This is a genomic window from Gordonia sp. OPL2 (assembly GCF_003797825.1).
Lineage (GTDB): Bacteria > Actinomycetota > Actinomycetes > Mycobacteriales > Mycobacteriaceae > Gordonia.
This window is the reverse complement of the sequence record NZ_RKME01000003.1, coordinates 56,948-172,290: the sequence shown is the minus strand read 5'-3', so window position 1 is coordinate 172,290 and position 115,343 is coordinate 56,948. Positions and strand designations below refer to the sequence as shown.

Genomic DNA, 115,343 nt, shown 5'->3' with positions numbered 1-115,343 from the left:
GGCGCGGTGGGCGAGCCCTTTCTCCGGCTGCCCGAAATAGATCTTGGGGTACCAGCGTCGGCAGAGTTCCTTGATGGAACTGACGTCGACCATGCGGTAGTGCAGGTACGCATCGAGTTCGGGCATGTCCCGGGCGATGAACCCGCGGTCGGTGGCGATCGAGTTACCCGCGAGAGGAACGGCGCCTGCGGTCGTGACCTGGGTGCGGATGTAGTCGAGAACCTGCTTTTCCGCTTCCGCGACCGAGACGGTGGACGCGCGGACCTCGTCGGTGAGCCCCGAGGCCGCATGCATCTTCGTGACCACGTCGGGCATGGCCGCGAGATCGTCGTCGGAGGCGTGGATGACGATGTCCACACCGTCACCGAGGATGTTGAGGTCACTGTCGGTGACGAGGGCGGCGATCTCGATCAACTTGTCCGATTCGAGTCGTAGACCGGTCATCTCGCAGTCGATCCACACGAGTTTGTCCTGCATCCGGTCAACCTTAGTCGTCGCGACCGTTCGCGACGTGTCGTGACGGCTATTGTTTGCTGTGGTGCACGCCCTGATACGCCCCTGTGGACGAGAGGACAGCTGTTGTGACCGATCCCGCCACCGCCGCGACGACGATCGCTGCCGGGTACGCGTTCGACTCGACGTCACTGGAACTGGGAACGGTGTCGGTCGACGGACACGCCGACCCGGCTGCCGGTGTGCGGATCCCGCTGTCGATGATGAACCGCCACGGGTTGGTGGCCGGGGCGACCGGTACCGGCAAGACCAAGTCGCTTCAACTCATCGCGGAGCAGTTGTCCGCCAACGGCGTCCCGGTCGTCATGGCCGACATCAAGGGGGATCTCTCCGGTCTGAGCAGGCCCGGGACGGCGAACGACAAGATAGCCGAGCGGGCGACGCAGACCGGTGACGACTGGCAACCGGCCTCCTGCCCGGTCGAGTTCGTGTCCCTGGGCGCCGAGGGCATCGGAATCCCGATCCGCGCGACCATCACGTCATTCGGGCCGATCCTGCTGAGCAAGGTGCTCGGTCTCAATGCCACTCAGGAGTCCACTCTCGGACTCATCTTCCACTGGGCCGACCAGAAGGGTCTGCCGCTTCTCGATCTCAAGGATCTGCGGTCGGTGATCGCACATCTCACGAGCGATGAGGGCAAACCCGAGCTGAAGGCGATCGGTGGTGTGTCCACCGCGACCGCCGGTGTCATCCTGCGTGCGCTGACCAATCTCGAGGCCGACGGCGGTGACACCTTCTTCGGTGAGCCCGAGGTCGAGCCCGCCGATCTCATCCGGTCGGCCTCCGACGGCCGAGGGATCATCACTCTCTTCGAGCTCGGAGCGCAGTCCTCACGGCCGGCGCTGTTCTCGACGTTCCTGATGTGGATTCTCGCGGATCTATTCGAATTCCTGCCCGAGGTCGGTGATCTCGACAAGCCGAAGCTCGTCTTCATCTTCGACGAGGCCCACCTGTTGTTCGACGATGCGTCGAAGGCTTTCACCGAACAGGTCGAACAAACGGTCAAGCTCATCCGGTCCAAGGGCGTGGGGGTGTTCTTCTGCTCGCAGCTCCCGACCGACATCCCGAATGCGGTTCTCTCACAATTGGGTGCGCGCATCCAGCACGCACTGCGCGCGTTCACACCCGACGATCAGAAAGCGCTGTCGAAGACCGTGAAGACCTACCCGGTCTCGGACGTCTACGAGATCGACAAGGCGCTGACGTCGCTGGGGACCGGTGAGGCGATCGTGACCGTGCTGTCGGAGAAGGGCGCTCCGACGCCGGTGGCGTGGACTGTGGTCCGGGCGCCGCGGTCATCGATGGAAGCCGTTGGCGCCGAGGGGATCACCGCCGCCGCAAAGGCCAGTCCGCTGTATGCCAAGTACGGAACCCCGATCGACCGCGAATCCGCCTACGAGAAGCTCGCGGCCAACACCCTGTCGCCGGACGAAGCGGCGGATGCGCCACCACCGCCGCCGCCCGCACCCGCGCCGTCGCCGAGTCCTGCGCCCGAACCGGGCATGCTGACCGAGGTGCTGACGAGCAAGCCCATGCAGAGCTTTCTGCGATCCGCCGCGTCGGCGGCCGGACGCGAGTTCAGCAGGGCGATCTTCGGGACGGGTCGTCGGCGACGACGCTGAGCGGTCCGGTCTAGGAGTCGCCGCCGAGCTTGCGGTAGAACGACCCGACGATCGGCGCGACGACGGCACGCGGGCTATAGCCTCCGGCGACCGACATCGCCTTGGACAGGGCCCCTGGAACCACGCGCATCTTGTTGTGCTGCAACGCATCCAGGCTCATCTCGGCCACCCGCGCACTGGAATGCCACAGGAAGTCGGGAACCATGCGGTCGACGATGGACGCGTCTTCGGGTGCCGGGGTCTCGGTGCGCACCGGCCCCGGCGCGAGGAGAGTGATGTGGACACCGCTGTCGCCGACCTCGCCACGCAGTGATTCGCTGAACGTGTTGACGAACGCCTTGGTGGCCGCGTACGTGGCGTTGTTCGGGATGGGCATGTTGCCGGCCGCCGATCCCACCATCAGGATGCCGCCGGAACCGCGGTGCACCATCTGGGGCAGCACGGCGAGGGTGAGATCGTGGACGGCGGTCACGTTGAGGCGGACCTGGGCACGCTCGTACTCCGGGTCGAGGTCACTGACCGGTCCGAACGTGGCGATCCCCGCGTTGTTGCAGAGGATCGAGATCTCGCGGTCGGCGAGCTCGGCGGCGAGCACCTCGAGGGCACACGGATCGGACAGATCCACCGCCCGCACCTCGGTGTGGACGCCGTGCTGCGCGCGGATCCGTCCGGCGAGTTCTTCGAGGATGTCGCCGCGGCGGGCGACGAGGATCAGTGAATGCCCGCGAGCCGCCAGTGCCCACGCGAGTTCCATCCCGATTCCCGACGACGCGCCCGTGACGACGGCGCGGGCGGAGTCGGAGGCGGCAGGTAGCGGCATGGTGTCGACTCTAGTCGGGTCGCGACCCCGAGAGGGCCCTCAGCACCGGCGCTGCGCCGGTGTCAGGCGGCCGGTGTCAGGCGGAAGACCCTCATCGGTCGATCGGTACGGCCGCGGTAGACCTCGTACGCGGTGACCATCTTCTCGAATTCACCCACGATCCGGTCGCGATCGGATCCCTCGACCAGGGTCGCGGAGGCCTCGATGTCGGTGCCCGCGGTGTTGACCCAGCATGTCGGCTCGGCGAGCAGATTCCACGTCCATGCGGGATGGTGCTCTTGTCCGAAGTTGGACCCGACGACAAACAGATCGGGGTCGTCGCGGACATAGATCAGCGGCGACGTCCGTTTCTCGCCGGATCGACGGCCGATGGTCGTGAGGAGAACGGTCGGCGCACCGATCGGTCCCAGGGCGGTGAACCGTCCACCGGTGGTACGCAGGAGTCGTCGGTCGATCGGGACGAGCATGCGGATCACCCAGGAGCCGAACGAAGTACTGGCCAGGGCGACCATGGGGCGACGGAGTGGGCTCGACTCGGTGCCCCATCGACGGTCGGGGAACTCCGAACCCATGGCTGACTCCTGTCCACACGTCGACGGCGGCGGCACCTCGAGAGATCTGATCGATCGAGTGTGCCACCGCCGTCACGCCGTCGGGCGTCGTTCGACGAATGTCCCGCGTTGTCAGGCGATTCCCGCGGCCACCTCGGTGCCCTGCCGGATCGCGCGCTTGGCGTCGAGCTCGGCTGCGAGATCGGCGCCACCGATCACGTGGGTGGTGACGCCCGCGACTGTCAGCGGGTCGACGAGTTCGCGGACCGATTCCTGACCCGCGCACACGACGATGTTGTCGACCTCGAGAACGCGGGTCTCGGTGACGGTGCCGTCCTCGTCGCGGAAGCTCAGGTGCAGTCCCGCGTCGTCGATCTTGTCGTAGTTGGCGCCCGAGATCTGTTCGACGCCCTTCATCTTGACGGTCGCGCGGTGGACCCAGCCGCTCGTCTTGCCGAGCGTCTTGCCCTGGCGGCCCGACTTGCGCTGCACGAGATAGACCTCGCGGATCGCGGGCAGCGGTCGGGGCTTCGTCACGAAACCGGGCTTGGAGAGATCCTCGCTCACGCCCCATTCCTGTTCCCATTCCTTCAGGTTCAGGGTGGGGGACTCGTCGACGGTGAGAAACTCGGTCACGTCGAAACCGATTCCGCCGGCGCCGATCACGGCGACCCGCTTGCCGATCTCGCGGTGGCCGAGGACGGCCTCGGCGTAGGACATCACCATCGGGTGCTCGATACCCGGGATCTGCGGGATGCGCGGCGTGACGCCCGTTGCGACGATCACCTCGTCGAACTTGCGCTCGATGATCTCGTCGGCGGTGATCCGGGTGTTCAGATGCACTGAGACAGCGGCGAGATCGAGCTGGCGGGTGAAGTAGCGGATCGTCTCGTTGAATTCCTCCTTGCCGGGAATCCGTGCAGCGATGGAGAACTGGCCGCCGATGTGCTCGCCCGCCTCGAACAGGTCGACCTTGTGTCCGCGCTGGGCGGCCGATACCGCGGCCGACAGTCCCGCAGGTCCGGCGCCGACGACGGCGACTCGCTTGGCGCGGCGGGTCGCACCCAGCGTCAGGGTGGTCTCGCGGCCCGCGCGGGGATTGAGCAGGCAGGACACCTTCTTGCCGACGAACGCGTGGTCGAGGCAGGCCTGGTTGCAGCCGATGCAGGTGTTGATCTCGTCGGAGCGTCCGGACTCGGCCTTGTCCGCGAAGTCGGGGTCGGCGAGCAGCGGTCGCGCCATCGAGATCGCGTCGACCTTCCCGCGTTCGAGGATCTCCTCCGCGACCTCGGGGGTGTTGATGCGGTTGCTGGCGATCAGGGGGATCGAGACCTCGTCGCGCAGTCGCTCGGTGAACTTGACGAATGCGGCGCGTGGGACCGACGTGACGATCGTCGGGACGCCCGCCTCGTGCCAGCCGATGTCGGTGTTGATCGCGTCGACGCCGTACTCCTCGGCCTTGCGCGCCATCAGTGCGATCTCGTCCCAGGTCTGACCCTTGCGCACGAAGTCGGCGATCGACTGCCGCAGGATCACCGGGAAGTCGCGCGGTACCTGTCGGCGGATCTCCTTGATGATCTCGACGAGGAACCGCTGCCGGTTCTCCGTTGATCCACCCCACTTGTCGGTGCGGTCGTTGGTGTGCGGGCAGAGGAACTGATTGATGAGATAGCCTTCACCGCCCATGATCTCGACGGCGTCGTAGCCGGCCTTACGGGCGAGCTTCGCGGATCTGCCGAACGATCTGATCACGTGCCGGATGATGGCGTCGGTCATCTTCAGGTGTTTGAACGGGTGGATCGGCGACGGCTCGGAGCCGGCGGCGACCTTGAACGGCGTGTACCCGTAGCGTCCGGCGTGGATGAGCTGCATCGCGATCTTGCCGTCCTCGCGATGCACCGCACTCGTGATCCGACGGTGACGCGCGACGTCGGCGACGTTGGTCATCTTGCCGGCGAACGGCAGGAGCAGACCGGTCCGCGAGGTGCCGAACCCACCGGTGATGATGAGTCCGACTCCGCCGCGGGCACGTTCGGCGTAGTACGCGGCCAACTTGTCGGTGTCCCAGATCCGATCCTCGAGTCCGGTGTGCATGGACCCCATGACGAGGCGGTTCTTCAGAGTCGTGCCGCCGAGCTGCATCGGCTCGAACAGGCGCGGGTAATGCGGATTCGGTGCGGCCGTGTGGGCTGACATGGCGGACCTTTCCTCTCGGTGTGATCGACCGGGAAGCCCGGTCAGGCGGACAACTCTCGTTCCAGGGCGACGATGACCTCGTCGCACCATTCGATGAAGCCTTCTTCTTGGCGGATTCCCCCGCGGAGCACCAGGTACTGGTGCAGCTTGCGGCCGTTCAGCGCGTCCGGTTCGGGATAGAAGTTCTCCTGGAAACCGGTGTACAGCTTGAGTTGTGCGAGGTGCTCGTCGCGATGGGCCTTCAGCTCGCCGATCACGGCGGCGAGGTCGCCGAACTCCGCGGCACGCAGCTTGACGCCGAGATCACTGCGGAGCGGCTGGACGGGCGTGGGACTGACCGCCCACTCCGACAACACCTTCCGGCCCTCGGTGGAGATCGTGTAGACCTTCTTGTCCGGCCGGCCGTCCTGGCTCACCGACTCGAAACTCACGAGACCGTCGGAGTGCAGCTTCTTCAGCGTCCGATAGATCTGCTGGTGCGTCGCCGACCAGAAATAGCCGATGGATCGGTCGAACTGCTGGCCGATCTCGTAACCCGTCCCCGGGCGCTCGGCCAGCGACACGAGAATCGCATGCTCGAGCGCCATGGCTGAAAGCTAGCACCGCACCCAGGTTCTATGCAACAGGGTTCATATGCACCCGGTTGCGTATGGACGTGGACGGACCGTCAGACAAGCACCCGGTCACGGTGCGTCAGCCGTCCGTCACGGAGCTCGACGACGTCGTCGGCGATGTCGGTGACACGGGGATCATGGGTGATGAGCAGGGTCGATCGTCCCCGGGCCAGCCGTCGGAGAGGTTCGAGAATGCGTTGCGCGGTTTCGTCGTCGAGTCCGGAGGTCGGTTCGTCGAGCACGAGGACGGGGCTGTCGCGCAGGATCGCCCGCGCCATGGCGATCCGCTGTCGCTGACCGCCCGACAGGGTGAGGCCGTCCTCGTCGAGCTCGGTGTCGTAACCGTCGGGGAGTTCGGCGATGAACGAATCGGCGTCGGCGGCCAGTGCGGCACCGATGATCTCGGTGCGGGTCGCGTCCGGCCGCCCGTAGGCGATGTTGTCCGCCACGGTCGCCGCCTTGATGACGGGCTGCTGAGGCAGAAGCGTGACGTGGTCACGGATCGATTCTCCGGTCAGGTCGGCGTAATCCATCTCGCCCAACGTGATGGTGCCCCCGCCGGGACGGTCGAATCGGCACAGCAGAGACGCGAGCGTGGATTTGCCGGCGCCACTGGGACCGACGAGCGCGGTGATCCGGCCGGGATGGAGGTCGAGCGACACACGATCGAGCACCGTGGCGTCTCCACGGCGCAGGGTGACATCGCGAACCGAAACGGTGTGGTCGTCGCCGGAGTGCGGGACCGCGTCGTCGCGATCGGCATCGGTGGGGGTGAGGTCGAGGAGTTCGGCGATCCGTTCCGCGCTCACCGCTGCCGAGGCGAGGGACAAGCGGACCTCGGCGAGTTCCTGCATCTTCGGGTAGAGCATGCCGAGATAGCCGGTGAGAGCGAGCAACTGGCCGACGCTGAGCGAACCCTGTCGGACCTGCCAGACTCCGGCGACGGCAATGGCCAGGGTGACGATGACCTGACCGAAACCCATCACCGCTCCGAATCCGGCCTCGATCCGGGTCTGCGACAGCCGAGCCCCCAGCCAGGTGACCCCGTGGCTATGCAGCCGGGCGTGCTCACGTCGCTGCTGGTTGTAGGCGACCGCGGTCTCGTGACCGCTGAGCGCGCTCTGCACGGCGACGGCGATGTCGGCGTTGGCAATCCGTTCGTCGCGGGTGACCACGGTCTGGCGGCGCCCGTAGGCGGCGGAGACGGCCCAGAGCACGGGTACCGCAGCGATCGCCACCAGGGCGACCTGCCAGCTCATGAGCAGTGCGGCGACCACGAGTCCGACGGTGTTGGTGATCGCGACGATGAACTGCATGACCCCGGAGCCGATCAGGTACTCGACGGCCTCGAGGTCGCCCGAGTGGCGGGTCACCATGTCGCCCAGGCCGAATCGACGGTGGATGACCGGGTCGAGTCGCTGCACGTGGGCGAACAGACCGTCGCGCAACCGCAGCACGACCCGCTCGGAGATGCCGACCGAGACGACCTGGCCGAAATAGTCGGCGCCCGTCGAGATCGCCGTGATCAGCAGCCACAGGGCGGCGAGTCTGACGAAGGCGATCGTACTGTCGGCAGACAGCGCACCGTCGATCACGTCGGACAGCACGAAGATGGCGAGGATCTCGCACGCTGTCGCGATGAGGAGAAGTGTTGCGGCCAGAATGAAGCGGGAGCCCTCACCCCGAAGGGTCGGAACAAAGCGGCGGTAGGCCTCGCGTGCGGTCATCGAAGGAGTCCGATCGGGTCACGATGCCGCGCCCGGGGACAACGCGGTCTGCTGTCCCCGGACGCGGCGTGGATGGGTCAGGTCGGGCGTCGACTCAGAACCAGGCCCAGTCCCAACGGTGCAGGCGACGGTTCCACACGCGACGACGACGCCGGCGTGGCGGTGCGGGGTGCTGCTGCTGACCCGGGCGCGGACCCTGTCCGGGGTTCTGTCCTGGCTGAGGCATCGATGTTCTCCTTGTGTTCTGGTCGGCGACCGTGCCGACCAGAGGAAAGGTATGGCCGCGACCTGCGGGCGGCCTTGCCTGCAGCTGGGAGAACGCTGTCAGGGCAGCGCGGGCGTCGACAACACCGCGATGCCGAGCCAGATCAGGGCACCGACCTTGACGACCTCGAGGCCGACATAGACCAGATGGGCGTGACTGCGTGGGCCATCGTGGCCGGCGAGTACCCGGTTCGATCGGCGCGTGAGGATCGGGCGCACCCCGACGAGCTGCAGGACGAGCGTGACGACCGCGACCCCCGCCGCCAGCGGGATCGTGGCACCCGAGAAGGACCCGAGTGCCACCGCGATGACGATGGCCGCCGCCCAGGCGAGTTCGCATGCGTTGAGCGCGCGGAACACCAACCTGCCGATACCGAGTCCGATCGGCAGTGTGACCCCGGGTGCCCGGAACTTCAGTGGCGCCTCGAGGAACGAGATGGCGAAGACCATGCCGAGCCAGAGGAACGTGACGGCCGTGACCGTGCCCCCTGCGGCCGTCATCGGCTACCCGTCCGCACGAGCGCGGGGCCGACTGTCTCGTCGTGGATGCGATCCTGCGCGACCTCGCGGTCGAGGAACTCCTCGCGCATGCTCGTCAGGAAACCGGTCGGCCCGCACAGTGGTGCCCGCCCGCTGTCTCCGATGTCGATGTCGTCGAGTGCTCCCTCCACGGCGGGCAGGGTGGCGCGCTGGGTGGTCGACAGCATGGCGTCTCCTATCTCGTTGTCGAAAACTCTTGTGTGGAAGCGAAACCCGGTCATCCTGCACTGGCGTCGTGGATGTCGGCCCGCGAGGTCAGAGACAGCAGGACGGAGGTGGTGGGCTCGGCGACGAGGTCGGCGACCGTCTCCTCGTCGAGGCTGGCGAAGAACGCCGACCTCGCCTGGGCGAGGGCCCCGCGGAGCCGGCAGCCGTGGCGCAGCGGGCAGGGGACCGGGCCGTTGCAGTCGACGACCTCGCCCTCGCCCTCGAGTGTTCGGGCGAGCCAGCCGATCCGCGCGTCGCGTCCGAGATCGGTGATCGCGAGTCCTCCGGAGCGGCCACGGCGGGCGTGGACGACACCCATCTCCGAGAGGCGGCCGACGACCTTGGCGACGTGGCTGTACGGGACGGCGAGCTCGCCGGCGAGATCCTTCGTGGTCAGTGTCGCGGCGCTCCGGATGGCGGGCTCCGGCGTTGTCGCCGAGCGGCTTTCGTCGGCGACCGCCAGACGCATGACGACCCGCAGTCCGATGTCGGTGAAGCGGGTCAACTGCATCCATCGAGTGAACCATAATTCGCATCTCTGATGCATATTATCGAGGTGACGCCCGTCACGGTGACCGACCTGTGCGTACCGGGCGCGGAGGTGGGCGACCATGCCGCAGACTGATTCCCATGGCGACACCCGAAACGCGATCGCGCGGATTCCTGTCCTGGCGGAAGGTCGACGGTGGGGGAGTCATCGCGCCGGACGAACGACTGAGTTGGCCGCGGACGGTGGGGATCGGACTGCAGCACGTGGTGGCCATGTTCGGCGCCACCTTCCTGGTGCCCGTGCTCACCGGCTTCCCGCCTGCGACCACGTTGCTGTTCTCCGGGATCGGCACCATCCTGTTCCTCCTGATCACCCGGAACCGCCTGCCCAGCTACCTCGGGTCGAGCTTCGCGATCATCGCGCCGGTCCTGGCCGCGACCGCTTCCGACGGTCAATCGGCTGCGTTGGGCGGCATCGTCGTGGTCGGGGCGCTGCTCATCCTCATCGGCGCGATCGCACACTTCGCGGGCATCGGCTGGATCGAGGTGCTGATGCCGCCGGTGGTGACCGGCACCATCGTCGCGCTCATCGGGCTGAACCTCGCGCCCACGGCGAAGACCAATTATGAGGAGGACCCGGTCATCGCCACCGTGGTGCTGGTGCTGCTGGTCGCCTCGGTGGTGCTGTTCCGCGGTCTGCTCGGTCGTCTCGCGATCTTCCTGAGCGTCATCCTCGGGTACGTCATCTCGCTGCTCTTCGACAAGGTCGACACCAGCGGGATCGCCGACGCCACATGGATCGGGTTCCCGGAGTTCCACACTCCGACGTTCCATCTCTCGGTGATCCCGATGTTCCTACCGGTGGTGTTGGTGTTGCTCGTCGAGAACATCGGCCACGTGAAGTCGGTGGCGACCATGACCGGGGTGAACTATGACCGACGCATCGGCCGGGCGCTGGCCGCGGACGGACTCGCGACCGTGCTCGCCGGCAGCGGCGGTGGATCGGCGACCACGACGTACGCCGAGAACATCGGCGTCATGGCCGCCACGAAGGTGTATTCGACTGCCGCCTACTGGATTGCAGGCGTGGTTGCCGTCCTGCTCGGTCTGTCGCCGAAGGTCGGTGCGGTGATCGCGGCGGTCCCGCCCGGTGTGCTCGGTGGCGTGACCACTGCGCTCTACGGTCTGGTGGGCATTCTCGGCGTGCACATCTGGGTCACCAACCGGGTCGACTTCTCCAAGCCTGTCAATCAGTTCACCGCGGCGATTCCGCTGGTGATCGGGATCGCCGACTTCACCTGGGTCATCGGCGACCTGAACTTCGGCGGCATCGCCCTGGGCGCGGCGGCGGCACTCGCCATCTATCACGCCATGACCCTGATCGGCCGTTGGCGTGGAACGGTGACGAACTGAGACGAGGCGTCAGTCGTCGTTACCCGGGAGGCCGAGGACGAAACCCAGGCCGATGACGATGCACGAGACGAGGGCCACGGCGGGCATCACCCACATGTAATCCATGGTGGTGATGCTACGAGGACAGTCGCCCGAATGTCGGGTTTCGCCGACCGCGAGGGACTTTCGTCGCACGAGGATCCGACCTGCGTCCCGGCGGTAGGCTCACGTGCCATGGCAGCCGACGACACGCAGGACGACGGACACGAGCGCGATCGGGTGGAGGTCGGTGCACTGGCGATCAACGTCGCGATTCCCGGGCATCTGCAGTGGACCGACTCGCGACGAGACGTCGAGTTCCTTCTGACCACCCTGAACGTGCGCATGTTGCCCGATGGCCGGTTGGCCGCGAAGGCCTACGGTCGTCCCACCGCGGGCGGGCGGGGTGCCTACACATCGTTCCGCGTGCCCGAACGACCCGAACTCGTCGCTCTGATCGACCGGGCGGCCACACGGGCCGGCGAGATGTGGTCGAACCATCGCGGAGTCGGCGCCCACGGCTGACGGCCCGGCGCACTCGGCCTGCCGGGACGGCCTAGCGCAGGCCGAGTTCGGCGCTCTGCGCCAGCACCTCGCGCCGCGATGTGAGGCCGAGCTTCGCCAGTACCGCCGACACGTGATGGTCCGCGGTCTTCGATGAGATGTACAGGCGTGCCGCTATTTCCGCGTTCGAGAGTCCATCGGCCACCAGTCGGGCGACCTCGAGTTGTCGATTGGTGAGCCCACCCGGGTTGACGCGCGTGGCGTGGCGAGGCCGGTGCGGCAACTCGCTGTGGCCTTGCTCCCGCAGCATCGCGCGCGCACGATCGGCAGTTCCCAGGGCGCCGAGCCCGTCGAGCATCGTCACGCCCCGCGCCGGCTCGTCGGAGTACAGCCACGACATCGCAGCGGAGAAGTGGTCGCCGGCGTCGTACCACCAGCGGGCCGCGTCTGCGTGTCGCCCCTCGATCGACAACCGATAGGGTTCGGCGAGCGGCCCTGTGGCACTGGGCAATCCCAGCCGCATCCGCCAGACGGCGAGGCAGCCCGACGCCCACTCGGTACCCGGCAGATCCAGCGGGTCGGCGGCGATCACCCGCTCGTCCGGGTCGCCGGTCATCCAGCTGACCTCCGCGAGTGCGGCGAGCACGGCCAGACGCCGCAGGGGTTCGTCGATCCGGTCGGCGAGACCCCACGCGTCCTCGAGATCAGATTCGTCGAACGGCGCACCGCACCGGAGGGGCACGAGCACCTTCACCAGATGCGGCCAGAGTGTCGCGATCGGCATCCCGTTCGCCTCGATGACTGCCCCGGCGTCCTCGAGAGCGCCACTCCACTGCCCCCGCGTCAGATGCAGACGGCTCCGCACGGCCGTCTGCCAGTGCCGGCAGATCTGGATGTCACGTTCGACGGTGAAGGGCAGTCCGTCGGCGAGGACCCGATCGGCCGCCCGATACCGACCCTGTTCGACATCGAGGCTGGCGATCTGCGAGTACACCGTGGACGCGAGTTCGTCGAAGCCGAATGCGCGCGCCGTCTCCATGTGCGTGAGAAGCCTGGACCGCGATGCGGTGTCGCCGCCGGAGAGGGCGGCCGAGTCGGACACGACGAGATTCCACAACCGAATCAGCTCGTCGGGTGTCGTGTCCGACTCGGCCAGCAGGCTGTGCGTGTCCGCGACATCGCCGCGCATGAATGCGAGGAAGGCCCGCTGGATCTGGGCGTGCCCGTAGGTGTCGGTGGCGCCGGTCTCCTGCGCTATCTCCGACGCGCGTGCCAGATGCGACTCGGCCCGTCGGCGCTGCGCGCTGTAGTACTCGTAGACCCCCACCGCCGTGTGTGCGGTCGCCAGGCCGCGTGCGTCACCGAGTTCGGTCCACAGCGGGAACGTCGCATTGACCGTGGCGATTGCATCCGGCAACCGACTGATCATGTACTGCTCGTTGGCCAGTGCCAACAGCAATTCGGCGCGTTCCCGCGGGCCGGCCGAGCGCTGGTGTCGTCGGGCGATCTCGTAGTAGGCGACCGCCTCGGTGTGGGCACCGCCTCGGATCGCGTCCTCGGCTGCCGCGACGGCGTGTCGAGCGGCCCGTTCATGGTCCTGCGCGGCGACGGCATGGTGGGTCAACACCGACGGGTCCACGGAATCGAGGCGCTCGAGGGCGTCGAGCAGTCGCGCGTGCAGGTGGCCGATCCCGCCCGGTGGGATCGTCGACTCGACCGCGCGTCGTGCGAGCTCGTGTCGGAACACGATGCCCTCCGATCGCCAGTCGAGCAGATCGGTGTGCATCGACCGTCGGAGAGTCGGGTGGTCGATGTGCAGCGCGGGTAACGCATTGTCGGAGAGTCGATCCGGTGACGCCGCGATGAGTTGCAGGATCTCGAAGTCGGTTGCAGTCACCTTGGTGGTCCGCGCCAAAACCGCATCGCGGACCGTGGCCGGGATCGGGAGATCGGGATCGCGCGACACCTCGGTGGCGAAATAGGGATTGCCGCCCGTGACGGCGTGCACCTGCATCGGGTCGAGTCCGGTGCCCGCCACCATCTCGGCGATGGCGTCGAGGCTGAGCGGCGGGAGTTCGATCCGCGAGACCTGTTCGGCGAGCAGTGTACGCGCGGGTGCCTGTGGGTCGAGTTCGCGGTGGGTGAGCAACATGACCAGCGGCATCGACTCGATGCGGCGACACAGGAACCGCAGGACGTCGCTCGACGCGACGTCGGCCCAGTGCAGATCCTCGACGATGAGCAGCGTGGGTTCCGCGCCCAGGTGGGCGAACGCGGCCTCGCACACCTCGGACAACATCGCCGGGGCGCGGCCGACCCCGAGATCCTTGATCGGTCCGAGCGGCCTCGGCGTGTCCAGGGGATCGCACGTGACGCGAAGGACTCGGATCACTTGCACGGTCGAACAGATCTGTGTGACCAGACTCGTCTTGCCCGCCCCGCTCTCGCCGGAGATTGAGAAGGCGGCGCCGACGGTCGGCAGCTCCTTGAGCGCGGCCTCGATCTGCGCCACCTGATCGGCCCGCTCCAGCAATCGCACCCACCGAGTGTAGGCCCGACGAATCGGACACGTAGGGATCTCTGCCCATGCCGGACGGGAGGTGCGGTGACGAAGATAGGAGGCGGCTCCCGATGCCGGTGACCTGCCGTCGGACCGATCGTGGATGACACACCGGCACTTCGGTCGGTGAGCGACAGGAACACTGTCGTCCCCCTCACGGATGGAGATCCGATGACAACCTCAGTATCCCCGGATCGCGTCGCTCTGCGGGCGCGACAACAGAAGGTGTGGAGCAGCGGTGATTACAACCGCATCGCCGCGCTCACCGTTCCGGTCAACGAGCGGACCGTGGCGACCGCGGCAATCGTTCCCGACGAGCATGTGCTCGACGTCGCCACCGGCACCGGACACTCGGCTCTCGCCGCAGCCCGTCAAGGTGGCCGGGTGACCGCCATCGACTACGTTCCGACGCTCCTCGAGATCGCCCGGAGGCGTGCCGCGGCCGAGTGTCTCGACGTCGACTTCGTCGAGGCGCCTGCCGAGGTGTTGCCGTTCGGCAACGGCGCTTTCGACGTCGGCATCTCGACGATCGGCATCATGTTCGCCGCCGACCACGATCAGGCCGCGCGCGAACTGGCACGCGTCGTGCGACCCGGTGGCCGGATCGTGGTGACGAGCTGGACCTCGGACGGTTTCGTCGGTGGCATGCTCGCCGCCGTCGGCAAGCATGTGGCACCACCGCCCGGTGCCCGCCCGGCGACCCTGTGGGGCGAGGAGGGCCATGTCGCATCGTTGTTCGGCGACCGCGTCGCATCCCTGCGGTCACACACCGGCACGCTGACCGTTCGATTCACCGATGCGGACGAGTTCGCGGACCTGTTCCTGGGGTATTACGGACCGACCTTCTCTGCGGCGTCCACCCTCGACGACGATGGCCGCGCGTCGCTGCGCGCCGACCTGATCGCACTCGCGGAATCGCGACAGACGCGCATCGTCGGTGGGATCTCGATCGACTGGGAGTATCGCCTCGTCGAGGCGGTGCGGTCATGACACGGCAACGCAGCACATCTCGTCGGAATGTCGTGTCGGGTCTCGCCGCGGCCGCGACGTTGACCGTGGCGGTCGGGCTGACCGCCCAGGTGGGGTCGACGGCGTCGGCGGCACCGGCCCGCACACCGGGTGCCACGCTGTCGATCGTCGACCAGAACGTCACCGGCGCCGGCAAGAACCGGATCATCATCTACGGTCTCTATCCGATGCAACGAGCCGATGCCGTCGGCTTCGTGACCCACATCAACGACAGAGGCTGCGGTGGAATGCATTACATCGTTCTCGGTGATGACGGGAAGGAGCAGTATCTCTACGACCGCAACTTCCCGGGGACGTCGGTCGGCACCGAAGGGTTCCTCCGGGCCTCCGACCGGGGTCTCGAGTACCTCCGGGAGATCGTCGTCCCGAGCCGTGTGCTGGATGAGGATCGGGATGGCCGCGACGAGATCTTCGTGCGCGTGCGATTCGTCGACGGCGACTGCGCACCCCGGGTGCAGACCACCAACGTGGTCACCGGCACGTTCTGAGGTCGTGCGATCGCAACAGGCGGTGCTCACCGGATCGGGGAGCGGACGCAAGCAGATACGTCCGCTCCCACGGTCGGGTGTGCCCCCGGCAGGACTCGAACCTGCGACCTAGGGATTAGAAGGCCCTTGCTCTATCCACCTGAGCTACGGAGGCATGTGCCACTCGGGGCGGCAGCGGAGGCGAGTATATCCCGTCCTACAGTTGATCCATGACCAGCGCGACGCCGACAGCCCCGGCCGAGCCCGGCCGGGACGCGATGCAGGAGCAGCGCGGCGCGGTGGCGGGCCTCTCCTGGGCGCTCGGGTGGCTCGCCGGGATCGTGGCGATCATCGTGACCGCGTTGTCGGCGGCCTCGGCCGTCCGTCTGGCAGGCGTCCCCGATCCCGGCTGGCTGACCACCTACGGCGTCCCGACGGTGACCGCGATCGGCGAGGTCAGTGCCGCGATCGCCCTCGGTTCGGCGGTGTTCGCGACATTCTTCGTCCCCCCACAGCGCGATGGGGTGCTCGACGTCGGCGGCTATCGGGCCATCCGGATCGCGGCGACGGCGGCGCTGACGTGGAGTGTGTGCGCCGTCCTGCTGATCCCGCTGTCGATCTCGAATGTCAGTGGCCAGCCGTTGGCGACAACACTGCAGCCGTCGAATCTGATCAACGCCTACTCCCAGGTCGCCGACGCCCGCACGTGGCTCTGGACGGCGATCTTCGCGATCGCGGCCGCCGCCGTGGCCCGCATCATCCTGCGCTGGGGATGGTCGGTCGCGGTGATCGGCCTCGTCGTGTTGAGTCTGATGCCCGCGGCGCTCGCCGGTCACTCGTCGACCGGCGGCAATCACGACATCGCCACCAACAGCCTCATCTTGCACATCGTGGGCGCGACCCTGTGGATGGGCGGACTGTTCGCGGTGGTCACGTATGCGCTGGCGAACGGGCGGTGGCGGGTACTGGCGGTGCGGCGGTTCTCGCGTGTGGCGTTCTGGTGCATCGTCGTCGTCGGCGTCAGCGGCGTGATCAACGCGCTGGTCCGTGTGCCGCTCGGCGATCTGTTCACCGACATCTACGGGCAGTTGGTGCTCGCCAAGGTCGCCGCGCTGGTCGTTCTCGGCGGCCTCGGTGCCTGGCACCGTCGGGTCACGATCGCGCGCCTCGAGGACGAATCCGCCGCGCGATCGGTGTTCGTGCGTTTCGGCATCGTCGAGACGCTGGTGTTCGCCGTGACGTTCGGTCTCGCCGTCGGGCTGTCACGGACGCCGCCGCCGGCCGGGGAGAACGCGGACATCTCCGCGGTCGAGTCGACCATCGGCTACGACATCGACGGGCCGCCCACCTTTGCGCGCATCCTCGTCGACTGGCGTTTCGACCTCATGTTCGGCACCCTCGCGGTCGTTCTCGCGGCCGTCTACCTGCGGGGTGTCCTGCGACTGCGCCGTCGCGGCGATGCCTGGCCGGTCGGTCGGACGGTGGCGTGGATCCTGGGGTGCCTACTGCTGCTCTTCGCGACGTCGTCGGGCTTGGGACGCTACTCGCCGGCGATGTTCAGCATCCACATGATCTCGCACATGATCATGTCGATGATGGTTCCGGTGCTATTGGTACTCGGCGGGCCGGTCACGCTTGCGCTGCGGGCGCTGCCGCCGGCCGGCCGGGGCAATCCGCCCGGTCCGCGCGAATGGATCCAGACCGCGATCCACAGTCCGCCGTCGCGTTTCCTCACCCATCCGGCCATCGCGGCGGTGCTGTTCGTCGGCAGTTTCTACGCGCTCTACCTGGGTGGTCTGTTCGACGCGGTGGTGCAGTATCACGCCGCGCACCTGCTCATGAATCTGCACTTCCTCCTCAGCGGCTACCTGTTCTACTGGTTGGTGATCGGGATCGATCCGGCCCCGCGACAGGTGTCTCCGGTCGCCAAGCTCGGCATCGTCTGGGGTTCGCTGCCGTTCCATGCGTTCTTCGGTGTCGCCCTGATGATGACGAGCGCGGTCATCGCCGAGGCCTACTACCGCAATCTGAATCTTCCGTGGAACTACGACCTGTTCGATGATCAGCGGGTCGGTGGTGGCATCGCGTGGGCCGCGGGCGAGATCCCGCTCGTCGTGATCATGCTGGCACTGCTGGTGCAGTGGCGACGGCAGGACGAACGGCAGGCGAGACGGTATGACCGCCGTGCCCTGCGCGATCACGACGCCGATCTCGAGGGGTACAACGAGATGCTGAAAGAGCTCAACAAGCGTTCCTGACACCCACCGCCGCGTGCCCAGAATCTCGCCGATCGTGCCCATAATCTCGCCGATCGTGCCCATAATCTCGCCGATCGTGTCCAGAATCTCGCCGATCGTGTCCGGGCCGCGCTGCCCCCGGCATCAGACGAACTCGATCGCCCATCCCGAGGGCACGCATCGGGGTCGAGTTGTCCACAGATGTTCTCTCGGACCGTGCATCACGGCTGTCGTGCTCGAAGCTGGCTGCAGCCACGACAACCCGTGGCGAGGGAGAACCCGAGGAGCCGACATGTACGAGACCTATACGACCGTCATCGGGACAGTGGTGTCCGAACCGCGACGCCGGCAGACCAACGGCGGGGAAGAGGTGATCTCGTTCCGGGTCGCCTGCAACTCGCGCCGCATCGACAAACGCACTCAGGAATGGATCGACGGACCGACGCTGTATCTGACCGTCAGCTGCTGGCGGCGACTGCTTGCCGGCGTGGGCTCGGCGATCGCCAAGGGACGCCCGGTGATCGCGCACGGGCAGATCAAGACCAACGAGTACACCACCGCGGATGGTGAGCGTCGTGCCGATCTCGAGATGACGGCCAACGCGGTCGGTCTCGACCTCAGCCGGTGTGTCGTGTCCTTCGAGGGACCCTCGGGCGGTGAGCGCACGCCGGCCATCACGGCCGTGGACAGCGGGCGTCTCGGGGAACCCGTGCGCGCCGACGACGATCGCGCGATCGCCGAGGCGAAGACCGCGGCCTGAGGTGCACCGGCCGGGTGGCGTGCAGCGTCGGGGGCGCCACCCGACCGGGCCCGTGGCCGCCGCCGACGGCGCGCGCCGGTCACCGGGGGATCGCGTGATGATCGCTGCCCACTAGGCTGGTGGTCGTGTGTGCACGCTTCCCGCGTGCACCGGAGCAATCACTGCTGACCATCCCAGCGGGCACCGAGCAGGTCTGAAGGAGTTTTCTGTGGCTGAGTTCATCTACACGATGAAGAAGGTTCGCAAGGCGCACGGCGACAAGGTCATCCTCGACGACGTCACCATGTCGTTCTACCCGGGCGCCAAGATCGGCGTCGTCGGCCCCAACGGCGCCGGCAAGTCATCGATCCTGAAGATCATGGCGGGCCTCGACCAGCCGTCGAACGGCGAGGCCTTCCTCGACCCCGACGCGACCGTCGGAATCCTCCTGCAGGAGCCACCGCTCAACGAGGAGAAGACGGTCAAGGAGAACGTCGAGGAGGGGATGGGCGAGATCAAGGTCAAGCTCGACCGTTTCAACGAGATCGCCGAGAAGCTCGCCACCGATTACTCCGATGAGCTCATGGAGGAGATGGGCAAGCTCCAGGAGGACCTCGACAACAACGACGCCTGGGACCTCGACTCGCAGCTCGAGCAGGCCATGGACGCGTTGCGATGCCCGCCCGGCGACTCGCCGGTCACCCACCTGTCCGGTGGTGAGCGTCGCCGAGTGGCCCTGTGCAAGCTGCTGCTGCAGAAGCCGGACCTGCTGCTGCTCGACGAGCCGACCAACCATCTCGACGCCGAGAGCGTGCTCTGGCTCGAGCAGTTCCTGGCGTCCTACCCGGGCGCCGTGCTCGCCGTGACCCACGACCGGTACTTCCTCGATCACGTGGCCGGCTGGATCTGCGAGGTCGACCGCGGCAAGCTGCACCCGTACGAGGGCAACTACTCGACATACCTGGAGAAGAAGGCCGAACGCCTCGAGGTCCAGGGAAAGAAGGACCAGAAGCTGCAGCGGCGGCTGAAGGAGGAGCTCGCGTGGGTCCGGTCCGGTGCCAAGGCGCGCCAGACCAAGAACAAGGCCCGCCTGGCCCGCTACGAGGAGATGGCGGCGGAGGCCGAGAAGACACGCAAGCTCGACTTCGAAGAGATCCAGATCCCGACACCGCCGCGCCTCGGAGACGTCGTGGTCGAGGTCAACAATCTCGACAAGGGCTACGACGGCCGCGTCCTGATCAAGGATCTGTCGTTCTCGCTGCCGCGCAACGGCATCGTCGGTGTGATCGGTCCCAACGGTGTCGGCAAGACGACCCTGTTCAAGACCATCGTCGGACTCGAGGAGCCGGATTCGGGCACCGTGAAGGTCGGCGAGACCGTCAAGTTGAGCTACGTCGACCAGAACCGCGCGAACATCGACCCGAAGAAGAACGTCTGGGAAGTCGTGTCCGACGGCCTCGACTACATCGAGGTGGGCCAGAACGAGATGCCGTCGCGGGCCTACGTGAGCGCCTTCGGTTTCAAGGGGCCGGACCAGCAGAAGCGTGCCGAGGTGCTCTCCGGTGGTGAGCGGAACCGGCTCAACCTCGCGCTCACCCTCAAAGAGGGCGGCAACCTGATCCTGCTGGACGAGCCGACCAACGACCTCGACGTCGAGACTCTCGGCTCACTGGAGAACGCCCTCGAGAAGTTCCCCGGCTGCGCCGTGGTCATCTCGCACGATCGCTGGTTCCTGGACCGCACCTGTACCCACATCCTGGCGTGGGAGGGCAATGTGGCCGAGGGACAGTGGTTCTGGTTCGAGGGCAACTTCGAGGCCTACGAGGCGAACAAGGTCGAGCGCCTCGGTGCCGACGCGGCACGTCCGCACCGCGTCACGCATCGCAAACTGACCCGCGACTGATCCATCGGTCGGCCGTGCCCGATCGGCGAGACCGGGGGCACGGTCGGCGAGATCCGGGGCACGGTCGGCGAGGGACACGGGGGACACACCCCGGCGAAGGCCGACCGCGATGCGGTCACGATCACTACCATCGCAAGAGCAGGACACACGCCGGAGATCCCGGGTCACTGGTCCTGTCGCGATGGGGTGAATACCGTTGCCGGACACGACCTCGCTTCTGCCGCAAGCGATTGCGAGCTACTTCAGTTCGTCGTCGTCCCTCGGGGGTGAGGTGCCGCCGCCGGACCCGGCGGAGGTCGAACCCGAGGATGTGTCCCGCGTCCGACGACATCTCGAGGTCGCACGGCGCCGAGATCCCGGCGAGCGTCTCGTCGACGTGGCCTCGACCGAATCAGGCGGTATCGATGTCGTCGTCGTCAACGACGACATGCCGCTGCTCGTCGAGGCGGTTCTGGCGACGGTCGAGGCCCACGACCTGACGGTGACGAGGATCGATCACCCCGTCATCCCGGTCATCCGATCCGCCGACGGCAGGTTGTCGGACTTCGGCGACGACACCGACTCGACGGCCGTCGAGTCCTGGATCTACGTGGTGGCGCTGTCCCGACAACCCGATGTCGACGTCGCGCGCCTGCGTGCCGACATCGCCGAGGTCACCGGGCGGGTCGCCGACGTCGACCGCGACGTCGACGTGATGCGCGCCCGACTCACCGAACGTGCCGCGGAATGCGCGCACGCCCCGGTGGGACTGGAGACGGGTCTGCTCGCGGGCGATCGCGAGGAGTACGCACGCCTGCTGACCTGGTTCGCCGGCAATCATTTTCTGCCTCTGGCCTATGCCCGCGTCACCGCCGACGGCACCGTCGACGGTGACCGGCTCGGGGTGTGGCGGACCGATCGTGTGCGCTCGGACTTCCCGATCGCCGACGAACCTCCTCTGCTGCCCCGCGTCTCGCGGGTGTACCTCGAGACGGGAATCCAGCGCTCCGACTTCCCGGTGCTGCTGCAGATCCCCGCCTTCGACGACGCCGGGTCGCCCGACGGCGAGCACCGGTTCCTGGGCACCTTCACGTCGTCGGGTCTGCATCAGACCGTGGTCGACATCCCGGTGCTGCGGGCCAAGGTGCGTGGCGTGCTCAGCCGGGCCAACCTCGACGACGACTCGTTCGCAGGCCAGTCGATTCTGGAACTGCTGCAGAACTATCCGCTGGTGGAGATGTTCGCCGCGTCGGACCTCGAACTGTCCCGGCGCGTCGAGGAGATGCTCGACGCCGTCGCCACCCGATCGCTGCGCCTGTTCGTCCGCACCGACCCGGACGGCGAGATGGCCGCGGCACTGGTCTACCTGCCCCGCGACCGGTACAACACGCAGTCGCGGCTGACGTTGCAGGAGGCGCTGCTCGATCATCTCGGCGGGACGGCGATCGAATACACCGCCCGGGTCAGCGAGATGCCGCTCGCCCTGCTGCAGGTCCTTGTCCGCGTCGACCCCGAGATCGCCCGGTCACTGGGGCCGTTGGACACGGGCAGCGTTCGCCACGAGGCGATGCAGGCCGAACTCGCCGACGCCATCCGCAGCTGGGACGAACGCGTGCGGGAGCTGGGCCGCGCGGCCGCGTCCGGGCCGACGACACCGACCGGTTGGCCGGACGGGGGCGTCGACACCCTTCTCCGGGTCCTCCCGTCGATCCCGGACGACTACAAGGACCTGCGGACACCGGCCGACGCACTCGCGGACCTCATCCACGTCACCCAGTTGGAACCGGGAGGCGTCACCGTCACCTTGACCCGCGACGTCGACGACGACGATGTCTCCGACGCCGCCGCGGCGGTCGAGGGCGCAGCGATCGGCGACAGTGTGCACCAGCGTGACCTCGCCGACGAGCGGTGGACGTTCACCCTCTACCTGTGCGACGAGTCGGCAACTCTCACCGATGTGCTGCCCGTCCTGCACAGCCTCGGACTCGACGTCCTCGACGAGCACCCGTACCACCTCGTCCGCACCGACCGGTTGTCGTGCTGGGCTTACGAGTTCGGGGTGACGCTGTCGGCCGGGATGACGGTGGACCAGGCCACCGTCGGCGATCTCGAGCGCCGGTTCACCGAGGCGTTCGCGCAGATCTGGCGGCAGAACGCCGAGGTCGACGCCTTCAACGAACTCGTCATCCGGTGCGGACTGGACTGGCGATCCGCGGCGATGTTGCGTGCCTACGGCCGATACCTCCGTCAGTGCGGTTTCTCGTACACGACGACACATGTCGCGTCGGTGCTCGGTGGCCACCGATCGGTCACACGAGGACTCGTCGCCCTCTTCGCGTCATCGTTCGACCCGTCCTTCGCCGACGACACGCACCGCGACGAGGTCCTCGAGCAGCTGCGGCGGGATGTCGGCGAGGTGATCAGCCTGGATGCGGACCGCATCCTGTCGGCGTTCGCCGCCGTCGTCACCGCGACGTCGCGCACCAACTACTACGTGACCGACGACGACGGCGTGCATCGTCCGGTCATGTCGTTCAAACTGCGTCCGCAGGAGATCCCGCAGGCGCCGCAGCCGACGCCGATGCACGAGATCTTCGTCTACTCGCCGCGCGTCGAAGGTGTCCACCTGCGGTTCGGCATGGTTGCCCGTGGAGGGTTGCGCTGGTCGGATCGACGCGAGGACTTCCGCACCGAGATCCTGGGACTCGTCAAGGCGCAGGCCGTCAAGAACGCGGTGATCGTGCCGGTCGGCGCCAAGGGCGGCTTCATCGTCAAACGGCCACCCGCCGCCACCGGAGATGCGGGCGTCGACCGCGACGCCGTCCGGACCGAGGGGATCGCCTGCTATCGCGCGTTCATCGCCGGTCTGCTCGACATCACCGACAACATCGACCACCAGAGTGGCTCCGTCGTCCCTGCGTCGGCGGTGGTCCGCCGCGACGGCGACGACGCCTACCTCGTCGTCGCTGCCGACAAGGGCACGGCATCGTTCTCCGACATCGCCAATGAGGTTGCCGCGCACTACGGTTTCTGGCTCGGCGACGCGTTCGCCTCGGGAGGGTCGGCGGGGTACGACCACAAGGAGATGGGCATCACCGCGCGCGGCGCGTGGGAGTCGGTGAAGCGTCACTTCCGGGAGATGGGAGTGGACACCCAGTCGGAGGACTTCACCGTCGTCGGCATCGGCGACATGAGCGGTGACGTCTTCGGCAACGGCATGCTGCTCTCCGACCACATCCGCCTCGTCGCGGCCTTCGATCACCGCCATGTCTTCGTCGATCCTTCCCCGGATGCGGCGACGTCCTACCGCGAACGGGCCCGTCTGTTCGCCCTGCCGCGCTCGTCGTGGGCCGACTACGACACCTCACTGCTCAGTGCCGGGGGAGGCGTGTGGTCGCGTGAGCGCAAATCGATTCCGGTCGGCGGCGAGATGCGCGCCGCGCTCGGTCTCGCCGACGACGTGACCGAGCTGTCCCCGCCCGAACTGATCCGCGCCGTGCTGCTGGCGCCGGTCGACCTGCTGTGGAACGGCGGCATCGGCACCTATGTCAAGGCGTCCACCGAATCCGACGCCGACGTCGGCGACAAGGCCAACGACGCCATCCGCGTCAACGGAGACCAACTGGCCGCGAAGGTGATCGGAGAGGGTGGCAACCTCGGCGTCACCGAACGCGGCCGAATCGAGTTCGATCTGTCCGGCGGGCGCGTCAACACCGATGCCATGGACAACTCGGCGGGCGTGGACTGTTCCGACCATGAGGTGAACATCAAGATCCTGCTCGACTCGGCGGTGTCGTCGGGCGAGGTCGGCGCCGACGACCGGAACCCGCTCCTGGAGTCGATGACCGACGAGGTCGCCGATCTGGTGCTCGCCGACAACATCTCGCAGAACTCCGAACTCGGGTTCTGCCGTGCCTACGCTCAGGAGCGCGTGGACGTGCACGTGCGGCTGCTCGCCGACCTCGCGCGCGATCATGGCGTCGATCTGAGGCTCGAGGCGCTCCCGCAGCCCGCGGAGCTGCGCAAGAGGTTCGCCGGCGAGTTGCACCGCGGACTGACCTCCCCGGAACTGGCGACCGTCATGGCGCACGTGAAGCTGGCGGCCAAGGCGGACCTGCTGAGCACCGATCTCCCCGACAACGAGGTATTCGACCACCGGCTGGCCACCTACTTCCCGGTTCCGTTGCGCGACCGGCTCACCGCCCAGATCCGGTCGCACCGACTGCGGCGCGAGATCGTGACGACCACCCTCATCAACGATGTGGTCGACAGGGCCGGGACGACCCACCTCTTCCGGCTCGGCGAGGCCACCGGATCCTCGACGGAGGAGAGTGTCCGCGCGTACGTGGTGTCGAGCGCGGTCTTCGGCATGGACGACATCTTCGAGCGGATCGTGCACGCATCCGCCCCGGTGGCGGCCATCGACGAGATGATGCTCTACGCGCGCAGACTCGTGTTCCGCGCCTCCCGGTGGCTGCTGGCATTCCGCCCACAGCCACTCGCGATGGGCGCGGAGATCACCCGCTATTCCGGTCGGGTGACCGAACTGACCGCGTTGCTCGACAGCTGGTTCGGCGCCAGTTCCGCCCGCGACGTCGATCAGCGGATTGCGCAGTACCAGAACTCGGGTGTGCCAGAGGATCTCGCGCACGACGTCGCGGTGAGCCTGCACCGGTTCTGTCTGCTCGACATCATCGACGCGGCGGAGATCGCCGACCGGGACCCCGTCGAGGTCGGCGAGCTGTACTTCGCGGTGATGGAACATTTCGGGCTGGAAGACCTGCTCACCGCCGTGTCCGAACTGGACTACGGGGATCGATGGCATGCGTTGGCGCGCCTGGCCCTCCGCGACGACATGCACGGCGCACTGCGCGCGGTCACCCTCAAGATCCTCGAGGTGGGCGAGCCCGACGAATCCGCCGCCGAGAAGATCGACGAGTGGGAGTTCTCCCATGCGTCGCGTCTGTCGCGCGTGCGGACGATGCTGGCCGACATCACCGAGTCGGGGGCACTCGACCTCGCGACCCTGTCGGTGGCGGCCCGTCAGCTGCGCAGCGTGATCCGCTGAACCGACGAGAACCCGGCCACCACCACGAGACGCCGGTCTAGGGTGGGGCATGGCCCGGACCGCTCTGCGAATCTGTCCGCTGTGTGAGGCGACCTGCGGACTCAGCGTCACCGTCGATGATGACCAGGGCCGCATGCTCAGTGCACGCGGCGACGCCGATGACGTCTTCAGTCACGGCTACATCTGTCCCAAGGGCGCGAGCCTGCCCGAGCTCGACAACGATCCGGACCGACTCACCGGGCCGTTGATCCGGCGCGACGGCGTCCTCGTCGACGCCGGATGGGATGAGGCGCTCGAACTCGTCGCCGACCGGCTCGCCGCGACGATCGCGGCCCACGGCGGTCCCTCCGTCGGGATCTACATCGGAAACCCGAACGCGCACACCGTGGCCGGCGCGCTCTACGCGCCCCTGCTGACGCGCGCCATCGGCACCCACAACGTGTTCAGCGCGAGCACTCTCGATCAGATGCCCAAGCAGGTCGCGCTCGGCTATCTGTTCGGACACGCCGGCACGTTCGCGGTACCCGACCTCGACCGCACCGATCATCTCGTGGTGATCGGCGCCAACCCGATCGTCTCCAACGGCAGTGTCACGACCGCGGCGGACTTCCCGGGCAAGCTCGCGGCCCTGCGACGGCGCGGTGGCCGGCTCACCGTGATCGACCCCGCCCGTACCCGCACCGCCAAACTCGCCGACGTGCACCTCACTCCGCGGCCGGGTACCGACGCGGCGCTGCTGTTCGCCGTCGTGCACACGCTGTTCGACGAGGACCTGATCGCCCCCGACCTCGGTGGCATCGGTCGTCACGTCACCGGCGTCGATCGGCTGCGGGCAGAGTCCGCGGACTTCGCGCCCGAGGAGGTCGCCGCATTCTGTGATGTCCCGGCACCGGTCATCCGCGAACTCGCGCGGTCCATCGCGACCGCGCGGACAGCGGCAGTGTACGGCCGGATGGGCACCACCACAGTCGAATTCGGCACGATCGGCAGCTGGCTGATCGATGCCATCAACATCCTCACGGGCAATCTCGACCGGCCCGGCGGGGTCATGTTCCCGACACCGCCGACCGCGCCGGCACCTCGACCGCCGCGGCCGGGGCGCACGTTCCGCACCGGACGCTGGCGCAGCCGTGTGTCCGGACATCCCGAGGTCGCGGGGGAGTTGCCGGCGGCTGCCCTGGCGGAGGAGATCGACACACCCGGGGATGGACGGCTGCGCGCGGTGGTCACCATTGCCGGCAACCCGGTGCTGTCCGCGCCCGACGGCGATCGACTGGGACGCGCCCTCGACGGACTCGACTTCCTGGTGAGCATCGATCCGTATCTGAACGAGACCACCCGCCACGCGGACGTGATCCTGCCGCCGCCACCACCGTCGGCGAGTCCGCATTTCGACTTCATCCTCAACAATCTGGCCGTGCGGGCGACCGCACGGTACTCGCCGCCGGTGCTGCCCCTGCCCGACGGACGCCCGGACGAGGCCGAGATCCTCGCCCGACTCACCCTCGCCGTCGGCGGTCTGGGCGTGCATGCCGACAAACGACTCGTCGATGAACAGGTCATTGCCGCGACACTGTCGAAGGAGGTCTCCGATCCGCACTCGCCCGTCGCAGGCCGCGATGTGGACGAGATGATCGCGATGCTGCCCGACGCGCCGGGACACGAGCGGCGGCTGGACATGATGGTGCGGCTCGGTGCCTACGGCGACGCGTTCGGCGCGCGTGCCGACGGACTGACCCTCGCGCAGATACTCGCCTCTCCCCACGGCGTCGACCTGGGGCCGATGCGACCACGCCTGCCCGGGATCCTGCGTACCGAGTCGGGCACGGTGGAACTCGCCGCCGACGACCTGATCGCCGACGTCGACCGCCTGCGCGCCGCCCTGCATCGCGCTCCCGACGGTTTCGTGCTCATCGGGCGCCGGAATCTGCGGTCCAACAACAGTTGGATGCACAACCTGCCGGCCCTCACCGGCGGCACCAACCGATGCACCCTGTACATCCATCCCGACGATGCCCTGCGCCTCGGTCTCGACGATGTCGCCATCGTCCGCGGACCCGGGGGAGAGGTGAAGGTACCCGTCGAGATCACCCCGGACATCCGGCCCGGTGTGGCGTCGCTGCCGCATGGCTGGGGTCACGACCTCGCCGACACCCGGTTGACGGTGGCCGCCGAGGCCCCGGGCACGAACGTGAATCAGCTGAACGACGGCTCGCTGCTCGACCCGCTGTCGGGCACGGTCGTACTCAACGGGTTGCCCGTGGAGATCGCACCCGGCTGAACCCTTCGGAGCGCTTGCGTAGGGTTGTTGCCGCGCCCTCCGCGCCGAGGAGGACGCCTCCAGGAACGTCACGGAAGGACGCGCGTGCTCTACGAGGACGAGGGAACGAGGACTGCCGCCGGGTACGTGGTGAAGGTGCCCGTCCGGTGGTCGGACATGGATGTGTTCGCCCATGTGAATCACGCCCGGATGGTCACACTCATCGAGGAGGCCCGTATCCCGTGGCTCTTCTACGACGAGCGTCCGACCGCCTCCCTGCGTGAGGGCTGCGTCGTCGCCGACCTCCACGTGAAATACCGCGAGCAGGTCCGGCACGACGAGGGGCCGATCGCGGTCACGATGTTCGTCGAGCAGTTGCGGGCGGTCGACTTCACCGTCGGCTACGAGGTGCGTCCCCGCGACGCCGATCCGGATGCGAAGCCTGCGGTCACCGCCACCACCCAGCTCGTGGCGTTCGACGTCGACGCCCAGCGTCTGCGCCGGCTGACGGCGGAGGAAAAGGACTATCTCGCGTCGTTCATCCGGTCGGAGACGGCCGGCCGGTGACAACGCCTGAGCGTCACATCACCCTCACCGGTCCGGGCGATCGGTCGGATGCGGTGGCCTTCCTCGGCCGCGCACTGCGTCTCGACGACACCGCCGTCGTCCGGATCGCCGCCCGCCCCGACGGATTGATCGGCTTCTGGACGACCACCGGGTTCGACGTGCTCGCCGGACGATCGGTCTTCGGCGCGATGCGTCCCGACGATGTCGTGGCCGACGCGGCCACCCTGCGCACCACTCTCGCGGCCGCCGAACCCGGGAGGCCGGTGGATCCCGGCTTCGGGCTCGACAGCGCCTGGCGCGGCGCGTTGCCCGCGACCACCGGGTTCACCCAGCTCGACGACGTGCCCGCACGCACCGTCGTCGAATTGTCGCGCGGCGGTGCGACTCTCGCCCGAAACGAGGGCAGTGCGCACGGCCCAGCGACCGGACTGCTGGACCAGGACGTGCTCGACGTGTCGTCGGAGAGCGGGGACCAACGCGCATCGGTGACGATGCGTGCGCTGTTCGCCCTCACCGCCATGGGATTCATCCGCGATGCCGACGGGCACGAGATCACCGAGACGTCGCCGATCGAGAAGATCGCCGCCGACGAACCGGTCCGGATACGGGTGTCGGGCGCGTGGATCCGCGTCGACGCCCGCTATGGCTCGGTGTTCCAGCGTCGCGAACGCATCGCGATGCTGACCGTGTGACCGGTCCCGATCAGACGAGCCAGGCGGCCGAGTTCGGAGCGAGCTGACCGTCGATGAGCGGATAGCTGCTCAGCAGCACCTCGCCGGGCGGCAACTGGACCGGGACATCGCTCGTGTTCAGGGCGCACACCAGGTGCCCGACCGACCGCCGGAACGCGAGGCATCCCTCGGGGGCCCCGTACCACTCCACCGTGTCGCCGTCGAATTCCGGCCTCTCGTAACGGATCTCGATGGCCTGGCGGTACAGCGACAGGGTCGAGCCGATGTCCTCGAGCTGGGCCTCGACGGTGAATCGTCCCCACGAGTCGGGGATCGGCAACCACGTCCGGGGTGTCGAGCTGAAACCGAATGGCGGCTCGAATCCCTCCCAGGGCAACGGGACCCGGCAGGCATCACGTCCGCGCTCGGTGTGACCGGACCGCTCCCACACCGGATCCTGGAGCACCTCGTCGGGCAGGTCGGCGTTGGGGAGGCCGAGTTCGGCGCCGTTGTAGATGAAGACGGTCCCGGGCAGGGCCAGCTCGACGAGCGCCATCGCGCGGGCACGCAGGATGCCGAGGTCGACGTCGATCGTCGCACCATCGGTCAGCCGGCCGTACCGGGTCACCTCGCGGTCGACATCGTGGTTCGACAACGTCCAGGTCGGGGTGCCGCCGACCGACAGCACCGAGTCGAGCGAGTTCTCGATGGCGCCGCGGATGGCGTCGGGATCGAAATCGGCTTTGGCCAGCCGGAAGTTGAAGCCGAGGTGCAACTCGTCGGGCCGCAGGTACTCGGCGAACCGTTCGTTGTCGTCCACCCAGATCTCGCCCACGTTGGCGGCACCAGGGTACTCGTCGATGACCTTACGGATCTTGCGGTGGATGTCGTGCACCGCATAGTTGTTGAATCTCGGATCGTCGTCGCTGTTCTGCAGCAGACCGGCCGCCTCGACGTCCATGTCGGGCAGATCGACCGGTTTCGCCATCCCGTGTGCGACGTCGATGCGGAAGCCGTCGACACCCCGATCCAGCCAGAACCGCAATGTCTTCTCGAGGTCGTCGAAGACCTCGGGATTCTCCCAGTTCAGGTCCGGCTGTTCGGCCGCGAAGATGTGCATGTACCACTGGCCGGGCGTGCCGTCCGGATCCGGAACCCGCGTCCATGCCGGACCGCCGAAGATGCTGAGCCAGTTGTTGGGTGGCTCGTCGCCGTCCTCACCACGACCGTCGCGGAAGATGTAGCGCTCCCGCGCCGCACTGCCGGGCTCGGACGCGAGAGCCTCGACGAACCATTCGTGCTGATCGCTGGTGTGGTTGGGGACGAGATCCATGGTGACGCGCAGGTCGCGATCGTGGGCCTCGGCGATGAGCGTGTCGAACGTCGCCAGGTCGCCGAACAGCGGATCGATGTCGCGCGGGTCGGAGACGTCGTATCCGTGATCGGCCATGGGGGAGCGCATGATCGGGCTCAGCCAGATGGCGTCGACCCCGAGGAGTTCCAGATACCCCAATTTGTCGATGACGCCGGCGAGATCACCGACGCCGTCGCCGTTCAGATCCGAGAAGGACCGGGGATAGATCTGATAGAAGATGGCCGATGTCCACCACGTGTCGTCGGCCGGATCCAATTGGCACACGGCGACTGTCGGTGTCTCGGCCGCGGGGGTGATGTCGGTGTCCTCGTCGACGACGTTCTCGATACCGTCGCTCGCGTCGGTATCATCTTCTGCCGCAACGACGTCCGCGGCATCATCCGCGGCGATGGCCGAGACGGGAGTGGGGATGGGATCGGCCCCGGAGGCGCCTGCCTCGGTGTCGCCTACCTCGGGGTCGACGGTGTCGACGGTGTCGTCGATGGCCGCGGCGTCGGTATCGCTTCCCGCGATGTCGATCTCGGACGCATCGTCGGTCGGTTCGTGTGCGTCGCTGTCGGAGAGACCGGCGGGCTCATCGCTGTCGTCGTCGCCACTTTCCACCGCTGCGTCGTCGGTGACCGCCGCGTCCTCGGCGAACTCATCGGTGCCGGACTCGCGAGCGTCGGCCTCCTCGGCGCCGGTGCCGTCGGTGACCGGGTCAGCGGTGGCGGAGCTGGCGATCTCTGCGTCGTCGATCGCGTCATCGGCGGTGCCGCCGGCGGAGTCGGCCTCCGCGCCGGACTCCTGGCCGACCGCGGTGTCCCCGTCGGCGAGCGGCTGTGCCGTGTCGTGGGCACCGTCGGGATCCGGCTCGGCGGGGAGAACGTCAGATGTCTCATCGCTCACCGTCGTCATTGTGCCTTACCTGTGTTTTCGGTGAGAACTACAGGTGAGGTCGGCGCGTCGCGAACCGACTTGCGGCGTGTCGATCGAGGTCAGATCGGTGAGTTCATCATGGAGTTGGCGGCCATGTCCATGTAGTCGGTCAGTGCCCGACGATGGGCATCGTCCAGGGTCTGCTCGTCGATGGAGGCGATAGCGGTGTGCATGCATCGCAGCCAGGCATCCCGTTCGAGCGGGCCGATCCGGAACGGGTTGTGACGCATGCGCAGGCGAGGGTGGCCGCGCTCGTCCGAATAGGTCCGCGGACCACCCCAGTACTGCTCGAGGAACATCCGCATCCGTCGCTCGGCCGGCCCGAGGTCCTCCTCCGGATACAGGGGGCGGACGATCTCGTCGGCGGCCACCTCCTGATAGAACCGGGCCGTGAGCTTGCGAAACGTCTCGGCGCCGCCCACCTCCTCGTAGAAGGTGCGCTGTGTCGGGGGCGTGCTCGGCTCGATTCCGCCGGGGACCTCTGGGCTCACCGTCCCCATTGTCCTGACCATCCGCACACCGCTCAACATCCCAGCTCAGAAGGACGGCCGGCCACCGGGTGTTCACCCGGGCGACCTGCTACGACATGCAGAATTGTCGTGCAATCGTCGTCGTTCCGTGTTCCACTTGACTCCGTCGAATATTCACGAAGTCGAATGTTCAGGCGGGAGACGCGTATGACGAGCAGGGACACACGGAAGACGGCAACGACCGATGACGGACAGCCGCGTGTCCCCGCCCTGACGACGGTTCCCGGAGGTCTCACGCAGACGTCGGCCATGCCACCGGCGCGGTCCGGACTGCTGTGGGGACGTCGCCGCGTCCTGCTGCTGAACGCCACCTACGAGCCCCTCACCGCGATCTCGCTGCGCCGCGCGATCGTCCTCGTGCTGCGCGAGCGGGCCGACGTCATCCACGCCGACGACAACGGCCTCGCCGTGCATTCCGCCGACATGGCGGTACCCGTGCCGTCGGTCATCCGGCTGCGCACCTATGTGAAGGTCCCGTATCGCGCGGTGATCCCGATGACGAGGGCCGCGCTGATGCATCGGGATCGGTTCCGGTGCGGATACTGCGCTGCCAAGGCGACGACGATCGACCACGTCATCCCGCGGTCGCGTGGCGGCGGACACACGTGGGAGAACTGCGTCGCCTGCTGTGCGAGCTGCAATCACCGCAAGGCCGATCACCTGCTGTCCGAGCTCGGGTGGACACTGCGTGTCATCCCGTCACCGCCCAAGGGGCGGCACTGGCGGCTCCTGGCCACCGTCAAGGAGATCGACCCGGCGTGGGCCCAGTACATCGACGCGGGCGCCGCCTGACTCGTCTACGACGCGTCGTAGGGGTCGATGCCCGATGCGGTCTCCCGTGGGCTAGATTGATCACACGACCTGCGCCGCAGCCGGGTGCAGGCTTACCGCAGCTATCGATCGAAAGGGTGACATGGACAACCTGATCGTCGTCATCGGCGTGCCTGTCACGATCCTCTGTGTTCTGTCCGTCGTGGTGTGTGTCGTCGCGATGGTGTTCTCCAGCGGGGTCAAGTACCCGAAGGTGGCGAACTACACCCTCGACCAGCAGTGGGATCATCAGCCACTGTTGTTCAGCGCCACCGAGATCCAGCCGATGTCGCTGGCGCATCATGCGGAATCGACCGACGTGGACGGAGGCTCGGCAAGTGGCAAGTGGTGAGGTAGTCCAGGGATCCCACGGCGGAATCCAGGTCTCGGCGGGTGCGTCGAGCGCACTGCCCGTGGGCACCGTCGTCACCAATGGCGGACGCGTGTCGGCCACCCGTTTCCCGGGTCAGGCGCCGACGACACCGCCGTTCACCCGCGAGGAACTGATCGGCCTCGACGAAGCGCTCAAGGACGCCAGCGAGAAGGCACACGTGCGGTTCTCGGTCTACATCGGCGAACTCGGCACCGATGCCGTGGCCGATGCCCGCGCCGAGTTGCTGCGCGCCCCCGAGCCCGCCGACGGCACACTGATCGCGGTCTCGCCCAACACCCACGACGTCGTCGTCGTCTCGGGTGTGCACGTCGCCGACCGGGTCAACGATCGCGTCGCGCAGCTCGGTGTGACCGCTGCGGTCACCAGCTTCCGTCAGGGAGACCTGATCGACGGCCTGATCGCCGCATTGCGCGTCATGTCGACCGCCGCCGCGGTCTCCTGATCTGCCGCGTCGTCACGGGTTCTCGACGCACGACCGGACCGACATACGAGAACGGCCGCTCACCAGACGGTGAGCGGCCGTTCTCGTACCAGCGGTGGCCCGGATGCGGCGCTAGTGACCCGCCAGCGCCTTGCCCGCGTGAGCCTGCTCGCCGGGCACGCGGTCGACCGGACCGTCGTCGACCATGTCGGACTCGTTGAACGGACTGCGTCCGCTCAGCACGTCGTCCACGCGTCCCCTGTCCACGGTCGAGGTCCAGGAGCCGACCAGCAGCGTCGCCACCGCGTTGCCGGAGAAGTTGGTGACCGCGCGGGCCTCGGACATGAACCGGTCGATCCCCACGATCAGGCCGACACCGTCGAGGAGCTCGGGACGATGCGCCTGCAGGCCGCCGGCCAGGGTGGCCAGGCCGGCGCCGCTCACTCCGGCTGCACCCTTGGAGGCGATGATCATGAACGCGAGCAGGCCGATCTGCTCACCGATCGACAACGGATCGCCCATCGCGTCGGCGATGAAGATCGACGCCATCGTCAGGTAGATCGCGGTGCCGTCGAGATTGAACGAGTAGCCGGTCGGAACCACCACGCCGACGGTGGTCTTCTCCACCCCGAGGTGCTCCATCTTGGCGATGAGCCGAGGCAACGCCGACTCCGACGACGACGTCGCGAAGATCAGCAGATACTCGCGGGCAAGATAGCGGACCAGACGGAAGATGGAGACCCCGGCGACGGTCCGCAGCAGCACCCCGAGGACGCCGAAGACGAAGAGAACACAGGTGATGTAGAACGCCAGCATCAGGATCAGCAACTGCTGCACCGCCGCCCAGCCGGTCTGGCCGACCACGTTCGCGATGGCGCCGAACGCGCCGATCGGCGCGACCCACAGGATCATCGTCAACACCTTGAAGACCAGCTTCTGGATGTAGGAGACGGCCGTGAGGATCGGCTCGCCCGTGCGGCCCATCGCCTGGATCGCGAATCCGACGAGCAGGGCGACGAACAGCGCCTGCAACACATTGCCCTCGGTCAGTGCAGACAGCAACGAGGTCGGGATGATGCCCTCGAGGAAGTCGAGCGTGCCGCCGGATTCGCTGGCCTTCGCGGCCTGCTCGGCGCCGATACCCGCGGTGGCGGTGACGTTGAGGCCCTCGCCCGGCTTGATCAGATTGCCGACGACCAGACCGATGCCCAGGGCGATGGTCGACATGACCAGGAAGTAGACGAACGCGAGCCCGCCCACCTTGCCGACGGTCGCCGCCTTCCGGACCGAACCGATGCCGAGCACGATGGTGCAGAAGATGACCGGCGCGATCATCATCTTGATCAGGTTGACGAACATGGTGCCCAGGAAGGCCAGATCCTTGCCCAGTTGCGGCGAGACGAGACCGACGACGACACCGGCAACCACCGCGATGATGACGGCGATGTACAGCCAGTGGGTGCGGTCGCGCTTCTTCGGTGTCTCGGGGATCTCGGCCGTCGACACCGGGCCGTCGGGGCCGTCGGACCCGCCCGCCGATTCGTCGGGCCGTCGTCGCATGTTCATGTGAGTCCTCTCGTGGTCGCCGCGTCATTTGGACCGCGGGTGACAGGTCGGTGTATGGATTGTGGAACAGGTCCGTGACCGGGGTCACGTTTGTGTTCGTTTCGTTCACCCGGGCGGAGCGGGTCGACAAGGAGTGGGGTCGTGAGGATGCCGTGGGCGAGGCCGCGAACACTCGCGGGTGAGGCCGTCGCATGGTTGCTCGCGATGGTCGTGGTGATCATCGTGTGCGGCAGCGTTCTCGCGGTGCTCGATGCGCGCTACGACGCCGAGCGCACCGCGCGGCAGCAGGTGACGGCCGTGGCCGTCAGCCTCGCCGACGCGCCGTCGACGGCTGCCGCGCTCGTCTCGGCCGATCCGGCCGCCGTCCTGCAGCCGGTGACCGAGCAGGTCCGTGCGGCGACCGGCGTCGGGTTCATCACGATCATGGACGTCGACCGCACCCGGTATACGCACACGAACCCGTCGCTGATCGGCCAGAACTACATCGGATCGGTCGACCAGGCGTTGGCGGGGCAGGTGTTCACCGAGACCTACACGGGATCGTTGGGACCGTCGATCCGCACCATCGCACCGGTCCGATCGGCCGACGGCCGGATCGTGGGTCTCGTCGCTGCCGGGATCACCCTCGACACCCTCACCGACAACTGGCGCGAACAGTTGCCGTTGATCATCGCGATCGCCGCGGCCGCACTGGCCACCGCGGGTTCGGGACTCCTGCTCATCCGGCGGCGCCTGCTGCGGCAGACGGGTGGACTCGCGCCCAGCGAGTTGCGCCTGATGTACGAGCACCACGACGCCGTCCTGCATGCCGTCCGCGAGGGCCTGGTGGTGACCGAGAACGGGCTCCCGGTCCTCGTCAACGACGAGGCGCGGCGTCTGCTCGTCGACGACGCCGGTGACCGCACGTCGCGGGAACCGGTCCGCCTGCCGGACTTCCTCGTCACCGGGGACGAACCGCTCGTCGACGTGGCGTACGCCCAGAGCGGTCGCATCCTGCTGGTGAACCGATCGCCGGTACCGTCGGACCGTGGGGCCGCCGTCGTCACGATCCGCGATCGCACCGAATTGTCCGAAGCGGTCGGCGAATTGGACTCGACCCGCCGATTCGTGGAGGCATTGCGGTCGCAGGCACACGAGTCGGCGAACCGTCTGCACACCATCGTCGCGATGATCGAGATGGGTCGCAGCGATGATGCCGCGCGGCTCGCGACGACGGAACTCCAACTGTCCCAACGTCTCATCGACCGGATGACCGAGGCCGTCGGGGAGCCCGCACTGTCCGCACTACTGCTGGGCAAGAGTGCGCAGGCGGCCGAACGCGGCATCACGTTCACGCTGACCGAGGATTCCGAACTGTCCGCCGACGACTCCGACCACCTGCTGCCGACCGGCGAGATGATCACCGTGGTCGGCAATCTCATCGACAACGCCCTCGATGCCTGTGATCCCGACGATCCGTGGGTGGAGGTGACGGTGATCGGGGACGGCGCGGTCCTGCACGTCGTCGTCGCCGACAGCGGACCCGGGATGGACCCCGGCGAGTTCACCCGGGCACAGGAACGTGGCTATACCACCAAGCCGGGTGGAGACGCCGCGGGACGCGGGCTGGGACTTGCCCTCGTGGCCCAGGTCGTCGCACGCCACGAGGGCACACTGACCGCCGAGAACACCTATGGTTCGGTCGTCTCGGTCACGATCGGCGGTACCCGGGACACCGAGAGCGACGTCGGCGGTGCAACCGGGGTGTCCGATGACGAGGTCGAGAGGGGGCGATCGCGATGATCCGTGTGCTCGTCGTGGAGGACGATCCGCTGATCATCGAGGCACATCGCGAGTTCCTCGGCCGTATCGGCGGATTCGACATCGTCGCGTCGGTGTCCACGGCTCAGGAGGCGCTGCGCGCGGCCACGACGGCGGCCGGGTCTGGAGCAGCGGTCGACCTCGTCCTGCTCGATCTCGGGTTGCCCGACGCCGACGGTGTCGACCTGGCGTCGGCCCTGTCGGGCATCCGTCCGGTGCCCGACATCATCGCGATCACCGCGCGGCGCGACCTCGCGACGGTCCGAAGCGCGATGTCGCACGGCGTCCTGCTGTATCTGTTGAAGCCGTTCACCTTTGCCGCGTTCGCGGAGAAGATCCGGCAGTACCTCGGCTATCGCGACGCCCTGATCGCAGGCGAGGACGCCGTGAGTCAACGAGACGTCGACCGGGCGCTGGCCGAACTCCGCACCACCGACACGCGTCGCACCGCGAAGAAAGGTGCCGCCCCGGAGACCGAGGACGCCGTCGGCCGTGCGGTCCGCGACAGCGACGGCGGACTCACCGCATCCGAGGTCGCCGGGGTACTGGGCAGTTCGCGGGTCACCGCCTGGCGCTACCTCGAGCGGCTCGCCGACGACGGAACCGTCGAGAGGGTCACCGAATACGGCAACACCGGACGGCCACAGGTCCGCTACCGCTGGCGCAGTCGCTGACCCGGGCCGCCCGGTGAGAGCCCCTGTCCGTGGTGTGTCGTCAGCGGCGCGCGTCGAACTCCCGTGCGCGCAGCGACCGGGCCACGGTGTCGCGGCCCTCGGCGATGAGGCGCTTGAGGGCGGGCGGGTGGTCACCGGCGAGGAACTCGTCGGCCGCGGCCAGTCCGTCCTCGTCGATGGCCCAGTGCGGGTACAGACCGACGACCACGGTCTGGGCGACCTCGCTGGACCGGCGGGACCAGATGCCGGGTATCACCTCGAAGTACTTCGCGACGTAGGACGACAGGAGATCCGCCTGACCGGGCCGGGCGAATCCCTCGATCATCGTGCGGGTGAACACATTCGACAGCGAATCGTCCTCCGTCGCCTGTGTCCAGGCATCGGACTTGGCCTCCGCCAGAGGCCGTGACGCACGCGCCGCGGCGGCCTGACGTGCACCCGTGGCCGTCTTGTCCCGGGCCGCCTCGGCATCGATCACCGGCGTCGACGCGGCATCGGTGTCGATCGCACCGGCCGAGGCCGCCGCGCGCACCAGCTTCCAGCGCATGTCGGTGTCGACGACGAGTCCCGGCAGTCCGTGCGTCGCCGGATCCGCACCGTCGAGCAGGCCGCTGATCACCGGCACCTGATCGTCGGTGACACGGCCGGCGAGCAGTGTGTTGACGAAGGCGAGCTGATGATCCGAGCCCGCCTCGGCCGATCGCGCGAGCTCGAGCAGCCGCGCGCTGAACGCCGGCCAGCCGGTCTCGGCCGCCCATGCCGGATCGGCGTAGGCCTCCAGCGCGCTCGTCGCCTGCAGCAGAACCCGTTGGACGACACCGATCTCGGACTCGGTGGCGATGCCGCGCTGAACCAGCTCCACGAAGTCCCTGGCGGCCATCTCGGCCTGACGGGTCATCTCCCAGGCCGCCGACCAGACGAGCGTGCGCGGCATCGGATCGGCGATGTCGCCGATCCGGGAGGTCGCGGTGGCCAGCGATTCGGGATCGAGCCGCACCGAGGCGTAGGTGAGGTCGTCGTCGTTCAGCAGGACGAGTGCGCCGCGCCGGACGCCGACCAGCTCGGCCACATCGGTGCGCTCGCCCTCCACATCGAGTTCGACGCTGTGCGTGCGTTCCAGGGCACCCGAACCGTTGTCGTCGTACACACCGACACGGAGCCGGTGCACGCGTGTCTCCCCGGCGCCCGGCGCAGCGCCGTCCTGCACGATGGTGAAGCGCGTGAATGCGCCGTCGGCGTCGAGCTCGAAGTCTGGCCGGATGACGTTGATCCCGGTGGTCTTGAGCCACTGCGATCCCCAGTCCGACAGGTCGCGGCCCGACGACTTCTCCAGTGCGGCGAGGAGATCGGAGAATCCTGCGTTGTCGAACTTGTGCGCCTCGAAGTAGTCACGCAGGCCCGCCAGGAAGTCCTCGAGACCCACGTAGGCGACCAGCTGTTTGAGGACCGATGCGCCCTTGGCATAGGTGATCCCGTCGAAGTTCACCTCGACCGCGGCGATGTCGGGGATGTCGGCGGCGACGGGGTGGGTGGACGGCAACTGATCCTGTCGGTACGCCCAGGACTTCTCGACGTTGGCGAATGTGGTCCACGCGTTGGTGTACTCGGTCGCCTCCGACTGGCACAGCACCGAGGCGAAGGTGGCGAAGGACTCGTTGAGCCACAAGTCATCCCACCAACCCATGGTGACGAGATCGCCGAACCACATGTGCGCCATCTCGTGCAGGACGGTCTCGGCGCGGCGTTCGTACAGGTACTTCGTCACCCGCGACCGGAAGACGTAGTCCTCGAGGAAGGTGACGGCGCCGGCGTTCTCCATCGCGCCGGCGTTGAACTCCGGGACGAACAGCTGGTCGTACTTGCCGAAGGCGTACGGGATGCCGAAGTTCTTGTGGTAGAAGCCGAAACCCTGCTTGGTCTCGGTGAAGAGACGCTCGGCGTCCATGTGTTCGGCCAGCGATGAGCGGCAGTAGATGCCCAGTGGGATCGTGCCGTGGTCGTCGGAGTAGGTGTCGTTCCACTCGGCGTACGGGCCGGCGATCAGGGCGACGAGGTAGGTGCTCATCAGCGGTGTCTCGCGGAAGCGGTGCACCGTGCCCCCGTTCGGCCCGGACTCGGCCTTGAGCGTGTTCACCACTGCCGCATTCGAGATCACCTTCCAGTCCTCGGGGGCGGTGACGGTGATCGTGTACGTCGCCTTGAGATCGGGCTGATCGAAACAGGCGAACATGCGCTTGGCGTCGGCGGTCTCGAACTGGGAGTACAGGTACACCGAGTCGTCGGTGGGATCGACGAAGCGGTGCAGACCCTCACCGGTGTTGGAGTACGCGCAGTCGGCGACGACGGTGAGCGTGTTGTCGTCGGCGAGCGACGGCAGGGCGATGCCGACCGACTCGTCGAAGTCCGACACGTCGAGATCGGTGCCGTTGAGCGTGGCCGAGATCAGCGTGGGCGCCACCAGGTCGATGAAGGTGTCGGAGCCCGGGGTGGCCGTGAACGTCACGGTGGTCACCGACCGGAAGGTCTCGGTCCCGGGCGCCCCCTGGCCGTCGGTGAGGTCGAGGTCGATCTCGTACGTGCCGACGTCGACGGTCGCGGCGCGCTCGCGTGCTTGGTCTCGGGTCAGGTTGGGAGCAGTCACAGTCGGGTTCATCCACCTCTCGAATCGCGGTCGCTGGCCAGCTTAACGGGAATGACCGCGGGGGAATCTGGTTGTAGTTTCGGGAGTGACTCGTAACAACACCGGAAGGGTCAGACGATGGCAGCAGAGGCGCAGTCAGATCAGCAGAAGCGGGACCGGGTGGACTTCTGGTTCGACCCGCTGTGTCCCTGGTGTTGGATCACCTCGCGGTGGATTCTCGAGGCCGAACAGGTACGGCCGATCGATGTGAATTTCCACGTGATGAGCCTGGCAGTCCTGAATGAGGGCAAGGACATCCCGGAGGAGTACCGCGAGGGTCTCAAGCACGCATGGCGCCCGGTTCGGGTCATCGCCGCGGCCCGGGCGAGCAAGGGTGACGCGATCCTGGCTCCGCTGTACACGGCCATGGGCACCCTCATCCACAACATGGGCGTCAAGGACTTCGATCAGGTCATCACGGAATCGCTCGCCGAGGTCGATCTGGACCCGGGTCTGGCGTCGGCCGCCGACTCCGACGAGTACGACGAATGGATCCGGACCAGCCATCACGAGGGCATGGACAAGGTCGGCGACGACGTCGGCACACCGACGATCCACGTCAACGGCGTCGCATTTTTCGGGCCGGTGCTGTCCCGGATCCCGCGCGGTGAGACCGCGGGCACGGTGTGGGACGGCGCGGTTGCGCTGTCGTCGTATCCGCACTTCTTCGAACTCAAACGCAGCCGCGACGAGGACCCGCAGTTCGACTGAGACCCGAAGGGAGCCGCGCTCAGATCTTGGGCGGCATCTCCAGCCCGTTGGGCAGGGTGCCCGGGGCGATCGCGGCGGGATGTGGCGGCGGCGGGATCGGCACGACGTTTCCGCTGCCGACACCGCGGACGATCGTCTTCGGGCGGAAGAGCATGGCCCCGGCCCGCGTCCGGTCACGCAGGGCTGCGGCACGCCAGGTGAGCACGGGGTGGGAGGCAAGGGCGTTCACCGCCCACGTGAAAACTCCTCGCTCATGACTGGCGCGGTCGGCGAACTGATCGAAGTCGACGGCGGACAGCATGTATTTCCCCGCCGACAGCACGCCGATCGCCCCGGGCGCGCCCGCGGGTTGTGTGTAGTAGCCGTAGTTGTCGGCGGTGTACTCCTGAGCGCGCGACAGGGCGGCGCCGATGAACGGGATGTTCATGCCGACGCCGGTGCCCAATTGGCGCCAATAGGACGTGTGACCGGCGGCGATGTGTCCCACCTCGTGGCCGATGATGAACTCGAGGGCACGCGGGTCGCGGGCGCGGCCGCCGACCTCGAAGAGATCGGAGTAGACCACCACGAAACGTCGGAATCCGTGCCCGGAGGCGAACGCGTTGATCATGCCGTTGCCGAGCACCACGTAGGCGTCGGGTACATACTCCAGGCCGTAGCGCGCGGCCGCCTCGACGACCATCCGGTACCCCTCGGGGAACTGGGTCGGCGTCATCTGCACCCCGTTGACCCGAGGCTGGGCATAGGTCAGCCCGCGGACGAGCAGCAGGAGCAGGGGAGCGGCCAACAGGGCGAGGAAGTACTCGCTGAACTGGCCGGCCAATACCAGCACGACGATCGCGGCATAGCCGATGACGGTGATGGCGACGATCAGCACCAGCATCGGGATCTCCCACGGGTGCAGCCGCGGGCGCTGGGCGTAGGGCGCCGGCGGCAGCCAGTACGCGTCGGGCGGCGGCGCGGCCCGGTCGAGGGCCGCAGAGGAGTCGGCGACCCCGGGCACGTTGGGTATCGGCGAGTGAGCGTCCACGCGACCAATCTATAGTGACGGCATGCGTGTCTACCTCGGTGCCGACCATGCCGGATTCGAACTGAAGAACCAGATCGCCGACCATCTGAGGTCGGCGGGTCACGACGTCGTCGACTGCGGGGCGCACACCTACGACGCGCAGGACGACTACCCGGCCTTCTGCATCGACGCCGCACGGCGTACCGTCGCCGACCCGGGCAGCCTCGGAATAGTGCTGGGCGGCAGCGGCAACGGCGAGCAGATCGCCGCGAACAAGGTGCCGGGCGCACGATGTGCCCTCGCGTGGAGCGTCGAGACGGCACAACTCGCCCGTCAGCACAACAACGCACAGCTCATGGGCATCGGCGGGCGGATGCACAGCACAGAGGAGGCGCTGGCCATCGTCGACGCGTTCATCGCGACCCCGTGGTCGGACGAGGCGCGTCACCAACGGCGGATCGACATCCTCGCCGAGTACGAGCGCACCGGTGAGGCGCCGGCCGTTCCCGGCAACTGACCGACTGGTCGTCGGCGCCGGTGACAGATGCCTGAAGGCCACACCCTGCACCGTCTGGCACGCCGCCAACGACGGGTGTTCCGGGGACAACAGGTCAGGGTGAGCAGCCCTCAGGGGAGATTCGCCGAGGGCGCTGCCGTCGTCGACGGCCTGGTCTTCGCCACTGCGGAGGCCTGGGGCAAACATCTCGTCCAGCACTATCGTCCGGCCGACGACCGGCGACGGGGTGCGCGCCGGATGATCCATGTTCACCTCGGCCTGTACGGGGCCTTCACCGAGGCTCCCGCCCCGATGGATGTACCGACCGGTCAGGTGCGGCTCCGTATCGAGGGCGACGCCGTCGGTACCGATCTGCGTGGTCCGACCGCGTGCGAGTTGTTCTCGCCTGCAGATCTCGACGATCTCATCTCCCGGCTCGGACCTGATCCGCTACGTGCCGATGCCGATCCGCACCGTGCCTTCGCCGCGATCCACGGATCCCGGCGACCGATCGGTGCACTGTTGATGGACCAGCGTGTCATCGCCGGTGTGGGCAATGTGTACCGGGCCGAGATCCTCTTCCGCGCCCGCATCGACCCGTTCCGCGAGGGGCGGACGATCAGCGAGGACGAGTTCGAGGCGCTGTGGCTCGATCTCGTCTCGCTGATGCGAATCGGGGTGCGGCGCGGCCGAATTCACGTGATCCGACCGGAGGACGACCACGGGCCGGGATCCTATGCGCCGGATCGGCCCCGGACCTACGTCTATCGGCGGGCCGGTGAGCCGTGTCGGATCTGTGGCACCGACATCCGTATCGCCGAACTCGATGGCCGAAATCTGTTCTGGTGTCCTGTGTGTCAGGTCTGAGCGTCGACGTGGTGCCCGGGGGCAGATCTCAGCGTCGATCGGCGCGCTGCGCCATGACGAGCAACTCGTCGCGCTGACTGCGACTGGCGACGCCCTGGATCTGCTCGTAGAGCTTGCGCTGGCTGTCGGGGAGGAAACGGGCACACAGGCGTGCGAGGGACATGACGGATACGGCTTCCTGGACAAGTGATGGTTCTTACGCTTCTCCATTGTCCGTGTTACATCCAGGTTAATCAATCTGACCTGGGGTGATGCTGCTTACGTCGGGTGCGCAATCACAGGAAACCCTCAGGCGCACCCTCGAATTCTCCTACCGGACCCGCGCACCATGGAGCCATGGACACCTTCGACGACGACCGGCTGCGCGAACCGGCGCAGGTCACCGTGCTCGCGGTCGGTGGGACGGGGGAGTCCTACGCCGGCGACCGGCGGACCGCTGTGACCGGGCTGTTGCACGAGGTCACCGCAGCCCTCGACGACCGCTTCGTCAGCCGGTGGGTGGGCTATCCGGCGAGCTACGGACCCGCCCCGCATCTCGGCGGGATGAGCTATCGCATCAGCGTCGACACGGGCGCCCGAGCTCTCACCGACGCGCTCCGGCACACCTCGGGACCCATCGTCCTCATCGGCTATTCCCAAGGCGCCGTGGTCATCCGGACAGCTCTCGACGAGTTCGGCGCCGATGACGACGTCGTCGAACGTCTCCTCGCCATCGGCTTCGTCGCCGATCCGCATCAACCGCCCGGTGTGATCGCGGGATGTGAGGGATGGGGCGTCGCCGGACCGGGACCCGAGCTTCCGGACGGTGTCGCGACCTACTGGGTCGGCGCACCGGAGGACATGATCTGCAACGCATCCGCCGACTCGTTCCTCCGTGACATCGCCGACCTCACTGCCGCACTGGCCGTCGGCCGCATTCGGGACTGGGTGGGCGACATGTGGAAGACGCTTCGCCGAAACACCTTTCAGAATGCGAGACGAACGTCACCCGGTCCGGCGCAAGTTCGTCGTGACATGCGTCGTCTGGCCTCGGCGGTACGCGAGGTGACCGGCTACCTCCCGGGGACCTTCGCGTGGCGCGGCGTGCGCGTGCCCAACCGTCGGGGTGGTCGGCACACGTCCTACGCCCGCGAGCCCTACCGTCGCGGATCGGTGACCGATCCGGACACCACCGGGTGTCAGGCGCTGGCCGCCTGGCTGCAGGTGTGCGCGACCTTCTCCCCGATCGGGGACATGGGGACGTCCGTCGAGCTCGCGGCCTGAGCGCCTCACCACGTCCCGGCTCGCGTCGCGCGCACCCGTTGCCATGCCGGATCCCGGCCGCATCGGCCCGCATCTCGGTCCACACCTCGCCGACCGTGTCCTGAGAATCGCCCAGTGTGCCCACGGTGGACACGATCGGCGAAATCCAGGGCACGGTCGGCGAGCTACCGGGCGAGCCATCGGGGCGAGCCACGGGGCGACGAGTTGGTCGCGCGATGCACTCGATGAGCGCGTCGGCCGGACGATGATGCGGCCGTGTTAAATCCTGTCGAACAGTACGCTTCCGGGGCGTGCTCCCACGTGCGAGTGGATGACACTGATCGGTGGACATCTCAGTGCCGACGCGGCCGACGCGTCGTCGACGATCGAGTGGAGAGAGCACCGTGGATCATTTCGACGTGGTGGTCATCGGATCCGGCCCCGCCGGACAGAAGGCGGCAATCGCCGCGGCCAAACTGGGGAAGCGGGCAGCGATCGTGGAACGTCGAGACATGATGGGCGGGGTGTGCATCAACACCGGCACCATCCCGTCGAAGACGTTGCGCGAGGCCGTCCTCTATCTGACCGGAATGAATCAGCGTGAGCTCTACGGGCAGTCGTACCGGCTCAAGGCCGACATCACCGTGACCGACCTGTCGGCGCGCACCATGCATGTCGTCGGCAAGGAGATCGACGTCATCCAGAATCAGTTGGCACGCAACGGCGTCACGATGCTGATCGGCAGCGCCTACTTCGTCGATCCCCACGAGATCGCCATCGAGGACGCGACCGGCGACCTCAAGCACGTCACCGCCGATCATTTCGTGGTGGCGGTCGGCACCCGGCCGGCCCGGCCGTCCACGGTCGATTTCGACGGGATCACGGTCGTCGACTCCGACCAGATACTCGACCTCGATCGTGTCCCCGGCTCGATGGTCGTCGTCGGTGCCGGGGTCATCGGCATCGAGTACGCGTCGATGTTCGCGGCGCTCGGTACCAAGGTGACCGTCATCGAGCAGAGGCCGACGATGCTGGACTTCTGCGATCGGGAGATCGTCGAGGCCCTGCAGTATCAACTCCGTGAGCGCGGGGTCACCTTCCGATTCGGCGAAACCGTCCAGACCGTCGAGACCCATCCGTCGGGAACGTTGACGATCCTGGCATCGGGCAAGAAGATCCCTGCGGACACGGTGCTGTATTCGGCTGGGCGGCAGGGAGTGTCCGACGAGCTCCGAGTGGAATCGGCCGGGCTGACGGCGGACGCGCGTGGTCGGCTCAAGGTCGACGAACACTTCCGCACCACCGTCGATCACATCTACGCCGTCGGCGACATCATCGGGTTCCCGGCACTCGCGGCGACCTCGATGGAGCAGGGGCGGCGCGCCGCGTATCACGCCTTCGACGAGCCCGTCGGAGCGACCGACGAGGATCTTCAGCCGATCGGGATCTACGCCATCCCGGAGATCAGCTTCGTCGGACGGACCGAGGACCAGTTGACCACCTCCACCATCCCGTTCGAGGTGGGCGTGGCCCGGTACCGGGAACTGGCCCGCGGCGCGATCATGGGCGACTCCTACGGGCTGCTCAAACTGCTCGTCCATGCGGAGGACCGCACTCTGCTGGGTGTGCACGCCTTCGGCAGCAACGCAGCGGAACTCGTGCACATCGGCCAGACAGTGATGGGACTCGGCGGAACTGTCGACTACCTCGTCGACGCCGTCTTCAACTACCCGACGCTCGCCGAGGGCTACAAGGTCGCTGCGCTCGACGCCGTGAACAAGATGCGCGCGATCGCCCGCGTCCGCTCGGAGGGGCATCGCCTCGATCTCGACGTCGGGGCGACGACGGCGGTGGGCTGAGCAGAACGTTCGGCGCGGCCGCGGATCCCTCGGCGCGCCGAACGACGACGAGGGGCCCGGTCCGATGGACCGGGCCCCTCGTGTGGTTCAGAAGAGGTGGGTGGCGGTGATCAGTCGCCGGTGTACTTCGGGCCGATGGTTCCGCGCACCACGATCGGGGTGTCACGCGGGATCGTGTTGAAGACCCACTTGCCGTTCTCGGTGCTGATGTTGATGCAGCCGTGGCTGGCATTGCTGCGGCCCTGCTGGGCGACCGACCACGGAGCGGCATGGATGAAGATGCCGTCCCAGGACATGCGGGTCGCGTACTCGACGTAGGTGCGGTAGCCCTCGGCGGAATCGACCGGGACACCGTACGTGGACGAATCCATGTACATGTCGCGGTACTTCTCCTTGGTGTGGTAGACGCCGTTCGGGGTCGGATGGTCGTTCGAACCCATCGAGATCGGCATCGTCTTGACCTGCTTGCCGTTGCGCCACCAGGTGATCTGGTGGGTCGCGTCGTCGGCCAGCGCGACCCAGCCGGTCGACGTCTTGACGTTCGGGATCGCCGGGCCCTTGGGGGCCTCGGGAGTCGTCGTCGACGGCGGCGGAGGAGTCGTGGTCTTCGGGGTCGACGGGACGCCCGGGAGCTGCGGCACGCCCGGCACCTCGGGCACCTCGACCGGGGGCAGGCCCGGGATCACGGTGACAGGTGCGGCGCTCGCCGCCATGGGCAGCGCAAGAGACACCGCGACGACACCGACGAGAACGGTGACGGCGCGACGAGTCATGCCGCGACGTGCGCGACGTGAAGGCTTCGAAGTCAACACGGAGAGACCTTTGCAGTTTGAGTTACGCCGAGCGCATCCCCCGGAGCGCCCGTCCATCGTTACACAAACGTTGCCTTCGGGCCAAAGGCCGGATGTCGAATACTGGACGAACAGTGATCACTGCCCTCGAGGTGGGGTCGAAGCCCGTGGTCGGCGGGCCGTCGGATGCACGGCTTGCGACAACCGTCACAAGGTCCGGTCGGCGCGGCGACCGGCGCGGATGGGCGGTTCGTGCGGCCGGGCGGTCAGCAACTGCTCGGCGCGGGACGGCCGTCGAAGCGGTCCGTCAGATAGCGGAACGCCGGCAGCATCCCGATCACCGCGGCGGAGAGGTGGTCGGGCGATGGCGTGGCCAACTGCTCGACCCGGACGCCGGCGCGGCAGTACCGACGGATCGTGACGTCGATCGACGACACCGGGATCAAGACGTCCGACGGGCTGTGCCACTCGAAGATCGGTGTCCGGGGGATGCCGGGATACAGCGAGAGGCTGTTCTCCTCGACCACGCGGCGGGCCGTCGGGTCGTCGAAGATCGTGCGACCGCCGACGGTGACCTGCTGGGCGTCATGACCGGCGCCCAGTCGGAGGATGTCGTTGGTGCAGGCATCGCGCATGCCCGCGTACATCTGACGGCCGAGTGGTGACAGGTACCTCTGGATGGGGATCTCGTCCGGGTACTCGCGAGCGACTCCGATGGCCGCCGCGAACGCGAGCCCGAACGCCGGATGGGGAGTGTCGTAACCCAGGCCCTCGGCCATGCGCAGCAGATTCATCGGCACACCGCCGTAGGCGGCCCCGACGATGTCGAGATCCGGGGCATACGTCGGGGCGAGGGCCGCCGCCCAGGCCGTGGCCATCCCGCCACCGGAGTACCCGGCGAGTCCGACCCGGCTCTCGGCCACCTTCGCGGGCGCGAAGTGTTGCGCGGCCCGGATGCCGTCAAGCGTGATCTGACCACCCAGTTTCGCGGCACCGTACGAACTCCGTGGGCCGAGATGGTCGGGGATCGCAATCGTCCAGCCCCGTTGCAATGCCACGTTGAGTCCGGGCGCCTCCCGGATCGTCAGATTCGGGTCCTGTGTCCACAGTGCTTGCGAGGGAGCACATTTCAGTCCCGTCGCGTTGATGATGTGCTGGAACGAGAGCAGTGGCCCGTCGGCCTGTTTGCGCGTCGGGACGAGGAGGGTCGTGATCGCGGCGATCGGATGGCCGCGACTGTCGGTCGAACGGAACTTGATCTGAAACGTCCGGACGTCGAAGAACGCGGGCGGATTCGGGCGAGCGCGCACGGAGATGATGTCGCCGGGCCGACGAGCGTCCAGATTCGTGGGCGTGGCGTAGAAGGTGTCGGACAGTGGGGTGGGTAGTGCCACGTCATCCGCGACGGAGTCACCTGCGCCCGCGACGACACCGCCGAGGGTCAGTGCGAGCGTGACGAACGCCACCACCAGACGGTGGTGACGGGGTCGTCTCGGCCGTCGCACCAATCCATCATGGGCCGGATTCGCAGAAAATCAACACCTGTTGTGAGTTCGGCGATGGATCGGGCCGGGAATGCTCGGGAGGATCGCTAGGCGGGCTGGGTGTGTTCGGTCCGGAGATGGCGCGCGGGTTCGGAGCACGACTCGTCGCGGCAGACGAGCATCACATCCACTCGGTCCGTACCCGATTCGGATCGGGTGACGTCCTTGCGGACGTAGAGATTGGCCCCGCAGCTCGGGCACTTGCGCTGACTCTTGCTGTGGCTGGATGACATGCCCTCAGCGTACGCCCACTATGACCTGGATCACAGTTGTCGCCATGCGGATTCGCAGGTGTCCGGAGCGTGGACGACAGATGCCCCGGCCGCGTGGCCGGGGCATCTGGTCGAGGCGAGCGGGTGACGGGAATCGAACCCGCGTAGCTAGTTTGGAAGGCAGACCCCCGCAATCGGGGCTATTGAGTTGTCTACCAGCAACAACGTCGTCGTTCTTGCGTGGTGCTGTGCACTCTACATGTGGACATATGTGCTGGCAATTACCAGGCACGCGACACGCTAGAGGTGCATTAAGGTTGCATCATGGGTCAGTCTCGCGAGTCGTGGGGAACAGTGCGCGTCATGCGCAGTGGCCGCTACCAAGCCTCCTACATGCACGAGGGCATCCGGTACTACGGTCCGCACACCTACAAGGCCAAGATGGATGCGCGTGGCTGGCTGTACAGCGAACGTCGCCTGATCGAACTCGGCGGGTGGATGCCCCCTGATGAGCGTATCGCCACTCAGCAGGCCAGTCAGACGACCGTACGGGCGTATGCGGAGCAGTGGCTACGCGAACGGGATCTCGCGCCCAAAACTCAGTGGCTATATCAGCACTCGCTCGATTCGCGGATCCTGCCCATCCTTGGTGATGAACGTTTGCGTGACGTGACCCCGGCGCTGGTGCGCACGTGGTGGGCGGGGCTGGGGAAGGACACGCCCACGGCGAACAGTCACGCGTACCGGCTACTGAAGACGATTTTCACTACTGCCGTGGCGGACAAGCTCGTGGATGAGAACCCGGTCAGGGTTGAGGGTGCGGGCAAGTTGTCGCAGCGGCGAGACCTTGAAGTGCTCTCGGTGGACGATCTCGCTGCGGTCGTGGCGGACATGCCCGACGAATATCGCGCAGCCGCCCTCGTGCTGGCGTGGTGCGGCCTACGGTTCGGTGAGTTGATCGAGCTTCGGCGCAAGGACGTGATTCGGGTCGATGGTGTGGCCACTGTGCTCCGAATCAGGCGGTCGGCTACCAAGGTGGGCAACAAGATCGTTGTTGGCCCTCCGAAGTCTGAGGCCGGTATGCGGGACATCTCGATTCCTCCGCACGTCCGGCAGATACTCACCGAACACATGCGTAAGCACACGGGGCATGGGCCGGACAGCTTCGTGGTGACGACCCGTAGGGGCGGGAACAGGCTTACTCAGCGGGCCTTTACCTTGGCGTTCAAAAACTCGGTGGAGGCGAAGCTTGGTCGATCAGATCTTCGGGTTCATGATCTTCGGCACGTCGGGGCAACGTTGGCGGCGCAGGCGGGCGCGACAACTCGGGACTTGATGGATCGGCTGGGCCACAGCACCCCGGCTATGTCGATGCGGTATCAGCATTCGTCGGCTGATCGGGATGCTGAGATCGCGGCGAGGCTGTCCGCGATGGCGGGCTGGGAGCCGGATATGAGGAAGTCTCAACCGTGACTTGAGGGTTGCGACACGCCGGGAACCTGAGTCGAACACATGTTCCCATCTGCGGCGATGCGGTCTGGCAAGTGGGCGGTACTCCTATTGGACGGTCCTGTCAACCCCTGGTGTGCTAGTGTCTACGAAAGTTCGTCTGAGATTGCCGACGAGATGCCGCGAGTGACCGACCGGCACCGGGCCGCGAACAATCCCCTCTTTCACGCGCCGGGGGTGAACTGTGCGCTCAACTATCTAACTCCCCGCTGCGGGGAAGAGAGTTCTTTGACATATGAATATCAATCGGTCGTTCGTGTCGATCACGGAAGCTGCTGACTACGTTGGCGTTTCGTCCAAGTCTATCCGGCGTTACATCTCGGATGGGCGGCTGCGGGCATACCGTACTGGCCCGAAGTTGCTGCGGATCCGGATGGCGGATTTGGATTCGATGGTGACTGGCGATCCGGTCGGGGTGGCCTGATGATCGCACCAACGGCGCGACCTACACGGCCGGTGCGGCGGCGTCGGACTCCACGGCTGCCCCATGGGCTGTACATCGACATGCGGGCAGTCCTGGGGTCAAACCCGAAGCTGTGCGTGGCCAAACGGCCAAGTGAACAGTTCTGACTCTTACTCAGTGCCCCAACAGATGGGGACGATTGCAGGTGTGTCGATGCGGAAGCCGATACGCCAGAATGGATTTGAACGAATGGGCATGTACTTTGATATGCGGTCGGTGCTCGAAGGTGCGGAGCCGGTGAGGCCCGATATTCTGACCTTCGGTGAAGATGGGGCGCTGTTCTATCGCGGCAAAGTCAACTCGATCTTCGGAGACCCGGAGTCGGGCAAGACGTGGGTTGCGTTGGCTGCGGTGGCTGATGAGCTTCGACGTGGCGACCGCGCCATGTATATCGACATCGATCACAACGGGGCGCAGTCGATCGGTGAGAACCTGTTGAAGCTCGGTGTGGACATGGACACGTTGTGTGATGCGGGCAGGTTTCGTGTCGCTACTCCGTTCGATGAGATCGAAGTCGAGGCGCTGGTAGCCGATCTCGTCGCGTGGGGGCCGGATCTTGTGGTCCTTGATTCGATGGGTGAACTGTTGCCGATCTTCGGGGCGTCGTCCAACGATGCTGACGATTTCACTGCGGTCAATCGTCGGGTGCTGACGCCGCTGGCGTCATGCGGCGCTGGTGTCGTCGTGGTGGACCACTTGGCGAAGGGTGCGGATTCGCGAGCACACGGGCCAGGCGGGACGATGGCTAAGCGTCGTAGCCCTGGTGGTGCCATGCTACGAATCACGGTGTCTCAGCCGTTCGCGCCGGGACGAGGCGGGAAGGCGCACCTCAATGTGTTCAAGGACCGTCATGGCGGGGTGCGCGGGCAGGTGGCACACGACAAGTCCAGAGAGCCGTTGATCGGTGAGTTCGTGCTGACGCAAGAGACGGACGGCGGTTTGTCGTGGTCGGTTCAGTCTCGGGAGAACGTGACTGTTATGCCATCGCGGGACACTGCCGCTGACCGCCAAAGGAAGCGTGAGGAACGGGTCGAGCAGCTACTTTCGGCCGAGCACAAGCCTGCGAGTATCAGGGAGGCGATGAGGTTCCTGAAGTGTGGCCAGGATGCAGCTCGGGACGCTCTAGACGAGGCCAAGTCGCGTTTGGCCGAAGCTGCGGCGTGACTGTACCTGCGCCTGTACCCGGTCCTTATTTCATTAGGACTTTGTTGGGGTACAGGTACGGGTACGTACCCGTTACTGCACTCGTCGCGAGGGTATAGGGGAGCGGGTACGGGTATCGGGTACAGCGTGACTCTTGGTTGTTGTGCATGAAGGGGTCGAGTGGTGTCAGTGCTGATGCTGCTCGACCCCTTCGTTTGCGTCTCGATCATTCGGTATACCCAGTCTTCGGGTCGATCATCGACAAGAAATCTCGTATCGACTCGATGTGCTGCTTGAACGTCAGCCGATACTTAGGCAGATCCTCGGGCAGCGGAACGTCAGGGTCGAGAGATGCGGAGTGGGCTGACTCGCTGAATCCGTAACCCTTGTTCGGTCCGGTCAGCCACGTGTAGCTGTACTGGCTGCCTTCGCCCTCGGTGAGTTCGAAGACTTCACCGTCAACGGTGAGCGTGATCGGCAGTTCGGGTATGTCGTCGTCTTCCACCATTGGACTGTGACAGTTGGTGAGGATTCGGGGCAACAGGGTGTCCACTTATTGTCATGCCGCGATGCTCGAATCAAGATCCGGGGCAACAGGATTCGTGCACAACACGCCCGTGAAGGTGGCTGAGAGCCACGTAGAGCGACTTTTGTAGCTGTCGGGTGTCCGAGTGACCGGGTGGGGCCTAGTGCATCTCCGTAAGAGTCGGTTGTGGGACGGTCAATTTGTAGGAATCTGAGAGCCGGCGATTTCGGCGAGCAGGGCAGATGCGGGGTCGGGTAGTCGGATCGCTGTAGGGATCTCACAAACGCGCGCAGAAATCGTGTGGCCAGTCGCTGAGTATCCTTAAAGGTGTAAGAGTCGCGAAAATGGAAGCGACGCAACACCATAGGAAGAAACGTGACAGATGAATGGATGACCCCGGCCCAAGTGGCCGACGAACTGCAACTCAACGTACGAACCATCCAAAAATGGATCCGGACCGGGCACCTGCCAGCCGAACAACTCGGACCACGCACCACCCGAATCCGCCGATCATCGCTCGACTCACTGGGCAGTAACCCGGTCATGCACGACACCGAGGTCTGAGTGTCGTCCTGCGACGAACGCGGCTGCGAACGACAACCGAACAGGGCGCGCGGCTACTGCGGGAAACACTACGAACGACACAGACGAGCAGGAACACTGACCAATGCGCCACGGCGGGACAACTCGTTCATCACCGAGTGCGTCGACCTCTACCGGGCACTGCGCGCCGATCAGGATGCGCGTCGCGATCACGCGTGCATCGGTTACGCCACCGAAGAAGCCAACTACTTCCGTGAGGTCGAGTCGAGAATCACCTATCGATCAGTGTTGCAACGAGTTTCGGCAGAACGACGAGCACGATACGTGGCGGAAGAGGGCGGATGAGAACGCTGGCAGTCACAGACGAACGCGGCAACCAAGTGTGCGTGGCAAGCCTGGCTACGCATCTACGAACACACAGGCGCTACATCATCCTTCGGCACCGGCAAGCTGAGATCCGAGTCCCTGTCGAACAGGCGTATTCGCTTGCTGACTTGCTCGTCGGCATCGCCGAAGCTACAGAACACAGAGAAGACAACGAATGACAGTCAAACCGTATTTTTCCACCGAACTGGTGATGCAACCGACCGATACCGTCACCGCACCGCTCAGATTCGGACGCCAACGATTCGGCGGTTCCGACCGCATCACGATCCGGCAATCGTCATCGTGGATTGCGATACCCGTGGACGACATCGATCAGTTCATCGCCGGGATCGAAGAGGCCGAAGGTCTCGACGCTACGAAGGCGGCAACCCCGGCGCAGGCTATCGCCCGCAAGGGGTGGTGAGCATGGCACTGGTACGACGACGCACCCCGCTACGGGTGATCACCGCCGAGCAGAACACCCGCTATCACGTCCGAGTTGTAGACGGAGATCGAGCGTTTGATCTCGGCATGGAAGCGCACGAAGCACTTGTGGTCGGCGCTGAACTGATCCGGCAGGCGGGCGACTTTGACCATGAGGCGGCGATCCGTGCAGTCACATCGGTCATCGACGGCTTGATGCGCACCGGGGGTTCCAGTGAGTGATCTGCTGGCCTCTGTCGAGCGGCTGGGCGTCCGTTTGGGCGTCACCCTGGCACCGGGTAGCCCCGACTACGAACGAGCGGCAGAGGCCCTGTGGTCGGCATCCACGCGGGCACGGTCCATCGCCGAACGTGCATGGGCAGACAGTGCCGCTGTGCCCGACGAGGTGATCGATGTAGTGCTGAGCGCCGCGATGCGCTTGTACCGCAACCCTAATCGCTTCCTCACCAATCAGGCCGGATCATTTCAAGCCACCTTGGCCCCGTCCGACTTCGCGGCGGGCGACATGTTCCTAGCGGCAGAACGGGCGGTGCTGGAAAGCCACAAGCCGACCGGTGCGCTGTGGCTGGCATCGACCACGCGCGACGACGAGCGAACCCCGACCGGGCCATACGACCCCGCCAACTATGTGGCAGATCCCACGAACCTTGGACTTGGAGACCCGTTCTATTTGGGTCCAATCGAATAGCGACACAACAACATTCAACGAAACGAGAAAGATTATGACACTACCGAACTTGAACTATCGCAGCCGCGATGCTGTTGAGGAACTTGGCCCGCTGCTGGCCATGCTCGACCTGCTCACCGATGAGGATCTGGCCCGCGTGGATGCCATCCTGGCTAAAGCGGTTGTTGCCCAGCAGGCCGTAGCGGGACATGAAGCCGCTATCGCCGCATACACCGCGAAGGTCGCTGCCGAATTGGTGGCCGACACCGATCTCGACACCGAACGAGTGTGGGATGCCGCACTGGCACTACCCACCCGCGAGGCCGTGGAGACCATCGCCACACAGGCTGCGAACGTCGCGATCAATGAGGCACGACAGATTGCGTTCGCCCAGATCGGCAAGCTGCCCGAGACGATCAACAAGCGATTCGATGCTATTCGCGACGAGTGGTTCAAACTCGTTCCCAAGCTCGGCAGTATCGACACTGCCGAGGCCGCAATCGAGGCGGGCAAGGTCAAGGAATGGCAGCAGTTCGCCGACCTGCGTACTCGCTATGCGAACCTGCGGTCACTGGTCACCCTAGCCCGTAAGCATGGGGTGCTGCCGGAGCCGAAGCCTGGTGTCGGTGCGGCTGCCCTGTTCCGACTCGACGCCAATCCGCACCACGTCCCCGCGCATACGGACAAACTGCGCCGGTTCGCTTTTGAGCAGGCCCGCCGACCTTGGACACCGACGAGTGCGGCTGCTGCCGATCTGGTTGTAGAGGCTTGGGCACGTGGTGAGCAGGTGGCCCCGTGACCCTGCTGCGCGGGAGTACCGACCCGCTGCTGGAGGCGGTCATCGAAGCCGCGAAGACGCCACCAGTAGAGCGCTCAATCGCCATCGGTGACGGTTCCACGGTGCGCGGGTACCGGGCCTACGAGGAACGCGCCCGCGCCGCCCAGGAGAACGCCGACGGCAACGAGGACGAGCAGGAGAACGAAGTGGTGGCCGTTGCCAACACAAAGCCGATCGCGGCGACCCCACGAGACCCCGATGCTCCGCTGTATGGCGGTGGCCGTCCCGATGTTGACCCCGGCACCGGCACCGGCACGTATGTGGTCGACCGTGTGATGGCCCGGCAGCTAGGCATCCTGTGACGGCGGTGCCGCTGCGGACGTGTCGACGTTGCAGGCGGAAGTTTCCCACGAGCGTTTACCGCAGGTTCTGCGGCGACTGCCAAAGCTTTCAACCACGAGGCAAACAGTGAGGGTATGCGAGGTCGAGAACTGCGACCGCAAACACTATTCGCGTGGCAAGTGTCTACCGCACTACCGGCGTTTCCGGCGTACCGGAGACGTGGGTGACGCCGAGATTGGCGAACCCGTCAACGCATCCACACGGCTGTGCGTGATCGCAGGGTGTGGCCGTAAACATGCGGCACGCGGATGGTGCTGGCCCCACTATCTGCGCTACTACACCACTTATGGAGACCCCGGTGGTGCCGACATCGGCGAACACGTCCAAGGCCAGTACGGGCCGTACTGCACAGTTGACACCTGTAGTCGCCCTCATGCGGCAAGAGGTTTGTGCTCGGTGCACCACAAGCGATTAATGCGTAACGGGGATCCCGGTTCTGCTGAGATACAGCAACGAAATCGGCAGGGTTGTGATGTTGATGGATGCGACCGTGCACATTCCGGACGTGGATTCTGTAGCGCGCATTTAGCCCGAGTCAACAAGAATGGCGACCCTGGGGAAGCGGCGATTGCGTCACGAGTGCAATCCGTCGATGTACCCGAGGGGTTGAAATGGTGCCCCGGATGCCAACAATCGAGAACGTTGCACAACTTCGGGAACAACCGATCAACCAAAGATGGGCTGCAAAACGAGTGCGTCGATTGCAGACGTGAACGCAACCGGCGACGAAACCGCAGGTCGGAGCCTTAAATCATGAGGCAGGCGCGCCCAACTTTGAGTCGCAGAATCACCGAATATGGTACGTCGGAAAAAGTGGCCCTCAGATCGATTCTAAGCGATCCGCCTAACCAGGGTATGCGGGAACCGAATCTAGGCCGTCTCTGTGCATTGTGGAAGCCTTTATGGCGAGCGAGAGAAAGCCATAGAACGGTTTCTGACGTATGGAATTGGCCAGAGGGAGAGAGGATCGCTGGGCGTAGATATGGACCGGCGCAACACCTTCGGGGGTACCCCCCACCCCTCGTGGGCGACGGAGTATGGCCCCGACAACCAAGAAAGATGACGGATGTTCAACAAGAATGGCGGCGGGGTCGATGATGGTCTCGTCGCAGCGTGGCAGAGTTCGCGCCGCATGGCCGATGAGGCGATCACTGTCGTGGACGAGTTCGCTCACCTGCGTGAGTTTCGTAATGCGGTGGCACAAGCTGTAGATGATCCCGAGATCGTCGGCATGTACCGGGACTTCGTGAAGAACTGCACGACATCGCGCTCGCGAGATGATTGGGTGGACGAGTTCCGACGCGTCGGGTTTCGGCAGGTATTCGAAGGCAAAACGTTGCCGACAGTTGATGCCCCATCTGACCCGATTGTGTTGTGGCGGTTGGCTGCTGATTGGCGTGAGGGGTTGAGTTGGTCCGCTGATCCTCGGTTCTGTCACTCGTACCCGTGGATCAAATACCAGTGCCACGAGTTGCGGTTGTGGACCGCTGTCGTGCCTGCCGATGCTGTGCTGGGAGTCTGCTGGTATGGCGGCGCGTTTGGTGGTGGCCCAATGCTGCGCACTGTTGATAGTGCCGAACTGGGACGCGTGCGCATTGCCGTGGACGATTACGCGGAGTGGATCGTCGATCCTGGCTCGTTGGATGAGAGTCGGGTAATCGAGTTCAACTCATTCGGTCGTCGTGTGCCGCCTCGTTTGCAGTGGGCGATGGATGTGGACAGGGCGTGTACGTGCAGGCGCGGGTTTGGGCATGACGAGGGTTGTCCTGGTCGGCTTGTTCGTCCGCCGTGGGATCGAGAGGTCGAGCAGTCGGGCACTGTGAAGATCGCCGCTGATAGATGATCTGCCGGTTTAGTCGCCGCGCGTTTCTGCTTCGTCGTCGTCTTCCAACTGGACGACCTGCCCGATGGCCAGATTGATGTGAATGTTCGCGTTGCCGTTTCCGCCGTCGGGGCGCGCCGCTAGGGCATCATCGAACCGTTGGCGGCGCTGCCGGTCGGTTTGCTTAGCTGGTATGCGTTCAGGTTCTAGGTTGCTGAGTCGACGCCAACGCTTGCCTTTGCCATCAGTGTACTCGTACTGAACTTCAGGGCGTTGGGTAGCCCGGTCGGAGAATCGCTCGACGGGGAGTACCCATCCCGATTGCAGTGTGGCGTTCGGCCTCACAACCTCGTGGCTCTCATGGGTCCGTTCGTGCCAATGGTCGTGATGAGTTTGCTGGCAGCCTAGATCGCACAGGGTCACGCCCGTGACTTGGACATCGGAGAACGTCTGTGAGCCGACGTTCCGCAGTGTCACTGTGACCGTCGGATACTTGCCGCCGTAGGCCACGGCCACGTTCTCAATGACCAGCAGTCGTGCAGGCGATGCTTCGTCGTCTCGTCGGTGCTCACGAGTCGTGCGGAAGTTGAGATACGCAACCCAGATACCGGCGAACGTGCCGACGCTGGCTGCGAAGGAAAGCCACGCAGGAACACTGCCCCAATCGACGCGGTCACCGTGCCAATCGTTCGCGAACGTGGTGTAGGCGAGCACTGCCCCGACAGCGAGTGCCAGCACTCCCGCCGTCACGAGGGCGGTTCGACGGTCCGGCAGATTCATGACTCAAGAGTATGGCGGTTCACTCCGAAGGTATTAGAACCGGCTGACGGTGCTCGTTTCCGTCTGCGTCGACCCACGAGACCATCGGAACCTTGTGACCGTTGCTCAAGTCTCGGTTGTCTGCGAATCGTTCTGCGTGTCCCGGTAACCATTCCTCGGGTGGCCCGTCTGGGGCACTCGTTGAGAAGACGAGGGTGTCGAACTTGACCCTGTGGGCGGTGCCTGGCCCGGTCTGAACGACGAGGAAGCTTCCCGGATCGGATGGTTCGGTGACAAACTCTGATCGGATTGCGTTGGTGTGGTCGGCGCGTTCCTGGCGTTCGAATGATCGTTTGGTGGTTCTGGCGCTGTAGGCTGCGGCGAGCGCTGATGTGGCGGCGATGGCTGCGGAGATGATTGAGATTGTGACGGCGGCTTCCATCCGCTGAGTATGGCGTGCGTATGTGACACCCCCGGTGACCTATGACGGTTGCCGGGGGTGTTTTTCGTTCGTAAACGGGTGCACTTATGCGTCACGCACGGTAGGGAACGTCGGATTGAACCACGCAGTCGGGGTTATGGCCGAAGCGGCGTAGTAGTCGGCTCACCGCGTCCATCCGAAGCTTACGATCGCCCCCAGGGCCGACAACTACCTTGCCGATTGTGGGAGGTCGCGGCGCTGGGCCGTCGTCTGAAGCTAAATCGGAGGGATGGAGCGGAGTTGTAGTCGGAGTTGGATTGACGATGTAATCGACGTAGGGGATGAGTCCCTGTGAAGTGGGTCGAAACTCGTTGAACCAGTTTCCTGATGTGTCGGTTATGAGCCGCCATTCTCGTTCGGACTTAAACGCGGGATGCTTGATTTGCGCGGCTGTCATAATTGCGTCTCGTCTCGCCGTGTCTGATAACTCGCCTTTGTCCAAGACGTTCTCTTCGCCTGTGAGTGTTTCTATGAGATTTGCTACGAGACTTTTCGTCTTTTGTCCATTCCCATAGCAGACTTTCTTGAGTTGTAAGCCCCGGAACATCGGATTGCCAGGTAGCGACACGAGCGAGTACTGGAGAGCGTCTCGGGTGACTCCGATTGCGTATCCCCCTCCGTTGTCTCCGTATCCTTGCCATTGACTCAGTAGGTCGCCGGACTCCGTGAAGCAGGCCGCGTGAACTGCGACTGGTGAGCGGTGTGTCCACCAGTCGATGGTGATCTCGTCATTCTTGAGTTCATCTGCTAACTGAAGTAGCCCGTGGCGTTCAACGTCGGATATGTCGGTGCTCTTAGATTTGTTTCGTAGAATCTTCGCAACGACCTTCGCGCCGTAGCGCACTTCGGTTGTGTCGTTTAGATAGCGCACATCGGATGCCCGCAAGTTCAGAGACCCGCCAAGCTCGATCTCACCACCCCAGGATGAGTGCATTGGTCCTGGTGACAGGATGCCGAGCAGTCCTCCTGCGTCGGTGTAGTGAAACAGGAGATCGTTGTCCGAAGTCACCGACAAATGGAATCACACTGACGCCGGTCGGCGGGGCGTCGTGTCGGAACCCTTCGGGTGCCGGTGTCGTTGCCCCATCCCGGTCGACCCACGAACCATCACCCCATATCGCGTCTGGGCCAGCACTGCTAGCCACCTGACCGTGAGGGCAGGCGGTAACCATCTGGCACCCTTCGTCGCGATCGTCGGGTGGCGTCCGTGGCAGGCGGACGACGAAGCTACTGCCAGCAGGTCGGGTTACGTCGGACTCTGCGATAGCGACGAGTGCCCCGGCATCGAGTCGAACGACACCTAAACGACCATCAGGGCTGCCCCATTCGAGGGCTGAGAACGCTTGTGCGGGCCTAGAATCGGCCACACGACGAGCAGGGTGAGGAAAGCGATCAGAGGGCGTTACGGGCGATGATCAACGAGAACGCGATAGCTTCCGCAACGTCAGCAATCAACGTTGTGCGCGGATTGACACCGCGTGCCCCGTACTCGTCATCGCTGACCGCAATCCGTGTGGGCACGGTTTCGGCTGCCACGGACACGGTGTAACCGTCTGCGGTGTCGGCTTCCCACACGACGGAGCCGGTGACACGCCACGAGGCGACGGAAAACTGTAGGCCGGTCGCGTTGGACAGTTGCGCCATCATCGGCGGTGCCCCGTCCGTGTCGGCCATGCATTCATGGTGCCGGGTTGGGGGCTGACAGCCTCGTGGAGGGCCGCTCGATAGCCCGCCGTATATCTGGGGTCGTCGTGCGTGTCATCGCCTACAGCGAGCAACCGAGGCACGAGGACACGGAGCAGGGGACCGGGCAGGGTGTCGAGCACGTTCGTGGCGGCGGTGTAGCCCTGCGCCCAAAGGTCGACGGCATCGGTCGGAGCGGGTTTGCCTGCCGCTGTTTGGCCGGCAAAATCGCGACCCCTCGGTGGGGCGGTCATCGGTCGAATCCCAGCCATGAGGCGACACCGGGCATCGGTGCCAGGATCTCGTCGCGTTCGTCACCCGTGCACAGGGTGAGGGCGTAGACAACTTCGCGGGCCAGCTTGGGCACATCGTCGTGGCCGAGGTCGGTGGCCTCTTCGAGTCGCCATACGGCGTCACGCAGGAGATCGGCGTGGTCGGCTTCGGGTTCCTGTTCCCAGAGGTCCCATGCGTGGGTGACGAGGGTTTCGGCTGCGGCGGTCATGCGTGCCACCCCCAAGCGATGCAGACGCGCATCACGAGCAGGGGAGTGACGTAGATCATGACGAGAAACGCGGTCGCGCCGATGAGGGCAGACCATGGCAGGCCGGATAGCCTGTTGAAACGGTGCATGTGGGTGTCTCCGCATGTGTCCGAGACCCCGTTCGGTGCGCTAACACCTGCGGGGTCGATCTATATGCGGAGGTCACGAGCGGTGCAGTAAGGGTGCATCGCCGTTTGCCCAAGAAAAAAGGTCAGAGGCAAAAAGTGCCTCTGACCTGTGCGAGCGGGTGACGGGAATCGAACCCGCGTAGCTAGTTTGGAAGACTAGGGCTCTACCATTGAGCTACACCCGCGTGCCGCGTCACCTGTGGGATCGCCACCGGCGTCGCGTGCGGACAAGACTGTACCCGGTGGTGCGCGCGAACCCGAAATCGCCCCACCGGCCGGTGTCAGGGACGGTCGGACGCGCACCCAATTGGGTCGGCGTCGCGCCGACACGTACTATCTGCTGTTGGCCCTTCTCCGCGTTCCCGCCGGTCTCCGGCGTGTGGTGGGCGGGGTCACCGGGATGTGGCGCAGCTTGGTAGCGCATCCGCTTTGGGAGCGGAGGGTCGCAGGTTCAAATCCTGTCATCCCGACTCGGGTGGCGGTCGCTGATCGCCGCCGAACGACTTGTCATCGACCCGACGCAGAAATGCAGATGTGAGGAGCAGGCGTGAAGAGCACCGTCGAGCAGCTGAGCCCGACCCGAGTGAAGCTCAATGTCGAAGTGCCGTTCGAGGAGTTGTCCGGCGAGTTCGACCGGGCCTACAAGTCTCTGGCCCAGCAGATCCGGATCCCGGGCTTCCGGCCGGGCAAGGCCCCGGCGAAGCTGATCGAGGCCCGTGTCGGACGTGACTCGATCCTGGCGCAGGTCGTCAACGACGCGTTGCCGTCGAAGTACTCGCAGGCGGTCGCCGAGACCGAGACCAAGGCCATCGGACAGCCGGAGATCGACCTCGCCGAACTCGTGTACGGCGAGACCATAAGCTTCACCGCCGAGGTCGACGTCCGCCCGGAGATCGAGCTGCCGGATTACGCAAGCCTTGCGGTCGAGGTCGACGCCATCGAGACCGACGACGCGGCTGTCGACGAGCAGCTCGACGGTCTGCGCGCCCGCTTCGGCACCCTGCAGGGGGTCGACCGCGGTGCCCAGAACGGCGACTTCGTCTCCATCGACCTCTCGGCCACCGTCGACGGTGAGCCCGTCGACGAGGCCTCCACCGAGGGTCTGTCACACGAGGTCGGTTCCGGTCAGCTGATCGACGGCCTCGACGAGGCGCTGATCGGCCTGGCCACCGGAGACACCAAGGAGTTCACCACCAAGCTGGTCGCCGGAGACCACGCCGGTGAGGACGCTCAGGTCAACGTGACGGTCAACTCGGTCAAGGAACGCGAACTCCCCGAACTCGACGACGAGTTCGCCCAGATGGCCAGTGAGTTCGACACCGTCGACGAGCTCCGCGTGAGCCTCGCCGAGCGTGTCGAGCAGTCCAAGAAGCTCGAGCAGGCCAACGCGATCCGCGACAAGGTCCTCGAGGAGCTGCTGGAAAAGGTCGAGATCCCGCTGCCGGAGAAGGTCGTCGCCGACGAGATCGAAGGCCAGCAGCATCAGATCGTGCACGCACTCGGCCACGACGATGAGCAGGTCGCCAAGTTCCTCGAGGCGCAGGGCAAGACCCGCGAGGAATGGGACGCCGAGGCGCGTGAGGAGGCCGAGAAGTCGGTCAAGACCCAGCTGCTGCTCGACGCCATCGCCGACCAGCAGGAGACCGAGGTCGATCAGGACGAGCTGACCCAGCAGATCCTGTTCCAGGCCCAGCGCTACGGCATGCAGCCCCAGGAGTTCATCCAGCAGCTGCAGAATGCCGGACAGGTCGGTGCGGTCTACGCCGATGTCCGTCGCGGAAAGGCCTTGGCGGGCATCGTGTCCGAGGTCAGCGTGACCGACAGCAACGGCACCGCGGTGGACACCGGCGAGTTCTTCGGCAAGGGTGACGACGACTCCGCCGACGCAGACGCCTCCGACGACGAGAACGCCGAGAACTGAGTCGACGACCTCCTGTGACCGAACAGCCGGAGCCGGGCCCTGTGCCCGGCTCCGGCTGTTCTGCTCTCAGCGAAGACCGGTGCCATCGGGACTGTCCATCCGGCGCCATTGGTTAGTGTCGGTGAGGACATCGCGATGAACCCGGGGCGGACAGTCTGAACCCGGATGAGACGCGAAGAATCCACGAGACGACCGGCGCCGCGGGCGGAGAACGCGGGCCGGATCACTAAGCTAGACCCCCGAAACACCGTTGACGCGGCCGCGGCCGCAACGGCACCACGACAGGCAAAGGTAGGAACAGTGAGCGAGCCGACCATCCACACGCCAACGCTGAGTTCGGGAGTGGCCGGGCTGAACCTGACCGACTCGGTCTTCGAGCGGCTGCTGCGCGAGCGCATCATCTTCCTCGGCACCCAGGTCGACGATGACATCGCCAATCGACTGTGTGCGCAGATCCTGCTGCTCGCGGCCGAGGACCCGACGCGTGACATCAACCTCTACATCAACTCGCCCGGCGGTTCGGTAACCGCGGGCATGGCCATCTTCGACACCATGCAGCTCGCCGAGTGCGATGTGGCGACCTATGCGATGGGCATGGCCGCGTCGATGGGGCAGTTCCTGCTCGCGGCGGGTGCCAAGGGCAAGCGGCACGCTCTGCCGCACGCGCGGATCATGATGCATCAGCCGTCGGCGGGTATCGGTGGTACCGCCGCCGACATCGCCATCCAGGCCGAGCAGTTCGCCGCCACGAAGAAGGAGATGAACCGGCTCAACGCCGAGTTCAGTGGCCAGCCGCTGGAGAAGATCGAGGCCGACGCGGACCGTGACAAGTGGTTCACCGCCCAGGAGGCCAAGGACTACGGCCTGGTCGACCACGTGGTCAGCCGCGCCACCGCCGTCACGCCCGCGTCCTGACCGCGTGTCCATCCCTCGCCACCACAACACCACGGAGCAGACGATGACCAACTCCCTCTCGCTCGACACGCTGCCCGCCGACGTCGCGGCCGGAATCCCGGCGTCGGCGCTGGCGCTCAAGAGCATCGAGGCGCGCTACATCCTCCCGCAGTTCATCGAGCACACCCCCAACGGACAGCGGCAGTACGACCCGTACGCGAAGCTGTTCGAGGAGCGCATCGTGTTCGTGGGCACGCCGATCGATCAGACCGTCGCCAACGACGTGATGGCCCAGTTGCTGGTCCTCGAGTCCCAGGACCCGGACCGCGACATCACGATGTACATCAACTCGCCCGGCGGCAGCGTTCCCGACATGCTCGCGATCTACGACACGATGCAGTACGTGCACTGCGACATCGTCACCGTGTGTCTCGGTGAAGCTGCGTCGGCGGCGGCGATCCTGCTGGCCGGGGGCACTCCGGGCAAGCGTGCTGCACTGCCGAACGCGACGATCCTGATCCACCAGCCCCGCACCGGTGGTGCCTACCAGGGCCAGGTCTCCGACCTCGAGATCCAGGCCGCGGAGATCGAGCGCATCCGCAACCGTCTCGACGAGATCCTGTCGCACCACACCGGACAGGACACGGACAAGATCCGCCGCGACACCGACCGCGACAACATCCTCACCGCGGAGGCCGCCAAGGAGTACGGCATCGTCGACGAGGTGTTCGAGTACCGCAAGAAGTCGATGAAGAAGGCCTCCTCCTAAGAGGCGCGGATCGCACGTCGGCCCGACACGCCGGGCCGATGTGCGTGCCCCGAGGTGTGGCCGGCGTCATCCTTGACGTCTGCGTCCGGTGGTCGGGCGCGGGCGGCAGGCCAGGCGGCCACGACAATCCACAGACCGGTCGGCCCCACGGCCGGACGGCCCGAAACTACCCGCACGACATTTGGCCTTATCGGTCGAAGTTCGGGCGGCACGCGGGTACCGTCGAGTTACTGGGCGATCCGATTGCCGAACGGTGACCCATGCCCGGGCGCGCGGAGATGTCCGTCGGTACGACCGGAGCAACAAGGAAGGTGCAGCACGAGATGGCGCGAATCGGAGACGGTGGCGATCTGTTGAAATGCTCTTTCTGTGGAAAGAGTCAGAAGCAGGTCAAGAAGCTGATCGCCGGTCCCGGCGTGTACATCTGTGACGAGTGCATCGACCTGTGCAACGAGATCATCGAAGAGGAACTCGCCGAGAACGGCGACGTGAAACTCGACGAGCTGCCCAAGCCGATGGAGATCCGGGATTTCCTGGAGAACTACGTCATCGGCCAGGACACCGCCAAGCGCACCCTCGCCGTGGCCGTCTACAACCACTACAAGCGCATCCAGGCAGGGGAGAAGAAGGACTCGCGCAGCGGCGAGACCGTCGAACTCGCCAAGTCCAACATCCTGATGCTCGGCCCCACCGGGTGTGGGAAGACCTACCTCGCGCAGACGCTGGCCAAGATGCTCAACGTGCCCTTCGCCATCGCCGACGCCACGGCGCTCACCGAGGCCGGCTACGTCGGTGAGGATGTCGAGAACATCCTCCTCAAGCTGATCCAGGCAGCCGACTACGACGTCAAGCGTGCCGAGACGGGGATCATCTACATCGACGAGGTCGACAAGATCGCCCGCAAGAGCGAGAACCCCTCGATCACCCGTGACGTCTCCGGCGAGGGAGTCCAGCAGGCGCTGCTGAAGATCCTCGAGGGCACACAGGCGTCGGTGCCGCCGCAGGGCGGTCGTAAACACCCGCATCAGGAGTTCATCCAGATCGACACCACCAACGTGCTGTTCATCGTCGCGGGTGCGTTCGCCGGGCTGGAGAAGATCGTCTCCGAGCGTATCGGCAAGCGCGGCATCGGCTTCGGCAACGAGGTCACCAGCCGCGACGAGGTCGACACCACCGATCACTTCGCCGAGGTCATGCCCGAGGACCTGATCAAGTTCGGTCTGATCCCCGAGTTCATCGGACGTCTGCCCGTGGTCGCCTCGGTGACCAACCTCGACAAGGAATCACTCGTCAGCATCCTGTCGGAGCCGAAGAACGCGCTGGTCAAGCAGTACACCAAGCTGTTCGAGATGGACAACGTCGAACTCGAGTTCGCCCACGACGCCCTCGAGGCCATCGCCGATCAGGCCATCCACCGTGGCACCGGTGCGCGAGGACTGCGCGCCATCATGGAAGAAGTCCTGCTGCCGGTGATGTACGACATCCCCAGCCGTGACGACGTCGAGAAGGTCGTCGTCACCGGGGAGACGGTGCGCGACAACGTCCTTCCCACGATCGTGCCCCGCAAGGACAGCCGCGACGAACGGCGCGACAAGACCGCCTGAACGAGGCAAGGCTCCGAGACGACCACATCTCCGAGACCCCATATCTCCGAGACCACAGAATCCCGGCCACACCGACTCGGTGTGGCCGGGATTCTCGTCTGACCTGTCCGGGCTTTCGTCGCTACGTCGTTGCCGGCTCCAGTCGGATCACGACGGCCTTCGACACCGGTGTGTTGGAACCCTTCGCCACCGACCCCAGCGGCACCAGCGGGTTCGTCTCCGGGTAGTACGCGGCGGCGTTTCCGCGAGGCGTCGAGTACTCGACGATCTCGAATCCGCTCACCCGTCGCTCCTGCAGCCCGCTCGCTTCGCTCCCGGCGCCGGTGTCATTCGGCCCGCTCGCTTCGCTCCCGGCGCCGGTGTCATTCGGCCCGCTCGCTTCGCTCCCGGCGCCGGTGAACTCGGAGACGATGTCGACCTGCTGCCCGGCGCGCAGGCCGAAGGCGGCGATGTCGTCGGGGTTCATCATGATGACCCGCCGATTGCCCTTGATGCCTCGGTAACGATCGTCGTGGCCGTAGATAGTCGTGTTGTACTGATCATGGCTGCGGAGCGTCTGCAGGATCAGCCGGCCCTCGGGCACGTCCACCCACTCCAGCGGATTGGCCGCGAAGTTCGCGCGTTTGTTCGGGGTGGTGAACTCCCGGAGATCGCGCGGCGGATGCGGCAGGACGAACCCGTCGGACATCCGCACCCGGATGTTGAAATCCTCGAAACCGGGGATCACCCGCGAGATGTGGTCCCGGATCGCGTCGTAGTCGCCGCGAAGCCGCTGCCATGGCACGGCGTGGTCGTCGCCGAGCACGGCAGTGGCGAGGTCACAGACGATCGCGACCTCACTGCGCAACTCCGACGACGCAGGCGGCAGCGACCCGCGCGAGAGGTGGACCACCGACATCGAATCCTCGACCGAGACCTGCTGCGCCACACCGCCGATCACGTCCTTGTCGGTGCGTCCCAAAGTGGGCAGGATCAGTGCCGCACGGCCGGTCGCGACGTGCGACTCGTTCAGTTTGGTGCTGATCTGCACGGTCAGGGCACACCGTGCCAATGCACTGCGCGTGGCCTCCGTGTCGGGCGCCGCGGCGACGAAATTGCCGCCCATCGCGACGAACAGGCGGACCTCGCCCCGCCCCATCGCGCCGATCGAGGCGACGGTGTCGTAGCCGTGTTCACGTGGACTGACGATCCCGAACTCGGCGTCCTGGGCGGCGAGGAACCACTCGGGCATCTTCTCGAAGATGCCCATGGTGCGATCGCCCTGGACATTGGAATGGCCACGCACCGGGCACAATCCGGCGCCCGGCTTGCCGATCATGCCACGCAGGAGCAGCACGTTGGTGCCCTCGCCGATGGTGGCCACCGAGTGCCGATGCTGCGTCAGCCCCATCGCCCAGCACAGCACGATCCGCTCGGAACGGGCCACCGCGTCGGCGAGGTCGGAGATCGCCTCATAGGTGAGTCCCGTCGCGGCGAGGATCTCGTCGAAGTCGACGTCGTCGAGGAGTCGGAGATAGTCGTCGACGCCGGCGCAGCGCTCCTCGAGGAACTCCGCGTCGAAGACGCTTCCCGGCGCGGACCGTTCGGCATCGAGCAGCAGGCGGGCGACACCGCGGAACAGCGCCATGTCGCCGCCGAGCCGGATCTGCAAGAACTCGTCGGTGAGTTTGACGCCGTGCCCGACGACACCGCCGATCTTCTGCGGGTCCTTGAACCGCATCAGGCCCGCCTCGGGCAGCGGATTGATCGCGACGATCCGGGCGCCGTTGTGCTTGGCCTTCTCCAGCGTGGAGAGCATCCGCGGATGGTTGGTCCCCGGATTCTGGCCCGCGATGATGATCAGGTCGGCGGCCTCCAGATCAGGCACGGTGACCGACCCCTTGCCGATGCCGATCGAGGCGCCCAGGGCCGCACCGGAGGACTCGTGACACATGTTGGAGCAGTCCGGGAGATTGTTGGTGCCGACGCTGCGCGCGAACAACTGGTAGACGAACGCCGCCTCGTTGCTCGTCCGTCCCGACGTGTAGAAGACCGCCTCGTCCGGGGTCGACATCGCGGCGAACTCGTCGGCGATGATCCGGTCTGCCTGCGCCCACGTGACGGGTCGGTAGTGGGTGTCGCCGGGTGCCAGGTAGACCGGGTGGGTCAGCCGACCCTGCTGCGACAGCCAGTAGCCGGAGCGCTCCCGCAGGTCGGCGACCGAGTGCGTGGCGAAGAACTCCGGCGTCACCCGCCGTCGGGTCGCCTCCTCGGCGACTGCCTTGGCGCCGTTCTCGCAGAACTCGGCATGCTTGCGGTGACCGGGCGTCTCGGGCCACGCACAACCGGGGCAGTCGAAACCGTTGCGCTGATTGAGCTTGCTCAGGGTGCGTGCCGTCCGTAGTGGGCCCATCTGTTCCATCCCACGCGCCAGCGCGACCGCGACCGCCGGGACACCGGCCGCGTACTCCTTCACATGACCGACGTGGACGTCGTCGGGCTCGGAGATGGGTGTGTCGTCGCCCGGTTGCACAGAACTCATATCCCCATCTTGCCCCCAGATGCCGCAGCCTTCACAGAGACTGGTTCCCATGGCGCAACAGGATGCAGGTCAGCAGGTGGCGGGAATCGTGCTCGCGGGCGGTCGCTCTCGGCGGATGGGGCAGGACAAGGCGGCATTGGACTGGGAGGGCGAACCGATGCTCGCCCGGGTCGTGCGGGTGGTGGGCGAACGGTGCCAACCGGTGTTCGTCGTCGCACCCGAGGAGTCGGCGGCATATCGCTCGCTGTTCGGTTCCGGCGGCCCGGAGGCCCGCTGGGTCACCGACGAGGCGCCGGGAACCGGGCCCCTCGGCGGTCTCGCCGTCGGGTTGTCGCGGGCGGCCGAGGCGGGGGCGCGGTGGGCGTTCGTCTGCGCCACCGACATGCCGCTGATCACCCCGGATCTCATCGACGAGCTGCTGCGCGGTGTCACGGAGTCGACGCAGGCGGTCATCGCGACCGATGCCCACCGTGACCATCCGATGGCCGGGGTCTATCGGACCGATGCGGCCGCCGTCATCGCGGACCTGACCGCCTCCGGGGAACGGCGGATGCTCGCCGCGCTCGACGCACTGACCACCCACCGGGTGGCCGTCAGCGACATCGACTGGCTCACGAACGTCAACGCGCCGGAGGACGTGCATCGTCTGCGCGTCTGAGCGCGTGCGGGGCGTGTGTCGGCAAAGGCGTCCGGGCTGCAGTCGGGCCCGGCCCGTTCCCTAAGATTGTGGGGTGATGACACCCGACCCCACCCGCGAGCTGCCCAAGTCCTGGGATCCCGCCGAGCACGAGTCCCGGCTCTATCAGGGCTGGGTGGACGCCGGATACTTCACGGCCGACGCGTCCAGCGACAAGCCCCCGTTCTCGATCGTGATCCCGCCGCCCAACGTGAACGGCTCGCTGCACATGGGCCACGCCTATGAGCACGTCCTGATGGACGCGCTGTCGCGTCGGCGGCGCATGCAGGGTTACGAGGTGCTCTGGCTGCCCGGAATGGATCACGCGGCGATCGCCATGCAGACGATGGTCGAGCGCAAGCTGGCCGCCGAGGGACTCACCCGCGACGACCTCGGCCGCGAGGCGTTCATCGAACGCGTCTGGGTGGAGAAGGCGGAGATCGGCGACAACATCGGCACGCAGATGCGCCGGCTCGGCGACGGCGTCGACTGGTCGCGTGAGCGATTCACCATGGACGACGGCCTGTCCCGCGCGGTGCAGACCGTGTTCAAGCAGATGTACGACGACGGTCTGATCTATCGGGCCGAACGGCTGGTCAACTGGTCGCCGGTCCTCAAGACCGCGATCAGCGACATCGAGGTCAGCTACGCCGACGTCGAGGGGGAACTGGTCAGCTTCCGCTACGGCAGTCTCGACGACTCCGAGCCCCACATCGTCGTCGCGACCACCCGGCTGGAGACGATGCTCGGTGACACCGCCATCGCCGTCCACCCCGAGGACGAGCGCTACGCCCACCTGATCGGGACCGAACTCGCGCATCCGTTCGTCGACCGACTGATCCCGGTGATCGCCGACGACTACGTCGATCCTGAATTCGGCAGTGGCGCAGTCAAGATCACCCCGGCGCACGATCCGAACGACTTCGCGATCGGCCAGCGCCACGATTTGCCCATGCCGACGATCATGGACGACGAGGCGCGCATCGCCGACACCGGTACGCAGTTCGACGGGATGGACCGGTTCGAGGCCCGGGCCAAGGTCCGCGAGGCGCTGGCGGAGCAGGGGCGCATCGTCAAGGAGGTGCGTCCGTACCTGCACAGCGTCGGCCACTCCGAGCGCACCGGTGAGCCGATCGAACCCCGGCTGTCGATGCAGTGGTGGGTCAAGGTCGAATCTCTTGCCAAGGCCGCGGGCGACGCGGTTCGTCACGGCGACACCGTGATCCACCCGGCGTCGATGGAGCCGCGCTGGTTCGGTTGGGTCGACAACATGTACGACTGGTGTATCTCACGTCAGCTGTGGTGGGGCCACCGGATCCCGATCTGGTACGGGCCCGACGGCGAGATCGTCTGCGCCGGACCCGATGACGAGATCCCCGAGGGCTACCTGCAGGAGACCGACGTCCTCGACACCTGGTTCTCGTCCGGGCTGTGGCCCTTCTCCACTCTCGGCTGGCCCGACAAGACCGATGACCTGGCGACGTTCTATCCCACGTCGGTCCTCGTGACCGGCTACGACATCCTGTTCTTCTGGGTGGCCCGGATGATGATGTTCGGCACCTACGTCGCGCCCCAGTTCGGCGAGGACGGGTCCGGCGGCGACAAGAAGGTGCCGTTCCACAATCTGTTCCTGCACGGCCTGGTCCGCGACGAGCACGGGCGCAAGATGTCGAAGTCCAAGGGCAACGGCATCGACCCGTTGGACTGGGTGGAGCGGTTCGGGGCCGACGCCCTGCGCTTCACTCTCGCGCGCGGAGCCAACCCGGGCAGCGACATCTCGGTCGGCGAGGATCATGCCCAGTCGTCGCGCAACTTCGCCACGAAGCTCTTCAATGCGACCAAGTTCGCGATGATGAATGGTGCTGTGGTGCCGGGAGCGGGGGAGTTGCCGGATCGCGCCGCGCTCACCGAGGCGGATCGCTGGATTCTGGATCGCCTGGACGAGGTCCTGGCCGACGCCGACGCCGGATATGAGGCGTACGAGTTCTCCAAGGCCTGCGAGGCGTTGTATCACTTCGCCTGGGACGAGGTCTGCGACTGGTACCTGGAGCTGGCGAAGGTCCAGTACGCCGAGAACGACGAGGCCCGGTCGCAGTCGACCTCGCTGGTGCTCGGGACCGTCCTCGACGCCCTGCTGCGCCTGCTGCATCCGGTGATGCCGTTCGTCACCGAGGTGCTGTGGACCGCCCTGACGGGGAAGGAGTCGGTGGTGGTGGCCGACTGGCCGCGGCGCGGCGATGCGACCGCCGATCCGGAGGCCGCACAGCACATCGGCGACCTGCAGCGTCTCATCACCGAGGTCCGCCGATTCCGCAGCGACCAGGGGCTCAAACCCGGGCAGCGGGTCGAGGCGGAGATCGACGGACTCGACGTTGCCGGTCTGGCGCCGTCACGCGCCTACCTCGACTCGCTGGCGCGACTCGAACCGGCCGGCGAGTCGTTCGCGGCGACCGCGACCATCGACGTGCGGTTGTCGTCGGCGACGGTGACCGTCCGCATCGACACCTCGGGCACCGTCGACGTGGAGGCGGAGCGCAAACGCCTCGCCAAGGACCTCGCCGCCGCGGAGAAGGAATTGTCCGGCACCACAGCCAAACTCGGCAACGAGCAGTTCCTGTCCAAGGCGCCCGACCACGTCGTCGCGAAGATCCGCGATCGGCAGCAGGTGGCCACCGAGGAGGTCGAACGGCTCGGCGCCGCCCTCAACGCACTGAGCGGCTCGTGAGCCGGCGCGACACCGGTCACGGTAGTGCGGACGACGAGGACGTCGACGCCCTCGATCGGGATCATCTCGGCGACGATCCCGTGGACCGCGACGAGTTCGACGTCGATCCGCTCGGCGCCGCGCCGCTGCCCACCGACCTCGGGTCGCTGCTCGCCGGTCGTGGCGGTGCCCCCGATGACCTCTACGCCGACGATGTCACCGAGGAGGAGGGGTACGGCGACGCCGCTGACGACGGAGACCTCGGCGGCTCGCCCGCCGACGACACGGCATCGTCGTCGACGGCGGCTACTCGCGATGACGCCGCCAGCCTCGCCGAACTCGCCGAACTCGAGGCCGAGCTCGACACCCGATGGCCCGAGACCCGGATCGAACCGTCCCTGACGCGCATCGCGGCGCTCATGTACCTGCTCGGGTCGCCTCAGCACGGGTACCCCGCGATCCACATCGCCGGGACCAACGGCAAGACGTCGGTCTCGCGGATGGTCGACGCGTTGCTCACCGCCCTGCACCGCCGGACGGGTCGCATCACCAGCCCGCATCTGCAGCGGGTCACCGAACGGATCTCGGTGGACGGTCGGCCGATCAGTGCCCGCACCTATATCGACACCTATCGCGAGCTCGAACCCTTCATCACGATGGTGGATGACTCGTCGACCGCGTCCGGCGGACCGCGGATGAGCAAGTTCGAAGTGCTCATCGCGATGTCGTATGCGGTGTTCGCCGAGGCGCCGGTGGACGTCGCGGTGGTGGAGACGGGGATGGGCGGTCGCTGGGACGCCACCAACGTCGTCGACGCCACCGTCGCCGTGATCACCCCGATCGCGATGGACCACGCCGACTACCTCGGTGACACGCTCGGTGCGATCGCGTCGGAGAAGGCCGGGATCATCAAGAAGGCGAACGCCGACGATCTCGTCGTGACCGACCCGGTCACCATCATCGCGGTGCAGGAGCCAGAGGTGATGGACGTGCTACTGCGCCAGACTGTTGAGTCGGACACCATTGTGGCGCGCCAGGATTCGGAGTTCGCCGTGCTCGAGTCGGTGACCGCGGTCGGGGGTCAGATGCTCCGGCTCCAGGGACTCGGCGGCGTGTACGACGAGATCTACCTCCCACTGCACGGGGCCCACCAGGCGTCCAACGCCGTGCTCGCGCTCGCGGCGGTGGAGGCGTTCTTCGGTGCGGGAGCCGATCGTCAACTCGACGTCGAGGCCGTCCGGGCCGGCTTCGCCTCCGTGTCGAGTCCGGGGCGCCTCGAACGGGTGCGCAGTGCGCCGACCGTCTTCATCGACGCCGCCCACAACCCGCACGGTGGGGCCGCCCTGGCGCAGGCGCTGACCGAGGAGTTCGACTTCCGCCGACTCGTGGGCGTGATCGGCATGCTGGGGGACAAGGACGCCGAAGGGTTCCTGGAGGCCGTCGAGCCGGTGTTCGACGAGATCGTGCTGACCAACAACGGGTCGCCGCGCGCACTCGACACCGAGGCGCTGGCCGAGATCGCGCGACCCGTCTTCGGCGAGGACCGGGTGACCGTCAAGCCCTTCCTCCCCGACGCGGTGGAGACAGCGATCGGCGCCGCCGAACAGTCCGACGGCGAACCCGTCTCGGGGGCCGGCGTGGTGATCACCGGATCGGTGGTCACCGCAGGAGCCGCCCGCACCCTGTTCGGCAAGGAGCCCACATGAGCGAACCGGTTCGCTACAGCCCGCCGACCACCGATCCGTGGAAGGGCTTGCGCGGCGTCATGGCCGGCACGTTGATCCTCGAGGTCATCGTCCTGGGTCTGGCCTTCCCGATCGTCGCCAACATCGGTTCCGGCCTCACCTGGTTGTCGGGGGGATACCTGGGTCTGGTCGTGCTCGCCCACATCCTGGCCGCCGGCCTGCAGGGCCGCCCCTACGCGATGCGGCTCGACATCGGACTGCAGATCCTGGTCATCGCCGGTGGCCTCCTGCACTGGTCCGTCGCGGTCATCGGTGTCATCTTCTTGTGCGTGTGGGTGTACATCGCCTACATCAAGCACGACGTCGAGGTCCGGATCTCCAAGGGCATGCTCCCCGGGCAGGAACCGATCACCGATGACGACGCGGCCGGGACTGACTGACCTGGCGGTTTCGGCAACGGCCACCCACGGTTCGTGTCCTGCAACAGCTGATGCCGGACTGTGACCCCCGAGCCCTCGCTTTCGGCTCGGTCCGACTGTGAGAATGTCGCTGCCGGGCTCACCTGCATGATGCCTGCGCTCTGGAGTACATCCCCGTGACGTGAGGAACCGCTTGTCTGTCATCTCGTGCCTTCGCCGCCCCTGGGCCACCGCCGCTCTCGCGCTGACCGTGATCGGCTCGTCGCTGGCCGCGGGCGCCGCAACCGCCGAACCTGCGGTCGAACCGTCGCAGCTCCCCGTTGCCGGTGCCCCGGTGCCGACGAGTGACGGTGAGTACAGCTACATTGCGACCCACGCGGTGACCCAACGCGCCGCCACGATGAATGCTCCCGAGGCCATCGCGTCGCTCCCGGTGCCGCAGCAGTACCGGCCGGCGAATCTCGCCCTCGCCGCCCAGTTCGACATCGCGCTGCAGAGCGCTCTGGCCGCCCCCGGCGGCTGCGTGCAGATCGTCGTGGACCCGCGCTCCCGGTCGGGCAACCTGTTCAACTACGGCTTCTTCCCGGTCGTCGGCAAGTACTGCCCGTGAGCGCCTGCTCCGCGATCGTGACCGCGCGTGACTCGCTAAGGTGTGCTCGTGACTGAACGCACTCTCGTACTCATCAAGCCCGACGGTGTCGCCCGCTCGCTGGTCGGCGACATCCTCGCCCGGATCGAACGCAAGGGCCTGGCGCTGGTGGCGCTGGAGCTGAAGACCGTCAGCGACGAGGTCGCCCGCGGTCACTATGCCGAGCACGAGGGCAAGCCCTTCTACCCGTCGCTCCTGGAGTTCATCACCTCGGGTCCGCTCGTGGCGGCCGTGCTCGAGGGCCCGCGGGCCGTCGCTGCCTTCCGCCAGATCGCCGGTGGTACCGATCCGGTGGAGAAGGCGGTGCCGGGCACCATCCGTGGTGACTTCGCGCTGAGCACGCAGAACAACCTGGTGCACGGATCGGACTCGCCGGAGTCTGCCGAACGCGAGATCGCCTTGTGGTTCCCTGAGCTGGGCGTCTGACGCCGTAGCACCCCGTCTCACACCGTTCCCCGTACGGTCGCGCACGCCCCAAACGTGCGTACTGTGCGGGGAACGCGTCGTCGTGTGGGATACTTGCACAGTTGTCGGCGGCACACTTTGTCTCCGGCAGCCGGATGACGCCTCCGGAATCGGTCACCCCGATCACGGTGTCCTCCCCAACGCGGTTCGACCTGCCCCGGCAGCCCGGACAGTGGGCATGACGTCCACGCCGCGATGGTGTGGAAGACGCCGACCGGATGAGGTCATCGACAACGCAAGGCGCCCCTCGCGACCAGAGCTTTTCGAGTCGCCGAGAAGGCGCGAAGACCACACAACACCGGTCCGCCGTGACCGGGACACAGAGTGAAGCCCTCGCGTGGCCGCGTCAGCCCGACGCGCCCGGGGGCTCGAGGAGATTGAGTGACCGACAACGGGTCGCCGACTGACGCGAACGCAGCATCAGAACCGGCGGAAGAATTTCCCAGCAGACTTCGTGTGCACGCTCTGGCCAGGACATTGGGCCTGACCAGCCGTCAAGTGCTCGCGCATCTGGCCGAACTGGGCGTGGCGACACGCAGCCCCCAATCCAGCATCGACCGGGAGACCGCGCAGGCGGTCGCCGACCGTGTGCGCTCACACGTCGAGGTGGACGAGGCGGCCCTCGAGGCGACCGACGATGCCGCCGACCGCGCCGGGACGCAGGAGGCCGCGGCCGAGGAGCCCGCGGTGACATCGGCGCCGGAGGCCGCGTCGGCCGAGGAGCCGGCGGCGCCCGCGGAACCTGCAACCGAGGAACCCGCAACCCAAGAGCCCGCAACCGTAGAAACCACATCGGCGGAACCGGCGGCCGCGGGAGCTGTCGCCGCCCAGTCCCCGGTGTCCGATGAGTCCAGCGCCGTCGTCGACGAACCCGCCGACGAACCCGCCGCCGACACGACCGCGGACATCACCGCCGACTCCCCGGTTCCGCCGGCCGCGTCCACCGACGACGCAGAAGCCACAGAAACCACAGAAGCGACCGGTGACGCGCCCCGGGAACGTCCTGCGGACCGTGAACCGCCCACCCTGTTCTCGGCGGCCGACGATCATCAGCACTATCCGATCCCGTCCGCCGCGGAACCGGTGGCCGCGCAGCCGCTGTTCCTCTCGCCGCAATCGGTGGAGGCACCCAAGCGCCCCGCCCGGGCGAAGGCCGACACGGATCAGGGCGACGCCGGGACCACCGGCGGCTCGCGATCCGGGGGTGGCGACTCCACCCGCACGGAATCCACCCGCGCAGGGGCGGGGCAGACCGATGCCGACACCGAGTCGTCGGGCACCGAGTCGTCCGACGACGACGCGAACGGCGACGGCGATCGGAGCTCGCGTCGCCGGCGGCGGGGGCGTCGCGGGCGCGGTCGGGGCCGCGGCGACCAGGCGGAGAACGGCGACGACTCGTCGACCGGGTCCGACGACGGTGATGAGGCAGACTCGGACGACGACAAGTCGACCCGCCCGTCCGGGAAGAAGACCAAGAAGTCCAAGGGCAAGGACCGCGACAAGGACGACGATCGCGACTCGACCGAGGACGCGGACGCCGCGGAGGACTCCGGCGACGGGGACTCCTCGGACGACGCGGACGACCAGTCCGGCGACGACGGCGATCAGTCGTCGTCGAAGCGCCGTCGCCGTCGCCGTCGCCGCAAGGGTGGCTCGGACGCCGACGACAGCTCGCCCGACGACCCGCCGAACACGGTGGTGCACGAACGCGAACCGCGCAGCAAGCGGGCGCGCGACGAGGTCCAGGGGATCTCGGGATCGACGCGGCTCGAGGCGAAACGTCAGCGCCGCCGCGACGGCCGTGACGCCGGCCGTCGCCGGCCACCCATCCTGAGCGAGTCGGAGTTCCTCGCACGTCGCGAGGCCGTCGACCGGGTGATGGTGGTGCGCGAACGCAGCGCCAACAGCGCCATCACGGTGGACTCGAACTCTTCGAACGGCCATGAGCACGCAGTGCCTGTGGAGGACTACACGCAGGTGGCGGTACTCGAGGACGGTGTCCTTGTCGAGCATTTCGTCACCACCGAGACGTCGTCGTCGATGGTCGGCAACATCTACCTCGGCCGGGTGCAGAACGTGCTTCCCGGTATGGAGGCGGCATTCGTCGACATCGGGCGTGGACGCAACGGTGTGCTCTACGCCGGCGAGGTCAACTGGGATGCAGCCGGACTCGACGGCGGCTCACGCAAGATCGAGCAGGCCCTCAAACCCGGCGACAACGTGCTGGTCCAGGTCAGCAAGGATCCCGTCGGCCACAAGGGTGCACGTCTGACCACCCAGATCTCGCTCGCCGGCCGGTATCTGGTGTACGTACCCGGCGGGTCGTCGACCGGAATCAGTCGCAAGCTCCCCGACGTGGAACGCAAGCGACTCAAGAGCATCCTCGGCAAACTCGTCCCCGACGACGCGGGTGTCATCATCCGGACCGCCTCCGAGGGCGTCAGCGCCGACGATCTCGGTGCCGACATCGCACGCCTCGAAGGACAGTGGAAGGAAATCGACGCCGCTGTCGCCAAGGCGAAGAAGGGCTCGGGTTCGACCGGTCCCGCGGCTCTCTACGAGGAGCCCGACCTGCTGGTGCGCGTGGTGCGCGACCTGTTCAACGAGGACTTCAAGAAGCTCGTCGTCGAAGGCCAGAAGGCGTGGGATCTCGTCGAGCGTTACGTCGGGGCGGTGGCGCCGGACCTGATGGAGAGGGTCGAGCGGTTCGAGAAGGCGAACGCCGACGCACCGGACTCGTTCGTGGTCCACCGCATCGACGAACAACTGGCCAAGGCACTCGACCGCAAGGTCTGGCTGCCGTCGGGGGGCACGCTCATCATCGAGCACACCGAGGCCATGACCGTCGTGGACGTCAACACCGGCAAGTTCACCGGGTCGGGCGGCAACCTCGAGGAGACGGTCACCCGCAACAACCTCGAGGCCGCCGAGGAGATCGTCCGGCAGATGCGTCTGCGCGACATCGGCGGCATGATCATCGTCGACTTCATCGACATGGTTCTCGAGTCCAACCGCGATCTGGTGCTGCGGCGACTCACCGAGGCACTGGCCCGGGACCGGACCCGCCACCAGGTGTCCGAGGTGACCTCGCTCGGACTGGTGCAGATGACGCGCAAACGTCTGGGAACCGGTCTGCTGGAGGCGTTCTCGACCACCTGCACACATTGCGGCGGACGCGGCATCATCGTGCATGCGAACCCGGTGGAGGTGCGCGGCGACGATTCCGGTCAGAACGATGGCGGCTCGAAGCGGTCGCGACGCAATCGCAAGAAGAACGACACACCCACCGAACCGCAGAAGCCGACCCACAAACCGGCCGAGCACCCGATGTTCCGGGCCATGGCCGCCCATGCCCACGACGACGATCTGAACCATGGTGACGACCAGGGCAACGGGAACGACCAGGGCCGCGCGAATGACCAGGGCAACGGTGCGCGTCACGCCGACGACGCCCCAGCCGGCGTCGAGGTAGCAGCTGCACCGGATGGCTCTGCCACGGACGGAACGGCTCAGGGTGCGAACCCGTCGGACGAGGGCACCACGCAGGTCGACGACACGTCGAGCGACGACTCCGCATCCGACTCCGCGACACGGGGCGCAACTCGCCGGGAGCCGAGACGTCGGGCGTCGCGTCAGGCCAGGGCGGCCCGCGCCGAGCAGGAGTCCACGACGGCACCGGACGAGCCCTCGGTGGCACCGGCGCCCGAGACGTCGACCGCCGACGGTGGTGCGAAGGCCGCCGACGTCGAGTCGGAACAACCGACCCCTACCGAGCGGGATTCGTCGTCGGTGGAGGCCGACACGACACCGATCGGCACCGCACCGGCCGATGTCGCTGCGTCGGCAGACACCGGATCGGCCCCGGCGCCGCGTCGTCGTCGACGTGTCGTCCGCCAGGCAGCGGCGCCGCCGGTGACCGCGGAGCCGGTTGTGATGACGACCACCGCCGATCCGGCGCCAACCGAACCGGTCACCACGTCGGGCCCGGTGGCCGGTGACGGGGCATCGGAGACGACGATCGCGGTACGGCGCCGGCCCCGTCGCCGGACCGCCGGCCGACCGGCGGGACCGCCTCCGGCCGAACAGTGAGTCGGCCGGCGTCGGCAGGCAGGCCAACGGGCAGGTGGGGCCGGGTACGGGTGAGTTTGACCCGACCGTCGACGGTCCCGTAATCTTGGTTGGTCGCCTTCCGCGGAGGGTCAGCGCTGTGCCCGGAATGCCCCGACGAGGTCGGGGACCCGAACCAACGCGCGAAACCCGTCGGCAGGCATCTGGTGTGATCCGTAGTGAGTCCCCGGCGAACGTGTCGAGGAACGAGTGCGGCCCGTACCAGGCACGCACCACCCACACACCCACGGTGCGCCAACCGGCATCGTGGGTCCGACAGACGAGTTAAAGAGGACAGCTTCGATGGCAACGTACGCGATCGTCAAGACCGGCGGTAAGCAGTACAAGGTCGCTGAGGGCGACATTGTGAAGGTCGAGAAGATCGACAGCGAGCCGGGCAGCAGCGTGAGCCTGCCGGTGGCGCTGGTCGTCGACGGCTCGGACCTCACCACGGATGCGGACAAGCTGGCGAAGATCTCGGTGACCGGTGAGGTCGTCGAGCACGTCAAGGGCCCGAAGATCCGTATCCACAAGTTCAAGAACAAGACCGGCTACCACAAGCGCCAGGGCCACCGTCAGAAGCTGACGGTCCTCAAGGTCACCGGTATCAAGTAACTCGATTCCCGCACGTACCTGAGGAGGACTGCAGAGATGGCACACAAGAAGGGCGCGTCCAGCTCGCGCAACGGTCGCGATTCCAACGCACAGCGCCTCGGCGTGAAGCGGTTCGGTGGCCAGCAGGTCAGCGCCGGCGAGATCCTGGTCCGTCAGCGCGGCACCAAGTTCCACCCGGGCGTCAACGTCGGTCGCGGCGGCGACGACACGCTGTTCGCCCTGGCCGCCGGAGCGGTGGAGTTCGGCAGCAAGCGTGGCCGCAAGACGGTCAACATCGTCCCGGAGACCGCAGCGGTCTGACCGGACGCACGTTCACAGCTCTACTCAGGGCGGGCAAGGGTCATGACGTACCCGGCCCGCCCTGATTGTTTGTCGTAGGAGAGGAAGTACCGATGTCCCGGTTCGTCGACCGCGTGACCATTCACGTCGCGGCGGGCAACGGCGGGCACGGCTGCTCGTCGGTCCATCGAGAGAAGTTCAAGCCACTCGGCGGACCCGACGGCGGCAACGGCGGCAACGGCGGGTCGGTCCGACTGGTGGTCGATCCCCAGGTGCACACCCTTCTCGACTTCCACTTCCGCCCGCATGCCAAGGCGTCGAACGGAAAGCCCGGCGCGGGTGACAACCGCGACGGCGCGAACGGCGAGGATCTGGTCCTGCAGGTGCCCGACGGCACCGTCGTCCTCGACGAGAACGGACGCATCCTGGCCGACCTCGTCGGCGACGGCACGACCTTCGAGGCGGCGCAAGGAGGACGTGGGGGACTGGGCAACGCCTCCCTCGCGTCCAAGGCGCGCAAGGCGCCAGGGTTCGCACTGCTCGGTGAGGAGGGTCAGCATCGGGACCTCGTCCTGGAGCTGAAGTCCGTCGCCGACGTCGGTCTCGTGGGATTCCCGTCGGCGGGCAAGTCGTCGCTGGTGTCGGTGTTGTCCGCGGCCAAGCCGAAGATCGCCGACTATCCGTTCACCACGCTTGCGCCGAACCTCGGCGTCGTCCAGACCGCCGGCGACGTGTTCACGATCGCCGACGTGCCCGGACTGATCCCCGGTGCATCGACCGGCCGGGGTCTGGGACTGGAGTTCCTGCGGCATCTGGAGCGCTGCGCCGTGCTGGCCCACGTGGTCGACTGCGCGACCCTGGAGCCCGGTCGCGACCCCATCTCCGACATCGACGCACTCGAGGCCGAACTGGCTGCCTACCGGCCGGCCCTCGACGCCGACCACGGACTCGGCGATCTCGCGTCGCGACCGCGGGTGATCATCCTCAACAAGATCGACGTGCCGGACGCCGCAGAGCTGGCCGACCTCGTCGAACCGGAACTCGCGCAGCGTGGTTGGCCGATCTTCCGGATCTCGGCGGTCTCCCACGAGGGTCTGCGTGAGCTCCGGTTCGCTCTCGCCCGGTTGGTGGCCGAGTACCGCGAGAACCACCCGAAGCCCCAACCGCGTCGCCAGATCATCCGTCCCAAGGCGATCGACGAGGCGGAGTTCACCGTCGTGCCCGACCCCGACGTGGCCGGCGGCTTCATCGTCCGCGGCACCCGTCCGGAGCGCTGGATCGCCCAGACGCAGTTCGACAACGACGAGGCCGTCGGCTATCTGGCCGACCGGCTCAACCGTCTCGGAGTGGAGGACGAACTCGTCCGGCTCGGCGCCGAGCCCGGCGCGCCGGTGACGATCGGCGCGGTCAGTTTCGACTGGGAGCCGATGACCCCGATGGGCGACGACGTCCCGATCACGGGACGCGGCACCGACATCCGGCTCGATCGCAGTGAGCGCGTCGGGGCGGCCGAGCGCAAGCAGGCCCGCCGGCTGCGCCGCGGCGTGCCGGACACCGACGAGGACGGCGAGCAGGACCTCCGGTGAGCGACGTCCGGGAACGGATCGCCCGCGCGCGCAGCGTGGTCGTCAAGATCGGATCGTCGGCCCTGACCGACCTGCACGAAGGCCTCGACCGGAACCGGCTCGACCGGCTCGCCGATGCTCTCGAGGCGCGGATGCGGGCGGGATCCGATGTCATCGTGGTGTCGTCGGGCGCCATCGGGGCGGGCATCGCCCCGTTGGGCTTGCGGCGCCGACCCACCGACCTGGCGACCAAACAGGCCGCCGCGAGCGTCGGCCAACTCGCGCTGGCACATGCGTGGGGGACGTCGTTCCATCGATACGGACGGACCGTCGGTCAGGTCCTGCTCACCGCCGACGACATCTCGAACCGCTCGCATCATGCGAATGCCCAACGGACACTTGATCGTCTGCGATCCCTCGGGGCGGTGGCCGTGGTGAACGAGAACGACACCGTCGCGACCACCGAGATCCGATTCGGCGACAACGACCGCCTGGCCGCGCTGGTGGCCCATCTGGCCGGCGCCGATGCCTTGGTGCTGCTGTCCGATGTCGACGGCCTCTATGACGGTGATCCGCGCAAGGTCGGCGCGGACGGACAGCGGGCGCGTCTCATCTCCGAGGTCCACGGGCCCGAGGATCTCGACGGCGTGATCGCCGGCTCCGGCGGTGCGCTCGGCACCGGCGGGATGGCGTCCAAGCTGGCCGCTGCACGACTCTCGGCCGACGCCGGGGTCCCGGTGCTGCTGGCGGCTGCCGATCAGGCCGCACAGGCGCTCGCCGATGCGTCGGTGGGTACGGTGTTCGCCGCACGAGATGAGCGACTGTCCGCCCGGCGGTTCTGGGTCCGTCACGCGGCCGACGCGCGGGGACAACTGGTCCTCGACGACGGCGCGGTGACCGCGGTGGCCCGCAGGCGCCGCTCGCTGCTCGCAGCGGGGATCGTCGGCGTGAACGGCCGCTTCTACAGCGGCGACGTCGTGGAGCTGGTGGACGGCGCCGGAGCCGTCCGTGCCCGCGGGGTCGTCGCCTACGACTCCGACGACATCGCCTCGGCGGTGGGGCGCTCGACGGCCGACCTGCCCGCGGAGTTGCGGCGTCCGGTGATCCACGCCGACGACCTCGTCGCCGTGTGATCTGGGCGCCAGCGTTAACTGAGGGTACCCTTACCTTATGGCGATGAATCTGCTCCATCGGGTCTGTTGCAGCTCGCGGCCCTGGGCCGCCTACACATCGCGCTCACTGGTCCCCTGGACGCTGGACGACGTCACGCTCGGCGTCCGGACGATCGAGATAGGGCCCGGCTACGGCGCGAACATGGCGTCTCTGCTCGAGCGCACCGGCCACCTCACCGCCATCGAGATCGACAGCTCCAGCGCCGCACGCCTGACGGACCGATTCGGAGACCGGGCACGCATCATCGCCGCGGACGGGACCGACGCGGGTCTGCCGGACGGTTCGTACTCCTCCGTCGTATGTTTCACGATGCTGCACCACGTGCCGACGGTCGCGCTGCAGGACAGATTGTTCGCCGAGGCCGCGCGCATGCTCGAACCCGGCGGGGTATTCGCCGGGAGTGACGGACGACATTCGCGCGCATTCCGCGCCATGCACATCGGCGACACGTACAACCCGGTGTTCCCCGAGGATCTCGCGGACCGGTTGCGCACCGCGGGTTTCCAGGACGTCGAGGTCGCCACCGGTCCCGTCCACCAACGCTGGCGTGCCGTTACGCGCGGACGGTAGTCACGTCGGCGCCGGCCAGTGCCGGGAGCACCACCGACGCCAGGTGATCGATCTTGAGATCGGCGATGTCGTCGGCGCGGGTGGCGCCGCGATTGACGACGACGAGCGTCGTCCCGGTGCGATGTGCGTGGCGAGCGAACCGCAAGCCGCTCATCACGGTCAGCGACGACCCGACGACCAGTAGCGCATCAGCCTCGTCGACTATCGAAAAAGCCTGCTGCACAGTGTCTTTGGGGACGCTCTCGCCGAAGTAGACGATGTCGGGTTTGATGATCCCCGCGCAGTGCGGGCAGTCGATCATGGTGAAGTCGCTCGTGTCCTGCACCGTCGCGTCGGCGTCGGGGGCCACCTCGATGGCACCTCGTCCGCGCACACGGGCGGCGAAGTCCACGTTCAACGCCTCGAGCTCGTGAGCGAGGCGGTGGCGGGAGATCCGCCAGTCGCAGTGCAGACACCGGACGCGACCGTAACAGCCGTGGAGCTCGAGGACGCGTCGGGTGCCGGCCTTGGTGTGCAGCATGTCGACGTTCTGGGTGATCACCCCGCTGAGCCGTCCCTGCCGTTGGAGCTCGGTGAGGGCGCGGTGTGCGACGTTCGGCTGCGCTGCGTCCATGTGTCGCCACCCGAGATGATTGCGGGCCCAGTAGTGGCGTCGGAACTCGGGGGAGGACAGGAACATCTCGAGGGTCATCGGGGTGCGCGCGGGTGCACCGGGCGAGCGGTAGTCGGGGATGCCGGATTCAGTGGAGATCCCGGCGCCGGTCAGCGCGACGACACGCTTGCCCTCCAGCAGACCGCGGGCTCGCTCGATCCGGTCGGCGACGTCGTCGTCGACCGGGGTCGGTTCGGCCGGGGTCCAGCCGATCTGCAGTCGGGTACGCACCTCGTCCAGGGTACCGACGCTCACGTCGGGCGCAGACATGGAACGGCCCGGCAGAACCAGGTTCTGCCGGGCCGTTTCCCATCCGACCTTTCGCAGGTCAGTCTGCGGTGACCGCCTCAGGCGTGTGCCGGCCGGTCAGTTCGGGAACCGTGACCAGCGGGTAGACGCCGTTCTCGTCGTGGACCTCGGTGCCGACGACGGGCGGGTTGAAGACGCACAGCATGCGCATCTGCGTGTCTGCGGTGACGGTGTGCCGCTCGTGGCCGTTCAGCAGGTACATCGTCCCGGGTGCCAGGGGATAGGTCTCACCGGTCTCCCGGTCGAGCAACGTGCCCTCGCCCTCGACGAGCCAGACGGCCTCGACGTGGTTGGCATAGTGGAACTCGTTGACCGAGCCCGCGTTGATGGTCGTCTCGTGGAACGAGAACCCCACGCGGTCCCCTCCGAGGACGATGCGCTTGGAGACCCAGTTGCCCTTCGGGTCGGCGACATCGCGGTCGGTTCCGGTGATCTCGGCTGTGGTGCGGACGATCATCCGATCACCTCCTTGACGGAATCGCTCAGGATCGCGAGGCCGCGATCCAGATCTTCGTTGGCAATGGTCAGCGGCGGCAGCAGCTTGACCACCTCGTCGGACGGACCCGACGTCTCGGCGAGCAGACCCTCACCGAACGCGCGGGCGCAGACCTTGCCGGCGGCGGTCGCCTCGTCGAAGACGAGGCCCTGGACCATGCCGCGGCCTCGCGTCGAAATACCCGTGTAGGTCTCGCACAGCTCGCTGAAGACCGTGTGGATGCGCTCGCCCTTGGCGTGCACGTCCTTGGTCAGCGAGTCATCGCTCCAGAAGTGGTCGATGGTCGTTGCGCCGGTGACGAACGCCGGGTTGTTGCCGCGGAAGGTGCCGTTGTGCTCACCCGGGGTCCAGACGTCGAGGTCCGAACGGAACAGGGTCAGCGCGAGCGGCAGGCCGTATCCGCTGATCGACTTGGACAGCGTCACGATGTCGGGCTTGATGCCGGCCTCCTCGAAGGAGAAGAACTCACCGGTGCGGCCGCACCCCATCTGCACATCGTCGACGATCAGCAGGATGTCGCGTCGCTGGCACAGTTCCGACAGTGCGCGAAGCCATTCCGCGCGGGCGACGTTGACGCCGCCCTCGCCCTGCACGGTCTCGACGATCACGGCCGCGGGACGATTCAGTCCGCTGCCCGAGTCATCGAGGACGCGCTCGAACCACGCGAAGTCCTCCACGACGCCGCCGAAATAGTTGTCGAACGGCATCGGGGTCGCGTGCACCAGCGGGATACCGGCGCCGGCGCGCTTCATCGAGTTACCGGTCACCGACAGCGATCCGAGGGTCATGCCGTGGAACGCATTGGTGAAGCTGATGATTGACTCGCGACCGGTCACCTTGCGCGCCAACTTCAGCGCCGCCTCGACCGCGTTCGTTCCGGTCGGGCCGGGGAACTGGATCTTGTAGTCCAGACCGCGCGGCTCGAGGATCTTCTGCGTGAACGCCTCGATGAACTTGCCCTTGGCGACGGTGGCCATGTCCAGGCCGTGGGTGATGCCGTCGTTCGAGATGTAGTCCAGCAGAGCGGACTTCATGATCGGATTGTTGTGGCCGTAATTCAGCGATCCGGCGCCGGCGAAGAAGTCGAGGTACTCGCGGCCCGATGTGTCGGTGATGTACGACCCGCTCGCACGGGTGAACACGGTGGGCCAGCTGCGGCAGTAGCTGCGGACCTCGGACTCGTGTTGGGTGAAGATGGAATCGTCGACTGACTGATCAAGAAGTTGCATCGTTACGCCCCCTTTTCTGTTGTGACGATCAATGGGAATCGACGGCGAAGTCGGCCCACGATGACGTGGATGGCCTGGAAACGGATGGGAGTGCCGTCGAAAGTCTGTGAATGGTGCGCGGTGTGCGCCGCGCGGTCTACGGTTCGATCAGATCCGGCTCGAGGATGTAGAGGTCCTCGGGCTCGTGGGAATCGGGGAATTGCCCCTCGCCGAACAGATCTCGGCGTTCGAAGCGCAGTCCACGACGCTGCGCCACGGACTCGAACAGACGCTGCGAGGCAGTGTTGTCCGGACTGATGGTGGTGTGCATTGCCACCACACCGGAACGCTGACCGCGATCGAAGAGGCGATGCAGCATGGTCCCGGCGATGCCGTGGCCGCGGTAATCGTCGTCGACGGCGACCTGCCAGACCATCAAGGTCGACGGATCGGTCTGACGACGGTAGCCGGTGACGAATCCGACCGGACGACCATCGACTTCGGCGACGATCGAGGTGGTGGCGAAATCATGGCACCACAGGACATAGGAGTAACTCGAGTTGACATCGAGAACCTTTGAGTCCGAGGCGATTTCCCACAATCTCGCGCCATCGTCTGCGGTGGGCTGCCGGTAATCGACAGCGAGGACAGTTGTTGGGGCCGTTCTTGTTTGGGACGGGCTCATGACGTTTACGACGTTAACAACGCGTATCGCCGAAGTCATGTAGCTGCCGAAACTGGTGGTCGAAACCCCCGCTTATCCCCAGTTCAGCTAGTGTTTGTGAAGTGGCTCACAAAGTGTTGCGCGTTCCCGACTCAACTGGGAAAAGGGCCCCGTGCGCCGCGCCGGGATCGTGACGCAGAATGGGTGCTGATGACCAGGATCATTGCGGGCCGTCTGCGGGGACGCAGACTGACGGTGCCCGACGAGGGAACCCGTCCGACATCCGATCGTGTCCGGGAAGCGGTCTTCAACATGGTCGAGGCGCGGGCCGACCTGACCGACGCACGCGTCCTCGACCTCTATGCAGGGTCGGGAGCGCTCGGGCTCGAGGCCCTGTCCCGCGGTGCCGGCAGCGCGGTTCTCGTGGACTCCGCCCGACGGGCCGTGAGTGCGATCGGGGCCAACATCCGTACGTGCGACGTCGCCGACCGTGCGTCGGTCGTGGGGCGATCGGTCGCCACGTATCTCGCCGGGGCGCCGTCGTCGGCGTTCGACGTGGTCTTCCTCGATCCGCCGTACGACATCGACGACGCGGCCGTGACGTCGGTGCTGGCGAGGTTGACCGACGACACCTGGTTGGCGCCCGAGGGCATCGTGATCGTCGAGCGCGGGACACGATCACCGGACACGGTGTGGCCCGACGGTCTGGCGGTGCTGGTCGAGAAGAGATACGGAGACACCAGAGTGGAGGTGGCCGCACGTGCCTGATCGACACGGCCCGGATCGGGTCGACACCGGAATACCGTCGCTGACGATCGGCGATCTGACCGTCGCGCTCCCGATCGTCTGCGCTCCGATGGCCGGCGGGCCCACGACACCCGCGCTGGTCGCCGAGGTCGGAGCGGCGGGCGGGCTCGGGATGGTCGCGGCCGGGTATCTCTCCGCCGCGGCCCTTTCCGAACTACTCGACGACGTCGAGGGCCGGACCGACCGACCCTACGGTGTCAACCTCTTCCTGTCGGGGCCGGATCCGCTCGCCGACGATCCGTCCGGACTACGCGCCCGAGCCCTGGCCGACTACCGGTCCGAACTCGCCGCCGAGGATCGCCACGGCGCGGAGCCGGGCGACCCGCGGTACTCCGACGAAGAGGTCGCCGACAAGATCACCGTCCTGGCCGCACACCGGCCGGCGCTGGTCAGTGTCACGTTCGGCGATCCGGGCCCTGCTGTCGTGGGCCGTGTCCACGAGGAGGTCGGTGCGCCGGTCGCGGTCACCGTCACCTCCCTCGCCGAGGCCGGAGTGGCGATCGACTCCGGCGCCGACGCGCTGATCGTGCAGGGGATCGAGGCGGGTGGTCACCGCGGCGTGTGGATCGACGACCCGGCCCTGTCCGCGGGTGGTCCGCGGGTGCCGACGGCCGACCTCGTGCGGACGATCAGTGCCGCCGTCGACGTCCCCGTCATCGCCGCGGGCGGCGTCACCGACGGCGCGGCGATCCGCTCGATGATGTCGCTCGGCGCGGCCGCCGCGCAGTTGGGCACCGCGTTCCTCTGCTGTGACGAGGCCGGGACCTCGACACCCCACCGACGCGCTCTGCTGGGTCGGATCTACACCGACACCGTGATCACGCGCGCGTTCTCTGGCCGTTCGGCACGGTCGCTGCGCAACGACTTCGCCATGCGTCACCTCGACGCACCGGCCCTGTATCCACACATCCATCACCTGACCAAGCCACTGCGTGCGGCCGCCACCGCCGCCGACGACCCCGACGGCATCAATCTCTGGGCGGGCACCGGCTGGCGTGCCGTGACCGACGGGCCCGCCGCGGACCTGATGGCCCGGCTGACCGCGGAGTTGATCGACGGGCCGTGACGTCGGCGGGCCCGGCCGCTCGCGTAGATTTCGGCTATGACCTCAGCCGTCTTCCCCGGATCCTTCGACCCGTTCACCGTCGGCCACCGCTACATCGTCGAGCGTGCGGCCGCCCGATTCGACTCACTCGTGGTGACCGTCGTCGTCAACCCGAACAAGCACGGCCTGTTCGGTGTCGACGAGCGCATCGACCTCATCCGTGAGGATTGCGCCCATCTTCCCAACGTGCGGGTCGACCGCTGGACCGGACTGCTCGTCGACTACCTCCGCGCCGAGGGCATCGACACGATCGTCAAAGGCCTGCGCTCGGGAACCGACTTCGACTACGAGGTGCCGATGGCGCAGATGAACCGCGACCTCACCGACGTCGAGACAATGTTCCTGCTGACCGATCCGCGCTACGCGCACGTCTCGAGCTCCCTGGTCAAGGAGGTGGCCAAGCTCGGCGGCGACGTCGAACCGTTCTTGTCGGCCCACATCCACGAACGCGTGCTGGCACGGCTGGCGGGTGAGCGACAGGTCTGATCGCGCGCGACACGCCCCTGCCGCCTCACGAGTCACAGGCACACCATTCGGCACAATAGTCACAGTTGTTTCAGTGGCAGACCGAAGGCAAGCGCCGGATTGGGGTAGCTGTGTACCGGGTTTTTGAAGCGCTCGACGAACTCGCCGCGATCGTCGAGGAAGCGCGAAGCGTCCCGATGACCGCGGGCTGCGTCGTTCCGCGCGGTGATGTCCTCGAACTCCTCGACGACATCAAGGATTCGATCCCGGGCGAGCTCGACGACGCCCAGGACGTCCTCGATCAGCGTGATTCGTTGGTCGGCGATGCGCGCGAACACGCGGAGAACGTGATCACCAAGGCCGACTCGGAGTCGGAGGCCGTCATCGCCCACGCCCGTGCCGAGGCGGACCGCATCCTCTCCGACGCGAAGGCGCAGGCCGACCGGATGGTCGACGAGGCAGGCACCCACGGTCGCCAGCTCGTCGACGACGCGACCACCGAGGCGCATCGGCTCTCTACCAGCGCCGCGCGGGAATTCGAGGCGGTCACGGGACGTGCTCGCGCGGAGGCGCAGCGCACCATCGACTCCGCCAACAACACCTACGACAAGTCGGTGGCCGACGGCATCGCCGAACAGCAGCGGCTGGTGTCGGAGGCAGAGGTCGTCGCGGCCGCGAAGTCCGAGGCCGAACGGATCATCGATGCGGCCCACGCCGAAGCGGACCGGCTGCGTGGCGACTGCGACGTCTACGTCGACGAGAAGCTCGCCCAGTTCGAGGAGATCCTCACCGGCACACTGCGTTCGGTGAATCGTGGTCGCCATCAGCTGCGCACCGGCGCCGGGATGCACGACTATGTCGAGTACCCACGCAGCGTCGACGAGCCGCCCGCCCCCCGCGGCGCGGGTCACGGACGTGACCGTGCCGACGACCAGGGCTCACCGCTGGCCGTCTGATCCTGCGGAGCCGACCACGCAGCCGTCGAGCGGATCTCGTTCGAAGACCTCGCAGGTCGGGCGTATCGTGCAACTGTGGCTGATCAAGCAATGAGCCGGAGTGCCGCGGCGGGCGACAGGGGAACACCCGGTCGGCCCGCCCGCGCGACCTCCGACAAGACCGGCGCCGTCCGCGATCCGTTCGTCCTCGATGTCCGGTCCCTGGGCCGGCGTCCCGGGACCATGTCGGAGGTTCATCGCACGGTCGTCGCGCCCGACCGCATCGGTCTCGACATGATCGGCATCCCCGCGGGTTCCGACGTGGACCTCGACCTGCGTCTGGAGTCCGTGAGCGAGGGAGTCCTCGTGACGGGCACCGTGAGTGGCGAGACAGAAGGCCAGTGTTCGCGGTGTCTCGAACCGATCGACGGCACCGTGACCGTGTTCCTCACCGAACTCTTCGCCTATCCCGACAGCGCCACCGAGCAGACGACCGATGCCGAGGACGTCCATCGCGTCGTCGACGATCATCTCGATCTCGAACAGCCGATCATCGACGCGGTGGCCCTCGAGTTGCCGATGTCGCCACTGTGCTCGGAGGACTGCGAGGGGCTCTGTCCCGAATGCGGTGTCCGTCTGGCCGTGGCCGAACCCGGTCACGCACACGAGATCATCGATCCGCGGTGGGCCGCACTGCGCGACAAGTTCGGCGCGGCTCCCGAAGACGGGTCCTCCGGAGCGCCGGACAAGGGCGGTGACTGAACCGACGTGAAGGAGCAATCCGGCGTGACAGGGCCCGCGGCAGCGACGCAGCCGGCGGTCGACGAGACCGCCCCCGGCGCGACCCTCGGAGACGGCACGGAGGCCCGTCGGCCGCCGACGCCGGCGATGCCGGCCGCCGACGACCGGTTCCGGGATCTGCTGGACGCGTTGGCGGCCGAGCTGTCCGGCGAGCTGCTCACCCTGGCACTGACCCACCGGTCCTACGCGTACGAGAACGGCGGGCTGCCCACCAACGAGCGCTTGGAGTTCCTCGGGGACTCCGTGCTCGGTGTGATCATCACCGAACGTCTGTATCTGCGCTATCCCGACAAGTCCGAGGGTGAACTCGCCAAGATCCGCGCGAGTGTCGTCAACATGCACGCATTGGCCGCGGTCGCACGTGATCTCGGACCCGGCGGTCTCGGCAGGCACCTCTACCTCGGGCGAGGTGAGGAGCTGACCGGCGGTCGCGACAAGGACTCGATCCTCGCCGACGGCCTGGAATCCGTGTTCGGCGCACTGTATCTCGCTCACGGTCTGGATGAGTGCAAGCGCATCATCCTGGGGTTGTTCGACGAGATCATCGGGCACGCAGGACATCTCGGCGCCGGCCTCGACTGGAAGACCTCGTTGCAGGAACTCTCGGCCGAACGTGGGTTCGGTCCGCCGCACTATCAGATCACCTCGACCGGGCCGGACCACAACAAGGAGTTCACCGCGATCGCGGTGGTGGCCGGCGAGCATCTCGGCGAGGGCACGGGGCGTACCAAGAAGGAAGCCGAGCAGAAGGCGGCGGCGCTGGCCTGGCAGGCGCTCACCGACCGCGCGGCCGCGAACTGACGGCGATACCGACGTGCCCGAACTGCCCGAGGTGGAGACCGTGCGTCGCGGTCTCGCCGAACACATCGCCGCTCGACGCATCGTGGCGGTGGAGGTCCTGCATCCGCGCGCCACTCGCCGTCACCTCGGCGGGGGCGTCGATCTGGCCGGTCGCCTGATCGGGGTGCGGATCACCGATGTCCATCGTCGGGGCAAGTACCTCTGGATCGACCTCGACGACGGTACGTCGCCGTTCCCGCTCGTGGTGCACCTCGGAATGAGTGGTCAGATGCTCATCGCGCACGCGGGGGCGCCGGATCACGTCCACCTGCGCATCCGGGCGACCCTCGACGACGGCAACGAACTGCGGTTCGTCGACCAGCGGACCTTCGGTGGCTGGCACGTGGACGAATACGCCGACCAGGCGCAGCCCACGGCGGCGCGGCTGCCCGAATCGATCGCGCACATAGCCCCGGATCCGTTCGACCCCGAGTTCGACGCCGCACGGGTCATCTCCGTGATCCGGTCCCGGCACACCGAGATCAAGCGAGCACTCCTCGATCAGACCGTCGTCTCCGGCGTCGGCAACATCTATGCCGACGAAGCCTTGTGGCGCAGCAGGATTCACGGCGGACGACTGACCGACGGGCTGAGCCGGGCCAAGCTCGCCGAGCTGATCGCGGCCGTGACCGCGGTGATGGGGGAGGCGCTGTCGGTCGGCGGCACATCCTTCGACTCGTTGTATGTCAACGTCAACGGGCAGTCCGGCTACTTCGAGCGTTCGCTCAACGCGTATGGGCGGGCAGGGGAGCCGTGCCGCCGGTGCGGGGCGATCATGCGTCGCGAGCAGTTCATGAACCGCAGCTCGTACTATTGCCCGCGGTGCCAGCGGCGGGAACCGGCCCGGGCCCGGAAGCAATCCGGGCCCCGGGGCGTTGTGGCTGCTGCACCCGCCGACACCGCACTCCCACGAGAAGGATCGACACAGCGACCATGACGACCGAACAGCAGACCGTCGACCAGCAGGCAGCCGGTCCCCGACCGCACACCGAGCTCTGGGTGGAACGCACCGGCGTGCGGCGCTACACCGGACGCAGTTCCCGGGGTGCCGAGGTACTGGTCGGCTCCGAGGACGTCGAGGGCGTGTTCACCCCGGGCGAGCTCCTGAAGATCGCGCTGGCGGCCTGCACGGGCATGTCGTCGGATCGGCCGCTGGCCCGCAGGCTGGGCGACGACTACGACGCCACCGTGCGCGTCAGTGGCACCGCCGACCGCGAGAACGAGGTGTACCCGGTCCTCGAGGAGATCCTGGAGGTGGACCTCTCCGAACTCGACGAGGACGCGGCGGCGCGCCTGCTCGTCGTCGTCGAACGCGCGATCGACGCGGTCTGCACCGTCGGCCGGACCATCAAGGCCGGCGCCCGGGTCGATCTGTCGATCGAGACCGACTGATCATGTCCGGTGACACCGTCCGACTCACCGCGCACGTCCACGGTCGCGTGCAGGGGGTGGGATTCCGATGGTGGACCCGGTCCCGCGCGCTGGAGCTGGGGCTGGTCGGACACGCCGCGAACCTCGCCGACGGCCGGGTGCTGGTCGTCGCCGAGGGCTCCCGCGATGCGGCGCAGGCGTTGCTCGACGCCCTGCGCTCCGGCGAGACGCCCGGAACGGTCGACCTCGTCGTCGAGCGGTTCGACGAACCGCGCGGAGACCTCGCCGGATTCGTCGAGCGGTAGACCGGCCGAGCACACCGCCGGTGTCCGCGTGGGGCCCACGACGGGCCCGCGATGGTGAGTATTCTGTACCGTCGTGCACCTCAAAAGCCTCACCCTGAAGGGCTTCAAGTCGTTTGCGTCGTCGACGACGCTGCGATTCGAGCCCGGCATCACCTGCGTGGTGGGGCCCAACGGGTCGGGCAAGTCGAATGTCGTCGACGCCCTGACCTGGGTGATGGGGGAGCAGGGCGCCAAGGCGCTGCGCGGCGGGAAGATGGAGGACGTCATCTTCGCGGGTACGTCCGGGCGGTCACCGCTGGGCCGCGCGGAGGTCACCCTGACGATCGACAACTCCGACGGCGCACTGCCGATCGAGTACTCCGAGGTGTCGATCACCCGACGGATGTTCCGGGACGGCGCGGGCGAGTACGAGATCAACGGCAACTCGTGTCGTCTGATGGACGTCCAGGAGTTGCTCAGCGATTCCGGCATCGGCCGCGAGATGCACGTCATCGTCGGGCAGGGCCGGCTGTCGGCCATCCTCGAGTCGCGGCCGGAGGACCGGCGTGCGTTCATCGAGGAGGCCGCCGGAGTCCTCAAACACCGTAAACGCAAAGAGAAAGCGGTCCGCAAGCTCGACTCGATGCAGGCCAACCTCTCGCGGCTGAGCGATCTGACCGCCGAGCTCCGTCGACAGCTCAAACCGCTCGGCCGGCAGGCCGAGGTGGCGCGCCGCGCGCAGACCGTGCAGGCCGACCTCCGTGACGCGCGCCTGCGCCTGGCCGCCGACGACCTCGTCACCCGTCGAGCCGAGATGGCCGAGCACACGGCGGTCGAGGACGAGGTCCGCCGTCGTCAGGACGAGGTGACCGCGACCCTCGACGTCGTCACTGCCGAGCTCGCCGAGCACGAGCAGCGCCTCGCCGAGGTCGCGCCCGCCGCGGCCACCGCCGGTGCGACCTGGTTTCGCCTGTCGGCGCTCGCCGAACGGGTCGACGCCACCGCGCGCGTGGCCTCCGAACGCAGCCGCTACCTCTCCGAACCCACCGCCGCGCCGGGCGGACCCGATCCCGACGATCTGGAACGTCAGGCCGAGGACGCCGCGCTCACCGAGGCCGAACTCGACGGCGCGGTCGGCGCGGCAGCCGAGTATCTGGACGCCGCCCAAGGCGAGCTGGCGCGCTGCGAAGGTGCGGCCGCCGACGCCGAGCAGGCCCACATGGCCGCCGTACAGGCCGTCGCCGACCGGCGTGAAGGACTGGCCCGCCTCGAGGGGCAGGTCGACAACCTCCGGACCAAGAGCGAATCCGTCGATGCCGAGACCGGCCGGCTGACCTCGGCCATCGCGGCCGCCAACACGAGGGCCGAGGAGGCCCAGACGCGTCAGGATGCGATGGCCGCGACCCTGGGCGAGCTCGAGGCGGCCGAACAAGGGCTCGACGAGCACCACGAACGGTCGGTCACCGCACTCAACCAGGCGAACGAGCGGGTCGCCGCACTGCAATCGGGACAGCGGGAGACCGAGCAGCGGATCGCATCCCTCTCGGCGCGTATCGAGGCCCTCGAGGTCGGGCTCGAACGCAACGACGGTGGCGCCTGGTTGCAGGAGAACGCACCCGAGGGTCTGCTCGCCCCGATGTCGGATCTGATCACCGTCGACGACGGTTTCGAGACGGCGATCGCGGGCGCGCTGGGCCCGGCCGTCGACGCGATCGCCACCGTCGACGCCCTCGCCGCCGTCCGGGCACTTGACGCGCTCAAGTCCGGCGACGGTGGTCGCGCGGCCCTGATCCTCGGCGGACTGCCCGATGCACCACGCCAGGACGGCGGAGACCTGCCTCCCGGCGCGCGCTGGGCAGCGTCGGTGGTGACCTGTCCGTCGTCGGTCCGTGGGGCCGTGGACCTGATGCTCGCCGATATCGTGCTCGTCGACGACGCCGATCAGGGGCTCGAGATCGCCCAGCGCCTACGGGTCCGGACCGTCACCCGCGACGGCGACCGTATCGGGCCGGCGTCGATCGAGGGAGGGTCGTCCCGGCGGCCGTCGTCCCTGGAGGTGCAGTCCGCAATCGACACCGCCACTTCGGATCTCGCGGCAGCGAGGCGTCGCGCCGAGGAGATCGAGGCCGCGCTCGACGGCGCCGTCGCGGAGCAACAGGCGCGTCGCGAGTCGGCGGAGGAGGCGCTCGCCGCCCTGCACGAGTCCGACGCCACGGTCGGTGCGACCTACGAGCAGATGGCTCGGCTCGGACAGGAGATCCGGGCGGCCCGGAGCGAGAGCGATCGACTCACCCGGCAACGAGACTTCGTCGAGGGTGGGCGCTCGGAGTCCCTGGCCAAGCTGGCCGAGCTCGAGGAGCGTCTGCGCTACGCCCGCGACGAGTCCGACGCGGCGCCCGAGGAGGTCGGCGACGAGACATCGCGCGCGGCCACCGCTGAGGCGGTCGCCGCGGCACGGGCCACCGAGGTGGAGGCGCGGCTGGCACTGCGCACCGCCGAGGAGCGGCTCGCCTCGGTGCGTGGCAGGGCCGAGTCATTGCGCCGTGCCGCACAGCGTGAACGTGAGGCGCGGATCCGGGCGGAGAAACAGGACCGTGCGCGTCGTCGTGCGGCCGCTGTCGCGACGGCCGTGGCCGACGCCGCCGCCGAGGTGTCCGATCGCCTCGCGCTGTCGGTGCGGTCGGCACAGGCCGGACGCGACGAACTCGAACAGATCCGGGTGGAGCGCACCTCGGCGGTCGATGAGCTCAAGAGCCGGTCCGCGGACCTGACCGGGACGCTGAACTCGTTGCGCGACACCGTGCACCGGGACGAGGTCGCCCGCGCCCAGGCCGCCCTGCGCATCGAACAGCTCGAGGAGCAGATCCTCGAGTCGTTCGCGGTGGCGCCCGACGACCTCGTCGCCGAGTACGGGCCGGATGTGCCGATGCCGCCGTCGGCGCTGGAGATCGCCGAGTACGAGCAGGCCAAGGAGCGCGGAGAACAGGTCGTCGCACCCGCACCGATGCCCTTCGACCGGGCAGCCCAGGAGACCCGCGCGAAAAAGGCGCAGAAGGACCTGAACACCCTGGGCAAGGTCAATCCGCTCGCGCTCGAGGAGTTCGCGGCACTCGAGGAGCGCTACAACTTCCTCTCCGCCCAGTTGGAGGACGTGAAGGCGGCCCGACGCGACCTGCTGTCGGTCGTCGAGGAGGTCGACGCGCGCATCCTGCAGGTGTTCACCGAGGCCTACACCGACGTCGAGCGGGAGTTCGAGCAGGTGTTCCGCACGCTGTTCCCCGGCGGGGAGGGGCGGCTCGTGCTGACCGACCCGGCCGACATGCTGACCACGGGCATCGAGGTCGAGGCGCGACCACCGGGGAAGAAGGTCAAGAGGCTCTCGCTGCTCTCCGGCGGCGAGAAGTCGCTGACCGCGGTCGCCATGCTGGTGGCGATCTTCCGTGCGCGTCCGTCGCCGTTCTACGTGATGGACGAGGTCGAGGCCGCGCTCGACGACACCAACCTGCGCAGGCTGATCGCGTTGTTCGAGCAGTTGCGCGAACGATCGCAGCTCATCGTGATCACCCATCAGAAACCGACCATGCAGGTGGCCGATGCGCTGTACGGCGTGAGCATGCGCGGTGACGGGATCACCACGGTGATCTCGCAGCGTCTGCGGGGCGTCGACATCCCGGTCGCCAAGGCTGGTGCCGTCGCGTCGGACGACGCCGCGAGTTCCGGCGGCGGTACCGCTGAGGCCACCTGACCGCGACATGCGATGTCGCCGGGCAGAAATGAACACGGCGCGATCGTCGGCTCCGGCCGCCGCCATCGTGCCCGACAACCGACAGGGGCAACCTGAGTGAACACCCAACTGGTCATCGGCATCGTCGTCGCGGTGGTCGTGCTGATCGCACTGATCGTCGTCGGGATCGTGCTGTCGCGTCGTCGGCGGATCTCGCTGACCGACACGACCGCACAGAAGCCGGTGGACGGCACGACGCCGCAGGTGGACAAGTCCGGCGGGTACAAGGCGGGCTCCGGCTTCAGCTTCAGTCAGGGCGGGGCCGGAGGCGTCGGTCTGGCCGAACCACCGGAGCCGGTCGTCCGGCCCGGCACCAGCCATCCCGCGCCCGAACGCACCGAGGTCGACGGTCAGCCGGGCGTCGGCGACGACGCTTCCGTTCCGCGTGACTCCGCACAGCGGGGCATCAAGGATGTGGCACTGCCCGACACCGCACCGGACGAGACGGCGGCACCGGATGAGACGGCGACACTGCCCGACACCGCACCGGACGAGACGGCGGCACCGGACGAGACGGCGACAGACAACGCCGCGGTGACGGACACGGCGTCGGCGTCGGCGCCGACCGCGGGATCGCCCACCACGACCGAACCCGCCACGACCGAACCTGCCGCGCCCGAACCGGAGGAGGCGCCGCAGATCCCCGACACCCCGGCCGAGCTCGTCGAGTCCGGACCCGACACGGTCACCGAACCGGAGCCGCCGGTCTCCGAGACCGCACCGAGCGCGCCCCCGCGTGAGGAGATCGCACCCACGGCCGGACGCCTGAATCGGCTGCGTGGTCGTCTGTCCCGCTCGCAGGGTGCGATCGGCAAGAGCGTCCTCGGATTGTTGGGTGCCGGCGACCTGGACGAGGACAGCTGGGAGGAGATCGAGGACACGCTGCTGATGGCGGACCTCGGTACGGCATCGACGATGGCCGTCGTCGAGCGCCTGCGGTCGGAACTGGCCACGTCGAACGTGCGGACCGCCGACGAGGCGCGTGCACTGCTGCGTTCGGTGCTGATCGCCCAGGTCCGTCCGGAGATGGACCGGTCGGTGCGTGCCCTGCCACATGCGGGTGGACCGTCGGTGATCCTCGTCGTCGGCGTGAACGGCACCGGCAAGACCACCACCACCGGCAAACTCGCCCGCGTCCTGGTGGCCGACGGCCGCCGCGTCCTGCTCGGCGCCGCCGACACGTTCCGCGCCGCCGCTGCGGACCAGCTCCAGACCTGGGGTGAGCGGGTCGGTGCGGACATCGTGCGGGGCAAGGAGCAGGCGGATCCGGCGTCGGTGGCGTTCGACGCGGTGTCGAAGGGCATCGACACCGGCGTCGACGTGGTGATGATCGACACCGCGGGCCGGCTGCACACCAAGACCGGTCTGATGGACGAGCTGGGCAAGGTCAAGCGTGTCGTCGAGAAGAAGGCCCCGGTCGACGAGGTGCTGCTCGTCCTCGACGCCACGGTCGGCCAGAACGGGCTCACCCAGGCGAGGGTGTTCGCCGAGGTCGTCGACATCACCGGAGTGGTGCTGACGAAGCTCGACGGGACGGCCAAGGGTGGCATCGTGTTCCACGTCCAGGAGGAACTCGGCGTGCCGGTGAAGCTGGTCGGGCTCGGCGAGGGCGCCGACGACCTCGCACCCTTCGAGCCGGAGGCGTTCGTCGACGCCCTGCTGTAGCATCGACAACCTCCCTCAGGCGCGACCTGGCTCGTTACGCGGACGAAATATAAAACCGCCACGGGTTCACATGTCCGAAACGTCCGAGCACCACGGATGAAACCGAGTCCCGCCAGAGTCTTTGCAGGCGCCGAGAGGTCGGCGCACTCTAGGGAGGTTTCTACAGTGGTTTTGGCACTGCCAGAGGATGTTTTTGGCGAAGTCAACCCCGGTGACACGGCGTGGATGCTCGCCGCCGCGGGTTTGGTGTTGCTGATGACGCCCGGACTCGCCTTCTTCTACGGGGGTTTGGCGCGGGGTAAGTCCGTCCTGAACATGATGATGATGTCGTTCGGCTCGCTGGCCACGGTCAGCGTGGTCTACGTGTTGTGGGGATTCTCGATGTCGTTCTCCGATGGCATCACCGGCAATGGTGACATCGCGGGCATCTTCGCGAATCCGTTCGCGCTGTTCGGTTCCGACCAGCTGACGAACACGGCGGGTACCGAGGAGGCACCGACCTACGTCACGGCAGGGATGACCATCCCGGCCATCGTCTTCCTGGGCTTTCAGCTGACGTTCGCGGTCATCACGGTCGCCCTGATCAGCGGCGCGCTCGCCGAACGGGTCAAGTTCTCGACCTGGCTGGTGTTCACCGTCCTGTGGTCGACGATCGTCTACTTCCCGCTGTCGCACATGGTGTGGGGCGGACTGGTCGGTGGCGGCGGAATCATGGGCGGAGGCGAGGACGGCTTCGCCGCGTGGATGTTCGGCACCACTGACGGTGAGGCCAACGTCGCGCCCATCGACTTCGCCGGTGGCACCGTGGTGCACATCAACGCCGGTATGGCGGCGCTGGTGCTCGTGCTCATCATCGGCTCCCGTGCAGGCTTCGGCCGCACCGCCTACCGCCCGCACAACATTCCCTTCGTGATGCTGGGCGCTGCTCTCCTGTGGTTCGGCTGGTTCGGCTTCAACGCTGGTTCGGAACTCGCGGCCGATGCCACGGCCGGTCTGGTGTGGGTCAACACCACCGCCGCCACCGCCGCGGCGATCATCGGCTGGCTCGCGGTGGAGATCATCCGCGACAAGCATGCGACCAGCGTGGGTGCCGCCTCCGGTATCGTCGCCGGTCTCGTCGCCATCACCCCGGCCTGTGGCTCCCTGACCCCCGTGGGTTCGCTCATCCTGGGTGTCATCGCCGGCGCGCTGGCCGCGGTCGCGATCGGCCTGAAGAACAAGTTCGGCTACGACGATTCGCTCGACGTCGTCGGCGTGCACCTCGTCGCCGGCCTCTGGGGCACCATCGGTGTCGGCCTGCTGGCCAAGGATGTAGGCCTGTTCTGGGGCGGAGACTACAAGCAGGTCGTCGTGCAGATCGTCATCGCCGCCTTCGCCCTCGTGTTCACCGGTGTACTCACGGCGATCATCGCCCTGGTCCTCAAGCCGCTCGGCTGGAAGGTCAGTCAGGAAGACGAGCACAACGGTATCGATGAGGCAGAGCATGCCGAGACCGCATATGAACTGGCATGAAACCCTGCACTTTCGCTACTACGCTGATTCCTGTGGAGAGGGATAACTGATGAAGCTGATCACCGCAATCGTGAAACCGTTCACGCTTGAGGACGTCAAGGCCGGACTCGAACAGGCCGGAATCCTGGGTATGACCGTCAGTGAGGTCCAGGGTTACGGCCGGCAGAAGGGCCACACCGAGGTCTATCGCGGCGCCGAGTACTCCGTCGATTTCGTCCCCAAGGTCCGGGTCGAGGTCGTGGTCGACGACGCCGCGGTCGACAAGGTCGTCGACGTCATCGTCGAGGCTGCACGCACCGGCAAGATCGGTGACGGAAAGGTGTGGGTCTCGCCGGTCGAGTCGGTCGTTCGTGTCCGCACCGGTGAGCGGGGCGCCGACGCGCTCTGACCCGGCGCCCACCTTCGAATCCATCTCACGGCCCCGCGTCTGACGATTCAGGCGCGGGGCCGTGTCCTTCGCAAAGGGAGTACGAAACCCTCGTGGCAGCAACAGATCTCGCGGCGACGCGCCGACAGCTCTTGGAGTCGGGCAAGAGTGGGAAACTCGACGCGGCCGGTCTCCGGCAGGTGCTCGTCGATCTCCACGAGTTCTGGCTCACGAGCAAGGGCGCCGAACTCGGAATCCGCTCCGACAGTGGATTCGCCATCGTCGCGGTCGGCGGACTCGGACGTGGCGAGCTGCTCCCGTTCTCGGATCTGGATCTGATCCTGCTCCACGACGACATCGCACCGGATCGTGTGTCGGAGGTCGCCGACGGGCTCTGGTATCCGTTGTGGGACGCCAACATCCCGCTGGATCACAGTGTGCGGACGGTTCCGCAGGCGTTGCAGGTGGCGTCCGAGGACGTCAGCGCGGCACTGGGGTTGCTCGAGGCCCGCCACATCGCAGGCGACGAGGATCTGTCGACCCTGCTCATCGGGGGAGTCCGTCAGCAGTGGCGCACCGGGATCCGGGATCGTTTCCCCGACGTCGTCGCCCACGCGCAGGATCGGTGGCGCCGTGCCGGTGACATCGCCCATCGTGCCGAGCCGGACCTGAAGAACGGCCGCGGCGGTCTGCGCGACGTCCAACTCCTCGGCGCCCTGGCGATGGCGCAACTCACCGACGGCATGGCGAGCCTGCGTCCCGATTCACCCGGTGCCGGACCGCAGGTGGCCTACGGGCGACTGCTCGACATCCGCACCGAGCTGCACCGCATCGCCGGACGGCCCCGCGAGCAGGTCCGCGCGCAGGACGCCGACGAGATCGGCGCCGCGCTGCGCATCGGCGACCGTTTCGATCTCGCCCGGGTGATCAGTGATTCCGCGCGCACGGTCAGCTATTCCATCGACGTCGGACTGCGGACCGCGGGCAACGCGCTGCCGCGGCGCGGTCTCGCGAAGCTGCGCCGTTCGCCCATCCGGCGTCCGCTCGACGAGGGTGTCGTCGAGCACAACGGTGAGATCGTGTTGGCACGCAACGCCATCCCGAGCAAGGACCCGGGGCTGATCCTGCGCGTGGCCTCCGCGTCGGCACGGACCGGACTGCCGATCAGCGCGTCGACCCTGAGCCGTCTCGCCGACTATGCACCCGAACTCCGCGAGCCGTGGCCGTCCGAGGCGCTCAGCGATCTGCTGGTCCTGCTCGGTTCCGGGCATCACATGGTGGATCCGATCGAGGCCCTCGACCGCACCGGACTCTGGGGGCGGCTGCTGCCCGAATGGGGTGCGGTGCGCGACCTGCCGCCCCGCGACGCCATCCACACCTGGACCGTCGATCGCCATCTCGTGGAAACAGCCGCCCACGCAGGGTCGATGACCACCCGGGTGTCGCGCCCGGATCTCCTGGTACTCGGGGCGCTGATCCACGACCTGGGCAAGGGCCGGGGCGCCGACCACAGCATCGTCGGGGCCGAACTGGCCATCCAGATCGGTAACCGCTTCGGCTTGTGGCCGCAGGACGTCACGGTGTTGTCGGAGATGGTGCGTCACCACCTGTTGTTGCCGACCGTCGCGACGCGCCGCGACCTCGACGACCCGGCGACCGCCGAGATGGTCGCGGAGACGCTGGGTCACAACCGGGTACTCCTCGAGCTGCTCGCCACGCTGGCCGAGGCCGACTCGCTCGCCACCGGGCCGGGTGTCTGGGGAGAGTGGAAGGCGTCGCTGATCAGTGAGCTCGTGCGACGTGCGTTACGGCTGATCGACGGTGGTGACCTGGCGCGTCCCGAGCCGCTGGAACCCGAGCAGATCCGTCTCGCCGAGGCAGGGGGCTTCTCCGTCGAGATCGTGCCGGCGGACGGCCCGCACACCTACCGCGTGACGATGGTCGCGCCCGATCAGCCGGGCCTGCTGTCGAAGATGGCCGGCGTCCTGGGTCTCAACGGCCTGCGATCGCACTCGGCCACCGTCCAGTGCCACGCGTCGAGTGCGGTGAACACGTTCGTCGTGGTGCCGATGTTCGGCAGCCCGCCGGAGGCCGGCCTGATGCGCCAGCAGTTGATGGCGGCCGTCGAGGGCAAGGTCGACGTGCTCGCACGCCTCGACGCGCGGGAGGCCGACTCGCCGATCCCGACGATCGGCTCGATCATGGTGCCGCCGGGCGCGGCGGCCGGGACGGGAGCGTCGGCGGGCAGCACCGACCCCGCGGTCGACGGCGCGGGTCACCCGAAGACGGCGGTTCCGGCGCTCTTCGCGGTCGCACCGCCGCGGATCCTGTGGGTGGACCCGGTCACCGGGATCGACGCCGGTACGGGAGCGGATGCGTCGGATGAACCGTCCGCCGAGGTCCTGATGGAACTGCGCACCGACGACCGGATCGGACTCCTGAGTCGTGTCAGTGCAGTGATCGAGCGCCACCACGCGCAGGTCCGATGGGCGAAGGTCGCGACCCTCGGCAGCACCGTCGTCGACACGTTCTGTCTGCTCCTGCCCGACGACACCGCGGCGGCGCGCCGGGCACTCGCCGACGACGTACTCGCGGTGTGCCCGCCACCCCAGCCGCGGGCCGAGCCCGACGGCGACGGCCCGCAGGCTGCGGGGGGAACGGCACGATCCGGGGTGCCCATCAGCTGAGTGCCGCGCCGTGCCGCCGACGGGCGATTCTCGCGAGGGCACGGCGGGGACCGGCCACGAGCATGGAAGACTAGGGGAATGTTCGATTCGCTTTCCGATCGGTTGGCCGATGCGCTGAAGGACCTGCGGGGCAAGGGGCGGCTGTCCGACGCCGACATCGACCGCACCTGCCGGGAGATCCGGCTGGCGTTGCTCGAAGCCGACGTCTCGCTTCCCGTCGTCCGTGGCTTCATCGCCAAGGTGAAGGAGCGCGCCAAGGGCGCTGAGGTGTCCGGCGCGCTCAACCCGGCCCAGCAGGTCGTCAAGATCGTCAACGACGAACTGGTCGGCATCCTCGGCGGCGAGACCCGCCGGATCGGCTTCGCCAAGAAGCCACCGACGATCATCATGCTGGCCGGCCTGCAGGGCGCCGGTAAGACGACACTGGCCGGCAAGCTCGGCCACTGGCTGAAGAAGCAGGGTCACACCCCGCTGCTCGTGGCCTGTGACCTCCAGCGTCCGGGTGCGGTCTCCCAGCTGCAGATCGTCGGCGAGCGCGCCGACGTGAAGGTGTTTGCGCCGCACCCCGGCACCAGCATCGGCGGCGAGGGCGAACTCGGCGTCACCTCCGGGGACCCGGTCGAGGTCGCGCGCGCCGGTGTCGCCGAGGCGACTGCCGCGCACTACGACGTCGTCGTCATCGACACCGCGGGCCGACTCGGCATCGACGAGGAGCTGATGCGTCAGGCCTCCGACATCCGGGAGGCCACCGATCCCGACGAGGTGCTGTTCGTCGTCGACGCCATGATCGGTCAGGACGCGGTCACGACGGCCGAGGCGTTCCAGGAGGGCGTCGGGTTCACCGGCGTCGTGCTGACCAAACTCGACGGCGACGCCCGCGGCGGTGCCGCGCTGTCGGTCCGCGAGGTCACCGGCAGGCCGATCATGTTCGCGTCGTCGGGCGAGAAGCTCGACGACTTCGACGTCTTCCATCCCGACCGGATGGCGAGCCGCATCCTCGGCATGGGTGATGTGCTGTCGCTCATCGAGCAGGCCGAACAGCATTGGGACGCACAGCAGGCCGAGGCCGCGGCGGCGAAGATCACCCAGGGGGAGCTCACGCTCGAGGACTTCCTCGAGCAGATGCTGATGATCCGCAAGATGGGTCCCATCGGCAACATCCTCGGCATGCTGCCCGGCGCCGGTCAGATGAAGGACGCCCTGTCGCAGGTCGACGACAGCCAGCTCGACCGGGTGCAGGCGATCATCCGGGGCATGACCCCCGCCGAGCGCGAGAACCCGAAGATCATCAACGCCTCGCGACGCCTGCGCATCGCCAACGGTTCCGGTGTCACCGTCAGCGAGGTCAACCAGCTCGTCGATCGGTTCTTCGACGCACGCAAGATGATGTCGCAGATGTCCGGGCGCATGGGGATGGGTGGCGGCCGTAAGTCGAATCGCAAGAAGGGCAAGGGGAAGAAGGGCAAGAACCGGGGACCCACGCCGCCCAAGGCGCGTGGCGGATTCCCCGGTATGGGAATGCCCGGGATGCCCGGCGGGATGCCTGCGGGCTTCCCCGATCTCTCCAACATGCCGGCCGGGCTCGACGAGTTGCCGCCCGGACTCGAGGGTCTCGACGTCTCGCAGTTCCAGCAGCCCAAGAAGAAGAAGTAGTCCGACCGAGGACGACGCGACACGGGAGGCCCTGACCGCAGCATGCCCGAATCCGCCCAGATCGACACAGGTTCCACCACGGCGAGGCCGGACGGCGAGGTCCGCCATTACCGCGGTCGCGACCCGTTCACCGATGAGCGCATCGACCTCTGGGTCGTCGGCGACCGGATCACCCGGGAACCCGTGGCGTCGGCGCGGACGGTCGTCGACGCCGGCTGGATCATCCCCGGACTGGTGGACGCCCACAATCACGTCGGCATCGCACCCGGCCTGGGGGTGACGATCGATCGTGCCCGCAGGTATGCGATGGAGGACGCGCGCGCCGGAACGCTGCTCATCCGCGAGGTCGGCTCACCGCTGGACACCCACCCCCTCGACGACGATCCTGCGTGCCCGCGATTCATCCGCTCCGGCAAGCACATCGCCCGCCCCAAACGCTATCTGCGCGACTACGGCGTCGATCTGGAGAATCCGGACGAGCTGGCCGACGAGGTCCGGCGGCAGGCGCGCTCGGGCGACGGCTGGGTGAAGATCGTCGGGGACTGGATCGACCGCGAGGTCGGCGACCTCGCCCCACTGTGGACCCGAACCCAACTCGACGCGGCCGTGGCCGCAGCCCACGAGGAGGGTGCCCGGATCACCGCCCATGTCTTCGGCGCGGATGCACTGCCCGACCTCATCGGCGCCGGCGTCGACTGCATCGAGCACGGGACGGGGCTGTCGACCGACCTGTTGGATCAGATGGCCGAACGCTCGATCGGCTTGGTGCCCACGCTCATCCAGGTGGAGAACTTCCCGGGGATCGCCGATGGCGCCGACCGCTTCCCGCGCTATCAGGCCACCATGCGCGCGCTGTACGACAATGCGGGCGCGGTGTTCGCCGCCGCCCGTGAGGCCGGCGTGGCGATGTTCGCGGGAACCGACGCGGGCGGGTTCGTCGGACACGGTCGCATCGTCGACGAGATCGAGGCCATGGCCGCGATCGGGTACGGCGCACGGCGTGCGTTGCACGCTGCGACGGTCGCGCCGCGCACCTGGCTCGACGCCGGGGGACTGCTCGCCGAGGGAGACCGCGCCGATTTCATCGTCCTCGACGACGACCCGGGGCAGGACCTGACGACGCTGCGCCGGCCGCGCGAGATCGTTTGCTCCGGGCTAACGGTCTCCTGACCTGACCGTCGACAAAACCCCAGTTCACCATGCTCGGTGTGATCCATTCGTGTGACGCATTCCACGTCCGCTGCGCTGGTACCGCTAACTTACCGGCTGGTAAAGTAGCCGTCGCGTTGCAAGGGGTTCGCGGGCGTACGCACCCCGTCGGGATTCGCGTCGCAGCAGGTCAGGGGAGGGCCGCGCGACTGTGCGAGACACCGGCGGCGGAGTTCGCCCGATGTGCGCGACATGTGGTTACCTTCAGCGGGGTGGGTAACCACATGTCGAACCCGACCCCGGGCCGCCCACCGGAAATCGGGCGACTCCTGGCCTCCGGCCGGCCCTGCTCGGCGATTTCGCGCGGGCGGCCACGTCTGGCAGAATGACACGCTGGTTCGTCGGACCCGGTCACGTACCGACCGACGGTCACACCGATACAGATCGCAAAACCGGATCCGCCAGTCGGGCGGATCGCTGAATTGCGCAGTGACCACTCAAGGAAGAAGAAGACATGGCTGTCAAGATCAAGCTCACGCGGCTCGGCAAGATCCGCAACCCGCAGTACCGCATCGTCGTCGCCGATTCTCGGACCCGCCGCAACGGCCGGGTGATCGAGACCATCGGCAAGTACCACCCCAAGGAAGAGCCGAGCCTGATCGAGGTCGACTCCGACCGCGCGCAGTACTGGCTGGGTGTCGGCGCGCAGCCGACCGAGCCGGTCGCGGCGATCCTCAAGGTCACCGGTGACTGGCAGAAGTTCAAGGGTCTGCCGGGCGCCGAGGGCACCCTGAAGACCGCCGAGCCGAAGCCGTCCAAGCTCGACCTCTTCAACGCCGCTCTCGCCGCCGCCGACAGCGAGCCGGTCGCCGAGGCCGTCACCCCGAAGAAGAAGGCCGCCAAGAAGGCCGACGAGGCTCCGGCCGAGACCGCCGACGCCCCGGCCGCCGAGGGTGACAAGGCCGACGCGTGAGCGCTGTCGTCGCCGACGCGGTCGAGCATCTCGTCCGCGGCATCGTCGCCAACCCCGATGACGTCCGGGTCGAGATGATCACCGGGCGCCGTGGGCGGCTCGTCGAGGTCCACGTCAACCCGGAGGATCTCGGCAAGGTCATCGGTCGTAACGGCCGGACCGCGACCGCCCTGCGCACCCTCGTCTCCGGCATCGGAGGCCGGGGGATGCGGGTCGACATCGTCGACACCGACCGCTGAGCGACACCGACTCCGCGATGGATCTCGTGGTGGGCCGTGTGGCCAAATCGCACGGCGTGCGCGGCGAGGTCGTCGTCGAGATCCGCACCGACGAGCCGGAGCTGCGCTTCGCGCCGGGGGTTCCCCTCCGCGGGCGACTCCCACGCGGCGGCGGTGACAGGACATTCACGGTGACAGCCGCCCGGAATCATGCCGGGCGGCTGTTGCTGTCCCTGGACGGGGTCGCCGACCGGACCGCGGCCGACGCACTGCGCGGCACCCTCTTCCTGATCGACAGCTCCGAGGTCGACTCGGGACCGGATCCCGACGCGTTCTACGATCACGAACTCGAGGGTCTGCCGGTGTCCACGGTCGGCGGTGTCGAGGTCGGGATCGTGTCGTCGGTGCTGCACCTGCCGGCCAACGACGTGCTCGCGGTGCGAACCGCCGCGGGCGGCGAGGTCCTCATCCCGTTCGTCCGGGAGATCGTGCCGACCGTGACCGCCGAGCGGATCGAGATCGACCCGCCGGACGGCCTCCTCGACGAGGGCTGATCGTGCGAATCGACGTCGTCTCCATCTTCCCCGAGTACCTCGCACCGCTGCGGGTCGCGTTGCTGGGCAAGGCCATCGACGCCGGCACCATCACCGTCGACATCCACGACCTGCGGGACTGGACGCATGACGTCCACCGCAGCGTCGACGACTCACCCTACGGTGGCGGACCCGGCATGGTGATGAAGCCACAGGTGTGGGGGCCGTGCCTGGACGAGGTGTGCCCTGACGACGCGGTGCTCGTCGTACCGACACCTGCGGGACGTCGGTTCACCCAGGCGACCGCGCAGCGATGGAGCGCCGAACGACATCTGGTATTCGCCTGCGGCCGCTACGAGGGCATCGACCAGCGTGTGTTCGACGACGCCGCACGCCGCGTGCGGGTGGAAGAGGTCTCCCTCGGCGACTTCGTCCTGATCGGCGGCGAGGTCGCGACGATGGCCATGATCGAGGCGACCGTACGGTTGATCGACGGCGTGCTGGGCAATCCACGGTCGCACCAAGAGGATTCGTTCTCCGACGGCCTCCTCGAAGGCCCCTCCTACACGCGCCCGGTCACCTGGCGAGACCTCGACGTCCCGGCGGTGCTGCTCTCGGGCGATCACGCGAAGGTCGCCGCATGGCGCCGCGAGCAGTCCCTCGCACGAACGCGCGAACGGAGGCCCGACCTCCTGACGGGTTTCGCCGACGAGCGATCGACGGGCACCGACGGCGTGTCGGAGACGGACACCGCCCGATAGGATCGGCGCATCGGGAGGGGGACCCATGGCGGATCGATGGTCGGACATGCTCGACGAGGTGTCGCGGCAGCGGGCCGAGGTGGCGCGCGTGGGTGACGCGTTGCGCACGCTGACCGCGCACGCGGTGAGCCCGGACCGGCTGGTGTCGGTGACCGTGGACGCCCGGGGGCTGCTCGTCGATCTCGGCATCGATCAGCGAGCCATGCGCCGCCTGCGCGCCGACCAGCTGTCCGAGCAGATCACCGCCCTCGTCCGCGACGCCGACCGGCAGTTGGCCGACCGACGGAACCAGATCCTCACCGCGGCCGTCCAACCAGTACCGGACTATGCCGATGTCCGGATGCGTGGCGACGGGCAGACGGGGGCCGACGATGACTGAGACGAGCGAGAACAGCGGCGCTGCGGTCGCGCGGGCTCGGGAGGTGGCGGTCGATCCCGCCGCGGTCGCGGATCTCGATGAGATGTTGGCGTCGGCCGGTGCGCATCTGGGTCGCCTGATCTCTGACGCGGGGGCCGCGCTCGACGCAGTCGATGCGGCGATCGGGGTCGACCCCGCGGCGCAGGCGTTCCGCTCCGGGTTCTCGCTGCGCAGCGATGCGATCAGGACGTCCGCCGACACTGCACTGATCCACCTCGAGGAGCACCGCGCCCTGCTCCGACGCGGTGCACGTGTCGTCGGCGAGACGGATCACGATGTGGCGCTGCGACTCTCGGGCGGCGCGCGGTGACACCGGCCGAACAGTTGCCGACGCCGCCGGAGATCCGCGCTCTCGCGGAGGAGCTCGCCCCCGGTCGATGGCCCACCGCAGACGTCACCGCCCTGCGCGAATCCGCGACGCGATGCCGTGACATCGCGGCCCGCCTCGGTGCCGTCGCGGACACGATCGTCGCCGCCCATCGCACACACGATGTCTCCGGTGGAGCGGGTGCCTTCCACGACGCCACGGTGCACGCCGGTGCCCGGATCACCGCCGCGGACACGGATCTCGCCCACACCATCGGCAGGCTCGAGGCCGCCGCCGTGGCGGCCGAGGCCTACGCCGACGTAGCGGTCGAGGCGCACAACGAGATGACCGTCATCGCCTCGATCGCCGACCGCGAGCGACTGCGAGCCGATCTGCTGGCCAGCCTGGGCGACGGTTCCGCGCAGGTCGTCGCCGCCGGTGCCGGTCGCATGGCCCTGACCGCGGCAGGCGACGACTACACCGACCGGGCCGACGACGCCGGCCGACGAGACCACGACGATCAGCAGCCGACCCCCGCGGCGACCAGCGGGATGATGCCGTTCTCCGCTCTCGGCGGGCTCGCGGCAGCGGGTGCCGGAATGATCGCCGGTACCCGGGCCGCCGGCCACGGTGACTCCGACGCCGGTCTCGACGACGCCGACGCCGACTGGCTGCGTCGTCGCGCCGAGCAGTTGCAGGCGTCCCTGCCGTCGGCGGTGGCCGGGTTCGTCCGGATGGCGGTGGGCATCGGTCGGTGCGCCGACGGATCACGCGCCGTCGTCGTCGGGACCAGCGATCCGCACCCGTATGAACGGCCGGGCCTCGAACTCGGGGCAGGTGAGGTCCTGGCCGGCAACGGACGCGCCGCCGAGCTCGCCGTCCTCGATCACATGGCCCAGGTCGGGGCGCAGCCGCAGGCCGTCGCCGCGGCCACGCCGATGGCCCCTGACACCGTGGCGGCGCTGGGGGCGACGGGCGCGGAGGTGTTCGCGCCGGCCGACGCCGACCCCACGGCGCCCACATGGCTGCACGCCGACCCCGGTGACAACACGGCGTAGGTCGCCCGCCTGGCCGTCGGTGCCACTCGTCGACTATGGGCCGATCGCGACACCCGCGGCGACGACGGGCCGGGGTCTACTCTGGGCGTCGTGCACCACTGGCTCTCCGCGCGGGCCTCACACTGGTTGAACCACGACATCATCGATCGTGGTCTGCTGCCGCTCCTGGTGTTCTTCCTCGGGCTGGTCATCGGGTTCGTCGCCATCCGGATCAGTGTCCGCCTGATCCGCGCGGACGTGCGCTGGTGGTTCTCCAACGTGAGCGCCGGCGACACCCACATCCACCACGTCGTGTTCGGCGTCGTGCTCACCCTGCTGTCGGGTCTGGGGCTCATCGCGTTCTCGCTGAGCGGGGACCAGGCCGCCATGTCGGTGCTGGCCGGACTGTTCGGTATCGGTGCCGCGCTCATCCTCGACGAGTTCGCGCTCATCTTCTACCTGCGGGACGTCTACTGGTCGCAGGAGGGCCGCACGTCGGTGGACGCCGTGTTCATCGCGCTGGCCGCCACCGGAATGATCCTGCTCGGATTCCGGCCCCTCGATCTGTACATCGACGCGCTCCACGATCTGCGCATCGGGCGTACGTTCCTCGTCGACACGCTGGCCGCGGCCCTGAATCTGATCCTCGCCGCGATCGTCGTGCTGAAGGGCAAGATCTGGACGGGTGTGGTGGGTGTGTTCGCCTGGCCGTTGCTCATCGTCGGTGTCGTCCGGCTCGCGCGGCCGACCTCGCCGTGGGCCCGCTGGCGCTATCTGTCCAGGCCACGCAAACTGGAGCGGGCGATCGAACGGGAGCGGACGCTTCGGCGTCCGTTCATCCGGGCGAAGATCTTCGTCCAGGATCTCGTCGCGGGACGCCCCGACGTGCTCCCGCATGTGCGCGCGGCCACCGAGGATCATCTCGACCGCGTTGTCCACCCGGCCCCGCCGCCACCGGCGATTTCGCCGCACAGGGGTCTGTCTGGCACAATAGTCGGGTTGCCTGGCGACGACATGCCCCCTGCGGGCGGTGGCCCGGACACACCCCATGACTCGGAGCACGAACCGGTCGAACCTCACACATGATCCCCGGCTGACCGGGCGGTCGGGTGCGGGGCCGCCAGGTTCCTCTGTTCACGCGAAACGCCAGATTGGACCCACCATGAACACCCTCGACTTCCTCGACAAGCAGTCGCAGCGCGACGACATCCCCGAGTTCGCCCCCGGCGACACCCTCGACGTCCATGTCAAGGTCATCGAGGGTTCGAAGGAGCGCGTCCAGGTCTTCAAGGGCGTCGTCATCCGCCGCCAGGGCGGTGGCGTGCGTGAGACCTTCACCGTGCGCAAGGTGTCCTTCGGCGTCGGCGTGGAGCGCACCTTCCCGGTGCACAGCCCGAACATCGCGAAGATCGACGTCGTCACCCGCGGTGACGTCCGTCGCGCGAAGCTGTACTACCTGCGCGATCTGCGCGGCAAGGCAGCCAAGATCAAGGAAAAGCGCTGACGCGTCTACCCTGACGACGTGGCCGACTCACACTCCACGGGCAGCGGCCCGGATTCCGGTGCGCCGGACTCAGACGCTGCGTCCCGATCCCGCGATCACGGCTGGGACCCCGACGACGAGCATCCCGACGAGCGCCCGTGGCGCACGAAGGACGACAAGCCGGAGAAGCGCGGTTCGCTCCTGCGGGAAGCCGTCATCATCATCGGGTGCGTCCTGCTGCTCACGTGGCTGTTGCAGACCTTCGTCGGCCGGCAGTACGTGATCCCGTCGGAGTCGATGGAGCCGACGCTGCACGGATGCGCGGGCTGCACGAACGACCGGATCGTCATCGACAAGTTGTCCTACCGCTTCGGTGATCCGAGTCCCGGTGACGTCGTCGTGTTCAAGGCGCCGAGCGAATCCTGGGACGGCGCCTGGTTGTCGCCGCGATCGGACAACCCGGTGGTGCACGGCATCCAGGACGGTCTGTCGTGGTTCGGGTTCGCACCGCCGGACGAGAACGATCTGGTGAAGCGGGTGATCGCCACCGGTGGTCAGACCGTCGCGTGCACGAACTCCGACAACGTCGGGGTCACCGTCGACGGCAAGCCCCTGAATGAGCCCTACGTCGACAAGTCGCTGCAGGCTCAGGATGTCTCGGCAGGAAACGAACTCGCCGCCGCCCCGAACGGGACGCCGAATGCCTGCTACGGCCCCGACTTCGGCCCGGTCAAGGTGCCCGAGGGCAATGTGTGGGTGATGGGGGACAACCGGGCGAACTCGGCCGACTCCCGCTTCCACATGGAGGACGAGTTCAACGGCACGGTTCCGATCAGCGACATCCGCGGCAAGGTCCGATTCATCATCTATCCCTTCTCGAGGATCGGTGGTGTGTCCTCGGACAACCCCCAGTCATGACCCCGCCGACGACACCGGGCGGTGTCCCGATCCGGGGAGATGACCGATGAGTCGATGGCCGCCGCGTTTCCCGATCCGGCGGGCGGCAAGCCTGCGCACCTACGAGTTCGCCCTGCACCGCAACGGCCTCGGGCCGGTGGCCGGAGTCGATGAGGCCGGACGCGGCGCGTGCGCCGGGCCGCTGGTGGTGGCGGCCTGCGTCCTCAAGCCGACCCAGCTCACCTCCCTCGCCGACCTCGACGACTCGAAGCGCCTCACCGAGGCCACCCGCGAGACGCTGTACAAGGCGATCACCAAGTACGCGGCGAGCTGGAAGGCGGTGGTGATCCCGGCCGCCGAGATCGACCGGATCGGTATCCACGTGGCGAACATCGAGGGGATGCGACGCGCGGTCGCGGGTCTCGACGTCACCCCCGGATACGTGCTGTCGGACGGTTTCGTGGTGCCCGGGCTGACGGTGCCGTCGCTGCCCGTCATCGGCGGGGACGGCGCAGCGGCATGCATCGCGGCGGCCAGCATCATCGCGAAGGTCACCCGCGACCGCATCATGGTGGCCATGGACGGTGAGTTGCCCGGATACGATTTCGCCGTCCACAAGGGCTACAGCACTGCCCACCACATGTCCTGCATCGACCGTCACGGACCGTCCGCGCAACACCGGATGTCCTACCGCAACGTCGCGTCCCGCGCGGCCACCGACCCGAACCCGACCACGATAGGCTTGTCGAATGAGTGCTGAGGATCTCGAGAAGTACGAAACCGAGATGGAACTCTCCCTGTACCGCGAGTACAAGGACATTGTCGGTCAGTTCACCTACGTGGTGGAGACCGAACGGCGCTTCTACCTGGCGAATGCGGTGGAGATGGTCCCCCGCAACACCGACGGCGAGATCTACTTCGAACTGCGGATGTCAGACGCGTGGGTGTGGGACATGTACCGGCCGGCGCGCTTCGTGAAGCAGGTCCGGGTCATCACCTTCAAGGACGTCAACATCGAGGAGTTGGAGAAGCCGGAGTTGCGGCTCCCCGACGAACCGTGATCGATGGCCGTCGACAGTGCGGCCGCCCCATGTTGTGCACAGTCGCGATCTGATCCACAGATGACCGCATCCCGGGTGATCCCGGCCTGATCGGTCGTGCGTCGCGATGATGCTTGTCGGCATGAGCGACAACGTCTCCCGGTCGGCGCGGCCGGAACCCCCATCCCGTCCGAGCACAGCCGACATCGGGCGCATCGGTGAGGACCTCGCGGCCGATCACGTGCTCGGCCTCGGTTGGGTTGTGCTGGAACGCAACTGGCGCAACCGCTTCGGTGAACTCGATCTGATCGCCGCAGACGACACCGTCTTGGTCGTGGTGGAGGTGAAGACGCGGGCGTCGCGTGTGTTCGCCGACCCGGTCGCCGCGGTCACCCCCGACAAGCTGGCCCGGATGCGGCGGCTGATCCGGCAGTGGTTGGCCGACAACCGTGACCGGTGGTGGAGCAGCATCCGTTTCGATGTGGTGTCGGTGCAACTGGATTCGCGTGATCCGCGCGCGACCGAGAGTGCTGTCGTACGGCACCATCGTGGGGTGTTCGCATGAGCGGTCAGGGTGTGGTCACCGGACTCGGCCGGGCTCACTCGGTCGGGCTGAACGCTTTCTCCGCCAAGGAGATCGAGATCCAGGCGAATGTCGGTCAGGGACTGCCCACGTTCACGGTGACCGGCAAGGTGGATGCGTCACTGCGGGAGGCTCGTGATCGGGTGCGCGCGGCCATCATCAACAGTGGACTGAAGTTCCCGGATCTGAAGGTGACGGTGTCGCTGGCGCCGGCGGATCTGCCGAAGTCGGGTTCGTCGTTCGACCTCGGCATGGCGCTCGCGATCCTGGCAGCGACCGAACAGGTCGTGACGGACCGGATGCGGCGGACGGTCTTCCTCGGCGAGCTCGGTCTCGACGGCGGACTGCGGCCGGTGCGCGGCGTGTTGCCCGCGCTCAAGTGCGCGCGCGATCGTGGGTACACCCATGCGGTGGTGCCGATCCCGAATGTCGCGGAGGCGACGCTGGTGGCGGATCTCGACGTCGGCGGAGCGCGCACCCTCTCCGAGGTGGTGCGCTGGCTGTCCGGTGATCACGTACTCGACACGGTGACCGGCGACGAGGCGCTTCCGCCGCCGCCGGAACCGGCGGACATGGCCGACGTCGCAGGTCAGGCCGAAGCGCGGCATGCG

Annotated in this window: 108 protein-coding genes and 3 tRNA genes (2 of these 111 running past the window's edge); 79 read left to right on the top strand and 32 right to left on the bottom strand. The window is 67.2% G+C overall.

The annotated features are described in order from the left end of the window. On the bottom strand, positions 1 to 477 hold the 5' portion of the coding sequence (gene orn / locus EEB19_RS05300) for an oligoribonuclease (RefSeq protein ID WP_187583862.1). 123 nt of this gene lie to the left of the window's left edge; the window shows 477 of its 600 coding nt (coding positions 1-477); the start codon lies at positions 475 to 477; the stop codon falls past the left edge of the window. Positions 478 to 581: 104 nt separating this feature from the next. On the opposite strand from orn, the gene EEB19_RS05295 reads away from it, so the two are divergent. Next, positions 582 to 2,135 (top strand): helicase HerA-like domain-containing protein, encoded by a 1,554-nt coding sequence (locus EEB19_RS05295; RefSeq protein ID WP_187583860.1) that lies wholly within the window; start codon positions 582 to 584, stop codon positions 2,133 to 2,135. Between the two features lie 10 nt (positions 2,136 to 2,145). On the opposite strand, the gene cmrA is transcribed toward EEB19_RS05295, so the two are convergent. The 8 genes from cmrA to EEB19_RS05255 form a co-directional block, all read right to left on the bottom strand. After that, positions 2,146 to 2,955: a mycolate reductase gene (cmrA, locus tag EEB19_RS05290; RefSeq protein WP_187583858.1), complete on the bottom strand. Its 810-nt coding sequence runs from the start codon at positions 2,953 to 2,955 to the stop codon at positions 2,146 to 2,148. Between the two features lie 62 nt (positions 2,956 to 3,017). Then, positions 3,018 to 3,527 (bottom strand): nitroreductase/quinone reductase family protein, encoded by a 510-nt coding sequence (locus EEB19_RS05285; protein ID WP_187583855.1) that lies wholly within the window; start codon positions 3,525 to 3,527, stop codon positions 3,018 to 3,020. A 111-nt stretch (positions 3,528 to 3,638) separates the two neighbouring features. After that, positions 3,639 to 5,702: an NADPH-dependent 2,4-dienoyl-CoA reductase gene (locus tag EEB19_RS05280; RefSeq protein ID WP_187583853.1), complete on the bottom strand. Its 2,064-nt coding sequence runs from the start codon at positions 5,700 to 5,702 to the stop codon at positions 3,639 to 3,641. Between the two features lie 41 nt (positions 5,703 to 5,743). After that, positions 5,744 to 6,289 (bottom strand): PadR family transcriptional regulator, encoded by a 546-nt coding sequence (locus EEB19_RS05275; RefSeq protein WP_187583851.1) that lies wholly within the window; start codon positions 6,287 to 6,289, stop codon positions 5,744 to 5,746. A gap of 80 nt (positions 6,290 to 6,369) precedes the next feature. Next, entirely contained in the window at positions 6,370 to 8,043 is a 1,674-nt protein-coding gene (locus EEB19_RS05270) for an ABC transporter ATP-binding protein (protein ID WP_187583849.1), read from the bottom strand. A gap of 324 nt (positions 8,044 to 8,367) precedes the next feature. Then, complete coding sequence (locus tag EEB19_RS05265; RefSeq protein ID WP_187583847.1) at positions 8,368 to 8,808, bottom strand: hypothetical protein; 441 nt, start codon at positions 8,806 to 8,808, stop codon at positions 8,368 to 8,370. Continuing rightward, positions 8,805 to 9,014 (bottom strand): hypothetical protein, encoded by a 210-nt coding sequence (locus tag EEB19_RS05260; protein ID WP_187583845.1) that lies wholly within the window; start codon positions 9,012 to 9,014, stop codon positions 8,805 to 8,807. Before EEB19_RS05260 ends, EEB19_RS05265 begins: the two co-directional genes overlap by 4 nt. 50 nt (positions 9,015 to 9,064) lie before the next feature. Further along, positions 9,065 to 9,565, bottom strand: a complete 501-nt coding sequence (locus tag EEB19_RS05255) for an Rrf2 family transcriptional regulator (RefSeq protein WP_187583843.1) — start codon at positions 9,563 to 9,565, stop codon at positions 9,065 to 9,067. 119 nt (positions 9,566 to 9,684) lie between these two features. Between EEB19_RS05255 and EEB19_RS05250 the strand changes: the two genes are divergently transcribed. Next, complete coding sequence (locus EEB19_RS05250) at positions 9,685 to 10,956, top strand: uracil-xanthine permease family protein (RefSeq protein WP_187583841.1); 1,272 nt, start codon at positions 9,685 to 9,687, stop codon at positions 10,954 to 10,956. Positions 10,957 to 11,169: 213 nt separating this feature from the next. Continuing rightward, a complete protein-coding gene (locus EEB19_RS05245; RefSeq protein WP_187583839.1) occupies positions 11,170 to 11,499 on the top strand; it encodes a hypothetical protein in 330 nt (109 codons plus the stop codon). Positions 11,500 to 11,530: 31 nt separating this feature from the next. On the opposite strand, the gene EEB19_RS05240 is transcribed toward EEB19_RS05245, so the two are convergent. Next, positions 11,531 to 14,017 carry an AAA family ATPase gene (locus tag EEB19_RS05240; RefSeq protein ID WP_262365447.1) on the bottom strand — a complete coding sequence of 829 codons (2,487 nt, stop codon included), beginning with the start codon at positions 14,015 to 14,017 and terminating at the stop codon, positions 11,531 to 11,533. Positions 14,018 to 14,209: 192 nt separating this feature from the next. Between EEB19_RS05240 and EEB19_RS05235 the strand changes: the two genes are divergently transcribed. Continuing rightward, the gene (locus tag EEB19_RS05235; protein WP_187583837.1) at positions 14,210 to 15,028 is read left to right on the top strand and encodes a class I SAM-dependent methyltransferase; all 819 of its coding nucleotides are present in this window, start codon (positions 14,210 to 14,212) and stop codon (positions 15,026 to 15,028) included. Next, positions 15,025 to 15,555 carry a hypothetical protein gene (locus tag EEB19_RS05230; protein WP_187583835.1) on the top strand — a complete coding sequence of 177 codons (531 nt, stop codon included), beginning with the start codon at positions 15,025 to 15,027 and terminating at the stop codon, positions 15,553 to 15,555. Before EEB19_RS05235 ends, EEB19_RS05230 begins: the two co-directional genes overlap by 4 nt. Positions 15,556 to 15,635: 80 nt before the next feature. Here EEB19_RS05230 and EEB19_RS05225 read toward each other — a convergent pair. Continuing rightward, positions 15,636 to 15,709, bottom strand: a tRNA-Arg gene (locus EEB19_RS05225). 55 nt (positions 15,710 to 15,764) lie between these two features. On the opposite strand from EEB19_RS05225, the gene EEB19_RS05220 reads away from it, so the two are divergent. From EEB19_RS05220 to EEB19_RS05190, 7 genes are all read left to right on the top strand, one after another. Further along, complete coding sequence (locus EEB19_RS05220) at positions 15,765 to 17,792, top strand: cytochrome c oxidase assembly protein (protein ID WP_187583833.1); 2,028 nt, start codon at positions 15,765 to 15,767, stop codon at positions 17,790 to 17,792. A 271-nt stretch (positions 17,793 to 18,063) separates the two neighbouring features. Next, entirely contained in the window at positions 18,064 to 18,531 is a 468-nt protein-coding gene (locus EEB19_RS05215) for a single-stranded DNA-binding protein (protein ID WP_187583831.1), read from the top strand. A gap of 208 nt (positions 18,532 to 18,739) precedes the next feature. Then, entirely contained in the window at positions 18,740 to 20,413 is a 1,674-nt protein-coding gene (gene ettA, locus EEB19_RS05210) for an energy-dependent translational throttle protein EttA (RefSeq protein ID WP_187583830.1), read from the top strand. 190 nt (positions 20,414 to 20,603) lie between these two features. Next, positions 20,604 to 25,460: an NAD-glutamate dehydrogenase gene (locus EEB19_RS05205; RefSeq protein WP_187584043.1), complete on the top strand. Its 4,857-nt coding sequence runs from the start codon at positions 20,604 to 20,606 to the stop codon at positions 25,458 to 25,460. A 49-nt stretch (positions 25,461 to 25,509) separates the two neighbouring features. Then, positions 25,510 to 27,741, top strand: coding sequence for a molybdopterin-dependent oxidoreductase (locus EEB19_RS05200; RefSeq protein WP_187583828.1), 2,232 nt, complete (start codon positions 25,510 to 25,512; stop codon positions 27,739 to 27,741). A gap of 84 nt (positions 27,742 to 27,825) precedes the next feature. After that, complete coding sequence (locus tag EEB19_RS05195; RefSeq protein ID WP_187583826.1) at positions 27,826 to 28,287, top strand: thioesterase family protein; 462 nt, start codon at positions 27,826 to 27,828, stop codon at positions 28,285 to 28,287. Further along, positions 28,284 to 28,979: a hypothetical protein gene (locus tag EEB19_RS05190; protein ID WP_187583823.1), complete on the top strand. Its 696-nt coding sequence runs from the start codon at positions 28,284 to 28,286 to the stop codon at positions 28,977 to 28,979. The genes EEB19_RS05195 and EEB19_RS05190 overlap by 4 nt, the downstream gene beginning before the upstream one ends. Positions 28,980 to 28,989: 10 nt before the next feature. Here EEB19_RS05190 and EEB19_RS05185 read toward each other — a convergent pair whose 3' ends face one another. Together EEB19_RS05185 and EEB19_RS05180 are read right to left on the bottom strand one after the other, a co-directional pair. Further along, the gene (locus tag EEB19_RS05185) at positions 28,990 to 30,630 is read right to left on the bottom strand and encodes a glycoside hydrolase family 13 protein (RefSeq protein WP_262365462.1); all 1,641 of its coding nucleotides are present in this window, start codon (positions 30,628 to 30,630) and stop codon (positions 28,990 to 28,992) included. A gap of 680 nt (positions 30,631 to 31,310) precedes the next feature. Then, the gene (locus EEB19_RS05180) at positions 31,311 to 31,751 is read right to left on the bottom strand and encodes a globin (RefSeq protein WP_187584039.1); all 441 of its coding nucleotides are present in this window, start codon (positions 31,749 to 31,751) and stop codon (positions 31,311 to 31,313) included. Positions 31,752 to 32,030: 279 nt separating this feature from the next. Here EEB19_RS05180 and EEB19_RS05175 point away from each other — a divergent pair, with 279 nt between their 5' ends. The 3 genes from EEB19_RS05175 (at position 32,031) to EEB19_RS05165 (ending at position 33,427) form a co-directional block, all read left to right on the top strand. After that, positions 32,031 to 32,573, top strand: a complete 543-nt coding sequence (locus tag EEB19_RS05175; RefSeq protein WP_187584037.1) for an HNH endonuclease — start codon at positions 32,031 to 32,033, stop codon at positions 32,571 to 32,573. Between the two features lie 121 nt (positions 32,574 to 32,694). Continuing rightward, complete coding sequence (locus EEB19_RS05170) at positions 32,695 to 32,943, top strand: hypothetical protein (protein WP_187583821.1); 249 nt, start codon at positions 32,695 to 32,697, stop codon at positions 32,941 to 32,943. Next, positions 32,930 to 33,427: a DUF5130 domain-containing protein gene (locus tag EEB19_RS05165; protein WP_262365446.1), complete on the top strand. Its 498-nt coding sequence runs from the start codon at positions 32,930 to 32,932 to the stop codon at positions 33,425 to 33,427. Before EEB19_RS05170 ends, EEB19_RS05165 begins: the two co-directional genes overlap by 14 nt. A gap of 111 nt (positions 33,428 to 33,538) precedes the next feature. On the opposite strand, the gene EEB19_RS05160 is transcribed toward EEB19_RS05165, so the two are convergent. Next, on the bottom strand, positions 33,539 to 34,966 hold the full coding sequence (locus EEB19_RS05160) for a cation:dicarboxylase symporter family transporter (protein WP_187584035.1): 1,428 nt from the start codon (positions 34,964 to 34,966) through the stop codon (positions 33,539 to 33,541). A 153-nt stretch (positions 34,967 to 35,119) separates the two neighbouring features. Between EEB19_RS05160 and EEB19_RS05155 the strand changes: the two genes are divergently transcribed. Both EEB19_RS05155 and EEB19_RS05150 read left to right on the top strand, forming a co-directional pair. Continuing rightward, entirely contained in the window at positions 35,120 to 36,754 is a 1,635-nt protein-coding gene (locus EEB19_RS05155) for an ATP-binding protein (protein ID WP_187584033.1), read from the top strand. Beyond that, positions 36,751 to 37,446 (top strand): response regulator, encoded by a 696-nt coding sequence (locus EEB19_RS05150; protein WP_187583818.1) that lies wholly within the window; start codon positions 36,751 to 36,753, stop codon positions 37,444 to 37,446. The genes EEB19_RS05155 and EEB19_RS05150 overlap by 4 nt, the downstream gene beginning before the upstream one ends. A gap of 40 nt (positions 37,447 to 37,486) precedes the next feature. Here the strand turns inward: EEB19_RS05150 and pepN are convergent, their stop codons facing one another. Beyond that, positions 37,487 to 40,087, bottom strand: coding sequence for an aminopeptidase N (gene pepN / locus EEB19_RS05145; RefSeq protein WP_187583816.1), 2,601 nt, complete (start codon positions 40,085 to 40,087; stop codon positions 37,487 to 37,489). A gap of 117 nt (positions 40,088 to 40,204) precedes the next feature. On the opposite strand from pepN, the gene EEB19_RS05140 reads away from it, so the two are divergent. Further along, positions 40,205 to 40,837 (top strand): DsbA family protein, encoded by a 633-nt coding sequence (locus EEB19_RS05140; RefSeq protein WP_187583813.1) that lies wholly within the window; start codon positions 40,205 to 40,207, stop codon positions 40,835 to 40,837. Between the two features lie 19 nt (positions 40,838 to 40,856). On the opposite strand, the gene EEB19_RS05135 is transcribed toward EEB19_RS05140, so the two are convergent. Further along, complete coding sequence (locus tag EEB19_RS05135) at positions 40,857 to 41,867, bottom strand: M48 family metallopeptidase (protein WP_187583811.1); 1,011 nt, start codon at positions 41,865 to 41,867, stop codon at positions 40,857 to 40,859. Between the two features lie 22 nt (positions 41,868 to 41,889). Between EEB19_RS05135 and EEB19_RS05130 the strand changes: the two genes are divergently transcribed. After that, on the top strand, positions 41,890 to 42,363 hold the full coding sequence (locus tag EEB19_RS05130) for a ribose-5-phosphate isomerase (protein WP_187583809.1): 474 nt from the start codon (positions 41,890 to 41,892) through the stop codon (positions 42,361 to 42,363). 27 nt (positions 42,364 to 42,390) lie between these two features. Beyond that, positions 42,391 to 43,209, top strand: a complete 819-nt coding sequence (locus tag EEB19_RS05125; RefSeq protein WP_187583808.1) for an Fpg/Nei family DNA glycosylase — start codon at positions 42,391 to 42,393, stop codon at positions 43,207 to 43,209. Positions 43,210 to 43,237: 28 nt separating this feature from the next. On the opposite strand, the gene EEB19_RS26820 is transcribed toward EEB19_RS05125, so the two are convergent. Continuing rightward, positions 43,238 to 43,372 carry a hypothetical protein gene (locus EEB19_RS26820; RefSeq protein ID WP_262365445.1) on the bottom strand — a complete coding sequence of 45 codons (135 nt, stop codon included), beginning with the start codon at positions 43,370 to 43,372 and terminating at the stop codon, positions 43,238 to 43,240. Positions 43,373 to 43,545: 173 nt separating this feature from the next. On the opposite strand from EEB19_RS26820, the gene EEB19_RS05120 reads away from it, so the two are divergent. Both EEB19_RS05120 and sthA read left to right on the top strand, forming a co-directional pair. Further along, positions 43,546 to 44,472, top strand: a complete 927-nt coding sequence (locus EEB19_RS05120; RefSeq protein WP_187583806.1) for a PE-PPE domain-containing protein — start codon at positions 43,546 to 43,548, stop codon at positions 44,470 to 44,472. Between the two features lie 383 nt (positions 44,473 to 44,855). Then, on the top strand, positions 44,856 to 46,310 hold the full coding sequence (sthA, locus tag EEB19_RS05115) for a Si-specific NAD(P)(+) transhydrogenase (RefSeq protein ID WP_187583804.1): 1,455 nt from the start codon (positions 44,856 to 44,858) through the stop codon (positions 46,308 to 46,310). Positions 46,311 to 46,420: 110 nt separating this feature from the next. Here sthA and EEB19_RS05110 read toward each other — a convergent pair whose 3' ends face one another. From EEB19_RS05110 to EEB19_RS05100, 3 genes are all read right to left on the bottom strand, one after another. Continuing rightward, positions 46,421 to 47,122 (bottom strand): L,D-transpeptidase, encoded by a 702-nt coding sequence (locus tag EEB19_RS05110; protein ID WP_262365444.1) that lies wholly within the window; start codon positions 47,120 to 47,122, stop codon positions 46,421 to 46,423. A gap of 245 nt (positions 47,123 to 47,367) precedes the next feature. Next, the gene (locus EEB19_RS05105) at positions 47,368 to 48,567 is read right to left on the bottom strand and encodes a lipase family protein (protein WP_262365443.1); all 1,200 of its coding nucleotides are present in this window, start codon (positions 48,565 to 48,567) and stop codon (positions 47,368 to 47,370) included. 125 nt (positions 48,568 to 48,692) lie between these two features. Further along, positions 48,693 to 48,878 carry a hypothetical protein gene (locus EEB19_RS05100; protein ID WP_187583798.1) on the bottom strand — a complete coding sequence of 62 codons (186 nt, stop codon included), beginning with the start codon at positions 48,876 to 48,878 and terminating at the stop codon, positions 48,693 to 48,695. A gap of 303 nt (positions 48,879 to 49,181) precedes the next feature. On the opposite strand from EEB19_RS05100, the gene EEB19_RS05095 reads away from it, so the two are divergent. From EEB19_RS05095 to EEB19_RS05085, 3 genes are all read left to right on the top strand, one after another. After that, the gene (locus tag EEB19_RS05095) at positions 49,182 to 50,330 is read left to right on the top strand and encodes a site-specific integrase (protein WP_262365442.1); all 1,149 of its coding nucleotides are present in this window, start codon (positions 49,182 to 49,184) and stop codon (positions 50,328 to 50,330) included. Positions 50,331 to 50,601: 271 nt separating this feature from the next. Further along, the gene (locus EEB19_RS05090; protein ID WP_262365441.1) at positions 50,602 to 50,790 is read left to right on the top strand and encodes an excisionase family DNA-binding protein; all 189 of its coding nucleotides are present in this window, start codon (positions 50,602 to 50,604) and stop codon (positions 50,788 to 50,790) included. 156 nt (positions 50,791 to 50,946) lie between these two features. Further along, complete coding sequence (locus EEB19_RS05085; RefSeq protein WP_187583796.1) at positions 50,947 to 51,993, top strand: AAA family ATPase; 1,047 nt, start codon at positions 50,947 to 50,949, stop codon at positions 51,991 to 51,993. A gap of 205 nt (positions 51,994 to 52,198) precedes the next feature. On the opposite strand, the gene EEB19_RS05080 is transcribed toward EEB19_RS05085, so the two are convergent. Then, a complete protein-coding gene (locus EEB19_RS05080; RefSeq protein WP_262365440.1) occupies positions 52,199 to 52,477 on the bottom strand; it encodes a hypothetical protein in 279 nt (92 codons plus the stop codon). 411 nt (positions 52,478 to 52,888) lie between these two features. Between EEB19_RS05080 and EEB19_RS27160 the strand changes: the two genes are divergently transcribed. The 7 genes from EEB19_RS27160 (at position 52,889) to EEB19_RS05045 (ending at position 57,541) form a co-directional block, all read left to right on the top strand. After that, positions 52,889 to 53,062: a helix-turn-helix domain-containing protein gene (locus EEB19_RS27160; RefSeq protein WP_369074057.1), complete on the top strand. Its 174-nt coding sequence runs from the start codon at positions 52,889 to 52,891 to the stop codon at positions 53,060 to 53,062. A 520-nt stretch (positions 53,063 to 53,582) separates the two neighbouring features. Beyond that, positions 53,583 to 53,831, top strand: coding sequence for a hypothetical protein (locus tag EEB19_RS05070; protein WP_187583792.1), 249 nt, complete (start codon positions 53,583 to 53,585; stop codon positions 53,829 to 53,831). A 2-nt stretch (positions 53,832 to 53,833) separates the two neighbouring features. Further along, positions 53,834 to 54,073 (top strand): hypothetical protein, encoded by a 240-nt coding sequence (locus EEB19_RS05065; protein WP_187583790.1) that lies wholly within the window; start codon positions 53,834 to 53,836, stop codon positions 54,071 to 54,073. Then, on the top strand, positions 54,066 to 54,539 hold the full coding sequence (locus tag EEB19_RS05060; protein ID WP_187583788.1) for a hypothetical protein: 474 nt from the start codon (positions 54,066 to 54,068) through the stop codon (positions 54,537 to 54,539). The genes EEB19_RS05065 and EEB19_RS05060 overlap by 8 nt, the downstream gene beginning before the upstream one ends. A 49-nt stretch (positions 54,540 to 54,588) precedes the next feature. Next, the gene (locus EEB19_RS05055) at positions 54,589 to 55,317 is read left to right on the top strand and encodes a hypothetical protein (RefSeq protein WP_187583786.1); all 729 of its coding nucleotides are present in this window, start codon (positions 54,589 to 54,591) and stop codon (positions 55,315 to 55,317) included. After that, entirely contained in the window at positions 55,314 to 55,658 is a 345-nt protein-coding gene (locus EEB19_RS05050) for a hypothetical protein (protein ID WP_187583784.1), read from the top strand. Before EEB19_RS05055 ends, EEB19_RS05050 begins: the two co-directional genes overlap by 4 nt. A gap of 1,106 nt (positions 55,659 to 56,764) precedes the next feature. Then, positions 56,765 to 57,541 (top strand): hypothetical protein, encoded by a 777-nt coding sequence (locus tag EEB19_RS05045; protein WP_187583782.1) that lies wholly within the window; start codon positions 56,765 to 56,767, stop codon positions 57,539 to 57,541. A gap of 9 nt (positions 57,542 to 57,550) precedes the next feature. Here the strand turns inward: EEB19_RS05045 and EEB19_RS05040 are convergent, their stop codons facing one another. The 6 genes from EEB19_RS05040 to EEB19_RS05015 all read right to left on the bottom strand — a co-directional run bounded on the left by EEB19_RS05040 (position 57,551) and on the right by EEB19_RS05015 (position 61,297). Further along, positions 57,551 to 58,300 carry a hypothetical protein gene (locus EEB19_RS05040; protein ID WP_187583780.1) on the bottom strand — a complete coding sequence of 250 codons (750 nt, stop codon included), beginning with the start codon at positions 58,298 to 58,300 and terminating at the stop codon, positions 57,551 to 57,553. 19 nt (positions 58,301 to 58,319) lie between these two features. Continuing rightward, positions 58,320 to 58,721 (bottom strand): hypothetical protein, encoded by a 402-nt coding sequence (locus EEB19_RS05035; RefSeq protein ID WP_187583778.1) that lies wholly within the window; start codon positions 58,719 to 58,721, stop codon positions 58,320 to 58,322. A gap of 91 nt (positions 58,722 to 58,812) precedes the next feature. Next, a complete protein-coding gene (locus tag EEB19_RS05030; RefSeq protein ID WP_187583777.1) occupies positions 58,813 to 59,769 on the bottom strand; it encodes a DUF2971 domain-containing protein in 957 nt (318 codons plus the stop codon). A gap of 383 nt (positions 59,770 to 60,152) precedes the next feature. Then, a complete protein-coding gene (locus EEB19_RS05025; protein ID WP_187583775.1) occupies positions 60,153 to 60,434 on the bottom strand; it encodes a hypothetical protein in 282 nt (93 codons plus the stop codon). A gap of 259 nt (positions 60,435 to 60,693) precedes the next feature. Then, positions 60,694 to 60,945 carry a hypothetical protein gene (locus EEB19_RS05020; protein ID WP_187583774.1) on the bottom strand — a complete coding sequence of 84 codons (252 nt, stop codon included), beginning with the start codon at positions 60,943 to 60,945 and terminating at the stop codon, positions 60,694 to 60,696. A 281-nt stretch (positions 60,946 to 61,226) separates the two neighbouring features. Continuing rightward, positions 61,227 to 61,297: transfer RNA gene (locus tag EEB19_RS05015), tRNA-Gly, on the bottom strand. A 211-nt stretch (positions 61,298 to 61,508) separates the two neighbouring features. Here EEB19_RS05015 and EEB19_RS05010 point away from each other — a divergent pair. The 5 genes from EEB19_RS05010 (at position 61,509) to clpX (ending at position 66,300) form a co-directional block, all read left to right on the top strand. Next, a tRNA-Pro gene (locus tag EEB19_RS05010) sits at positions 61,509 to 61,582 on the top strand. A gap of 77 nt (positions 61,583 to 61,659) precedes the next feature. Continuing rightward, positions 61,660 to 63,033, top strand: a complete 1,374-nt coding sequence (gene tig / locus EEB19_RS05005) for a trigger factor (RefSeq protein WP_187583773.1) — start codon at positions 61,660 to 61,662, stop codon at positions 63,031 to 63,033. 300 nt (positions 63,034 to 63,333) lie between these two features. Continuing rightward, entirely contained in the window at positions 63,334 to 63,948 is a 615-nt protein-coding gene (locus tag EEB19_RS05000; protein ID WP_187583772.1) for an ATP-dependent Clp protease proteolytic subunit, read from the top strand. Between the two features lie 43 nt (positions 63,949 to 63,991). Next, positions 63,992 to 64,696, top strand: coding sequence for an ATP-dependent Clp protease proteolytic subunit (locus tag EEB19_RS04995; RefSeq protein WP_262365439.1), 705 nt, complete (start codon positions 63,992 to 63,994; stop codon positions 64,694 to 64,696). A gap of 323 nt (positions 64,697 to 65,019) precedes the next feature. Next, the gene (clpX, locus tag EEB19_RS04990; protein WP_187583771.1) at positions 65,020 to 66,300 is read left to right on the top strand and encodes an ATP-dependent Clp protease ATP-binding subunit ClpX; all 1,281 of its coding nucleotides are present in this window, start codon (positions 65,020 to 65,022) and stop codon (positions 66,298 to 66,300) included. Positions 66,301 to 66,421: 121 nt separating this feature from the next. Here clpX and EEB19_RS04985 read toward each other — a convergent pair whose 3' ends face one another. Then, positions 66,422 to 68,821, bottom strand: a complete 2,400-nt coding sequence (locus tag EEB19_RS04985) for an FdhF/YdeP family oxidoreductase (RefSeq protein WP_187583770.1) — start codon at positions 68,819 to 68,821, stop codon at positions 66,422 to 66,424. 49 nt (positions 68,822 to 68,870) lie between these two features. Between EEB19_RS04985 and EEB19_RS04980 the strand changes: the two genes are divergently transcribed. From EEB19_RS04980 to EEB19_RS04925, 12 genes are all read left to right on the top strand, one after another. Continuing rightward, positions 68,871 to 69,479 (top strand): molybdenum cofactor guanylyltransferase, encoded by a 609-nt coding sequence (locus tag EEB19_RS04980; protein WP_187583769.1) that lies wholly within the window; start codon positions 68,871 to 68,873, stop codon positions 69,477 to 69,479. 76 nt (positions 69,480 to 69,555) lie between these two features. Beyond that, positions 69,556 to 72,222 (top strand): valine--tRNA ligase, encoded by a 2,667-nt coding sequence (locus EEB19_RS04975; protein ID WP_187584023.1) that lies wholly within the window; start codon positions 69,556 to 69,558, stop codon positions 72,220 to 72,222. Continuing rightward, positions 72,219 to 73,907: a folylpolyglutamate synthase/dihydrofolate synthase family protein gene (locus EEB19_RS04970; RefSeq protein WP_262365438.1), complete on the top strand. Its 1,689-nt coding sequence runs from the start codon at positions 72,219 to 72,221 to the stop codon at positions 73,905 to 73,907. Before EEB19_RS04975 ends, EEB19_RS04970 begins: the two co-directional genes overlap by 4 nt. Next, the gene (locus tag EEB19_RS04965) at positions 73,904 to 74,326 is read left to right on the top strand and encodes a DUF4233 domain-containing protein (protein ID WP_187583768.1); all 423 of its coding nucleotides are present in this window, start codon (positions 73,904 to 73,906) and stop codon (positions 74,324 to 74,326) included. The genes EEB19_RS04970 and EEB19_RS04965 overlap by 4 nt, the downstream gene beginning before the upstream one ends. Before the next feature lie 172 nt (positions 74,327 to 74,498). Continuing rightward, positions 74,499 to 74,915: a hypothetical protein gene (locus tag EEB19_RS04960; RefSeq protein WP_262365437.1), complete on the top strand. Its 417-nt coding sequence runs from the start codon at positions 74,499 to 74,501 to the stop codon at positions 74,913 to 74,915. Positions 74,916 to 74,963: 48 nt separating this feature from the next. Then, a complete protein-coding gene (ndk, locus tag EEB19_RS04955) occupies positions 74,964 to 75,380 on the top strand; it encodes a nucleoside-diphosphate kinase (protein ID WP_187583766.1) in 417 nt (138 codons plus the stop codon). 420 nt (positions 75,381 to 75,800) lie between these two features. Beyond that, positions 75,801 to 79,508, top strand: a complete 3,708-nt coding sequence (locus EEB19_RS04950) for a translation initiation factor IF-2 N-terminal domain-containing protein (RefSeq protein WP_187583764.1) — start codon at positions 75,801 to 75,803, stop codon at positions 79,506 to 79,508. A 321-nt stretch (positions 79,509 to 79,829) separates the two neighbouring features. Continuing rightward, positions 79,830 to 80,141 carry a 50S ribosomal protein L21 gene (gene rplU, locus EEB19_RS04945; RefSeq protein WP_187583762.1) on the top strand — a complete coding sequence of 104 codons (312 nt, stop codon included), beginning with the start codon at positions 79,830 to 79,832 and terminating at the stop codon, positions 80,139 to 80,141. Between the two features lie 36 nt (positions 80,142 to 80,177). Then, positions 80,178 to 80,441 carry a 50S ribosomal protein L27 gene (gene rpmA, locus EEB19_RS04940; RefSeq protein ID WP_187583760.1) on the top strand — a complete coding sequence of 88 codons (264 nt, stop codon included), beginning with the start codon at positions 80,178 to 80,180 and terminating at the stop codon, positions 80,439 to 80,441. A gap of 92 nt (positions 80,442 to 80,533) precedes the next feature. Next, entirely contained in the window at positions 80,534 to 82,006 is a 1,473-nt protein-coding gene (obgE, locus tag EEB19_RS04935) for a GTPase ObgE (RefSeq protein ID WP_187583758.1), read from the top strand. Beyond that, positions 82,003 to 83,118, top strand: coding sequence for a glutamate 5-kinase (gene proB, locus EEB19_RS04930; RefSeq protein WP_187583756.1), 1,116 nt, complete (start codon positions 82,003 to 82,005; stop codon positions 83,116 to 83,118). The genes obgE and proB overlap by 4 nt, the downstream gene beginning before the upstream one ends. A gap of 37 nt (positions 83,119 to 83,155) precedes the next feature. Then, positions 83,156 to 83,728 (top strand): class I SAM-dependent methyltransferase, encoded by a 573-nt coding sequence (locus tag EEB19_RS04925; RefSeq protein WP_187583754.1) that lies wholly within the window; start codon positions 83,156 to 83,158, stop codon positions 83,726 to 83,728. On the opposite strand, the gene EEB19_RS04920 is transcribed toward EEB19_RS04925, so the two are convergent. The 4 genes from EEB19_RS04920 to ectA all read right to left on the bottom strand — a co-directional run bounded on the left by EEB19_RS04920 (position 83,712) and on the right by ectA (position 87,078). Beyond that, positions 83,712 to 84,611, bottom strand: coding sequence for a Sir2 family NAD-dependent protein deacetylase (locus EEB19_RS04920; RefSeq protein WP_187583752.1), 900 nt, complete (start codon positions 84,609 to 84,611; stop codon positions 83,712 to 83,714). The two genes, EEB19_RS04925 and EEB19_RS04920, sit on opposite strands and share 17 nt — an antisense overlap. A 97-nt stretch (positions 84,612 to 84,708) precedes the next feature. After that, the gene (locus EEB19_RS04915) at positions 84,709 to 85,146 is read right to left on the bottom strand and encodes an ectoine synthase (protein WP_187583750.1); all 438 of its coding nucleotides are present in this window, start codon (positions 85,144 to 85,146) and stop codon (positions 84,709 to 84,711) included. After that, a complete protein-coding gene (gene ectB, locus EEB19_RS04910; protein WP_187583748.1) occupies positions 85,143 to 86,414 on the bottom strand; it encodes a diaminobutyrate--2-oxoglutarate transaminase in 1,272 nt (423 codons plus the stop codon). Before ectB ends, EEB19_RS04915 begins: the two co-directional genes overlap by 4 nt. A gap of 136 nt (positions 86,415 to 86,550) precedes the next feature. Further along, positions 86,551 to 87,078 (bottom strand): diaminobutyrate acetyltransferase, encoded by a 528-nt coding sequence (gene ectA / locus EEB19_RS04905; protein WP_187583746.1) that lies wholly within the window; start codon positions 87,076 to 87,078, stop codon positions 86,551 to 86,553. Positions 87,079 to 87,267: 189 nt separating this feature from the next. Between ectA and rsmD the strand changes: the two genes are divergently transcribed. The 30 genes from rsmD to EEB19_RS04755 form a co-directional block, all read left to right on the top strand. Further along, the gene (gene rsmD, locus EEB19_RS04900; RefSeq protein ID WP_187583744.1) at positions 87,268 to 87,825 is read left to right on the top strand and encodes a 16S rRNA (guanine(966)-N(2))-methyltransferase RsmD; all 558 of its coding nucleotides are present in this window, start codon (positions 87,268 to 87,270) and stop codon (positions 87,823 to 87,825) included. Continuing rightward, a complete protein-coding gene (locus tag EEB19_RS04895) occupies positions 87,818 to 88,930 on the top strand; it encodes a nitronate monooxygenase family protein (RefSeq protein WP_262365436.1) in 1,113 nt (370 codons plus the stop codon). The genes rsmD and EEB19_RS04895 overlap by 8 nt, the downstream gene beginning before the upstream one ends. A gap of 36 nt (positions 88,931 to 88,966) precedes the next feature. Continuing rightward, the gene (gene coaD, locus EEB19_RS04890) at positions 88,967 to 89,455 is read left to right on the top strand and encodes a pantetheine-phosphate adenylyltransferase (protein ID WP_187583741.1); all 489 of its coding nucleotides are present in this window, start codon (positions 88,967 to 88,969) and stop codon (positions 89,453 to 89,455) included. A gap of 110 nt (positions 89,456 to 89,565) precedes the next feature. Next, positions 89,566 to 90,390: a DivIVA domain-containing protein gene (locus tag EEB19_RS04885; RefSeq protein ID WP_187583739.1), complete on the top strand. Its 825-nt coding sequence runs from the start codon at positions 89,566 to 89,568 to the stop codon at positions 90,388 to 90,390. A gap of 75 nt (positions 90,391 to 90,465) precedes the next feature. Beyond that, positions 90,466 to 91,131 (top strand): DUF177 domain-containing protein, encoded by a 666-nt coding sequence (locus tag EEB19_RS04880; protein ID WP_262365435.1) that lies wholly within the window; start codon positions 90,466 to 90,468, stop codon positions 91,129 to 91,131. Between the two features lie 126 nt (positions 91,132 to 91,257). Further along, positions 91,258 to 91,971, top strand: coding sequence for a ribonuclease III (gene rnc, locus EEB19_RS04875; protein ID WP_187584015.1), 714 nt, complete (start codon positions 91,258 to 91,260; stop codon positions 91,969 to 91,971). Between the two features lie 13 nt (positions 91,972 to 91,984). Continuing rightward, the gene (gene mutM, locus EEB19_RS04870; protein ID WP_187583738.1) at positions 91,985 to 92,947 is read left to right on the top strand and encodes a bifunctional DNA-formamidopyrimidine glycosylase/DNA-(apurinic or apyrimidinic site) lyase; all 963 of its coding nucleotides are present in this window, start codon (positions 91,985 to 91,987) and stop codon (positions 92,945 to 92,947) included. After that, complete coding sequence (locus EEB19_RS04865; protein WP_187583735.1) at positions 92,944 to 93,402, top strand: OsmC family protein; 459 nt, start codon at positions 92,944 to 92,946, stop codon at positions 93,400 to 93,402. Before mutM ends, EEB19_RS04865 begins: the two co-directional genes overlap by 4 nt. 2 nt (positions 93,403 to 93,404) lie before the next feature. Continuing rightward, a complete protein-coding gene (locus tag EEB19_RS04860; RefSeq protein ID WP_187583733.1) occupies positions 93,405 to 93,686 on the top strand; it encodes an acylphosphatase in 282 nt (93 codons plus the stop codon). A gap of 73 nt (positions 93,687 to 93,759) precedes the next feature. Beyond that, positions 93,760 to 97,410 (top strand): chromosome segregation protein SMC, encoded by a 3,651-nt coding sequence (gene smc, locus EEB19_RS04855; RefSeq protein ID WP_187583730.1) that lies wholly within the window; start codon positions 93,760 to 93,762, stop codon positions 97,408 to 97,410. Between the two features lie 96 nt (positions 97,411 to 97,506). Further along, a complete protein-coding gene (ftsY, locus tag EEB19_RS04850; RefSeq protein WP_187583728.1) occupies positions 97,507 to 99,114 on the top strand; it encodes a signal recognition particle-docking protein FtsY in 1,608 nt (535 codons plus the stop codon). Between the two features lie 165 nt (positions 99,115 to 99,279). Beyond that, a complete protein-coding gene (locus EEB19_RS04845; RefSeq protein ID WP_187583726.1) occupies positions 99,280 to 100,626 on the top strand; it encodes an ammonium transporter in 1,347 nt (448 codons plus the stop codon). Between the two features lie 49 nt (positions 100,627 to 100,675). Next, on the top strand, positions 100,676 to 101,014 hold the full coding sequence (locus EEB19_RS04840; RefSeq protein ID WP_005176661.1) for a P-II family nitrogen regulator: 339 nt from the start codon (positions 100,676 to 100,678) through the stop codon (positions 101,012 to 101,014). Beyond that, positions 101,011 to 103,680 carry a [protein-PII] uridylyltransferase gene (locus tag EEB19_RS04835; RefSeq protein WP_187584013.1) on the top strand — a complete coding sequence of 890 codons (2,670 nt, stop codon included), beginning with the start codon at positions 101,011 to 101,013 and terminating at the stop codon, positions 103,678 to 103,680. The genes EEB19_RS04840 and EEB19_RS04835 overlap by 4 nt, the downstream gene beginning before the upstream one ends. Before the next feature lie 78 nt (positions 103,681 to 103,758). Then, positions 103,759 to 105,333 carry a signal recognition particle protein gene (gene ffh, locus EEB19_RS04830; protein WP_187583723.1) on the top strand — a complete coding sequence of 525 codons (1,575 nt, stop codon included), beginning with the start codon at positions 103,759 to 103,761 and terminating at the stop codon, positions 105,331 to 105,333. 42 nt (positions 105,334 to 105,375) lie between these two features. After that, a complete protein-coding gene (locus EEB19_RS04825) occupies positions 105,376 to 106,503 on the top strand; it encodes an amidohydrolase family protein (protein WP_187583721.1) in 1,128 nt (375 codons plus the stop codon). A gap of 493 nt (positions 106,504 to 106,996) precedes the next feature. After that, the gene (gene rpsP, locus EEB19_RS04820; protein WP_187583719.1) at positions 106,997 to 107,455 is read left to right on the top strand and encodes a 30S ribosomal protein S16; all 459 of its coding nucleotides are present in this window, start codon (positions 106,997 to 106,999) and stop codon (positions 107,453 to 107,455) included. Next, complete coding sequence (locus tag EEB19_RS04815; RefSeq protein WP_160902639.1) at positions 107,452 to 107,694, top strand: RNA-binding protein; 243 nt, start codon at positions 107,452 to 107,454, stop codon at positions 107,692 to 107,694. Before rpsP ends, EEB19_RS04815 begins: the two co-directional genes overlap by 4 nt. A gap of 17 nt (positions 107,695 to 107,711) precedes the next feature. Further along, positions 107,712 to 108,227 (top strand): ribosome maturation factor RimM, encoded by a 516-nt coding sequence (gene rimM / locus EEB19_RS04810; RefSeq protein WP_187583717.1) that lies wholly within the window; start codon positions 107,712 to 107,714, stop codon positions 108,225 to 108,227. A 2-nt stretch (positions 108,228 to 108,229) separates the two neighbouring features. Then, the gene (gene trmD, locus EEB19_RS04805; RefSeq protein WP_187583715.1) at positions 108,230 to 108,967 is read left to right on the top strand and encodes a tRNA (guanosine(37)-N1)-methyltransferase TrmD; all 738 of its coding nucleotides are present in this window, start codon (positions 108,230 to 108,232) and stop codon (positions 108,965 to 108,967) included. Between the two features lie 25 nt (positions 108,968 to 108,992). Further along, positions 108,993 to 109,346, top strand: a complete 354-nt coding sequence (locus tag EEB19_RS04800) for a YbaB/EbfC family nucleoid-associated protein (RefSeq protein ID WP_187583713.1) — start codon at positions 108,993 to 108,995, stop codon at positions 109,344 to 109,346. Then, the gene (locus tag EEB19_RS04795) at positions 109,339 to 109,695 is read left to right on the top strand and encodes a hypothetical protein (RefSeq protein WP_187583711.1); all 357 of its coding nucleotides are present in this window, start codon (positions 109,339 to 109,341) and stop codon (positions 109,693 to 109,695) included. Before EEB19_RS04800 ends, EEB19_RS04795 begins: the two co-directional genes overlap by 8 nt. Next, positions 109,692 to 110,750, top strand: a complete 1,059-nt coding sequence (locus tag EEB19_RS04790) for a hypothetical protein (protein WP_187583709.1) — start codon at positions 109,692 to 109,694, stop codon at positions 110,748 to 110,750. Before EEB19_RS04795 ends, EEB19_RS04790 begins: the two co-directional genes overlap by 4 nt. Positions 110,751 to 110,840: 90 nt before the next feature. Then, entirely contained in the window at positions 110,841 to 111,815 is a 975-nt protein-coding gene (locus EEB19_RS04785) for a hypothetical protein (protein WP_187583707.1), read from the top strand. 76 nt (positions 111,816 to 111,891) lie between these two features. After that, positions 111,892 to 112,233 carry a 50S ribosomal protein L19 gene (gene rplS / locus EEB19_RS04780; protein ID WP_187583705.1) on the top strand — a complete coding sequence of 114 codons (342 nt, stop codon included), beginning with the start codon at positions 111,892 to 111,894 and terminating at the stop codon, positions 112,231 to 112,233. A gap of 18 nt (positions 112,234 to 112,251) precedes the next feature. Further along, complete coding sequence (lepB, locus tag EEB19_RS04775; protein ID WP_187583703.1) at positions 112,252 to 113,130, top strand: signal peptidase I; 879 nt, start codon at positions 112,252 to 112,254, stop codon at positions 113,128 to 113,130. Between the two features lie 46 nt (positions 113,131 to 113,176). Beyond that, on the top strand, positions 113,177 to 113,869 hold the full coding sequence (locus tag EEB19_RS04770; protein WP_187583701.1) for a ribonuclease HII: 693 nt from the start codon (positions 113,177 to 113,179) through the stop codon (positions 113,867 to 113,869). After that, positions 113,859 to 114,170 carry a DUF2469 domain-containing protein gene (locus EEB19_RS04765; RefSeq protein WP_124706974.1) on the top strand — a complete coding sequence of 104 codons (312 nt, stop codon included), beginning with the start codon at positions 113,859 to 113,861 and terminating at the stop codon, positions 114,168 to 114,170. Before EEB19_RS04770 ends, EEB19_RS04765 begins: the two co-directional genes overlap by 11 nt. A gap of 121 nt (positions 114,171 to 114,291) precedes the next feature. After that, a complete protein-coding gene (locus EEB19_RS04760; protein ID WP_187583699.1) occupies positions 114,292 to 114,714 on the top strand; it encodes a YraN family protein in 423 nt (140 codons plus the stop codon). Continuing rightward, positions 114,711 to 115,343 carry the start of a YifB family Mg chelatase-like AAA ATPase gene (locus tag EEB19_RS04755; RefSeq protein WP_187583697.1) on the top strand. Its footprint extends 900 nt past the window's final position, so only the first 633 of its 1,533 coding nucleotides appear in the window; its start codon is at positions 114,711 to 114,713; the stop codon falls past the right edge of the window. Before EEB19_RS04760 ends, EEB19_RS04755 begins: the two co-directional genes overlap by 4 nt.

What these genes read in the sequence shown, in the direction of transcription:
- cmrA (WP_187583858.1), bottom strand. Translation starts at nt 2,955, where the DNA reads ATGCCGCTACCTGCCGCCTCCGACTCCGCCCGCGCCGTCGTCACGGGC.
- EEB19_RS05285 (WP_187583855.1), bottom strand. Translation starts at nt 3,527, where the DNA reads ATGGGTTCGGAGTTCCCCGACCGTCGATGGGGCACCGAGTCGAGCCCA.
- EEB19_RS05280 (WP_187583853.1), bottom strand. Translation starts at nt 5,702, where the DNA reads ATGTCAGCCCACACGGCCGCACCGAATCCGCATTACCCGCGCCTGTTC.
- EEB19_RS05275 (WP_187583851.1), bottom strand. Translation starts at nt 6,289, where the DNA reads ATGGCGCTCGAGCATGCGATTCTCGTGTCGCTGGCCGAGCGCCCGGGG.
- EEB19_RS05270 (WP_187583849.1), bottom strand. Translation starts at nt 8,043, where the DNA reads ATGACCGCACGCGAGGCCTACCGCCGCTTTGTTCCGACCCTTCGGGGT.
- EEB19_RS05265 (WP_187583847.1), bottom strand. Translation starts at nt 8,808, where the DNA reads ATGACGGCCGCAGGGGGCACGGTCACGGCCGTCACGTTCCTCTGGCTC.
- EEB19_RS05260 (WP_187583845.1), bottom strand. Translation starts at nt 9,014, where the DNA reads ATGCTGTCGACCACCCAGCGCGCCACCCTGCCCGCCGTGGAGGGAGCA.
- EEB19_RS05255 (WP_187583843.1), bottom strand. Translation starts at nt 9,565, where the DNA reads ATGCAGTTGACCCGCTTCACCGACATCGGACTGCGGGTCGTCATGCGT.
- EEB19_RS05250 (WP_187583841.1), top strand. Translation starts at nt 9,685, where the DNA reads ATGGCGACACCCGAAACGCGATCGCGCGGATTCCTGTCCTGGCGGAAG.
- EEB19_RS05245 (WP_187583839.1), top strand. Translation starts at nt 11,170, where the DNA reads ATGGCAGCCGACGACACGCAGGACGACGGACACGAGCGCGATCGGGTG.
- EEB19_RS05235 (WP_187583837.1), top strand. Translation starts at nt 14,210, where the DNA reads ATGACAACCTCAGTATCCCCGGATCGCGTCGCTCTGCGGGCGCGACAA.
- EEB19_RS05230 (WP_187583835.1), top strand. Translation starts at nt 15,025, where the DNA reads ATGACACGGCAACGCAGCACATCTCGTCGGAATGTCGTGTCGGGTCTC.
- EEB19_RS05220 (WP_187583833.1), top strand. Translation starts at nt 15,765, where the DNA reads ATGACCAGCGCGACGCCGACAGCCCCGGCCGAGCCCGGCCGGGACGCG.
- EEB19_RS05215 (WP_187583831.1), top strand. Translation starts at nt 18,064, where the DNA reads ATGTACGAGACCTATACGACCGTCATCGGGACAGTGGTGTCCGAACCG.
- EEB19_RS05200 (WP_187583828.1), top strand. Translation starts at nt 25,510, where the DNA reads ATGGCCCGGACCGCTCTGCGAATCTGTCCGCTGTGTGAGGCGACCTGC.
- EEB19_RS05180 (WP_187584039.1), bottom strand. Translation starts at nt 31,751, where the DNA reads ATGGGGACGGTGAGCCCAGAGGTCCCCGGCGGAATCGAGCCGAGCACG.
- EEB19_RS05175 (WP_187584037.1), top strand. Translation starts at nt 32,031, where the DNA reads ATGCCACCGGCGCGGTCCGGACTGCTGTGGGGACGTCGCCGCGTCCTG.
- EEB19_RS05170 (WP_187583821.1), top strand. Translation starts at nt 32,695, where the DNA reads ATGGACAACCTGATCGTCGTCATCGGCGTGCCTGTCACGATCCTCTGT.
- EEB19_RS05160 (WP_187584035.1), bottom strand. Translation starts at nt 34,966, where the DNA reads ATGCGACGACGGCCCGACGAATCGGCGGGCGGGTCCGACGGCCCCGAC.
- EEB19_RS05155 (WP_187584033.1), top strand. Translation starts at nt 35,120, where the DNA reads ATGCCGTGGGCGAGGCCGCGAACACTCGCGGGTGAGGCCGTCGCATGG.
- EEB19_RS05150 (WP_187583818.1), top strand. Translation starts at nt 36,751, where the DNA reads ATGATCCGTGTGCTCGTCGTGGAGGACGATCCGCTGATCATCGAGGCA.
- EEB19_RS05140 (WP_187583813.1), top strand. Translation starts at nt 40,205, where the DNA reads ATGGCAGCAGAGGCGCAGTCAGATCAGCAGAAGCGGGACCGGGTGGAC.
- EEB19_RS05130 (WP_187583809.1), top strand. Translation starts at nt 41,890, where the DNA reads ATGCGTGTCTACCTCGGTGCCGACCATGCCGGATTCGAACTGAAGAAC.
- EEB19_RS05125 (WP_187583808.1), top strand. Translation starts at nt 42,391, where the DNA reads ATGCCTGAAGGCCACACCCTGCACCGTCTGGCACGCCGCCAACGACGG.
- EEB19_RS26820 (WP_262365445.1), bottom strand. Translation starts at nt 43,372, where the DNA reads ATGTCCCTCGCACGCCTGTGTGCCCGTTTCCTCCCCGACAGCCAGCGC.
- EEB19_RS05120 (WP_187583806.1), top strand. Translation starts at nt 43,546, where the DNA reads ATGGACACCTTCGACGACGACCGGCTGCGCGAACCGGCGCAGGTCACC.
- EEB19_RS05100 (WP_187583798.1), bottom strand. Translation starts at nt 48,878, where the DNA reads ATGTCATCCAGCCACAGCAAGAGTCAGCGCAAGTGCCCGAGCTGCGGG.
- EEB19_RS05095 (WP_262365442.1), top strand. Translation starts at nt 49,182, where the DNA reads ATGGGTCAGTCTCGCGAGTCGTGGGGAACAGTGCGCGTCATGCGCAGT.
- EEB19_RS05090 (WP_262365441.1), top strand. Translation starts at nt 50,602, where the DNA reads ATGAATATCAATCGGTCGTTCGTGTCGATCACGGAAGCTGCTGACTAC.
- EEB19_RS27160 (WP_369074057.1), top strand. Translation starts at nt 52,889, where the DNA reads ATGACCCCGGCCCAAGTGGCCGACGAACTGCAACTCAACGTACGAACC.
- EEB19_RS05070 (WP_187583792.1), top strand. Translation starts at nt 53,583, where the DNA reads ATGACAGTCAAACCGTATTTTTCCACCGAACTGGTGATGCAACCGACC.
- EEB19_RS05065 (WP_187583790.1), top strand. Translation starts at nt 53,834, where the DNA reads ATGGCACTGGTACGACGACGCACCCCGCTACGGGTGATCACCGCCGAG.
- EEB19_RS05045 (WP_187583782.1), top strand. Translation starts at nt 56,765, where the DNA reads ATGTTCAACAAGAATGGCGGCGGGGTCGATGATGGTCTCGTCGCAGCG.
- EEB19_RS05040 (WP_187583780.1), bottom strand. Translation starts at nt 58,300, where the DNA reads ATGAATCTGCCGGACCGTCGAACCGCCCTCGTGACGGCGGGAGTGCTG.
- EEB19_RS05035 (WP_187583778.1), bottom strand. Translation starts at nt 58,721, where the DNA reads ATGGAAGCCGCCGTCACAATCTCAATCATCTCCGCAGCCATCGCCGCC.
- EEB19_RS05025 (WP_187583775.1), bottom strand. Translation starts at nt 60,434, where the DNA reads ATGGCCGACACGGACGGGGCACCGCCGATGATGGCGCAACTGTCCAAC.
- EEB19_RS05020 (WP_187583774.1), bottom strand. Translation starts at nt 60,945, where the DNA reads ATGACCGCCGCAGCCGAAACCCTCGTCACCCACGCATGGGACCTCTGG.
- EEB19_RS04995 (WP_262365439.1), top strand. Translation starts at nt 63,992, where the DNA reads ATGACCAACTCCCTCTCGCTCGACACGCTGCCCGCCGACGTCGCGGCC.
- clpX (WP_187583771.1), top strand. Translation starts at nt 65,020, where the DNA reads ATGGCGCGAATCGGAGACGGTGGCGATCTGTTGAAATGCTCTTTCTGT.
- EEB19_RS04985 (WP_187583770.1), bottom strand. Translation starts at nt 68,821, where the DNA reads ATGAGTTCTGTGCAACCGGGCGACGACACACCCATCTCCGAGCCCGAC.
- EEB19_RS04980 (WP_187583769.1), top strand. Translation starts at nt 68,871, where the DNA reads ATGGCGCAACAGGATGCAGGTCAGCAGGTGGCGGGAATCGTGCTCGCG.
- EEB19_RS04975 (WP_187584023.1), top strand. Translation starts at nt 69,556, where the DNA reads ATGACACCCGACCCCACCCGCGAGCTGCCCAAGTCCTGGGATCCCGCC.
- EEB19_RS04965 (WP_187583768.1), top strand. Translation starts at nt 73,904, where the DNA reads ATGAGCGAACCGGTTCGCTACAGCCCGCCGACCACCGATCCGTGGAAG.
- rplU (WP_187583762.1), top strand. Translation starts at nt 79,830, where the DNA reads ATGGCAACGTACGCGATCGTCAAGACCGGCGGTAAGCAGTACAAGGTC.
- rpmA (WP_187583760.1), top strand. Translation starts at nt 80,178, where the DNA reads ATGGCACACAAGAAGGGCGCGTCCAGCTCGCGCAACGGTCGCGATTCC.
- obgE (WP_187583758.1), top strand. Translation starts at nt 80,534, where the DNA reads ATGTCCCGGTTCGTCGACCGCGTGACCATTCACGTCGCGGCGGGCAAC.
- EEB19_RS04925 (WP_187583754.1), top strand. Translation starts at nt 83,156, where the DNA reads ATGGCGATGAATCTGCTCCATCGGGTCTGTTGCAGCTCGCGGCCCTGG.
- EEB19_RS04915 (WP_187583750.1), bottom strand. Translation starts at nt 85,146, where the DNA reads ATGATCGTCCGCACCACAGCCGAGATCACCGGAACCGACCGCGATGTC.
- ectB (WP_187583748.1), bottom strand. Translation starts at nt 86,414, where the DNA reads ATGCAACTTCTTGATCAGTCAGTCGACGATTCCATCTTCACCCAACAC.
- ectA (WP_187583746.1), bottom strand. Translation starts at nt 87,078, where the DNA reads ATGAGCCCGTCCCAAACAAGAACGGCCCCAACAACTGTCCTCGCTGTC.
- rsmD (WP_187583744.1), top strand. Translation starts at nt 87,268, where the DNA reads ATGACCAGGATCATTGCGGGCCGTCTGCGGGGACGCAGACTGACGGTG.
- coaD (WP_187583741.1), top strand. Translation starts at nt 88,967, where the DNA reads ATGACCTCAGCCGTCTTCCCCGGATCCTTCGACCCGTTCACCGTCGGC.
- rnc (WP_187584015.1), top strand. Translation starts at nt 91,258, where the DNA reads ATGCCGGCCGCCGACGACCGGTTCCGGGATCTGCTGGACGCGTTGGCG.
- EEB19_RS04865 (WP_187583735.1), top strand. Translation starts at nt 92,944, where the DNA reads ATGACGACCGAACAGCAGACCGTCGACCAGCAGGCAGCCGGTCCCCGA.
- EEB19_RS04860 (WP_187583733.1), top strand. Translation starts at nt 93,405, where the DNA reads ATGTCCGGTGACACCGTCCGACTCACCGCGCACGTCCACGGTCGCGTG.
- EEB19_RS04840 (WP_005176661.1), top strand. Translation starts at nt 100,676, where the DNA reads ATGAAGCTGATCACCGCAATCGTGAAACCGTTCACGCTTGAGGACGTC.
- ffh (WP_187583723.1), top strand. Translation starts at nt 103,759, where the DNA reads ATGTTCGATTCGCTTTCCGATCGGTTGGCCGATGCGCTGAAGGACCTG.
- EEB19_RS04825 (WP_187583721.1), top strand. Translation starts at nt 105,376, where the DNA reads ATGCCCGAATCCGCCCAGATCGACACAGGTTCCACCACGGCGAGGCCG.
- rpsP (WP_187583719.1), top strand. Translation starts at nt 106,997, where the DNA reads ATGGCTGTCAAGATCAAGCTCACGCGGCTCGGCAAGATCCGCAACCCG.
- rimM (WP_187583717.1), top strand. Translation starts at nt 107,712, where the DNA reads ATGGATCTCGTGGTGGGCCGTGTGGCCAAATCGCACGGCGTGCGCGGC.
- EEB19_RS04800 (WP_187583713.1), top strand. Translation starts at nt 108,993, where the DNA reads ATGGCGGATCGATGGTCGGACATGCTCGACGAGGTGTCGCGGCAGCGG.
- EEB19_RS04795 (WP_187583711.1), top strand. Translation starts at nt 109,339, where the DNA reads ATGACTGAGACGAGCGAGAACAGCGGCGCTGCGGTCGCGCGGGCTCGG.
- rplS (WP_187583705.1), top strand. Translation starts at nt 111,892, where the DNA reads ATGAACACCCTCGACTTCCTCGACAAGCAGTCGCAGCGCGACGACATC.
- EEB19_RS04770 (WP_187583701.1), top strand. Translation starts at nt 113,177, where the DNA reads ATGAGTCGATGGCCGCCGCGTTTCCCGATCCGGCGGGCGGCAAGCCTG.
- EEB19_RS04765 (WP_124706974.1), top strand. Translation starts at nt 113,859, where the DNA reads ATGAGTGCTGAGGATCTCGAGAAGTACGAAACCGAGATGGAACTCTCC.
- EEB19_RS04760 (WP_187583699.1), top strand. Translation starts at nt 114,292, where the DNA reads ATGAGCGACAACGTCTCCCGGTCGGCGCGGCCGGAACCCCCATCCCGT.